General features: G+C 73.2%; 105 protein-coding genes, 9 pseudogenes and 1 riboswitch (2 of these 115 running past the window's edge). Of the genes and pseudogenes, 58 read left to right on the plus strand and 56 right to left on the minus strand.

Annotated elements, in window-relative coordinates; genetic code table 11:
* Window positions 1-2 carry a 2-nt sliver of a DUF397 domain-containing protein gene (locus B085_RS0117925; protein WP_026251156.1) on the plus strand. 208 nt of this gene lie to the left of the window's left edge, so only 2 of the gene's 210 nt are visible here; its start codon lies off the left edge, out of view; the stop codon is cut by the window's left edge — 2 of its three bases fall inside, at window positions 1-2.
* A gap of 79 nt (window positions 3-81) precedes the next feature.
* On the opposite strand, the pseudogene B085_RS42805 reads toward B085_RS0117925, so the two are convergent.
* Window positions 82-782, minus strand: a pseudogene (locus tag B085_RS42805) (hypothetical protein).
* 77 nt (window positions 783-859) lie between these two features.
* Between B085_RS42805 and B085_RS0117935 the strand changes: the two are divergent.
* From B085_RS0117935 to B085_RS0117940, 3 genes and pseudogenes are all read left to right on the plus strand, one after another.
* Entirely contained in the window at window positions 860-2,053 is a 1,194-nt protein-coding gene (locus B085_RS0117935) for a PLP-dependent aminotransferase family protein (RefSeq protein WP_018559952.1), read from the plus strand.
* A gap of 167 nt (window positions 2,054-2,220) precedes the next feature.
* Window positions 2,221-2,310 (plus strand): annotated as a pseudogene (locus B085_RS48660) (short-chain dehydrogenase); the annotation flags it as partial.
* 280 nt (window positions 2,311-2,590) lie between these two features.
* Complete coding sequence (locus B085_RS0117940) at window positions 2,591-4,123, plus strand: sodium:solute symporter family protein (protein WP_018559953.1); 1,533 nt, start codon at window positions 2,591-2,593, stop codon at window positions 4,121-4,123.
* Between the two features lie 71 nt (window positions 4,124-4,194).
* On the opposite strand, the gene trxA is transcribed toward B085_RS0117940, so the two are convergent.
* Together trxA and B085_RS0117950 are read right to left on the minus strand one after the other, a co-directional pair.
* The gene (gene trxA, locus B085_RS0117945) at window positions 4,195-4,530 is read right to left on the minus strand and encodes a thioredoxin (RefSeq protein ID WP_018559954.1); all 336 of its coding nucleotides are present in this window, start codon (window positions 4,528-4,530) and stop codon (window positions 4,195-4,197) included.
* Window positions 4,527-4,946, minus strand: coding sequence for a MerR family transcriptional regulator (locus tag B085_RS0117950; protein WP_018559955.1), 420 nt, complete (start codon window positions 4,944-4,946; stop codon window positions 4,527-4,529). Before B085_RS0117950 ends, trxA begins: the two co-directional genes overlap by 4 nt.
* Window positions 4,947-5,069: 123 nt before the next feature.
* On the opposite strand from B085_RS0117950, the gene B085_RS0117955 reads away from it, so the two are divergent.
* From B085_RS0117955 to B085_RS0117970, 4 genes are all read left to right on the plus strand, one after another.
* Window positions 5,070-7,643, plus strand: coding sequence for a bifunctional FO biosynthesis protein CofGH (locus B085_RS0117955; RefSeq protein WP_026251157.1), 2,574 nt, complete (start codon window positions 5,070-5,072; stop codon window positions 7,641-7,643).
* A gap of 202 nt (window positions 7,644-7,845) precedes the next feature.
* Entirely contained in the window at window positions 7,846-8,580 is a 735-nt protein-coding gene (locus B085_RS49365; RefSeq protein ID WP_078619937.1) for an SCO2400 family protein, read from the plus strand.
* Between the two features lie 17 nt (window positions 8,581-8,597).
* On the plus strand, window positions 8,598-9,068 hold the full coding sequence (locus B085_RS42815; protein WP_018559958.1) for a hypothetical protein: 471 nt from the start codon (window positions 8,598-8,600) through the stop codon (window positions 9,066-9,068).
* 169 nt (window positions 9,069-9,237) lie between these two features.
* Complete coding sequence (locus B085_RS0117970) at window positions 9,238-10,344, plus strand: ADP-ribosylglycohydrolase family protein (protein ID WP_037731858.1); 1,107 nt, start codon at window positions 9,238-9,240, stop codon at window positions 10,342-10,344.
* Between the two features lie 292 nt (window positions 10,345-10,636).
* Here the strand turns inward: B085_RS0117970 and B085_RS0117975 are convergent, their stop codons facing one another.
* On the minus strand, window positions 10,637-11,347 hold the full coding sequence (locus B085_RS0117975; RefSeq protein ID WP_234018591.1) for an AMP-binding protein: 711 nt from the start codon (window positions 11,345-11,347) through the stop codon (window positions 10,637-10,639).
* A gap of 301 nt (window positions 11,348-11,648) precedes the next feature.
* Here B085_RS0117975 and B085_RS0117980 point away from each other — a divergent pair, with 301 nt between their 5' ends.
* The 3 genes and pseudogenes from B085_RS0117980 to B085_RS50805 all read left to right on the plus strand — a co-directional run.
* The gene (locus tag B085_RS0117980) at window positions 11,649-14,612 is read left to right on the plus strand and encodes an AfsR/SARP family transcriptional regulator (RefSeq protein ID WP_018559961.1); all 2,964 of its coding nucleotides are present in this window, start codon (window positions 11,649-11,651) and stop codon (window positions 14,610-14,612) included.
* Window positions 14,613-14,759: 147 nt separating this feature from the next.
* Entirely contained in the window at window positions 14,760-14,894 is a 135-nt protein-coding gene (locus B085_RS51460; protein WP_018559962.1) for a hypothetical protein, read from the plus strand.
* A 206-nt stretch (window positions 14,895-15,100) separates the two neighbouring features.
* A pseudogene (locus B085_RS50805) lies at window positions 15,101-15,444 on the plus strand (enoyl-CoA hydratase/isomerase family protein); the annotation flags it as partial.
* A 230-nt stretch (window positions 15,445-15,674) separates the two neighbouring features.
* On the opposite strand, the gene B085_RS0117990 reads toward B085_RS50805, so the two are convergent.
* Together B085_RS0117990 and B085_RS0117995 are read right to left on the minus strand one after the other, a co-directional pair.
* Entirely contained in the window at window positions 15,675-18,053 is a 2,379-nt protein-coding gene (locus B085_RS0117990; protein ID WP_018559963.1) for a PQQ-binding-like beta-propeller repeat protein, read from the minus strand.
* Between the two features lie 135 nt (window positions 18,054-18,188).
* The gene (locus B085_RS0117995) at window positions 18,189-18,989 is read right to left on the minus strand and encodes a VOC family protein (protein WP_018559964.1); all 801 of its coding nucleotides are present in this window, start codon (window positions 18,987-18,989) and stop codon (window positions 18,189-18,191) included.
* A 193-nt stretch (window positions 18,990-19,182) separates the two neighbouring features.
* Here B085_RS0117995 and B085_RS0118000 point away from each other — a divergent pair, with 193 nt between their 5' ends.
* Window positions 19,183-19,830 (plus strand): TetR family transcriptional regulator, encoded by a 648-nt coding sequence (locus B085_RS0118000; protein WP_037731860.1) that lies wholly within the window; start codon window positions 19,183-19,185, stop codon window positions 19,828-19,830.
* A 177-nt stretch (window positions 19,831-20,007) separates the two neighbouring features.
* Here the strand turns inward: B085_RS0118000 and B085_RS47055 are convergent.
* The 5 genes and pseudogenes from B085_RS47055 to B085_RS48680 form a co-directional block, all read right to left on the minus strand.
* A pseudogene (locus B085_RS47055) lies at window positions 20,008-20,473 on the minus strand (nitroreductase/quinone reductase family protein); the annotation flags it as partial.
* Window positions 20,470-21,191: pseudogene (locus B085_RS47060) on the minus strand (acyl-CoA dehydrogenase family protein); the annotation flags it as partial. The pseudogenes B085_RS47055 and B085_RS47060, both read right to left, overlap by 4 nt.
* A 397-nt stretch (window positions 21,192-21,588) precedes the next feature.
* Window positions 21,589-22,158, minus strand: coding sequence for a GNAT family N-acetyltransferase (locus tag B085_RS0118020; RefSeq protein ID WP_051102088.1), 570 nt, complete (start codon window positions 22,156-22,158; stop codon window positions 21,589-21,591).
* On the minus strand, window positions 22,155-22,406 hold the full coding sequence (locus tag B085_RS48675; RefSeq protein ID WP_037731862.1) for an OB-fold domain-containing protein: 252 nt from the start codon (window positions 22,404-22,406) through the stop codon (window positions 22,155-22,157). Before B085_RS48675 ends, B085_RS0118020 begins: the two co-directional genes overlap by 4 nt.
* Window positions 22,394-22,468 (minus strand): annotated as a pseudogene (locus B085_RS48680) (DoxX family protein); the annotation flags it as partial. The gene B085_RS48675 and the pseudogene B085_RS48680, both read right to left, overlap by 13 nt.
* Window positions 22,469-22,600: 132 nt before the next feature.
* Here B085_RS48680 and B085_RS0118030 point away from each other — a divergent pair.
* Window positions 22,601-23,794: a flavin-containing monooxygenase gene (locus B085_RS0118030; protein ID WP_018559969.1), complete on the plus strand. Its 1,194-nt coding sequence runs from the start codon at window positions 22,601-22,603 to the stop codon at window positions 23,792-23,794.
* 386 nt (window positions 23,795-24,180) lie between these two features.
* On the opposite strand, the gene B085_RS0118035 is transcribed toward B085_RS0118030, so the two are convergent.
* Window positions 24,181-24,801, minus strand: a complete 621-nt coding sequence (locus B085_RS0118035) for a hypothetical protein (RefSeq protein ID WP_158689758.1) — start codon at window positions 24,799-24,801, stop codon at window positions 24,181-24,183.
* Between the two features lie 98 nt (window positions 24,802-24,899).
* Between B085_RS0118035 and B085_RS42835 the strand changes: the two are divergent.
* A pseudogene (locus tag B085_RS42835) lies at window positions 24,900-25,282 on the plus strand (flavin reductase family protein).
* 20 nt (window positions 25,283-25,302) lie between these two features.
* On the opposite strand, the gene B085_RS0118045 reads toward B085_RS42835, so the two are convergent.
* Window positions 25,303-25,629, minus strand: a complete 327-nt coding sequence (locus B085_RS0118045) for a hypothetical protein (RefSeq protein ID WP_018559972.1) — start codon at window positions 25,627-25,629, stop codon at window positions 25,303-25,305.
* Window positions 25,630-25,714: 85 nt separating this feature from the next.
* Window positions 25,715-27,049, minus strand: a complete 1,335-nt coding sequence (locus B085_RS0118050) for an MFS transporter (RefSeq protein WP_018559973.1) — start codon at window positions 27,047-27,049, stop codon at window positions 25,715-25,717.
* Window positions 27,050-27,119: 70 nt separating this feature from the next.
* On the opposite strand from B085_RS0118050, the gene B085_RS0118055 reads away from it, so the two are divergent.
* Window positions 27,120-28,145, plus strand: a complete 1,026-nt coding sequence (locus tag B085_RS0118055) for a GlxA family transcriptional regulator (RefSeq protein ID WP_018559974.1) — start codon at window positions 27,120-27,122, stop codon at window positions 28,143-28,145.
* A 6-nt stretch (window positions 28,146-28,151) separates the two neighbouring features.
* On the opposite strand, the pseudogene B085_RS0118060 reads toward B085_RS0118055, so the two are convergent.
* Both B085_RS0118060 and B085_RS0118065 read right to left on the minus strand, forming a co-directional pair.
* Window positions 28,152-28,340 (minus strand): annotated as a pseudogene (locus B085_RS0118060) (Zn-dependent alcohol dehydrogenase); the annotation flags it as partial.
* 115 nt (window positions 28,341-28,455) lie between these two features.
* Complete coding sequence (locus B085_RS0118065; protein WP_018559976.1) at window positions 28,456-28,929, minus strand: ATP-binding protein; 474 nt, start codon at window positions 28,927-28,929, stop codon at window positions 28,456-28,458.
* A 718-nt stretch (window positions 28,930-29,647) separates the two neighbouring features.
* Between B085_RS0118065 and B085_RS0118070 the strand changes: the two genes are divergently transcribed.
* Entirely contained in the window at window positions 29,648-30,751 is a 1,104-nt protein-coding gene (locus B085_RS0118070; protein ID WP_018559977.1) for a tetratricopeptide repeat protein, read from the plus strand.
* Between the two features lie 28 nt (window positions 30,752-30,779).
* Here the strand turns inward: B085_RS0118070 and B085_RS42840 are convergent, their stop codons facing one another.
* From B085_RS42840 to B085_RS0118085, 3 genes are all read right to left on the minus strand, one after another.
* Window positions 30,780-32,141, minus strand: a complete 1,362-nt coding sequence (locus B085_RS42840; protein ID WP_018559978.1) for a cellulose binding domain-containing protein — start codon at window positions 32,139-32,141, stop codon at window positions 30,780-30,782.
* Between the two features lie 202 nt (window positions 32,142-32,343).
* Window positions 32,344-33,786, minus strand: a complete 1,443-nt coding sequence (locus tag B085_RS42845; protein WP_158689759.1) for a glycosyltransferase family 2 protein — start codon at window positions 33,784-33,786, stop codon at window positions 32,344-32,346.
* A gap of 237 nt (window positions 33,787-34,023) precedes the next feature.
* Entirely contained in the window at window positions 34,024-34,401 is a 378-nt protein-coding gene (locus B085_RS0118085) for an STAS domain-containing protein (RefSeq protein ID WP_026251161.1), read from the minus strand.
* Between the two features lie 219 nt (window positions 34,402-34,620).
* On the opposite strand from B085_RS0118085, the gene B085_RS0118090 reads away from it, so the two are divergent.
* Window positions 34,621-35,169: a sigma-70 family RNA polymerase sigma factor gene (locus B085_RS0118090; RefSeq protein ID WP_018559981.1), complete on the plus strand. Its 549-nt coding sequence runs from the start codon at window positions 34,621-34,623 to the stop codon at window positions 35,167-35,169.
* Window positions 35,166-36,476 (plus strand): maleylpyruvate isomerase N-terminal domain-containing protein, encoded by a 1,311-nt coding sequence (locus B085_RS0118095; protein ID WP_018559982.1) that lies wholly within the window; start codon window positions 35,166-35,168, stop codon window positions 36,474-36,476. Before B085_RS0118090 ends, B085_RS0118095 begins: the two co-directional genes overlap by 4 nt.
* A 29-nt stretch (window positions 36,477-36,505) precedes the next feature.
* On the opposite strand, the gene B085_RS0118100 is transcribed toward B085_RS0118095, so the two are convergent.
* From B085_RS0118100 to B085_RS0118110, 3 genes are read right to left on the minus strand one after another with little or no spacing between them, the layout of a single operon-like run.
* On the minus strand, window positions 36,506-38,074 hold the full coding sequence (locus B085_RS0118100; protein WP_018559983.1) for a hypothetical protein: 1,569 nt from the start codon (window positions 38,072-38,074) through the stop codon (window positions 36,506-36,508).
* A complete protein-coding gene (locus tag B085_RS0118105) occupies window positions 38,071-38,946 on the minus strand; it encodes an ABC transporter ATP-binding protein (RefSeq protein ID WP_078619941.1) in 876 nt (291 codons plus the stop codon). The genes B085_RS0118100 and B085_RS0118105 overlap by 4 nt, the downstream gene beginning before the upstream one ends.
* Before the next feature lie 34 nt (window positions 38,947-38,980).
* On the minus strand, window positions 38,981-39,682 hold the full coding sequence (locus B085_RS0118110) for a bifunctional DNA primase/polymerase (RefSeq protein WP_018559985.1): 702 nt from the start codon (window positions 39,680-39,682) through the stop codon (window positions 38,981-38,983).
* Window positions 39,683-39,932: 250 nt separating this feature from the next.
* Here B085_RS0118110 and B085_RS0118115 point away from each other — a divergent pair, with 250 nt between their 5' ends.
* Window positions 39,933-41,315 carry a hypothetical protein gene (locus tag B085_RS0118115; protein ID WP_018559986.1) on the plus strand — a complete coding sequence of 461 codons (1,383 nt, stop codon included), beginning with the start codon at window positions 39,933-39,935 and terminating at the stop codon, window positions 41,313-41,315.
* A 205-nt stretch (window positions 41,316-41,520) separates the two neighbouring features.
* Window positions 41,521-42,858 carry a hypothetical protein gene (locus B085_RS0118120; RefSeq protein ID WP_018559987.1) on the plus strand — a complete coding sequence of 446 codons (1,338 nt, stop codon included), beginning with the start codon at window positions 41,521-41,523 and terminating at the stop codon, window positions 42,856-42,858.
* 104 nt (window positions 42,859-42,962) lie between these two features.
* On the opposite strand, the gene B085_RS0118125 is transcribed toward B085_RS0118120, so the two are convergent.
* The gene (locus B085_RS0118125) at window positions 42,963-44,237 is read right to left on the minus strand and encodes an ABC transporter substrate-binding protein (protein WP_026251164.1); all 1,275 of its coding nucleotides are present in this window, start codon (window positions 44,235-44,237) and stop codon (window positions 42,963-42,965) included.
* 160 nt (window positions 44,238-44,397) lie between these two features.
* Here B085_RS0118125 and B085_RS0118130 point away from each other — a divergent pair, with 160 nt between their 5' ends.
* Window positions 44,398-44,844 carry an SCO4402 family protein gene (locus tag B085_RS0118130; protein WP_018559989.1) on the plus strand — a complete coding sequence of 149 codons (447 nt, stop codon included), beginning with the start codon at window positions 44,398-44,400 and terminating at the stop codon, window positions 44,842-44,844.
* Window positions 44,845-44,964: 120 nt separating this feature from the next.
* Window positions 44,965-45,837: a formyltetrahydrofolate deformylase gene (gene purU / locus B085_RS0118135; RefSeq protein ID WP_018559990.1), complete on the plus strand. Its 873-nt coding sequence runs from the start codon at window positions 44,965-44,967 to the stop codon at window positions 45,835-45,837.
* 30 nt (window positions 45,838-45,867) lie between these two features.
* Here the strand turns inward: purU and B085_RS0118140 are convergent, their stop codons facing one another.
* Complete coding sequence (locus tag B085_RS0118140) at window positions 45,868-46,743, minus strand: alpha/beta fold hydrolase (RefSeq protein ID WP_018559991.1); 876 nt, start codon at window positions 46,741-46,743, stop codon at window positions 45,868-45,870.
* A gap of 447 nt (window positions 46,744-47,190) precedes the next feature.
* A complete protein-coding gene (locus B085_RS0118145; RefSeq protein WP_018559992.1) occupies window positions 47,191-47,883 on the minus strand; it encodes a metal-dependent transcriptional regulator in 693 nt (230 codons plus the stop codon).
* A 111-nt stretch (window positions 47,884-47,994) separates the two neighbouring features.
* Between B085_RS0118145 and B085_RS0118150 the strand changes: the two genes are divergently transcribed.
* Entirely contained in the window at window positions 47,995-48,744 is a 750-nt protein-coding gene (locus tag B085_RS0118150) for an SIS domain-containing protein (protein ID WP_018559993.1), read from the plus strand.
* Window positions 48,745-48,752: 8 nt separating this feature from the next.
* On the opposite strand, the gene B085_RS0118155 is transcribed toward B085_RS0118150, so the two are convergent.
* Both B085_RS0118155 and pdxH read right to left on the minus strand, forming a co-directional pair.
* On the minus strand, window positions 48,753-50,069 hold the full coding sequence (locus B085_RS0118155; protein ID WP_018559994.1) for a PAS domain-containing protein: 1,317 nt from the start codon (window positions 50,067-50,069) through the stop codon (window positions 48,753-48,755).
* Window positions 50,070-50,464: 395 nt separating this feature from the next.
* Window positions 50,465-51,088 (minus strand): pyridoxamine 5'-phosphate oxidase, encoded by a 624-nt coding sequence (gene pdxH, locus B085_RS0118160; RefSeq protein WP_037731923.1) that lies wholly within the window; start codon window positions 51,086-51,088, stop codon window positions 50,465-50,467.
* 285 nt (window positions 51,089-51,373) lie between these two features.
* Here pdxH and B085_RS0118165 point away from each other — a divergent pair, with 285 nt between their 5' ends.
* Together B085_RS0118165 and thpR are read left to right on the plus strand one after the other, a co-directional pair.
* A complete protein-coding gene (locus B085_RS0118165; protein ID WP_026251166.1) occupies window positions 51,374-52,474 on the plus strand; it encodes a citrate synthase 2 in 1,101 nt (366 codons plus the stop codon).
* A 24-nt stretch (window positions 52,475-52,498) separates the two neighbouring features.
* Window positions 52,499-53,068, plus strand: a complete 570-nt coding sequence (gene thpR / locus B085_RS0118170) for an RNA 2',3'-cyclic phosphodiesterase (protein WP_018559997.1) — start codon at window positions 52,499-52,501, stop codon at window positions 53,066-53,068.
* Window positions 53,069-53,221: 153 nt separating this feature from the next.
* Here the strand turns inward: thpR and B085_RS0118180 are convergent, their stop codons facing one another.
* The 3 genes from B085_RS0118180 to B085_RS0118190 all read right to left on the minus strand — a co-directional run bounded on the left by B085_RS0118180 (window position 53,222) and on the right by B085_RS0118190 (window position 55,432).
* A complete protein-coding gene (locus B085_RS0118180) occupies window positions 53,222-53,641 on the minus strand; it encodes a CBS domain-containing protein (RefSeq protein ID WP_018559999.1) in 420 nt (139 codons plus the stop codon).
* A 68-nt stretch (window positions 53,642-53,709) separates the two neighbouring features.
* Window positions 53,710-54,705 carry an aldo/keto reductase gene (locus B085_RS0118185; RefSeq protein ID WP_018560000.1) on the minus strand — a complete coding sequence of 332 codons (996 nt, stop codon included), beginning with the start codon at window positions 54,703-54,705 and terminating at the stop codon, window positions 53,710-53,712.
* A gap of 34 nt (window positions 54,706-54,739) precedes the next feature.
* Window positions 54,740-55,432, minus strand: coding sequence for a GDSL-type esterase/lipase family protein (locus B085_RS0118190; RefSeq protein ID WP_018560001.1), 693 nt, complete (start codon window positions 55,430-55,432; stop codon window positions 54,740-54,742).
* 242 nt (window positions 55,433-55,674) lie between these two features.
* On the opposite strand from B085_RS0118190, the gene B085_RS0118195 reads away from it, so the two are divergent.
* Window positions 55,675-56,280 (plus strand): DsbA family protein, encoded by a 606-nt coding sequence (locus B085_RS0118195; RefSeq protein WP_018560002.1) that lies wholly within the window; start codon window positions 55,675-55,677, stop codon window positions 56,278-56,280.
* A gap of 25 nt (window positions 56,281-56,305) precedes the next feature.
* The gene (locus tag B085_RS0118200; protein WP_018560003.1) at window positions 56,306-57,322 is read left to right on the plus strand and encodes a hypothetical protein; all 1,017 of its coding nucleotides are present in this window, start codon (window positions 56,306-56,308) and stop codon (window positions 57,320-57,322) included.
* Between the two features lie 75 nt (window positions 57,323-57,397).
* Here B085_RS0118200 and serC read toward each other — a convergent pair whose 3' ends face one another.
* Window positions 57,398-58,516: a phosphoserine transaminase gene (serC, locus tag B085_RS0118205; RefSeq protein WP_018560004.1), complete on the minus strand. Its 1,119-nt coding sequence runs from the start codon at window positions 58,514-58,516 to the stop codon at window positions 57,398-57,400.
* 86 nt (window positions 58,517-58,602) lie between these two features.
* Here serC and B085_RS0118210 point away from each other — a divergent pair, with 86 nt between their 5' ends.
* Window positions 58,603-61,374, plus strand: coding sequence for an FAD-binding and (Fe-S)-binding domain-containing protein (locus tag B085_RS0118210; RefSeq protein WP_018560005.1), 2,772 nt, complete (start codon window positions 58,603-58,605; stop codon window positions 61,372-61,374).
* Window positions 61,375-61,402: 28 nt separating this feature from the next.
* Here B085_RS0118210 and B085_RS0118215 read toward each other — a convergent pair whose 3' ends face one another.
* Both B085_RS0118215 and B085_RS50815 read right to left on the minus strand, forming a co-directional pair.
* On the minus strand, window positions 61,403-61,981 hold the full coding sequence (locus B085_RS0118215) for a Uma2 family endonuclease (RefSeq protein WP_018560006.1): 579 nt from the start codon (window positions 61,979-61,981) through the stop codon (window positions 61,403-61,405).
* Window positions 61,982-62,121: 140 nt separating this feature from the next.
* A complete protein-coding gene (locus B085_RS50815) occupies window positions 62,122-62,325 on the minus strand; it encodes a zinc-binding dehydrogenase (RefSeq protein ID WP_018560007.1) in 204 nt (67 codons plus the stop codon).
* Window positions 62,326-62,472: 147 nt separating this feature from the next.
* Between B085_RS50815 and B085_RS50820 the strand changes: the two are divergent.
* Both B085_RS50820 and B085_RS0118230 read left to right on the plus strand, forming a co-directional pair.
* Window positions 62,473-62,661 (plus strand): annotated as a pseudogene (locus B085_RS50820) (winged helix-turn-helix transcriptional regulator); the annotation flags it as partial.
* 162 nt (window positions 62,662-62,823) lie between these two features.
* Window positions 62,824-63,246 carry a hypothetical protein gene (locus B085_RS0118230; protein WP_018560009.1) on the plus strand — a complete coding sequence of 141 codons (423 nt, stop codon included), beginning with the start codon at window positions 62,824-62,826 and terminating at the stop codon, window positions 63,244-63,246.
* Window positions 63,247-63,279: 33 nt separating this feature from the next.
* Here the strand turns inward: B085_RS0118230 and B085_RS0118235 are convergent, their stop codons facing one another.
* Together B085_RS0118235 and B085_RS0118240 are read right to left on the minus strand one after the other, a co-directional pair.
* A complete protein-coding gene (locus B085_RS0118235; protein ID WP_018560010.1) occupies window positions 63,280-64,746 on the minus strand; it encodes an MFS transporter in 1,467 nt (488 codons plus the stop codon).
* Window positions 64,747-64,764: 18 nt separating this feature from the next.
* Entirely contained in the window at window positions 64,765-65,220 is a 456-nt protein-coding gene (locus tag B085_RS0118240) for a MarR family winged helix-turn-helix transcriptional regulator (protein WP_018560011.1), read from the minus strand.
* Between the two features lie 143 nt (window positions 65,221-65,363).
* Between B085_RS0118240 and B085_RS0118245 the strand changes: the two genes are divergently transcribed.
* Window positions 65,364-65,573 (plus strand): hypothetical protein, encoded by a 210-nt coding sequence (locus tag B085_RS0118245; protein ID WP_018560012.1) that lies wholly within the window; start codon window positions 65,364-65,366, stop codon window positions 65,571-65,573.
* Here B085_RS0118245 and B085_RS0118250 read toward each other — a convergent pair.
* Window positions 65,543-67,003: an NCS2 family permease gene (locus tag B085_RS0118250; RefSeq protein WP_018560013.1), complete on the minus strand. Its 1,461-nt coding sequence runs from the start codon at window positions 67,001-67,003 to the stop codon at window positions 65,543-65,545. The genes B085_RS0118245 and B085_RS0118250 overlap by 31 nt on opposite strands.
* Before the next feature lie 144 nt (window positions 67,004-67,147).
* Between B085_RS0118250 and B085_RS0118255 the strand changes: the two genes are divergently transcribed.
* Both B085_RS0118255 and B085_RS0118260 read left to right on the plus strand, forming a co-directional pair.
* Window positions 67,148-67,432, plus strand: coding sequence for a DUF2530 domain-containing protein (locus B085_RS0118255; RefSeq protein WP_051102091.1), 285 nt, complete (start codon window positions 67,148-67,150; stop codon window positions 67,430-67,432).
* A gap of 176 nt (window positions 67,433-67,608) precedes the next feature.
* Window positions 67,609-70,035, plus strand: a complete 2,427-nt coding sequence (locus B085_RS0118260; RefSeq protein ID WP_018560015.1) for an HAD-IC family P-type ATPase — start codon at window positions 67,609-67,611, stop codon at window positions 70,033-70,035.
* A gap of 33 nt (window positions 70,036-70,068) precedes the next feature.
* Here B085_RS0118260 and B085_RS0118265 read toward each other — a convergent pair whose 3' ends face one another.
* The 3 genes from B085_RS0118265 to B085_RS0118275 form a co-directional block, all read right to left on the minus strand.
* Entirely contained in the window at window positions 70,069-70,914 is an 846-nt protein-coding gene (locus tag B085_RS0118265) for a hypothetical protein (protein ID WP_026251169.1), read from the minus strand.
* A gap of 153 nt (window positions 70,915-71,067) precedes the next feature.
* A complete protein-coding gene (locus B085_RS0118270) occupies window positions 71,068-74,223 on the minus strand; it encodes a sacsin N-terminal ATP-binding-like domain-containing protein (RefSeq protein ID WP_037731931.1) in 3,156 nt (1,051 codons plus the stop codon).
* A 356-nt stretch (window positions 74,224-74,579) separates the two neighbouring features.
* Window positions 74,580-75,482, minus strand: a complete 903-nt coding sequence (locus B085_RS0118275; protein ID WP_018560018.1) for a DUF3027 domain-containing protein — start codon at window positions 75,480-75,482, stop codon at window positions 74,580-74,582.
* Window positions 75,483-75,696: 214 nt separating this feature from the next.
* Here B085_RS0118275 and B085_RS0118280 point away from each other — a divergent pair, with 214 nt between their 5' ends.
* The 4 genes from B085_RS0118280 (at window position 75,697) to B085_RS0118295 (ending at window position 79,198) form a co-directional block, all read left to right on the plus strand.
* Window positions 75,697-77,076, plus strand: coding sequence for an MFS transporter (locus B085_RS0118280; RefSeq protein ID WP_420706603.1), 1,380 nt, complete (start codon window positions 75,697-75,699; stop codon window positions 77,074-77,076).
* Between the two features lie 72 nt (window positions 77,077-77,148).
* Window positions 77,149-77,619, plus strand: coding sequence for a hypothetical protein (locus B085_RS0118285; RefSeq protein WP_018560020.1), 471 nt, complete (start codon window positions 77,149-77,151; stop codon window positions 77,617-77,619).
* A 20-nt stretch (window positions 77,620-77,639) separates the two neighbouring features.
* Complete coding sequence (locus tag B085_RS0118290) at window positions 77,640-78,341, plus strand: futalosine hydrolase (protein WP_018560021.1); 702 nt, start codon at window positions 77,640-77,642, stop codon at window positions 78,339-78,341.
* Window positions 78,338-79,198 (plus strand): 1,4-dihydroxy-6-naphthoate synthase, encoded by an 861-nt coding sequence (locus tag B085_RS0118295; protein WP_018560022.1) that lies wholly within the window; start codon window positions 78,338-78,340, stop codon window positions 79,196-79,198. The genes B085_RS0118290 and B085_RS0118295 overlap by 4 nt, the downstream gene beginning before the upstream one ends.
* A gap of 19 nt (window positions 79,199-79,217) precedes the next feature.
* Here B085_RS0118295 and B085_RS51670 read toward each other — a convergent pair whose 3' ends face one another.
* Window positions 79,218-79,601 carry a cold-shock protein gene (locus tag B085_RS51670; protein ID WP_018560023.1) on the minus strand — a complete coding sequence of 128 codons (384 nt, stop codon included), beginning with the start codon at window positions 79,599-79,601 and terminating at the stop codon, window positions 79,218-79,220.
* 185 nt (window positions 79,602-79,786) lie between these two features.
* Here B085_RS51670 and B085_RS0118305 point away from each other — a divergent pair, with 185 nt between their 5' ends.
* Window positions 79,787-80,032 (plus strand): hypothetical protein, encoded by a 246-nt coding sequence (locus B085_RS0118305; RefSeq protein WP_026251172.1) that lies wholly within the window; start codon window positions 79,787-79,789, stop codon window positions 80,030-80,032.
* On the opposite strand, the gene B085_RS0118310 is transcribed toward B085_RS0118305, so the two are convergent.
* Both B085_RS0118310 and B085_RS0118315 read right to left on the minus strand, forming a co-directional pair.
* Entirely contained in the window at window positions 80,002-80,652 is a 651-nt protein-coding gene (locus tag B085_RS0118310) for an HAD family hydrolase (RefSeq protein ID WP_018560025.1), read from the minus strand. The genes B085_RS0118305 and B085_RS0118310 overlap by 31 nt on opposite strands.
* Window positions 80,653-80,662: 10 nt before the next feature.
* The gene (locus B085_RS0118315) at window positions 80,663-81,514 is read right to left on the minus strand and encodes an HAAS signaling domain-containing protein (protein WP_018560026.1); all 852 of its coding nucleotides are present in this window, start codon (window positions 81,512-81,514) and stop codon (window positions 80,663-80,665) included.
* A 226-nt stretch (window positions 81,515-81,740) separates the two neighbouring features.
* On the opposite strand from B085_RS0118315, the gene B085_RS0118320 reads away from it, so the two are divergent.
* Window positions 81,741-84,167, plus strand: coding sequence for a helicase C-terminal domain-containing protein (locus B085_RS0118320; RefSeq protein WP_018560027.1), 2,427 nt, complete (start codon window positions 81,741-81,743; stop codon window positions 84,165-84,167).
* A gap of 149 nt (window positions 84,168-84,316) precedes the next feature.
* Entirely contained in the window at window positions 84,317-85,948 is a 1,632-nt protein-coding gene (locus tag B085_RS0118325) for a DNA repair helicase XPB (RefSeq protein ID WP_018560028.1), read from the plus strand.
* Window positions 85,949-85,976: 28 nt separating this feature from the next.
* Here the strand turns inward: B085_RS0118325 and B085_RS50070 are convergent, their stop codons facing one another.
* Window positions 85,977-86,150 (minus strand): hypothetical protein, encoded by a 174-nt coding sequence (locus B085_RS50070; RefSeq protein ID WP_018560029.1) that lies wholly within the window; start codon window positions 86,148-86,150, stop codon window positions 85,977-85,979.
* Window positions 86,151-86,411: 261 nt separating this feature from the next.
* On the opposite strand from B085_RS50070, the gene B085_RS42860 reads away from it, so the two are divergent.
* Genes B085_RS42860 through B085_RS0118345 form a run of 3 tightly spaced genes read left to right on the plus strand, consistent with a single transcriptional unit; the run spans window position 86,412 to window position 89,143 of the window.
* The gene (locus tag B085_RS42860; protein WP_018560030.1) at window positions 86,412-88,499 is read left to right on the plus strand and encodes a HelD family protein; all 2,088 of its coding nucleotides are present in this window, start codon (window positions 86,412-86,414) and stop codon (window positions 88,497-88,499) included.
* 15 nt (window positions 88,500-88,514) lie between these two features.
* A complete protein-coding gene (locus B085_RS0118340; RefSeq protein ID WP_018560031.1) occupies window positions 88,515-88,733 on the plus strand; it encodes a type II toxin-antitoxin system VapB family antitoxin in 219 nt (72 codons plus the stop codon).
* The gene (locus B085_RS0118345; RefSeq protein ID WP_324603868.1) at window positions 88,730-89,143 is read left to right on the plus strand and encodes a PIN domain nuclease; all 414 of its coding nucleotides are present in this window, start codon (window positions 88,730-88,732) and stop codon (window positions 89,141-89,143) included. Before B085_RS0118340 ends, B085_RS0118345 begins: the two co-directional genes overlap by 4 nt.
* Window positions 89,144-89,197: 54 nt before the next feature.
* Here B085_RS0118345 and murQ read toward each other — a convergent pair whose 3' ends face one another.
* The gene (gene murQ / locus B085_RS0118350; protein WP_018560033.1) at window positions 89,198-90,133 is read right to left on the minus strand and encodes an N-acetylmuramic acid 6-phosphate etherase; all 936 of its coding nucleotides are present in this window, start codon (window positions 90,131-90,133) and stop codon (window positions 89,198-89,200) included.
* A complete protein-coding gene (locus tag B085_RS0118355; RefSeq protein ID WP_026251173.1) occupies window positions 90,130-91,026 on the minus strand; it encodes a MurR/RpiR family transcriptional regulator in 897 nt (298 codons plus the stop codon). The genes murQ and B085_RS0118355 overlap by 4 nt, the downstream gene beginning before the upstream one ends.
* Window positions 91,027-91,110: 84 nt before the next feature.
* On the opposite strand from B085_RS0118355, the gene B085_RS0118360 reads away from it, so the two are divergent.
* From B085_RS0118360 to B085_RS0118370, 3 genes are all read left to right on the plus strand, one after another.
* Window positions 91,111-91,497: a hypothetical protein gene (locus tag B085_RS0118360; protein WP_026251174.1), complete on the plus strand. Its 387-nt coding sequence runs from the start codon at window positions 91,111-91,113 to the stop codon at window positions 91,495-91,497.
* 1 nt (window position 91,498) lies between these two features.
* Window positions 91,499-91,771, plus strand: a complete 273-nt coding sequence (locus B085_RS0118365) for a DUF4031 domain-containing protein (RefSeq protein WP_018560036.1) — start codon at window positions 91,499-91,501, stop codon at window positions 91,769-91,771.
* A gap of 79 nt (window positions 91,772-91,850) precedes the next feature.
* Entirely contained in the window at window positions 91,851-92,264 is a 414-nt protein-coding gene (locus B085_RS0118370; RefSeq protein WP_026251175.1) for a VOC family protein, read from the plus strand.
* 34 nt (window positions 92,265-92,298) lie between these two features.
* Here the strand turns inward: B085_RS0118370 and B085_RS0118375 are convergent, their stop codons facing one another.
* Together B085_RS0118375 and B085_RS0118380 are read right to left on the minus strand one after the other, a co-directional pair.
* The gene (locus B085_RS0118375) at window positions 92,299-92,910 is read right to left on the minus strand and encodes a maleylpyruvate isomerase family mycothiol-dependent enzyme (RefSeq protein ID WP_018560038.1); all 612 of its coding nucleotides are present in this window, start codon (window positions 92,908-92,910) and stop codon (window positions 92,299-92,301) included.
* Between the two features lie 73 nt (window positions 92,911-92,983).
* Complete coding sequence (locus tag B085_RS0118380; protein ID WP_018560039.1) at window positions 92,984-93,682, minus strand: hypothetical protein; 699 nt, start codon at window positions 93,680-93,682, stop codon at window positions 92,984-92,986.
* Window positions 93,683-93,734: 52 nt separating this feature from the next.
* Here B085_RS0118380 and B085_RS0118385 point away from each other — a divergent pair, with 52 nt between their 5' ends.
* Window positions 93,735-94,436 (plus strand): copper homeostasis protein CutC, encoded by a 702-nt coding sequence (locus B085_RS0118385; protein WP_026251176.1) that lies wholly within the window; start codon window positions 93,735-93,737, stop codon window positions 94,434-94,436.
* A gap of 93 nt (window positions 94,437-94,529) precedes the next feature.
* Here B085_RS0118385 and groL read toward each other — a convergent pair whose 3' ends face one another.
* The 4 genes from groL to thrC form a co-directional block, all read right to left on the minus strand.
* Window positions 94,530-96,152 (minus strand): chaperonin GroEL, encoded by a 1,623-nt coding sequence (groL, locus tag B085_RS0118390; protein WP_018560041.1) that lies wholly within the window; start codon window positions 96,150-96,152, stop codon window positions 94,530-94,532.
* 360 nt (window positions 96,153-96,512) lie between these two features.
* On the minus strand, window positions 96,513-96,719 hold the full coding sequence (locus B085_RS0118395; protein WP_005486335.1) for a cold-shock protein: 207 nt from the start codon (window positions 96,717-96,719) through the stop codon (window positions 96,513-96,515).
* 426 nt (window positions 96,720-97,145) lie between these two features.
* Window positions 97,146-97,424: a ubiquitin-like small modifier protein 1 gene (locus B085_RS0118400; RefSeq protein ID WP_018560042.1), complete on the minus strand. Its 279-nt coding sequence runs from the start codon at window positions 97,422-97,424 to the stop codon at window positions 97,146-97,148.
* Between the two features lie 44 nt (window positions 97,425-97,468).
* Complete coding sequence (gene thrC / locus B085_RS0118405) at window positions 97,469-98,755, minus strand: threonine synthase (RefSeq protein ID WP_018560043.1); 1,287 nt, start codon at window positions 98,753-98,755, stop codon at window positions 97,469-97,471.
* A gap of 18 nt (window positions 98,756-98,773) precedes the next feature.
* Window positions 98,774-98,901, minus strand: a riboswitch (SAM riboswitch).
* Between the two features lie 157 nt (window positions 98,902-99,058).
* Between thrC and B085_RS0118410 the strand changes: the two genes are divergently transcribed.
* Window positions 99,059-100,030 (plus strand): glucosyl-3-phosphoglycerate synthase, encoded by a 972-nt coding sequence (locus tag B085_RS0118410; RefSeq protein ID WP_018560044.1) that lies wholly within the window; start codon window positions 99,059-99,061, stop codon window positions 100,028-100,030.
* Between the two features lie 106 nt (window positions 100,031-100,136).
* Complete coding sequence (locus tag B085_RS0118415) at window positions 100,137-101,597, plus strand: alpha,alpha-trehalose-phosphate synthase (UDP-forming) (RefSeq protein WP_018560045.1); 1,461 nt, start codon at window positions 100,137-100,139, stop codon at window positions 101,595-101,597.
* A 23-nt stretch (window positions 101,598-101,620) separates the two neighbouring features.
* On the opposite strand, the gene B085_RS42865 is transcribed toward B085_RS0118415, so the two are convergent.
* Window positions 101,621-102,484: an alpha/beta fold hydrolase gene (locus tag B085_RS42865; RefSeq protein WP_018560046.1), complete on the minus strand. Its 864-nt coding sequence runs from the start codon at window positions 102,482-102,484 to the stop codon at window positions 101,621-101,623.
* 100 nt (window positions 102,485-102,584) lie between these two features.
* A complete protein-coding gene (locus B085_RS0118425) occupies window positions 102,585-103,088 on the minus strand; it encodes a cupin domain-containing protein (RefSeq protein ID WP_018560047.1) in 504 nt (167 codons plus the stop codon).
* Between the two features lie 292 nt (window positions 103,089-103,380).
* On the opposite strand from B085_RS0118425, the gene B085_RS0118430 reads away from it, so the two are divergent.
* Together B085_RS0118430 and B085_RS0118435 are read left to right on the plus strand one after the other, a co-directional pair.
* The gene (locus B085_RS0118430; protein WP_018560048.1) at window positions 103,381-104,826 is read left to right on the plus strand and encodes an aldehyde dehydrogenase family protein; all 1,446 of its coding nucleotides are present in this window, start codon (window positions 103,381-103,383) and stop codon (window positions 104,824-104,826) included.
* A gap of 200 nt (window positions 104,827-105,026) precedes the next feature.
* A complete protein-coding gene (locus B085_RS0118435; protein ID WP_018560049.1) occupies window positions 105,027-106,523 on the plus strand; it encodes an MFS transporter in 1,497 nt (498 codons plus the stop codon).
* A gap of 31 nt (window positions 106,524-106,554) precedes the next feature.
* Here B085_RS0118435 and B085_RS0118440 read toward each other — a convergent pair whose 3' ends face one another.
* Window positions 106,555-106,959: a hypothetical protein gene (locus B085_RS0118440; protein WP_018560050.1), complete on the minus strand. Its 405-nt coding sequence runs from the start codon at window positions 106,957-106,959 to the stop codon at window positions 106,555-106,557.
* A complete protein-coding gene (locus tag B085_RS0118445) occupies window positions 106,956-107,348 on the minus strand; it encodes an ATP-binding protein (RefSeq protein ID WP_026251177.1) in 393 nt (130 codons plus the stop codon). The genes B085_RS0118440 and B085_RS0118445 overlap by 4 nt, the downstream gene beginning before the upstream one ends.
* A gap of 113 nt (window positions 107,349-107,461) precedes the next feature.
* Between B085_RS0118445 and B085_RS0118450 the strand changes: the two genes are divergently transcribed.
* The 6 genes from B085_RS0118450 to B085_RS0118475 all read left to right on the plus strand — a co-directional run bounded on the left by B085_RS0118450 (window position 107,462) and on the right by B085_RS0118475 (window position 110,797).
* Complete coding sequence (locus B085_RS0118450; RefSeq protein ID WP_051102092.1) at window positions 107,462-108,277, plus strand: helix-turn-helix domain-containing protein; 816 nt, start codon at window positions 107,462-107,464, stop codon at window positions 108,275-108,277.
* Window positions 108,274-108,474: a DUF397 domain-containing protein gene (locus B085_RS42870; protein ID WP_018560053.1), complete on the plus strand. Its 201-nt coding sequence runs from the start codon at window positions 108,274-108,276 to the stop codon at window positions 108,472-108,474. The genes B085_RS0118450 and B085_RS42870 overlap by 4 nt, the downstream gene beginning before the upstream one ends.
* Before the next feature lie 108 nt (window positions 108,475-108,582).
* Complete coding sequence (locus B085_RS0118460; RefSeq protein WP_018560054.1) at window positions 108,583-109,479, plus strand: hypothetical protein; 897 nt, start codon at window positions 108,583-108,585, stop codon at window positions 109,477-109,479.
* A gap of 50 nt (window positions 109,480-109,529) precedes the next feature.
* Entirely contained in the window at window positions 109,530-109,745 is a 216-nt protein-coding gene (locus B085_RS0118465) for a type II toxin-antitoxin system VapB family antitoxin (RefSeq protein WP_026251179.1), read from the plus strand.
* Window positions 109,742-110,158, plus strand: coding sequence for a PIN domain nuclease (locus tag B085_RS0118470; protein ID WP_026251180.1), 417 nt, complete (start codon window positions 109,742-109,744; stop codon window positions 110,156-110,158). The genes B085_RS0118465 and B085_RS0118470 overlap by 4 nt, the downstream gene beginning before the upstream one ends.
* A 222-nt stretch (window positions 110,159-110,380) precedes the next feature.
* Entirely contained in the window at window positions 110,381-110,797 is a 417-nt protein-coding gene (locus tag B085_RS0118475; protein WP_018560057.1) for a hypothetical protein, read from the plus strand.
* An 81-nt stretch (window positions 110,798-110,878) separates the two neighbouring features.
* Here B085_RS0118475 and B085_RS0118480 read toward each other — a convergent pair whose 3' ends face one another.
* Window positions 110,879-111,091: a hypothetical protein gene (locus tag B085_RS0118480; RefSeq protein ID WP_018560058.1), complete on the minus strand. Its 213-nt coding sequence runs from the start codon at window positions 111,089-111,091 to the stop codon at window positions 110,879-110,881.
* 134 nt (window positions 111,092-111,225) lie between these two features.
* Between B085_RS0118480 and B085_RS0118485 the strand changes: the two genes are divergently transcribed.
* Window positions 111,226-111,915, plus strand: partial view of a sensor histidine kinase gene (locus B085_RS0118485; RefSeq protein ID WP_018560059.1) — the 5' portion only. 411 nt of this gene lie beyond the right edge of the window; 690 of the gene's 1,101 nt are visible here — the first part of the coding sequence; the start codon lies at window positions 111,226-111,228; its stop codon lies off the right edge, out of view.

Raw genomic sequence — 111,915 nt, forward strand, 5'->3', positions numbered from 1 at the left:
GAGCACCGTCGCAGTACCCGTACGGGCCCTCTCGACCGGCACGCCGTCCTGGCCGAGGGGGCTCACTGCCACCCCGACGCCCTATCCGCGCAGTTCGTCGACGTAGGTGCCGGTCCCCGGCACCATGGGGACGTAGGGCGCGACGAGTTCGACCGGGCCGAGCCCCGTGCCGGCCACCTCGGCGTCCAGCCCCGTGAAGTGCTCCTCCCACACCTCGCGCGGGTCCCGCCGCGGGAACCACAGCAGGGTGAGCCGGGTGCCGACGCCCTCCACCTGCTTCGCGCAGGACATCCGCTCCAGCGGCAGCGGTGTGGGGCGGAAGACCGTCACCATCGCCGAGGGCGAACCGGCCGGCCGCCGCGGCAGTGGCAGTCGCGCAGCAGGTCGAGCAGCATCTCGCACCGCTGCGGGGTATCGGTGGCACCGGTTGATGGCGACGGTCCACTTCACGTGGTCCGCGTAGCGCCCGACCGTGATCCAGTACACGGTGATGTAGCACCCGTCGGTGACCGGCTGGGCCACCGCGACTTCTCCGGGTAGCGGAGTGACTGCAGGTCGCGGGTGGCCACCCAGCGGCGTCCGGCGTACATCCAGGGCATGGCCATGGCGCCGGCGATGAAGTGGTCGTCCACGTACCAGCGGTTGCAGGGGTACTCGCGGCCGGGGTGCGGCTCGACCATGGTGATGAGGGCGTGGCCGTGGCCCGGGTCGCAGGGGCCGACGGAGCCCAGTTCGGCGTAGAGCCCGCTGCGGGTGCCTTCCTTTGGCTGACGTAGTGTCAGATATGGAAGCCCGTGGCGGTATCCGACATGTCTGTGTACGGTCCGCGCAATCGCCCGCGACCGTGAAGGAGCCCGCCATGCGCGCCGCCGTCCCCGGCCTCGCCACCCGTGCCACCACCGTCGGCGGCTCGCCGGTACGGGAGATCCTCGCGCTGACCGCCCGTCCGGAGGTGATCTCCTTCGCCGGCGGACTGCCCGCCCCCGAGCTCTTCGACGCGGCGGCGATACGCGCCGCGTACGACCGCGTGCTCGCCGAGGCACCCGGGCGGGTGCTGCAGTACTCCACCACCGAGGGGGACCCGGCGCTGCGCGGGGCGGTCGCCGGCCGGCTCACCCGGGCAGGACTGCCCACCGGCTCGGACGACCTTGTCGTCACGGGCGGCTCCCAGCAGGCCCTCACCCTGATCTCCACCGCCCTGCTGGAGCCCGGGGACGTCGTCCTCGTGGAGGACCCGGGCTACCTGGCGGCGCTGCAGTGCTTCGCCTTCGCGGGCGCGCGCGTGGTGCCCGTCCCTTCCGACGCGGACGGCATCGACCCGATGTCCCTGGAACTGGCCGCCGTCCGGGAGAAGGCCAAACTGCTCTACCTGGTGCCGACCTTCCAGAACCCGACGGGCCGCACGACCACCGCCGAGCGCCGCCAGGCGATCGCCCGGGTCGCCGAGCGGCACGGGCTGTGGATCGCGGAGGACGACCCGTACGGGGAACTGCGCTACGACGGTGAGGCGCAGCCGTGGATCGCCTCGCACGAGGCGGCCGCCGACCGGACGGTCCTGCTCGGCAGCCTGTCCAAGATCATGGCGCCCGGGATGCGGCTCGGCTGGCTGCGCGCCCCGGCCGCGCTGCGCCGCGCGTGCGTGGTCGCCAAGCAGTCCGCCGACCTGCACACCTCGACCGTCGACCAGGCCGCCGCCGCCCGCTACCTCGCCGACTCCGACCTCGACGCCCACCTCGTGCGGGTCCGCGCCGCCTACCGTGACCGACGGGACGCCCTGCTGGCCGGGCTGCCCGGCGCACTGCCCGAGGGCAGTTCGTGGAACCGGCCGGAGGGCGGCATGTTCGTCTGGGCCCGGCTGCCCGCCGGGTACGACGCGACGGAGCTGCTCCCCCGGGTGGTGGCACACGACGTGGCCTATGTGCCGGGGGCGCCCTTCTACGCCGGCGAGCCCGACCGCGCCGCGCTGCGGCTGTCGTTCGTGACGCACACCCCGGACGAGATCGGGGAGGGGCTGCGCCGGCTCGCCAAGGCCCTGGCCATCGCGGGCGGCTGAGTCGGTTGTGACGGCACGTCAGTTTTTGTCCAGGTGGGAGTGGTGGGCCGTACCGCTGCGCGACAGGACCGTCGTGGTGCCCGGGGTCGGGGCCGGCCTCGGGCAGCACCTCGCCCAGGCCGTCGTCCGTGTCGCCTGGCGTGCCACCGACATCAAGGACGCCGCGCAGCGAGGCCGCGGTCTTCCCGGTCTCCGACCGGGCGCGCGCGATCACCGGGCAGTCGCTGCTGGTGAACGCGGGCGAACTGATGCGCTGACAGGGGCGGACGGAGCCTGGACGGGCCCCGTCCGGCGGGCGGTCGTTCCGGCGAAGTACCCGCTCATGGTGCGGCGCCGCACACAGTCGCAACAACGTGACGGAAGGTCAAGAACAAGTAAAATCGTTCTACTCCCTGATCGACGTTCACGTCCTTGAACACCGATGGTCTTGACCAGCCCCTTTCCAGGCGGTTCAATCTGGGGCGCCGCCCCGCGACGGACGTACCGGCGAAGTGCGCTCCCGTTCACAAGGCGGACCCCTGGAAGGGGCAACAACGCATGAATGGTCTCGACTGGGCCGTACTCATCGGCTACTTCGGCGTGATGGTCGCCATCGGCCTGTGGTCCCACAAACGCGTCGACGACGTCAGCGACTTCTTCACCGCGGGCGGCCGCATGCCCTGGTGGCTGTCCGGCATCTCGCACCACATGTCCGGCTACAGCGCGGTGATGTTCACCGGTTACGCCGGCATCGCCTACACCTACGGCGTCACCTCGTACGTCACCTGGTCCTTCCCCATCGCCATCGGCATCGCCATCGGCGCCAACCTCTTCGCGCCGCGGCTCAACCGCCTGCGCTCCCGGCTGCACGTGGCCTCGCCGCTGGAGTACCTGAAGAACCGCTACAACGTCCCGACCCAGCAGGCCCTCGCCGTCTCCGGCGTGCTGCTCAAGATCGTGGACGTGGGCGCCAAGTGGGCGGCGATCGCCACCCTCCTGTCGGTCTTCACCGGGGTCTCCCTCAACCAGGGCATCCTCATCACCGGCGCCGTCACGGCCGTCTACTGCACGGTCGGCGGGCTGTGGGCCGACGCCCTCACCGAGCTGGGCCAGTTCGTCATCCAGCTGCTGGCCGGCCTCGCCATGCTGGTCGCCGTGCTGGGCGAGATCGGCGGGATCAGCGGGCTGTGGACGGTCTGGGACAAGCTGCCCGACAACCACACGGCGCCGACCGCCGGCCCGTACACCCTGACCTTCCTGCTGGCGTACCTGTTCATCAAGACGTTCGAGTACAACGGCGGCATGTGGAACCAGGCCCAGCGCTACATGGCCACGGCCAACGCCCGCGAGGCCACCCGCTCCGCCCGGCTGTCGGCCCTGCTGTGGTTCGTCTGGCCGCTGGTCCTCTTCTTCCCGATGTGGGTCGCCCCGCTGCTGGTGAAGGCGCAGAAGCCGGACGCGTCCGACTCGTACGCCCTGCTGACCGAACAGCTGCTGCCGCACGGCCTGCTGGGCCTGGTGGTCGTCGGCTTCTTCTCGCACACCATGGCGATGTGCTCCTCCGACGCCAACGCCATCGCCGCCGTCTTCACCCGGGACATCGCGCCGGTGCTGTCCAAGGCGGCGCGCGGCTGGAACGCGCGGGCCGGGCTGATCGCCGCCCGCATCACGACCGTGGCCTTCCTCGCCCTGTCGATGGCGGTCGCCACCCAGGTCAACTCGCCGACCTTCAAGGACATCATCACGGTCGTCATCAAGTGGGTGGCCGGCCTGATGGGCCCGATCGCGATCCCGTTCATGCTCGGGCTGCTGCGTACGTTCCGCAAGTCCGGTCCGACGGCGGCGCTGGTCTCCTGGGCGGCGGGCCTGTTCGCCTTCTGGCTCACCAACTACGGCCTGGACGGGGTGCAGCTGCAGATCCAGATCGTGACGCCGCTCGCGGTCAGCCTCGTGCTCTACGTGCTCATCGGCTTCGTCAAGCCCGAGGACACCCCGGAGCGCGACGCGGTCCTGGCGCAGATCAACTCCGACGGCGACGGGGACGGCGCGGCCGCCGCCGCGGCCCTGCCCGAGGAGCCCGCGAAGGCCTGACAGCCGGTTCCCGGGGCGGTCCTTCACCCGCCCCGGGAACCGCCCCGGGCGCCCGCGCGGCGCCCGCCCCCTCACAGGACGTCGGCGAGCTCCTGCAGCAGCCGCCGCTTCGGCCGCGCCCCCACCAGGGACTTCACCGGCTCGCCCGACCGGAAGACCATCAGGGTCGGCATCGACAGGACGCCGTAGGCCGACTGGGCCTGCGGGTTGCGGTCCACGTCCAGCAGGACGACCTTCAGCCGGCCCGCCTCCTCGCGGGCGACCTCCGCCAGGACCGGCGCGATCTGGCGGCAGGGCCCGCACCAGTCGGCGGTGAACTCCACCAGGACCGGCCCCTCGGCCCGCAGCACCTCCTCGGCGAACGTCGCGTCGGTCACCTCGGTCAGGCCCTCGGTGTGCGTCGTCATCGCGTACTCCCCTCGCTTGCCCCGCAACTGAACTCACAGCGCGGTTCGGACGCGCCCCCGGCCGAGGCCAGCTCCGCGTGGGCGAGCTGGGAGCCGAGCCGCTCGCGGACCTCCGTCAGGCGGGCGATGCACTCGTCGAGCTCGGCCAGCTTGCGCCGGTAGACCTCGATCGAGGCGTCGCACGAGTCCCCCTCCGGATGGCCCGCCCGCAGGCAGTCCACGAACGGGCGGGTGTCCTCCAGCTCGAAGCCGAAGGCGCGCAGCGCCTGGATCTGCCGGAGCATCCTCAGGTCCCGCTCGTCGTAGGCCCGGTAGCCGTTGCCCGCACGCCGGGCACGCAGCAGGCCGAGCGCTTCGTAGTGGCGCAGGGCGCGAGTGGTGGTCCCGGCCCGTTCGGCGAGTTCTCCGATCCGCATGCCCCCGACGGTAGACCTTGACGCGGACGTCAAGGCCAGCCCGGATATTCCCCGTCGGGACCCCGCGGTCCGGTGATCCTCCCGACACAGCCGACTGACGTACGCCGCACCTATCCTCGGAGGATGACCCAGACTCCGCCCACCGCCAACAGCATGCGCCGTGCCCTCAGGCGCGCCCGAGACGGCGTCGCGCTCGACACCGCGGAAGCCGCGGTGCTGCTCCAGGCGCGGGGGGAGGACCTCGCCGACCTGACACGGAGCGCGGCCCGGGTGCGGGACGCCGGTCTGGAGGCGGCGGGCCGTCCGGGGATCATCACCTACTCCAAGAGCGTCTTCATCCCGCTCACCCGGCTGTGCCGGGACAAGTGCCACTACTGCACCTTCGTCACCGTCCCCGGCAAGCTGCGGCGCGCCGGGCACGGGATGTTCATGTCCCCGGACGAGGTGCTGGAGATCGCCCGGCGCGGTGCCGAACTCGGCTGCAAGGAAGCCCTGATCACGCTCGGGGACAAGCCGGAGGAGCGCTGGCCGGAGGCCCGTGAGTGGCTGGACGCCCACGGCTACGACGACACCATCGCCTACGTCCGGGCGATGTCCGTCCGGATCCTGGAGGAGACGGGGCTGCTGCCGCACCTCAACCCCGGGGTGATGAGCTGGACGGACTTCCAGCGGCTGAAGCCGGTCGCGCCCTCGATGGGCATGATGCTGGAGACGACCGCGACCCGGCTGTGGAGCGAGCCCGGCGGCCCCCACTACGGCTCCCCCGACAAGGAACCGGCCGTGCGGCTGCGGGTGCTGGAGGACGCCGGGCGCAGCTCCGTGCCGTTCACCAGCGGGCTGCTCATCGGCATCGGGGAGACGTACGAGGAGCGCGCCGAGTCGCTGTTCGCCCTCCGCAAGGTCGCCCGGTCGTACCACGGCATCCAGGAGCTGATCATCCAGAACTTCCGCGCCAAGCCGGACACCGCGATGCGCGGCATGCCGGACGCGCAACTGGACGACCTGGTGGCCACGGTGGCCGTCGCCCGGCACATCATGGGGCCCTCGGCCTGTCTGCAGGCGCCGCCGAACCTGGTGGACGCGGAATACGCCAGGCTGATCGGGGCCGGCGTCGACGACTGGGGCGGCGTGTCCCCGCTGACCCCGGACCACGTCAACCCCGAGCGCCCCTGGCCGCAGATCGAGGAGCTGGCGGCGCGCTCGGCGGAGGCGGGCTTCGCGCTGCGCGAGCGGCTCTGCGTCTACCCGGAGTTCGTCCGGCGCGGCGAGCCGTGGCTGGACCCGCGGCTGCTGCCGCACGTGACCGCGCTGGCCGACCCCGCCACCGGCCTGGCGCGCGAGGACGCCGAGGTCACCGGCCGTCCGTGGCAGGAGCCCGAGGAGGTCTTCACCGCCGCGGGCCGCACCGACCTGCACCGCACCATCGACACCGAGGGCCGCACCGGCGATCGCCGCGAGGACTTCGACGAGGTGTACGGGGACTGGGAGGCGCTGCGCGAACAGGCCGCGCCCGGACTGGTCCCGGACCGCATCGAGGCGGACGTGCGCACGGCGCTGTCCGTGGCGGCCGACGACCCCACGAAGCTGACCGACGCCGAGGCGCTCGCTCTCCTGCACGCCGACGGTGCCGCGCTGGACGCGCTGTGCCGGATCGCGGACGACGTCCGGCGGGACGCGGTCGGCGACGAGGTCACCTACGTCGTCACCCGCAACATCAACTTCACCAACGTCTGCTACACCGGCTGCCGTTTCTGCGCCTTCGCCCAGCGCCGCACCGACGCCGACGCCTACACGCTGTCCCTGTCCCAGGTCGCCGACCGCGCCGAACAGGCCTGGCAGGTCGGCGCCACCGAAGTCTGCATGCAGGGCGGCATCCACCCCGACCTGCCCGGCACCGCGTACTTCGACATCGCCCGCGCCGTCAAGGAACGCGTACCCGGCATGCACGTGCACGCCTTCTCCCCGATGGAAGTCGTCAACGGCGCCACCCGCACCGGCCTGTCCCTCCGCGAATGGCTCACCGCCGCCAAGGAGGCCGGCCTCGACTCCGTCCCCGGCACCGCCGCCGAGATCCTCGACGACGAGGTCCGCTGGATCCTCACCAAGGGCAAACTCCCCGCCGCCACCTGGGTCGAGGTCATCACCACCGCCCACGAACTGGGCCTGCCCTCCTCCTCCACCATGATGTACGGCCACGTGGACCAGCCCCACCACTGGCTCGCCCACCTGCGGCTGCTCGCCGAAATCCAGCAGCGGACGGGCGGCTTCACCGAATTCGTCACCCTCCCCTTCATCCACACCAACGCACCCGTCTACCTGGCCGGCATCGCCCGCCCCGGCCCCACCCTGCGCGACAACCGCGCCGTCACCGCCATGGCCCGCCTGCTGCTCCACCCCCACATCCGCAACATCCAGACCAGCTGGGTCAAGCTCGGCACCGACGGCGCCGCCGAGATGCTCCGCTCCGGCGCCAACGACCTCGGCGGCACCCTGATGGAGGAGACCATCTCCCGCATGGCCGGCTCCGGCTACGGTTCCCACCGCTCCATCCGCGACCTCGTCGCCATCGCCGACGCCGCGGGGCGGCCCGCCCGCCAGCGCACCACCACCTACGGCGAGGTACCCGCCGAGCGCATCGCCGCGGGTCTGGCCTCCGACGGCCACCTCCCGGAACTGCTGCCGGTGCTGGAGGACTGAGCCGGGGCGCGGCCCCGGCCGCGCCCCTCGGCAACCTGTGCAAAAGAGTCCGCGCAACTCTCCAAAAGCGTCACACAGGCTGCGCAGCTCCTTCGGGAGGTGTCGTTAGCGTTGCTGGCCGTCCCGCCGTGCACGGAGAACGTGCGCGCGGACCTGCCGCCGACGTCCCCCGGCGGCGCTGTCAGCACAGAAAGACTCGGAGATGGACTACTGCTCCTCCTGCCGTCGGCATCTCAACGGGGCTCTCGTGTGTCCGGGGTGCGGCGCCTACGCACCCGACATCGCCCCGCCGATGTGGCAGGGCCCGGACTCGGCCGCCGAACGGGAGAGGCTCCGCGAAGCGGACGACGCCGATGACCCCGACGGCTCCGCGCAGGACGACGCCGACCCTTCACTGCAGGGCCGCGCGGCGCGGCGACGGCAGCTCGAACGCTGGAAGAAGAACCGGCGGCGCGCCGCGGCCGCCACGGCCGTGGCACTCGTCGGCGGCGGCCTCACCGTCGCGGCGCTGCCGCACGGCGGCTCGCGCGGCCAGGCCGGCACGGCCGCCGCCGCCGAGCCGCTGACGCCGGCCACCGCCCGCACCCTGCCGCTCTCCTCGATCCCCGCGCAGCCCGGTGACCCCACGCACCGCCCGGGTCAGCGCACGCACCCCACCACCGCGGCGCCCCGCGGCGACACACCCCACACCGCACCGTCCGCCGCGAGCACCACCGCGCCGGCCCGCACCGCCCCGCAGGGCGACACCGGTTCCCGGGTATCCGCGGTCACGGCCGCCCCCGCTCCCGCGGACACCGCGCCGCACACCTCCGCGCCCTCGTCCGCGCCCCAACCTCCCGCGGACGTCCCGGCCACACCCCCCACGACGACGGCCCCCACGCCGTCGGCAACGAAGTCACCGATGCAGTTGTGCCTCCTGGTGCTCTGCGTCGGCTGACCGGAAAGGAACGACACGTGTCAAGCAGCTACGCCGATCACGACCGCCGCCGCGTCAACGGCTGGCGGTTGTGGGGCATCGGAGCCGTGGCCGCGGTGCTCGCCGGCCTGCTGGCCAAGTCCGGCATCCTGGTCGCGCAGCGATTCCTGCTGCTGCCGCTCTTCGCCCCCCAGGGCTACGGGGTGTGGCGCGACGCCGCCGCGACCGCCTACGTCCTCGGGGCGGGGTTCATCGCGCTCGCCGCGACGCTGCTGCTGCGCGTCCTGCTCTCCGCGACGCCGCGCGCCATGCTGTTCTTCGGCTGGATCATGACCGCGCTGACCTTCTTCGCGGTGGTGGTCCCGCTGGCCCTGCACCGCTCCAACGAGGTGCTGGCCGCCTGCGTGGTGAACCTGTTCATCGGGCTGATCGTCACCTCCCTGCTCGCGGGTGCGGCCCGCTGGGCGCTGACCCGCGGCGGCCGGGCGCCCCGGCCCGCCTGGCGGTGACGCGCCTGGCAGGCGCCTGAGCCCCGAACCCCTGAAGGCCTCCGCTGCCCCGGCAGCGGAGGCCTTGCCTTGCTCCGTGCCCGACCGGCCACACTCCGTTCGCGACCGGAAGCCGACCGATCCGGGTCGATTACAGTGCTTGGTCGGGTCGAGCAGAGAGGCGCTGGTGATGAGCGGGGCCGTATGGGGGCGTGCCGAGCAGCAGGACTTCCGCAGCCGGGTGCGCGGTTGCCTGCTCGGCGGCGCGATCGGCGACGCCCTCGGCGCCGGCGTCGAGTCCGACTCGCCGGACGCCGTTCGGCAGGCGCACGGCGAGGGCGGGGTCACCGACTACGTCCCGGCGTACGGGCGGCGGGGTGCCATCACCGACGACACCCAGCTGACGCTGTTCACCGCCGAGGGCCTGATACGCGCCCAGGTGCGCCGCGACGCCGGGGCCTGGCACCCGCCCACCGATGTGCACCGCGCCTACCTGCGCTGGGCGGCCACCCAGAACGACTGGGGGCCCGACGAGCGCCGCATGGACACCGGCTGGCTGGCCCGCGAGGAGTGGCTGTACGCGCGCCGCGCCCCCGGCAGGGCCTGCCTGACAGGGCTCGGCGACGAGCGCATGGGCACTCTCGGCAGTCCCAAGAACCCGCAGTCCAGGGACTGCGGCACGGTCGTGCGGTCCGCGCCGTTCGGGCTGCTGGTCGGCTGGGAGCCGCACCTGGTGTTCCAGCTCGCCGCCGAGTGCGCCGCGCAGACGCACGGTCACCCCACCGCCGTCCTGGCCGCCGGGGCGTTCGCCGTCATCGTCCACGGGCTGGCCCGGGGCGAGGCACTGGACGGCGCCGTGCAGCACGCGCTGGCCCTGATCGCGGCGCGGCCCGGGCACGAGGAGACCTCCGCGGCCCTGCAGGCCGCGCTCGGCGCCGTACGCCAGGGGCTGCCCGGCGCGGAACGGGTGGAGTCCCTGGGCGCGGGCCGGACGGCCGAGGCGGCGCTCGCCGTCGGCGTCTACTGCGCCCTGGTCGCCGAGGACGTGCGGCACGGGCTGCTGCTCGCGGTCAACCACTCCGGGAACAGCGACTCCACCGGCTCGATCTGCGGCAACCTGCTCGGCGTGCAGCACGGCGAGACCGCCCTGCCCCCGGCGTGGATCGCGGAGCTGGAGGGACGGGGCACCATCCTGCAGCTCGCCGACGACTTCGCCATGGAGACGACGCAGGGACCGGCGCTGCACGGGCCCGGTGGCACCTCCGCGGCCTGGCTGGAGCGCTACCCGGTCGACTGACCCGCCGGAGGAACGCTCAGAGGTACCGCGCGAAGTCGTCGAGGGTGCGCAGCACCTTCGCCGTTCCCGCGGACGGCAGTTGCAGCACGACCTCGCCAGGGGCGTGGCCTACGGGGCCGCACGTCCTGGAGGCCCCGCCCCCGGCCCACCACGAACCGCGCGAGACCCGGACCGACCATCCCGGATGGGGGTCCCCCCGGCCGAAGGCTGGGGGAGGGCGGGAGGGCGGGGGATGCCCGCCGCAGGCGCAAGCAACCCACACACAACAACCGGCCGCAACAAGCGACCCCGGTCACGCCACACCCCCACCCGGCGCAAGCAAAAGCATGCGCCACACCGCGTCCTCCAACCCGTGCACGGAGGCGATCCACCCCAGGCTGTCCTCCGTCGTGCCCCGGCCCGCCGCGACCGCCAGCTCACCCACCGCGTCCGCGAGGTCCCCGTGCCGCAGCGCGGGCTCCATGCGGCCCCCGCCGAGCCCGTCGGCGACGTAGCGCTCGTAGCCGGGTGCCGTGCGCAGGACACCGACCGGACGCCACTCCCGCGCCAGCCGGTCCACCGGCTCCCCGCCGACCCGGGACCCGTCGGCCTCGACGACCTCCGTGCGCGAGCGGTCCACCGCGAGCGCGGTCCACGCGTCGGCGCCGGTGAGCACCGCCGCGGGACGGCAGCGCTCGACGGCCTCGGCGACCGTCCCCGCCCCGTCCGGGCCGCCGCCGACGAGCGGCACCGCCGCCATACCGGCGTACAGGCAGCCGTAGAACGCCCCGGCGAGGTCCACGCCGGGCTGATAGGCGAGCAGCACCCGGCTGCCCGGCGGCAGCAGCCGCCCCAGCCGCGCCGCGACCGCGCGGGCGCGGCGGTCCAGCCCGGCGAAGTCGCAGTCGTACGGCTCGTACGGGCGCCCCTCGGGATGCCGAACGGCCCGGCGGCGCAACGCGGGACCGGGCAGCCGGTACACCGACGGCCCCGGCCCGCTCCCGCTGCGGCTCGGTCCGCTCACGGCCTGCGGCACACAACGCGCACACATGGGCGGCCCTCCACCTCCTCCGACGGGACACCCGTCAGACCGACGGCATATGACCGCACTTCACATGAAACCTGCCCGAACATTCCCCGCTACTTCCTGCTACGCCCCTCCCGAAAGCCACCCATAGGTGACCGCGTACAGGTTGAGGCGGCAAACTGGCACAGGCAGCGGAACCGATCGGGTCGGTCCCGCCGTCCGTGAAAACTGTTCCGGCTCGTGATGAACGATCGATATACGCGCTCGTCGCGCAGTTCGGCGGCACCAGGGGGCAGGCATGGCAAGCGGTAAGGACCAGGGCGGGGCACTGCGCTTCGCGGTCCTCGGCCCGGTGCGGGCCTGGCGCGGCGCGGAGCCGATCTCCGCCGGGTCGCCACAGCAGAAGGCGCTGCTGGGCGCCCTGCTGCTGCGTGGCGGCCGCACGGCCACCGCGCAGGAACTGCTGGACGCGGTCTGGGGCGAGGACCCGCCGCCCACCGCGCTCGCGGCGCTGCGCAGTTACGCCTTCCGCCTCCGCAAGGCCCTCGGCGCCGAAGCGCTGGTCACCGTCGACGGCGGCTACGCGCTGCACGCCGGCGACGGCTTCGACCTCTTCCTCGCCGAACGGCACCAGGCCGCGGCCGAGAAGGCCCGCGCCGCGGGCGACCTGGCCACCGCCCGCGAGGAGTTGCGCGGCGCCCTCGCCCTCTTCGACGGGGAGCCGCTGGCGGGGCTCCCCGGCCCGTACGCGGAGACCCAGCGCACCCGCCTGCTGGAATGGCGGCTGCAGCTCACCGAGACCTGCCTCGACCTGGACCTGCAGGCCGGCTGCCACGCGGAGGCGGTCTCCGAGCTCACCGTGCTGTCGGCGGAGCACCCGCTGCGCGAACGCCCGCGCGCCCTGCTGATGCTCGCCCTGTACCGCAGCGGGCGGCAGGCCGAGGCGCTGGGCGTCTACGCCGACACCCGCCGTCTCCTCGACGACGAGCTGGGCGTCGACCCGGGCGCGGAGCTCGCCGAGCTGCACCAGCGCGTGCTGGAGGCCGACCCGTCGCTGCTGCCGCCGCTGGTCCCGCAGGCCGAGGCCGTCGCGGAGCCGGTGCGTCCGGCCCAGCTGCCCGCCACCGTGGCCGACTTCACGGGCCGCGTCGCCTTCGTCCGCGAGCTCGGCGAGCGCCTGGCCGCGTCCTCGGCGGAGGGCGGCGTCATGTCGGTCTCCGCCGTCGCCGGCATCGGCGGAGTCGGCAAGACGACCCTCGCCGTCCACGTCGCCCACGCCGTCGCGGGCACCTTCCCCGACGGCCAGCTCTACGTCGATCTCCAGGGCACCGCCGCGCGGCCCGCCGAACCCGAGACGGTGCTCGCCTCCTTCCTGCGCTCCCTCGGTGTCACCGACTCCGCGATACCCGAGTCCCTCGCCGACCGCGCCGCGCTCTACCGCTCCACCCTCGCGGGCCGCCGGATCCTGACCCTGCTGGACAACGCCCACGACGCCGCCCAGGTCCGCCACCTCCTGCCGGGCACCCCCGGCTGCGCCGCGCTGATCACCAGCCGCGCCCGCATGGTGGACCTGGCCGGTGCGCACCTGGTCGATCTCGACGTCATGAGCCCGGAAGAGGCGCTGCTGCTCTTCACCCGCATCGTCGGGGAGGAGCGCGTCGCCGCCGAACGCCAGGCCGCCCTCGACGTCGTCGCCGCCTGCGGCTTCCTGCCGCTCGCCATCCGCATCGCCGCTTCCCGTCTGGCCACCCGCCGCACCTGGACGGTCTCCTTCCTCGCCCGCAAACTCAGCGACGAACGGCGCCGCCTGGACGAACTCAAGGCCGGCGACCTCGCCGTCAAGGCCACCTTCGAACTCGGCTACGGCCAGCTCACCGCGCATCAGGCCCGTGCCTTCCGCCTGCTGGCCCTCGCCGACGGCCCGGACATCTCGTTGGAGGCGGCGGCGGCCGTCCTCGACCTGGACTTCCACGACGCCGAGGAACTGCTCGAGACGCTGGTCGACATCAGCCTCATCGAGTCCGCCGCACCCGCCCGCTACCGCTACCACGACCTGGTCCGCCTGTACGCCCGCGACTGCGCCGAGCGCCACGAAGGGGACGACGCCCGCTGCGCGGCGGTGTCCCGGCTGCTGGACTTCTACCTCGCGTCGGCGATGTGCGCCTACGAGCTGGAGAACCCCGGCGACCGCCTGCTCGCGCACCTGGCCCCCGTGGGCCGCGCCGGAATGCCCTTCGGCTCCCGCGAGGAGGGCCTGGACTGGCTGTTCACCGAGGCGCCCAGTCTCCTCGCCGCCGTCCGGCAGGCTGCCGCCGGCGGTTGCGAGGGCCCGATGCGGCGGGCCGTCGACCTGCTGCTCGTGAGCCAGGACCTGATGGAGTCCGGGATCTACGCGCGCCAATACGAGCACGCGACGCGCTCCCTCGTCGCGACGGCCGACGCCTGCGGCGAGCCGCTCGTGGAGGGCCGGGCCCGCGTGCTGCTGGGCCAGCAGTACGTCCTGGCCGGACGACTGGAGGAGGCCGACCGGGAGGCCGAACGCAGCCTCGCGCTCGGGCGTGCCGTCGACGACCCCCTGACCAGCAGTTACGCCCCCAATCTGCGCGGGATGGTCGCCCTCGCGTCGCGGCGCTTCCCGGACTGCGCCGACCATCATTCCCAGGCCCTGGAGGCCTTCGTGGCCGACGGCAACCGCCATGGCGGCGCCGCCGCGCTGAGCAACCTGTCACGCGCCCAGATCGAGCTCGGGGACGTCTCTGCCGCCGTGGCCTCGGCGGAGCGGGCCCTGTCGATCTACCGCGAGCTGCGGGCCGGGTTCCGTCTCGGCAACGGCCTGTACGCGTTCGCCATCGCGCTGACGGCGGCGGGTCGCCGCGAGGAGGCCCTGGCGTCGCTCTCCGAGGCGCTCCCCGTCTTCAGAGCGGCGCGACAGCAGTTCTGGGAGGCCATGTGCCTCTTCCGTATGGCGGAGGTGCACCTGTCCTCCGGTGCCCACCGTCAATCGGCCGCGCTGGCCGAGCAGTCGCTGAACGCGCTGCGCGATCTGGGGGGCGAGCTCTATCACGCAAAGGTGCTCACCGTCCTCGGGCGCGCGCTCGCCGAGGTGGGCCAGGTGGACCGTGCCCGCGCCTGCTGGCGGGACGCCCTGGCGTCCTTCGCCGCGCTGGGCTCCCCCGACGCCGCCGAGGTCCGGCTCCTGCTCCACGGTCCGGCCGCCCCGGCGATCGCCGTCCAGCGGTTCCGCACCACGCAACACCGCTGATACAGGACATCAACAGTTCCGTTTATCGGTTGATTATCGAGGCCTGCCACGATTCCATCACTGCAAGAGCTGCCCGCCTGGTAGCGCACGGGGGTCGTTGCCAGGCGGGCTTCGTATCGGCCCAGTTCCACCACAAGGGGAGGCAGCGTGAGCGAGACGGCACCCGAGTCCGGCTCCACCGTCGAGGAAGAGCCGGAAGTCGTCGAGACCGAGGAGATCGAGGAGCCCAAGGTCAAGGGCGACGACACCACGGTCAAACCTGACAACTGGCACTCGCCCTGACCGGTGCCTGCTCGGCGGACGGCCGGCCCGAGGGGGCACGGGGGACAGCACGACGGGGGACAGCACCACCACGGGGGAAGCAGCACGGCCTGAGGGCGCACCAAGGGGGGAGCGCCTCAAGGAGCGGGGGGACGGCACAAGGGATCCATGGACCGACTGCGGCGCGGAGGGGGCGCCGCAGTCGGTCTTCGTCATGCACCGGATCAGCCATCGCCATGACGCAGCACATGCCGTACGGCGAGGTGATGCGCATGGCCCTGATGGGCACCGCGGAGCGGATCGGCGCCCGGCGCGCCCACGAGACCGGGCTGGTCTCGGAGGTCGTGCCCGGGCCGCTGCTGCCCGGCGCGGCCCTGCGCGCGGCGGCGCTCCTCGCCGCCCACCAACAGAGGCCGTACAGGGCACGATCCGAGCCGTCCGGTCGGCCCACGAGGCCGCGCGGGCCCAGGCCTTCGCCCACGCGCCGCACCTCAACGCCCTCGGCAACCTCCCCCCGCAGCGCCAGACCCGGCTGTTCGCGGACCGCACCCGGGAGCACCGCGTGCGCTGACCGGCCTCCCCCCGCGGGTGCCGCGGAGCCGTACGCGAACGGGGAACTGCCGCCGCGGGGGCCGGTGGTGACGCCGCCGCCCCGCGGGTGCCGGCCTCACGACGGCCGGCGCGGGTCACCCCTGACTTCCCCTCACGTGGCGCCTCGGCCGCCCACCGCGTAAGTTGGCCGGCGGCGGCCGTCGTCTGCCCCTTCCGTGTTGTGGCACGACGGCCGTCGGCCGGGGTCCCTCAGGTGCGCCGGGTGGCCGCCTCGGTGCCCTTCACCGCGTTGAGGGCGTAGACGCAGCGGTCCTTGCTGCTCGCGTAGACCACGCCGTCCGAGACCACCGGGGAACCGGTGATCTCCCCGCCGGTCTCCAGCTTCCAGCGCAACTGGCCGCCGCTCGCGTCGACCGTGTAGAGGCAGTGGTCCTTCGAGCCGAAGTGCACCCGCCCGTCGGCCACCACCGGGGAGCCGACGATCTCGCCCTGGGCGGCGAAGCGCCACTTCGGAGTGCCGGAGACCGCGTCGAGCGTGTACAGCGCGCCGCCCGCGCCCAGCATCACCGAACCGCCCGCGACGAGCACCGGCTCCACGCTCTGCCGCTGCTCCGTCGCGACCCGCCAGCGGTCGCGCCCGTCCGCCGGGTCCAGGGCGTACACGGTGCCCAGGTAGTCCGCGACGTAGACCCCGCCGCCGCTGACACCCGGTCCGGGCACGAAGGCGGGCGGCGCGAACATCACCGCGGGGGCGTCGAAACGCCACCGCTCGCTGCCGCTGCGGGCGTCCAGGGCGAGCACGCGGTTCCCGACGGTCACGTACACCGCGCCGTCGGCGACGACCGGACGGGTCGGCATGGCGCCGCCCTCCCCGGTCGGGTACGACCAGTGCTCCGCGCCGCTCGTCGCGTCCAGGGCGTGCAGCCGGCCGCCGCCGTGGAAGTACACGACGCCGTCCACCACGCTCGGGCCGGACTCGGGCGTCTCGAACTCCGTCTGCGCCCCGCCGCGTTCCCAGCGCAGCCGTCCGGCCGCGGCGTCCCAGACCTGCACGCCGCCGCCGCGGGTACCGGTGACCACGGTCCCGGCGTCCGCGCGGAGCGAGTAGATCCAGCCGTCCACACCGGTGCGCCAGTGCTCGGAGCCGTCCGCCGCGTCCAGCGCGTACAGGCTCGGCCCGTCGGAACCGTGGATCCGGCCGCCCGAGACCGCCATCGTCCACGCCACGTCACGGGTCTTGAACTGCCGCCGCCCGGTGGCCACGTCCAGCGCGTGCACCTCGAAGGAGGTCACGTAGAGACGGCCCGAGGACACGACCGGGGTGCCCCACACGTCGTTCGACATGCGGAACCGCCACGGCCGCCATTCGCCCGGCGGGACCGCGGGCGCCTGCGGGGCGCCCTGGGGGCTGCCCTGACCGGGCACCGCCGCCGGCGGAGCCCCGGCCGCGCCGCCGCGGCCCGCCCAGCCGAGGCCACCTCCGGCGGCGGTGGCCGCGGCCTGGTTCTTGCGCTCGGCGAGCCGCATCCCGGGCCCTATCGGCGCCGAGCCGGCGAGCTGCACCGGTCCGCCCGGGCCTTCGGCGGCGACCGCAGAGGGTCGTGCGGGCGCCACGGGGGGCGCCACGGGAGGCGCGGGCGGCTGCGCCGGCATCGGGGGCACCACGGCACCGCCGCCGGGCGCTCCGGCGCCCACGCCACCGCCGGCGGCGCCCGGCCCCGCGCCGGGGCGACCGCCACTGCGCCGCTCCTCTATCAGGCCCACCGCCGCGGGCGGCAGCCACGCGGAGGCCGTACCGGTGTCGTCACCCGCGGAGGAGAACAGATGCGGCGCCAACTGCGCCTGCAGGTCGGCCGGGCTCGGCCGGCGGTCCGCCTCCATCCGCATGCACGCGTCGATGAGCGGCCGCAGTTCGTCGGGCAGACCCGACAGGTCCGGGCCCTCCCGGAGCAGCATGAAGACCGTCTCCACGGGGTTCGCCCCGTGGAAGGGCGCGTGCCCCGTCGCGGCGAAGACCAGCGTCGAGCCCAGAGAGAAGACGTCGCTGGATCCCGTGACGCTGCGCGAGTCCTTGGCCTGCTCGGGCGACATGTACGCCGGCGTGCCGACCGCGACGTTCGTCATCGTCAGCCGCGTGTTGGACACCCCGCTCGCGATGCCGAAGTCGATCACCCGCGGGCCGTCCTCCACGACGAGCACGTTGGAGGGCTTCATGTCCCGGTGGACGAGCCCCGCCCCGTGGATCGACTGCAGCGCCTCCGCGACGCCCGCCGCCAGCCACCGCACGGCCTGCACCGGCAGCGGACCGGACTCGTTGACGATCTCCTCGAGCGAGGGCGCCGGCACGAAGGCCGTCGCCAGCCAGGGCACGGCGGCCCTGGGATCGGCGTCGACGACCGCCGCCGTGTAGAAGCCACTGACCGCGCGGGCCGCCTCGACCTCACGGGCGAAGCGCACACGGAACAGCTGGTCCTCGGCGAGCTCCGCCCGTACGGTCTTGATCGCCACGCGCCGGCCGGACGCCGATCGCGCGAGATAGACCAGGCCCATACCGCCGGCACCCAGCCTGCCCAGCACCTCGAAAGGGCCGATCCGTCTCGGATCGTGCTGCGTCAGCTGCTGCACCACTGCCCTGCCACCTCCCCGTGGGTTCCCCCCATCCCGGGGTACGCCCCTGATTCTTCCTGGGATGAGTATCAGTTGCGAACCCGGGGCGGTGTCGACACGCGATTACCTTTGATTCGGTTGCGGATCCGCCCGCGTTCAGGACGGCTTCTCACCCACCGTGGTTCCGGGGTCGATCAGGGCGAAATGGGCACCCTGGTCGTCGCTCGCCAGGAGAAAACGGCCGAAAGGCGAATCCATCGGACCCATGGTGACCCGGCCCCCGAGCCGCCCGACGGTCTCCGCGGCGCGGTCGGCGTCGGAGACGGCGAAGTAGACGATGAAGTGCGCCGGCAGTTCCTCGGGGAATCCCTCCCCCATCCGGTAGCGGCCGAGCACGGCGTTGCCCGGCGTGACCTCCTGGCCCTCGGGGACGAAGATCCGGAAGTCGATGGCCTCGTCCTCGATCCGCTTGCTGCCGAAGCCGAAGACCTCCGCGTAGAAGGGATCGGTCCGCTCGGTCTCGCGCGTGTAGATCTCGGTCCAGATGTAGGAGCCCGGTACACCGGTCGCCTCGAAGCCGCCGTGCGTGCCGGGCTGCCACACCCCGAACACCGCGCCGCCCGGGTCGGCCGCCATGAGCATCGAGCCGAAGGCGCCAACAGCCATGGGTTGCATGATGAGTTGACCGCCCGAGTCCCGGATCCTGTCCGCGGTGGCCCGGATGTCGGAGGAGGCGAGGTAGAGGTTCCAGACCGTCGGCATCCGGCCGTCCGGCTTGGGGGCGAGTGCCGCGACGTTCTTCCCGTCCGGACCGTACGCCTGGGTGTACTGGCCGTACCGCTCCTCCCCCGCCCCGAAGGTCCAGCCGAGCAGTCCGCCGTAGAAGCGCTTCCCGGCCTCCAGGTCGTTGAGCATGGCGTCGGCCCAGCAGGGAGTGCCGTCGGGATAAGCGGCCATCTCGTCCTCGATTCGTCCGATGATGCGACCGGCGATCCCGATTCACGTGGGGATTCGCATGGATCGACGGAGTGTCTGGCTTGACACGTTATCGGCGGATCCCCCGCTGCGCCCGAGGAGAAATCGAACACATGGCCTTCCCCATTTGCAGGCATCGAATCGCGCGCTGATCACCAGCCCGTAAACTGACGGCATGACAGGACAAGTTCGCACCGTCGACGGCCGTGTGGCAGGCCGCCGGGGACAGGCGACGCGGCAGAAGCTGCTCGACTGCCTCGGTGAAATGCTCAGCACGTCGCCGTACCGGGACGTCAAGGTGATCGACGTCGCCCGGATGGCGGGTACCTCCCCCGCAACGTTCTACCAGTACTTCCCCGACGTCGAGGGCGCCGTCCTCGAGCTCGCCGAGGAGATGGCCAAGGAGGGGGCCGCGCTGACGGACCTCGTCGCCGGCCGCTCCTGGGCCGGCAAGTCCGGCGCCACGGCGGCGGAGGAACTGGTCGAGGGCTTCCTCTCCTTCTGGCGCAAGCACGACGCCATCCTGCGCGTCGTCGACTTGGGCGCCGCCGAAGGGGACAAGCGGTTCTACAAGATCCGTATGAAGATCCTCAACCCCCTCACCAATTCCCTTTCCGACTCGATCAAGGAGCTCCAGGGCAAGGGCCGGGTCGACAAGGATGTCACCCCGGCAGCCGTGGCCGGATCCCTGGTGGCCATGCTCGCCGCCGTCGCGGCGCACCAGAAGGGCTTCCAGAGCTGGGGCGTCAAGCAGGCCGAGCTGAAGCCGAACCTCTCGCTGCTGGTGCACCTCGGTGTGACGGGCAAGAAGCCGACGCGGTGACGCCGCGGCGCTGACGCCCGCCTACGGCGGCATTGTTGACCTACGTTCACGTCAAGTCCTGCCTGTGACGACGCGGGCGCCCACCGGTCCTCGGGGGAGGTTGCCGGTCCAGGCGCCCGCGTTGTCTTTTCCCAAGGCCTCGCGCTGCGGCTCCACCGGCGCACCGCCGCCCTTCTCCCTGGGGACGAGCCGGAACAGCCTGATCCGCCGCTCCACGCGCCGCGCGTAGGCCGCGTACGGCGGCCCGAACTCCACAGCGCCGCCCACACCTCCTCGCGCTCCTCGCCCGTCGGCAACTCCGCGCGTACGGGCATGTCCCGGCCGCGCCGGCCGACCTCCGCGTCGGGGTGCCTCAGCAGGTTCGCCGTCCACGCCGGATGGTCCGTGCGGCCGAAGTCGCTGCCGGCCAGTACGAACGTCCCGCCTTCCTCGGGCATGCAGGCCAGCGGGGTGCGCCGGGGCAGGCCGCTGCGCGCGCCGGTGGCGGTGAGCGCCAGCCCGGGCGGCATCCGGGCGCTGAGCAGCACCTGCCGCGGGTCGCCCGGTGCACGAACCGGTCCACCGCCGGGACGACATGCGGTCCGGCCCTGGCGAACGCCCGGGTCGACGGCACCTTCTGCACGACGGTCCACAACGGGTTCATGCCACCGCCCTTCCGCGGGTCGCGGTCGCGGTCGTGGTGGTGGCAGCCGTGGCGAAGAGGCCCGCGCGCTCGGCCGCGTGGGCCCGCAGCGCGTGCACGGGGCCGAAGAGCGACGCGTCGGAGGCGGCCCGCTTCACGTACCGGTGCGCGTGGTGCTCCCCTATGCAGCCGATGCCGCCGTGCGGCTCGACGGCCTGCCCCCACGCGGCGCGCAGCGCCTCGAGGCCCTGCGCGAGGGCGAGCGGTGCCGCGACCTCGGCGTCCGGCGCCTGCTCCGGGGGGCTCCCGACGGCCCAGGCGGCGTAGCAGGCGGCCGAGCGGGCGGCCGAGCGGGCGGCCTGGACCGGACGTACAGGTCGGCTAGGCGGTGCTTGACGGCCTGGAAGGACCCCACGGGCCGCCCGAACTGCTCCCTGACCCCGACGTACTCCAGGGTGCCCGCGAGCGCCCGGGAGGCGGCTCCGACGGCCTCGGCGGCCAGTGCGGCGGCGGCCAGGACACCCGTACGGGCGAGCGCGGTGCGCGGATCGCCGGCCTCCTGTCCGCCCAGGGGCTCGGCGGGGACGTCGCGCAGTTCGACGCGGGCCCGCGGGCGGGTCTCGTCCAGAGCGGTCAGCCGCCTGCGGACCAGGCCCTTCGCGTCGCCGGGTACGAGGAAGAGCCGGATGCCGCTGCGGGCGTAGCCATCCGTATGAGCGGCCACCAGCAGCAGCCCGGCGCCGGGCGCGACACGGTGGTCGCCATCGAGGCCTCCGCGGCGACGCCGCCCCCACGAGCACCGCGGCCGCCGCCACCGCCCACGCGATGTAACGACGCTTCTTCGACATCCGGTGACCGGACATCCCCACCCCATTCACGACACGTGGCACACCACGCCGGGTGCGCCTTCGGAACTGCTGAGGCCCCTCCAGGCGCGCGCGTACGGCACTCCGTTCGGCCCGTGTGCGGCGGCTGAGCGGCGCGCGGATGCACCGGCGTACGGGTCCGCGGCGCGCGAGGGGTGGATCGCACCCTGGTCAAACCGCCCACCGCGACCGGGAAAGCAGATGTCCCGATCGGCACAAGATTCCCCAAGGCACGGCAAATCTCCGCGCCGAGCCGCTGCCGTAGGCGGGTCAGGAACGCGGATCGGTCGCAAGGCGGCTGTGCAGATGGACGTCCCGCAGGGTGCCCGACAGGTCGACCACCGCCTCACGCAGGACGCCTTCGAGGACGTAACCGCAGCGCCGTGCGACGCCGCAGGAGGGCTCGTTGCCGACGACGTGGCCGAGTTCCAGCCGGTGCAGCCCCAGATCGCGGAAGGCCCACCGGGTCACCGCCTCCAGCGCACGGGTGGCGACGCCGCGTCCACGGGCCTCCGGGAGCATCCAGTAGCTGACGCGTGCGCCGCGCATGGCGTGGTCGATCATCCCTATCCCGGTCTGGCCGAGTACGACCCCGGCCTCGGTGACGGCGAACGACGCGAGGTCGCCGGCCGCCCAGCCGTCCCGGCGGCGCCGCAGGAAGCCCCGCGCCCCTTCCTCGTCCGGTTCGGGGGCGTGCGCGGTGTTCCAGCGCCGGAAGTCCGGGTCGCCGAGGCCGCGCAATGCCGCGTCCAGGTCGCCGGGGGTCTCCTCCCACGGTCTGAGCAGCAGTCCGTACGCTTCCAACTCCACGGGCCTCAGCACCACCTCATTCAAGCTCATGCAGGAAACGGAGGCCGTCGGACCGGGCGGAAGACGGGGATCGCGATCCCGGTGCCGTCGGCCGCGGGGCGGAAGCGGACGCGCAGGTCCATGCCGACGTGCAGCGCGTCGTGGGCGCAGCCGACGACCTCCGTCATCATGCGCGGCCCCTCGGGGAGGTCGACGACGGCTGCGAGATAGGGGACCCGTCCGGCGAAGGGCCTGAGGTCGTTGGCGTGCACCACGGACCAGGTCTCTCCAGCCACCACGGTCCCAGGCCGATGCGCAGCTCGGCGAGCCATTCGGCGCCGGTCAGCCAGATCGTCTGCATCGCTGCCTCCTCTCGGCAACACATCTGACGGTACGTCAAATGACCGGCTGCGGTCGCTCCTTCGCAAGGTGCCGGGGCGAAAGCGCGCTACCTTCCGGTAGTGACCCTCACCCTGCAGGCACGGGAGCAGCCATGACCGACACCTCGGCATCCGCCGGTACCTCCGCATCCGCCGCCACCCCCATACCGAACACGGCCGCGCCGGACGCCATCGTCGTCGGTGCCGGCCCCGGCGGACTCGCCGTCGCCGCGTCGCTGCGGCACCGGGGTGTGCGCACCCTGGTCGTCGAACGGTCGGACGCGGTGGGCGCCTCCTGGCGCGGCCACTACGACAGGCTGCGGCTGCACACGACCAGACGGCTGTCCGCGCTCCCGGGCCTCGGGATCCCCCGGGCGTACGGCCGCTGGGTGGGCCGCGACGACGTCGTGCGCTACCTGGAGCAGTACGCCGAGTTCCACGAGCTGGACGTCGCCACCGGCATAGAGGTGGGGCGGATCGAGCCCGCCGAGGACCCGGCCGCGGGCTGGGTGCTGCCCGCCACCGGCGGCCGCCGGCTGACCGCGCGGAGCGTCGTCGTGGCCACCGGCTACAACCACACGCCGCATCTGCCGGACTGGCCCGGGCGCGACACCTTCGACGGCGAGCTGCTGCACGCCTCGCGCTACCGCAACGGCCGGCCCTACGAGGGCCGGGACGTCCTGGTCGTCGGCGTGGGCAACACCGGCGCGGAGATCGCCGTCGACCTCGCGGAGTCCGGCGCGGCCCGCGTCCGGCTGGCGGTGCGGACACCCCCGCACATCATGCGCCGCTCCACCGCCGGGTGGCCCGCACAGCGCACCGGGATCATGGTCCGCCGCCTCCCGACGAAGCTGGTCGACGGGATCGCCCCTTACGTGGAGCGCATCTCCGTGCCGGACCTGTCCGCGCACGGGCTGCCCCGCCCGGACAACGGGCTCTACTCGCGGGTGCGGGCGGGATCCATCCCCGTCCAGGACGTCGGCATCATCGACGCCGTCCGGTCGGGGAAGGTCGAACCCGTGGCCGCCGTCGAGGGCTTCGACGGGCATGAGGTGCTGCTGGCCGACGGCACGCGGATCACCCCGGACGCGGTGGTCGCGGCCACCGGCTACCAGCGCGGCCTGGAACCGCTCGTCGGTCATCTCGGCGTCCTGGACGAGCGGGGACGGCCCGTGACACACGGCCGCCGCAGCCCGAAGAGCGCTCCGGGTCTCTACTTCACCGGCTTCACCAATCCGATCAGCGGCATGATCCGTGAAATGGCCATCGACGCGCGCCGGATCGCCAAAGCGGTGGCACGGCGGTAGCCCACGCGGCGCGGCAGGTACCGAGGGGGCGCCGACGAGCGCCCTCGGCACCCCGCACAGCGGCTCCGCACCCCCTCTGCGCACCCCCGCGAGGCTCCCGCACCAGCCCGGTCCGGCGGACCGGCCGGCCCTCTTCCCCTCGGCCGGCCGGGCAGCCGACCGCTTCTTCCGGCCCGGCTCCCTGGCGGTCGTCGGCGCCTCCGACGCTCCCCGAGGGCCGCCCCCCACCGGCATCACCCGGCAGCTCGCCACCTGGGCCGAGCGGGTCGGCGCCCGGCTCCACCCGGTCGATCCCGGCCGCGCCGGCGTCGCCCTGGCCGCCGACACGGCCAAGTTCATCGAGGTCTTCGTCCGCCGCGGCCTCGTCCGGGTAAGGCCCCGGGGGCTCACTCCACGGACGCCCCAGGCGGCGGCCGGTACTCCTCCAGCAGGCCGGTGCCGTACGCCAGCAGGCCGCCCGCGAAGACGACGCCGATCAACGCGACCGCCACGAGGGAGATCTGGAACGCGACCTGCCGCTGGCGCGCCCACCCGGTCCTGCCCTCCGGGTCCCGGCGCCCAGCGTAGAACGAGGTCACCAGCACCGGCGCCGCGCCGGCACCCGCGACCCACAGCCACACGGGCAGATACGGGCCGCCGAGCCACACCACCGGCACCGCGAGGACGGCGGCCGTCGCCGCCTCCGCCGCCAGCAGGCAGAGCCAGCGGGGACGCCCGGTGCGCGCCGCGAGTTTCAGCCCGAGGACCGTCGCCGGCAGGGCGTGCAGAAGGGAGGCGGCCACCGCGAAGGCCCAGAGTGGGATCAGAGCAAACGGCAGCAGACAGAGGACGAACGGCTCTTCGAACGCGCGGTCCGAGGACTTCAGGGACGGAAGGACGACCGTGTGGACCGTTGCCGCGATCACCGCCACCGCGCAGTACGTCGACACCGCCGCCGCACGTCCGGCGTCGCCCCACGGATCGACCGCGGGCCGCACCGGGGAGCCCCACCCTGTACCCCCACCCATGGACGCCACGTTACGCCCGGCCCCCGTCCGCCCTTCGCGCGGGCTTCATTTCTGACGAACCATCAGTGGCAATGGGAGGCGTGATGGGACAGGCAGGCATGGCGGTCGCCGTCGTCCGCTACCTACGGTCCGTCGGGGCGGTGACGACGGCCGGGCGGGTGGACCCGCTGCCACCGCCGGAACTGCGGGCCGTTCGGCCGGACGAGCGCGCCTGGTGGACCCGGCGGAGTTCCGCGAGGTGCTGGGGAACTTCGCGAGCGGCGTGACGGTGATCGCGGCACCCGGAGGGCGGGCCCGCAGGGTTCGCCTGCCAGTCGTGCTGCGCGGTGTGCCCGCCTGGATCGACTGCGCGATCCACGCCGTGCACACCGGCGGCGACCACCTCGTCGTCATCGGCCTGGTACGCGGCCTCGGTTGCGCCGCGGAGGGCCCGGAGCCCCTGCTCTTCCACCGCGGCGGCTTCGGACGGCTCACGTCCTGACCGCGGCCGCCGTGCGCGCCTCAGCCCGCGGACTCCGGCGCCTGGTGCGGCGCCCACCAACAGGTCAGCGCCCAGATCCCGAGGGCGGCCACGACCACCGCCACCAGGGCCGCGAGCCCGGGGCGGCGCGACCCGCGCAGCGTGAGCAGCCAGAAGGCGAGCGGCACCAAGGCGCCGCCCACGGCCACGAGCGGAAGGTCGACGTAGAGGACGCTCAAGTCCCGGCGCTGTCCCTCGAAGCCGCCCTCGACGTTGACCCTGGCGAGCGGTGCCCAGGCCAGCAGCGCGGACGCGGAGCCCAGGACCGCCAGGAGAAGGCCGGTGAGGCCCTTGGTCGCTTCCCTCACACACGGGACGGACGCCCCGGTGCCGCACGCGGTTCCCGCGCCGCCGCCGGTGCGGCGCGGGACCTGGCGGCGCCGGGGCGGCCGGCTATGCCGCGAGCGGGAGCACCCCGGAGGCCGGGGTCGCGCGCCGCCGGATGGCCAGCGACATGAGCGCCGCCAGCGCGCACAGCGCCCCGGAGGAGTACCAGACCACGTTGTAGGAGCCGAAGGTGTCGCGCGCCACGCCGCCGAGGAACGCCACCAGGGCGGCGCCCACCTGGTGGGAGGCGAGCACCCAGCCGAAGACGATGGCGCTGTCGGCGCCGTAGTACTCACGGCACAGGGCGATGGTGGGCGGCACGGTGGCGACCCAGTCCAGGCCGTAGAAGACGATGAACAGCACCATGGGCGGGTGCACGGAGTCGCCCAGGAGCACCGGCAGGAACATCAGCGACAGTCCGCGCAGCCCGTAGTAGGTGGCGAGCAGCCGCCGCGGGCTGAAGCGGTCGGTGAACCAGCCGGAGGCAACGGTGCCCGCGATGTCGAAGACGCCGATCACGGCGAGCAGCGAGGCGGCGGCCGTCACCGGCATCCCATGGTCGTGCGCCGCCGGCACGAAGTGCGTCTTGACCAGGCCGTTCGTCGAGGCACCGCAGATCGCGAAGGTCCCCGCCAGGAGCCAGAACGGGCCGCCGCGGGCGGCGTTGCCCAACGCCTTGACCGCGCGCGTCGCCGCCCCCGTCACCGGCGGCGGCTTCGGCACGAACTCCTTCGCGCCGTAAGGGGCCACGCCCACGTCGGCCGGGTGGTCCCGAAGCAGCAGGTAGACCAGCGGTGCCACGACGACGGCCGCGCCCGTGACGGTGAGCGTCGCGGCGCGCCAGCCCGCGTGCTCGATGATGACGGAGAGCAGGGGCAGGAAGATCAGCTGCCCCGCCGCGCCGGCCGCGGTCAGGATGCCCGTGACCAGGCCGCGCCGGTGCTCGAACCAGCGGTTGGTGACGGTGGTCGCGAAGGCCAGGGCCATGGAGCCGCTGCCCAGGCCGACGAGCACGCCCCACAGCACCACGAGCTGCCAGCTCGCGGTCATGAAGACGGTCAGGCCGGCGCCGGTCGCGATGGTGAGGAGCGCGGCCGCCACGACCCGGCGGATGCCGAAGCGGTCCATCAGCGCGGCGGCGAACGGCGCCGTCACGCCGTAGAGCGCGAGGTTGACCGAGACCGCCAGGCCGATCATGCCCCGCGACCAGCCGAACTCGCCGTTCAGCGGCTCGATGAGCAGGCCGGGCAGGGAGGCGAAGCCTGCGGCGCCGATGAGCGTGACGAAGGCGGCGGCCGCCACCGACCACGCGCGGTGGACACGGGTCGTACGGAGCGGCCGGGAATCGTCGGGGACCCCGTCGGACAGGGTCTGCGCGGGAAGCTCGGGAGTCTGCGTCACCAGATCAGCATCCGGCATCGTTTTTCACGGAACGAGTGGCCGGATGGCCAGGTTGTGCAAGGATCGGGCCATGCCCGCATCCATGGAGACGTCTTCGCGGAACACCGATCCCGCCACACGGGTGCGCCACCGGGTCGCGGTCCTGGTCCAGCACGGGGTGATCCCCTTCGAAGTCGGCATCCCGCACCGCATCTTCGGCGGGGCGAGGGACTCCGACAGGGCCGATCTGTACGAGGTGCTCACGTGCTCCCCGCACGGTCCCGGGCCGGTGCGTGCCGAGGCCGACTTCGAGATCCACGTCGTACACGGCCCCGAGGTGCTGGAGACGGCCGACACCGTCATCGTCCCGGCGGCCCACGAGCGTTCCGTCGCGCACACGGAGGGGCGCCTGCCCGAGGAGATGGCGGCGGCCTTCGCCCGCATCCGCCCGGGGACCCGGCTGGTGTCCATCTGCACCGGCTCCTACTTCCTCGCGGCCGCCGGCTACCTGGACGGCCTGCGTGCCACCACGCACTGGTCGAGCACGGACCACTTCCAGAGGCTCTTCCCGCAGGTGCGGGTCGAACCGGACGTCCTGTACGTCGACAACGGCAGCATCCTCACCTCCGCGGGCGTCGGCTCCGGCGTCGACCTGTGCCTGCACCTCGTACGCCGTGACCACGGCGTCGCCGTGGCCAACGCCAGCGCACGCCGTACGGTCGTACCGCCGCACCGGGAGGGCGGTCAGGCCCAGTACATCCAGCGGCCCGTCCCCCAGCCCCAGCAGGCCGCCACGGCCGCGGCGCGCTCCTGGGCGCTGGACCGGCTCGACCAGCCGCTGACACTGCGCGAGTTGGCCGAGTGCGAGGCGATGAGCGTGCGCACCTTCACCCGCCGTTTCCGGGAGGAGGTGGGCACCAGTCCCGGTCAGTGGCTGGCGCAGCAGCGCGTCGAGCGTGCCCGGCACCTGCTGGAGTCCAGCGACCTGTCCGTCGACCAGGTCGCCCGGCAGGCCGGGTTCGGCACCGCGGCCTCCATGCGGCAGCACCTGCAGGCCGTCATCGGCGTCTCGCCCAGCGCCTACCGGCGCACCTTCCGGGCGACGGCGGTGTATTGAGGCCCCTCAGAAGGTCGGCACGCCCCTCGCCACACGGCCGCCCCGGGCGTCCTCCGCCGCCTCGGCGAAGTCCTCCACCGGGTAGGTGTGGGTGACGAGTTCGTCCGGCAGGCACCGTCCCTGCCGGTACAGGTCAGCGTAGAGCGCGGTGTCGCGCTGCGGTCGTGACGAGCCGTAGCGGCAGCCCTGCGCCGAGGAGGGGCGGTACGAGTTCCTGCTGGACGCCACCCCGCAGCCCTTCGTGGGCGGGGCCGGCAGCCCGGCCGCCCCGGTGGCGGTGCTCTGAGGACGGTCTTCGCGGTCCGTACGGTCAGAAGGCGGGACGGCGGATCAGCCCGCCAACGGACTGCGCGGGAACGATCGCCGGGCGCTCACAGCGGTCGATCTCGCACCAGATCTGCTTGCCCGCGCCCTCGCGCTGCCAGCCCCAGCGGTCCGCGAGGCCGTCCACGAGCTCCAGTCCCCGGCCGCCGGTCTCGTCGCTGTCCGCGTGGCGCGGGCGCGGCGGGGCGTCGCTGGTGTCGGCCACCTCGACGCGCACGGTCTCCTGCTCGCCGCTCTGCGCGGCTCCGGAGGAACGGAAGAGCATCCGCAGCACGGCGGGACAGCCGGTGTGCACGACGGCGTTGGTGACCAGTTCGGAGATGAGCAGGATCAGCGTCTCGGCGACCGGCTCGTCGGCCCCTATCCCGGACCCCGCCAGACGCGAGCGGGCCCACCTGCGGGCCCGGCCCACTTCCGCGGGGTCGGGACCGACCTCAAGCTGATCCTGGAGCACCTGCACCGCTCACACCATCCGAACCGGCGGACACATCGCCTCGCGCCTCGGCAGGGTCACCGTACGTGACCTCTTCGCGACCCAGCATGATTGACCCACGGTCACCGCAACAAGCGCTTCGGGCATATTCCAGCGCAAGGGGGGACGAGTACTGCATACTGTGCGGGGCTCATTACGGGGCGAAATCGAACAGCCCGGCATCGGCAGCCCACCGGGCACCGAAGCCCCGCCACTGCCACATCCGTCGCGTTTCGCCACCACACGCACCCGATGGAGCGTACCCGAGGCGGGCTCCGACTCCACGGCGTGACGAGTCACACCTCGGACACAACCCGATATCGGCACTCGGTGACCCCTTATCCGTGACGAAGAAGTCATAACTGCCCAAATACCGCGAAAAGTCTCAACGAGAAGGCTCTCCGCGAGGCTCTCCTCACACTCCGCCACGGAACGGCCCCGGCTCCGCAGGATCCACGACCGCTTGATGTGGAGATGGACCTCCGCCTCCCGGATGAGACCCGTGCCGCCGAAGGCCTGCAGGCAGTCGACCAACCCCGGCGGGGTCGAGGACCTCGGCGGCGGCTCCCGGACTCCCCGGCGGGAACGAGACCCTGCGCAAGGTCCTCAAGTACCAGCTCAGGGAGCGCTTTACGAAAGCGTGAGGCACGTCCGGCGCAAAGCCGCGTAACCTCCTCCGCAAGAGTTCCAAAGGGGAAGGGTCACGGTGGGCACACAGGACGGCCAGGACCGGGCGCGGGACGGCCTGGAGGAAGGTCCCGGCACAGGTCCGGAAAGCGGCCCGCAGAACGGCCCGCAGGATCCCCTCGATCTGCTCCGGCTGGGCGACGCGGCGCTGGACGCGGGCGAACTCAACCAGGCGCGCGTCCACTTCGAGACCGCCGAGCGGCTGCTGGCCGCCGACCCCTCGGCCCCCGACGCCCGGCGCGCCGCGGCACTGCGCGGCCGGGCCGTCTCCCACCTGCTGGCGGGCGAGGTGCGCTACGCCTCCCACCTGCTGGAGGAGGGCATCACCCGGCTGGAGAGGCGCACCGCGCCGAACGGCGGACCGCCCGACCCCGACGCCCTGCTGATGCTGTACATCGCCTCCATCGGGCCGTACACCGACCTGGGCGCCTACGCCCGGGCCGCACACGCCGCCGAGCAGGCGCTCAACCTCGCTCCCGGGGCGGGAGATCCGGCCCTCGTGGCACAGATGCACCGCAGCATCGCCCGCACCCTGATCGTCGCGGGACGCACCGTCGAGGCCGAGGCCTCGCTGGCGAAGGCGCAGGAGCTCTTCCAGCGGCTGGAGTTGCACACGGACCTGGCCCACTGCCACTGGATGCGCGGCTACGTGCACTCCCAGGACGGCGACCTGGAACAGGCCGAACGCGAGCTGCGCACCGCCCGCGACATGCTGTCCGCCGGCCGGTCCGTGCTGTTCACGGTGCAGGTCGAGGTGGAACTGGCGGACGTGCTGCGGCGGCGCGGCAAGCCCGCCGAGGCCGAGGAGCTGCTGACCCGGCTGCTGGACGAGCTGGGCCCCTGGCGAGGCGCCGTCCACGCCGGCGGCGCGCACCGGCTGCTCGGGCTGCTGGCGGAGGAGCGCGGCGACCCGGAGGCCGCTGAGGAACACTACGTCTCCGCCCTGGCGCTGCTGGAACGCGCGGGAGCCGCCGGGGACCTGGCCGACATCTGCCGGCTGCTGGGCGACCTGCTGCGCCGTTCCGGCCGGGTCGAGGCCGCGCTGGACGCCTACCGGACCGGCCTGGGCCACCGCGCGGCGATCGGCACCACCACGCTGGGCCCGGCCCCGGCCGACTCCTGACGCGGGCCGGCCTCGTCGCCGTACCGGCTCAGGGCTCGCGAACCGTGTTCACGTAGCCCGTGCCGTCCGCGGCGAGGCCGTCGACCGCCTTCTCCACCTCCGCCAGGGACTGGGCCTTCCGGGCGTCGTGGTAGAACCAGTCGACCTTCATGTCCCAGGTGCGCTTCCCCTCGAACGGCAGGTCCACGAACCACGCGTTGAAGTTCACGGACATGTTCTGGGTCGGGTAGTACTTGCCCCCGGTCCGGAACAGCTCGTGCCCGTCGAGGCTGTAGGTCACCACGCCGTGCGCGGCGGTGGTGACGAGTGTGTGCCACCCCCGGAGGCTGTACGTCGTGGCCCGGGTCACCCGGTCCCCCTCCCTGGCGCTGCGCCAGGTCGTCGTGTCGAGCCTCGGGCCGGGGGCGCCCCAGCCGCCGTTCGGCTGGTACTCGTTGTCGAGTTCGCTGTACTCGGCGTGGTGGTGCGGCGAGATCATGTAGAAGGTCTCGTTGACGTGGTCGCCGTTGCGGCCGCTCGTGGGTTCGTCCGTGAAGTGGATCCGGGCGGCGAACGTCCCCGTCAGGAACTTCGTGCCGGTGGTGTGCACCTCGGCCTGCGCGGTGCCGCGCCGCGTCCCGTCGGTGGCGGCGCGCAGCCGCAGGACCTGGCCGCCCAGGGCGTCCTCGTCCGCGGGGAAGCCGACGCCTCCCGCCGACCACGTGTCGTGGATGCCGGGGCCGCCCGCGCTGGTGCGGACCAGCCATCCGTGGGCGCGCAGCGCCGGGTCCCGGGGTCCGCTGTACCGGAAGTCGTCGAAGACGATCCCGGGGGGCGCGGCGGGCCGTGCCGCCCCTGCGGCGGGACCGCGAGGCGACGCGCCGGCGTCACCGCCGGGCTCCTCGCCCCAGACGTGCCTGCCGTCCAGGTAGCCGGTCACCAGCGCCGACGCCTGGAAGGTGTCGTGGGCCGGGCCGAACGACCGGTCGTCGCGCTGGTCCACCCTCCCGCCGGGACGGTACAGCTGGACTCCGACGGCGCCGCTCTTGGCGCCGGGCTCAAGGGTGCCCGCGGCCTTCGTGAAGGTGATCTCGAGGTAGTGGTCGGCGGTCGGCGTCGGACGGTCCATGGCGACGGTCCGCCCGTCCACGTCCGAGCAGCCGACCGATGCCTGTACGCAGTTGAACGCGTACGGGGAGCCGCCGTCCTGCGTGAAGTAGTACCGGACGGCCACGTCGGCCAGGCGCAGCCGGTGGTCGGAGGTGTTGACGACCTCCAGCCACGGCCGGGCCGTGGCTGCGGACTCCGAGGTCCCCGCCTTGTAGCGGACGGTGAGTTCGGGGGGCGGCTGGTGCGCCTCTCGCCACTGCGGGTACAGCGCCGTGACGCCCACGCCGACGGCGGCCGCCACCAGCAGGTACCCGGCCGCCCTCCGGACGGGTCGGCGCCGTTTGCCGCGCCCGGAGGGGACGGGGCGGTCGGGCCGGACGGAAGGGCGGACAGAGGGGCGGGCAGAACCCACGAAAGCTCCTAGCACGGTGGAGGGGCGATGCCGAGGGCATTCCCCGCGGTCTCCAGGACGCGGTCGGACCGCAGCGGGAGGGTCGCGCCGCCTACGGTGCGGTGTCGGGCACGGGGCCGACGGCGCCGAGGGCCGGTGGCGTGCTTCCGGCGTGCGCGGACGCGTCCCACGGGCTCCACCGGTCCCGCCGGTCCTGCTGCTCCGCGACCGTGCTCTCCCCGCGCCGGCCCGGGAGGTGGGGCTGCCGGCCGGGCTGGAAGGCGATGTCGTCGTGGGCGCCGCCGACCTCGATCCGGGCGCGGGTGCCCCAGTTGGTGCGCCGCAGCGTCGCCAGGGACCACAGCCGCAGCGGCAGCAGCAGGCCGATGTTGAGCAGCGCGTACAGCGGGGCGGCGAGGAAGGTCAGCACCCGGTCGGCGATCCTCACCTGTGCGGCGCCGCGCAGGTAGTGGACGGAGCGCACCCAGGCCATGACGCACATGTAGGCCAGGTAGCCGGCCAGCAGCGTCCAGCCCCGCGGGTGCATCAGGACCGCGACGAGCGCCGCGAGCAGCGCCGCGGTGAAGGCGGCCCAGGTGACGAGTTCGACGAGGTTCAGCCACCAGTACATGCGGTGCAGCCGGAACTTGGCGAGCAGCAGGAAGCCCTCGCGGATGAACGACTTGCCCCAGCGGACCTGCTGGCGCACGTAGTGGCCGAGGCGTTCGGGGACGTCGGTGTAGCCGACGGCCGACGGCTGGATCAGGGAGAGCCCCTCGGTGAGGCAGTAGTACGTCAGGCGCCGGTCGTCCCCGAAGGTCGCGGGGCGGCCGAGGAACCGCTGGTCGAGGAAGTCGTCGAGGTGCTTGCGGACGACCCAGCCGCGGTACATGGCGAGCGACCCGCACGCGCAGAGCACCGAGCCGAGGCGGGAGTAGGCCACCCGCTCGCCGAGGAAGGCGTTGACGTAGCGCATGTCGATCAGGCGCGTCAGGAGGTTCGTGCCGCGGTTGTGGGCGAGCACCAGCCCGGTGACGCACTGGACCCGGCGTTTGGCGAAGGGCCGGGCGAGCTCCGCGACGGCGTGCCGGTCGAGCAGCGTGTCGGAGTCGATGCACAGGTAGACGTCCGCGAGCGGCTCCTGCCCGAAGCCCGCCGCGAGGCCGTGGCGCTTGCCGCGGTTGTCGGGGAACCGGAGGAAGTCGAGGCGGACCCCGGCCCGCCGGAACCGCGGGCGCATCTCCTCGACCAGGGCGCGCGCCGAGTGGTCCTCGGAGCAGTCGTCGACCACGGTGAGGGAGTGCGGCGGCAGAGTCTGCGCGAGGACCGACTCCAGGCAGCCGCGCAGCATCGCCGGGGCCTCGTTGTAGACCGTGATCACACCGTGGATGCGGAGCCGGGTCACGGGCTTGTCGAACGTGAGCTCCGGACGGCGGCGCCGGCGGATGGAGAGCAGCAGCTTGACGGCGAGGAGGGAACCGACGGCCACTCCGTACCAGTGCACACGGCCAAGGGACCACGAGAAGTGGCCCCATGCCTCCGCGAGATCGAGCATGGGCAGTGGAGACCTCCGAACGAACGCCCCCACCCGCCGGACAGAACTTTGAACGCGTGTTCTGCGCACGAAGGTAACCCGGGCGGAGGAACGGCGAAAGGCACATCCTCCGCACATTTCACCGGTAGGCCCGCAATCCGGCCTCCAGGGACGCCACATGGGCGAAGCGGACATCGGATGTGAGAGTGCTCACACGGGATCGGGCGGGCCCACTCGCCCCGGGCGGCGCCGGAGGAACTAGGCCGACATCGGCCGGGCCGCGTCGTCGGTGGCGGCCTCCAGGTCGGGGAACACCTCGAAGAGCCGGCGTACGCCGAGCGCGGCCAGCACCCGGTTGACGTGCGCGACCCCGTCGGAGGGACTGTTCCGCGGGAGGATCAGCCGCAGCCGGCCGGCACAGGACCGCATCAGCCGCCGGGCCGCGATCAGCACACCCACGCCGCTGGAGTCGCAGAAGTGGACCCCGGCCAGGTCCAGGACCACGCTGTGCCGCCCGTCGGCCACCGCGTCGTGTACGTGCTGGCGTACCAGCGGCGCGGTCACGAGATCCATTTCTCCCGAAACGGTCAGGACCACCCAGCCGTCCCGCTCGTCCTGCACCACCTGCAATGCCACTGTCTGGCCCTTCTCCCGGCAGCGGTCGTACAGACCCTATGCCCCGCGCGGGTCGCTTCCCCGCAATCTTCCGGTCACACCCGGGTAACGCATTACCAGAATCGATCAGTTATGGCAGAAGCTTGCCTCAAGGCGTCGTACGTGGCAGCAATCGGCGGATACATTCGATCCGAGGCAGTGCGACCGTAGTAGGGCGACGGCGACAAAGGGGGAGACGCGATGGCGGCATCCGCACCACCCCGCTGGGACCGCAAGATGCAGCAGCGGCTCGCGCGCGGCGAGGAGGCCGCGCTCGGAGAGCTGTACGACCGCTACGCCTCCCTCGTGCACAGCCTCGCCCACCGCGTCATGGACGACGAGGAGACCGCCGCCCAGATCACCCGTGAGGTCTTCGGCTACATCTGGGAGAACCCGGACGCCTACGACCCCAAGCAGGGTTCGCTGCGCTCCTGGATCGCCGGCCTCACCCAGCGCCAGTCCGTCCACCGGCTGCGCCAGTCGGAGAACCGCGGCGCGGGCAGCCCCGAGCAGGTCGAGGCCCGGGTCCGCGAGGCCTCGACGGCCGCCCGCGCCGACTACATCGTGACCTCCATGCCCGAACCCCTGCGCCAGGCCCTCGACCTCGCCTACCGCCGCCGCATGGACTACCGCGAGGCCGCCGCGGACCTCGGGGTCACCGAGGACGAGGCGCGCCGCCGCCTCCGGCTCGGACTCCAACTGCTGTCCACCGCCGTGCAGGACTCCTCGCCCCAGGGAAGGTCCCTGTGAACGGACCGGCCGAGAACGGCGAGACTCCCCCGTCCGGGACCAACCTGCCCCGGGTGCCGATGCCCCGCGGCGCCGCCGAGGACGGCCCGCTGCCGGAGGTCGGACCCGTGTCCCCGTCCTCGCCGGACGCGCCCGCGCACGGCGCGGCGCGGGCGGCGGAGGCGGCGCGCGAGCCGGAGCGCGAATCCGAGAAGGAACCCGTGCGGCCCGAACCCCCGCAGTACGACCACCGCGTGCTGCGCTCCCTGCTGGGCGCGTGGGCGCTGTCGGCCTGCTCCCGTGACGAGGCCGGCGCCGTCGATGTCCACCTCACCGACTGCGCGCCGTGCGCCGAGGAGGCGGTGCGTCTGCGCCGCGCGGTCGGCCTGCTGCACCAGGACGAGTCCCTCGACCTCGACCCGCTGCTGCGTGCCCGCGTCCTGGAGGGGTGCCTGGGGCGCCGCCCGGCCCGCATCCCCGTCCCCGAGTGGGCCGCTCCGTACGACGCAGAGACCGCGCGCCTCGACGCGCTCCTCACCGACCTCGGCGAGCCCGAGTGGGACATGCCCGTCAGGCTCGTCTGGGCCGGCGGGACGCGCGAGCTGACGCTCTGCGGCGTCCTCGCCCATCTCGGCTCGGTGGACGGCGTCGTGGCCACCGCCCTCGGCCTCGACGACCCGCTCGGCCCGGGCGCTCCCCGTACCCGCCTGGAGCGCACCGAGCTCGCCGGGGAGCGCTGCCGCCGCCACACGCACGCCTTCGTCCGCAACAAGTGGCGCACCCAGACCCGGGACATCGTGCGGACGCTGTCCTTCGCCGGCTCCGCGACCGGCGGACTGCCGGTGGACTTCGCCGACGCCGTCGTGCCGATGCGCGACGCGCTGATCGACCGCGCCTTCGAGTGCTGGATCCACGCCGAGGACATCGCACAGGCCCTGGACTACCCCGAGTACGGGCCGCCGGCGGCGCCGCACCTCAACCGCATGATCGACCTCGCGGCCCGGATGCTGCCCACCGCCCTGGCCGCGCTCCGCCAGGCGGGGCTGGCGGAATCCACCGCGAAACTCGTACGGGCCGGAGCCCCCGGCCGCACCCTCGACCTCCACGTCGAGGGGTCCGGCGGCGGCCACTGGTACATCTCCCTGGACTCGCCCGGCGCGATCGGCACCCCCGAAGCGGTGGTCGCCGAGATCGCCGTCGACCAGCTCGACTTCTGCCAGCTGGCCGCGGGCCACATCTCCCCCGGCCGCATCGCCGCCGGACGCGACGGGGACAGCGCGGCGATCCGGGACGTCCTGCACGCCACGGCATCGTTGTCACGCCTGTAGGCCGCCCCGAGCCGCGGGGAGCGGGCGGCCTACCCCTTGCTCACCGCCACCAGCACCTCCGGCAGGCGGCCCAGCAGGCGGGGCGCCGCCGTGCGCACCCCCAGCACCGCGAACGCCGCCCCGTACAGGCAGCCCAGGGGCAGCAGGAGCCACAGCGCGCCGTGCCGTCCCGAGACATGGAGCCAGATCAGCAGGCCGAGGACCGGAAGCGTGATCACCGCACCCGTCAGCGCGCCCCCCACGAGACTGAGCCAGGCCAGGCTCGTCTGGCCCGGCGCGGCCGCGCTCCCGAAACGGTTCTCCTGCGGCATGGAGTAGGGGAAGCGCACGCTCGCCCAGGCGCCGGTGGCGACCAGTGCCCCCAGCAGCGCGAAGGAGAGCCCGAGCGTCTCGGCCACCGCGTCCGCCCGCCCCAGCAGAAGGGCCGCGCCGATCGTGACGACGGCCACGTACGGCACGCCCACCACCACGATCGCCAGGGCCCGTCCGCGCAGTTCCGCGTACGCGTCCGCACGGGAGGAGATCGTCGCGGCGACCGTCCAGAAGGCGGAGCCGTCCATGCCGAACTGGTTGTACATCTGCAGCCCGAGCAGACCCGCCGCCCAGCAGGCGGTGTAGACGCTGCCCTCCTGGACCGCCGAGACGAGCGGCAGCAGCAGCCCCACGGCCAGGGCGGTGGCCCAGGCGGCCTTGGTCCGCGGATCGCGCCAGGCGTAGCGGAACTGGCGCTCCATGACGGTGCCGGTGCGCCCCTCGGGGAACAGCCGGAACCGCGTCTCCCGGACGCTCGTCGGGCCCGCCTGCACGGTGGAGGCGTCCGGACGGGTCATGAGCCGGTCCAGACTGCGGTGCCACCACACGAGCACCAGCCCCAGCACGGCTCCGGCCCAGGCGAGTTCGGCGACCGCGAGCCCGTACGCCCCCTCCCCCGCCGACCGCACCGCGTCCAGCGCCGACGCCGGCGGCAGCCAGCGCAGCACCGAGGTGACGGCGTCGATCCGCTCCAGGCCGCGCCCGGAGGTGAGCGCGTTGGCGCCCAGGCTGGCCAACTGGGCGCCCACCGCGACCAGCAGGCCGCTGAGCACCGCCAGGTCGCGTCCCTTGCGGCTGGTCAGCAACCGGGTGTTGGCCGCGGCGACGGCACGCGACAGGGCCACGCACAGCAGCACGGTGAGCGGCACCGCTATCACCGCCGCCACCGCCGAGGCGGCGCCCTCCACCACGGACACCGCCGCGCCGACCACCACCAGGAACGTCAGCAGCGGCCCGACGCCGACCAGCGAGGACACCAGGAGCGCCCGGACCAGCGGACGCGGACGCAGCGGCAGCATGGCCAGCCGGGTCGGGTCGAGGGTGTCGTCGCCGCCGAAGACGAACAACGGCATGACGGCCCAGCCGACCCCGAGCAGGACCGCGACGCCGATGGCCGCCGAGGGCGCGTAGTCGTTGCCGCGCAGGGCGACCAGCCCCACGCCCAGGCCCAGCGCGTAGAGCAGGGACACCAGGCTGCCGATGATCCAGCCGACCCGGCGTCCGGTCGACTGGCGCAGCCCGTTGCGCAGGACCGACAACTTGAGCCGTACGAAGGTGCCCGTCACGACCGGCTCGCCCCGGCAGGGCCGCCCCCGCCGTCCCCGCCGTCAGTGCCGCCCGCTCCGGCCGCGCCGGTCCCGGCGCCCCGCGCCGGCGCGTTCGCCCCACCGAGCCAGTCCAGGTCCTGCCCCGGCCCGCGGTCGCGGGCGCCCACCAGGGTCAGGAAGGCGTCCTGCAGTGTCGGCGCCTGCCCGCGCACCGCGGCGAGCGGGCCCTGGGCCACGATCCGGCCGGCGGCCATCACCGCCACCCAGTCGCACAGGCTCTCCACGAGCTCCATGACGTGCGACGAGAAGACGACGGTCGCCCCGGACCCGGTGTAGCGCTCCAGCACCCCGCGGATCACCTGGGCGGAAACGGGGTCGACGCCCTCGAAGGGCTCGTCCAGGAAGAGCACTTCGGGATTGTGCAGCAGCGCCGCGGCGAGGCCGATCTTCTTGCGCATGCCCGTCGAGTAGTCCACCACGAGCTTGTTGGCGGCCCCGGCGAGGTCGAGGACGTCGAGCAACTGGGCCGCGCGGCGGTCGGTCTCCGCGCCCGGGATGCCGCGCAGCCGGCCGGTGTACGCCAGCAGCTCGCGGCCGGTGAGCCGTTCGAAGAGCCGCAGCCCCTCCGGCAGGACACCGATGCGGGACTTCACGGCGGCCGGGTCGCGCCAGACGTCCGCGCCGCCGACCTCGATGAGGCCGTGGTCGGGCCGCAGCAGTCCGGTCACCATCGACAGGGTGGTGGTCTTGCCCGCCCCGTTGGGCCCCACGAGCCCCACGAAGTGTCCGGCGGGCAGTGTCAGATCGATCCCGGCGACGGCGACCTGCTGCCCGAAGCGTTTCCACAGCCCATGGACGCGCACGGCGGGCGCGACGGATGCGTTCGGCATCCGCCCAGCCTATGCCGAGGGGGGTGTGGCCCGGCTAGCGTCCGCAGGCATACGCGAGGGGGGAGATCAGCTCCTCGGTGTCCGGCAGCCACCGGTTGAGCGCGGTGGGCTGGCGCACCCACTGCACGACACCGCCCGTGCCGAGCCGGGTGGGCGGAGCCGGGACCCAGTCGCCGTCGCCGCGCACCACCAGGTCGAGCGAGGAGGGCGCCCAGCCGAGCCTGCGCAGCAGGTCCGGCACCTTGGCGGCGGCCCCGGGCAGCACGAAGAAGATCATCCGGCGGGACGGGGTCCCGAGCACCGGGCCGAGCGGCAGTTCCATGCGCTCCATACGGGCCAGCGCGAGGCAGCCGGCGTCCTCCGGGACGTCGATCGCGTCGAAGGTGCGTCCGGTGGGGAGGAGGACCGAGGCGTGCGGCTGCCGCTGCCACATCCGGCGCACCGCGGGACCGCTCCCGCTGGCCTCGCCGACCCACCCCGGCCCGGACGGGTGCGCCCCGGGCGCCGGGCAGGCGGTGTCACCGCAGGAGCAGCGCGGACCACCGCGGCCGGAAGCGCCGGGGATGCCGGGCACGCCGGAAGCGCCGGAGGGGGAGGCGTGCTCGACGAGCCAGGCACCGGGCAGCACGTCCCAGTGCCGCTCCTCCGCGTACCCGACGGCGGCGTCGAGGAGTTGGCCGGCGTTCCGCCGCGGGGCTGCGATGGTGTGTTCCACGGTGTCTTCCACGACCTTCACAACTGCACTGCCCTGCGCGGGTTACGGGCTGTGACGTCCCGGCCTCGCGGCTCATGCCGGGCGCACGGGAGCACAAGCGGGGGCGCGCGGTGGGGGTGGTCCGGCATCCGGGTAGTCACCCTTGGGTGTGTAAGCATGCATCCCTCCGTAAATTATGTCGTTTGCGGGGCATTTGAGTGGCGCGTACCGGGAAGGGATCTTCGGGAAGGGATCTTGAGGTCCCGAAAGCGGCAGCTGTGAGGGGGAGCCCATGGCCGCACGACCGCTCGTCGCCCGCCAGCCGAACGAACGGCTGCAGGCACTGATCCAGGAGGCAGGCTGCTCCAACGCCGGATTGGCCCGCCGGGTCAACATGTGCGGCGCGGAGCACGGCCTCGACCTGCGTTACGACAAGACCTCCGTGGCCCGCTGGCTACGCGGCCAGCAACCGAGGGGCCGGGCCCCGGCGATCATCGCCGAGGCCATCGGCCGCAAGCTCGGCCGCACCGTCACCATCGACGAGATCGGCATGGCCAACGGCAAGAACCTGGCCACCGGTGTCGGCCTGCACTTCTCGCCCACCGTGCTCGGCGCGATCGAGCAGGTCTGCGAGTTGTGGCGGAGCGACGTCGGCCGCCGGGACTTCCTCACCGGCTCCAGCGTGGCGGCCTCGGCCCTGGTCGAGCCCAGCCGGGACTGGCTGATCACCCGGGCCGACACGCAGGTCGCGCGCGCCGGAGGGCAGCGCGTCGGCATGTCCGACGTCGAGGCGGTACGGGCCACCACCCGGGCGCTGAACGAACTCGACCACCGCTTCGGCAGCGGTCATGTGCGCCCGGTGGTGGTGCACTACCTCAACAGCGTGGTCTCCGGGCTGCTCGCCGGCTCCTACCGGGAGGCGACGGGGCGCCAGCTCTTCTCCGCCGTCGCCCGGCTGACCGAACTCGCCGGCTACATGGCCGTCGACACCGGCCAACCCGGCCTGGCGCAGCGCTACTACATCCAGGCGCTGCGGCTGGCCCAGGCGGCGGGCGACCGCGCGTACGGGGGCTACGTCCTGGCCGCGGGGATGAGCCACCTCGCCGCGCAGCTCGGCACCCCGCGGGAGATCGCCCAACTCGCCCGCGCCGCACAGGAGGGCGCCCGCGGCCAGGTCACCGCCACCGCGCAGGCCATGTTCCACGCGGCGGAGGCCCGCGGCCACGCGCTGATGGGAGACGCACGGGCCTGCGGCGCCGCCGCCGGGCAGGCCGTGGAGGCGCTGGAGCGCTCCGAACCGGGCGACGACCCCGACTGGATCCGGCACTTCGGCCCGGCCTACCTCGCCGACGAGCTCGCCCACTGCCACCGCGACCTCAACCAGGCGCCGCAGGCGGTCCGCCGCGCAGAGGAGGCACTGGCCGGGCACGCCCCGGACAAGGCCCGCCGCCGCGCCATCGGCCTCCTGCTGCTCGCCCAGGCCCAGGTCCAGCAGCGGGAGATCGAGCAGGCCTGCCACACCGGCGCCCAGGCCGTCGAACTGCTCGCAACGCTGCGCACGACCCGCGGCGCGGAGTACCTCGACGACCTCCGTCTGCGTCTGCAGCCGTACGCGGCGGAGAGCGCGGTCCGGGAGCTCGACGCCCGGCTTGAGGAGGAGGAACTGGCGGCGTGACGGCACGGGGGGACGGGGGCGTCGCGGGCCCCCGTCCGCCGAATCGTTACAGGAACGACATCAACCCAGCGCCAGGGGCACCCTGTTCCACGGCAGGGGGCACCCCGGACCCCGTGGGACCGACCGCGGCGTGGTGGCGTCCCGAGCAGACCCGGTAGCGTGAGCCGACGATTCCGTAGCGACGGAGAAGGCAGAGGTACCGGTGATGCACGGCGGACGCGGTGACGAGGCGTATCCGGAGGTGCACGAGGGCGTGGTGCTGCCCGCGGACGGGGGCATACCCGGCCCGGGAGCGACCGCGGCATGGGGTGCGGGCCCCGCGGCCGGGCAGCCGTGGGGCGAACAGCCCCAGGCGTACAACCCCCCGCAGCAGTCCCTCCCGGACACCGACGCGACACAGCTCTTCCCGCCGTACCCGCAGGCCCGGCCGCCCATGCCGGCCCACGAGCCGCAGCAGCCCCCGGCGCCCCAGTTCCAGCCCTGCCCTACGGCGGACGCCACTCAGGTCCTCCCGCCGTACCCGACGCCCGAGGCCGCGTACGGCATGCGCCCGGGCGATGCGGACGCCACCCAGCACCTGCCGCGCTTCGAGGACGCGCAGGCCCCGCAGCCGGCCCCCGGCTACGGCTACCCGCACGCGCCCCAGGGCCACCAGGGCCACGACGCGACACCCGCGGCGCAGCAGCCCCACGACGACTTCGGGCACCTGTACCGCCAGGACGGCCCGCCCCCGCAGCAGCAGCCCGGCTACGGCGCTGCCCCGGACTACGCACGGCCCGGCTACAGCGCTGCACCGGACTACGCACAGCCCGGCTACAGCGCTGCACCGGACTACGCACAGCCCGCCTACGGGCAGCCGGGCCACGCGCCGCAGCCGTCCTACGGCTACGACGAGCCCGTACCGAACCGCCGCAAGCTCACTCCGGCCGCGCTGATCGGCATCGTCGTCGGAGGATGCGCCGTCGCGGGTCTCCTGGCGGGTGCACTGATGAGCGGCGGAGACGACGACCCGGCCGCGGCCCAGTCCCCGGCGCCCTCGACGAGTACCTCCGCCCCGGCCTCCTCCGGTGGAGGCGGTCAGGACGCTGCGGAGAAGCAGGCCAAGGGCCTGGAGGCGCTGCTCAAGACGAGCGGCAGCAACCGCTCCTCGGTGATCAGCGCGGTCGAGAGCATCAAGGGCTGCCGCAATCTGGACGGGGCGGCCGCCGACCTGCGGGCCGCAGCTCAGCAGCGCAACGACCTGATGACCCGGCTGAAGTCGCTGCCGGTGGACGAGCTCGCCAACCACCAGGCCCTCACCGACGCCCTCAACAAGGCGTGGACGGCCTCCGCGGCGGCCGACAACCACTACGCGGCCTGGGCCGACCAGCTCAAGGGCAGCAAGAAGCTCTGCCGTCACGGCCAGGCCCGCCACACCAACCAGTACGCGGCCGGCAACACCCAGAGCGGCACCGCCTCGCAGGCAAAGTCGAGCGCGGCCGCGCTGTGGAACCCCATCGCCAAGAAGTACGGGCTGACGCAGCACCAGGGCAGTCAGCTCTGAGGCGGACTCCCCCGGAGGCACCGGGGCGTTCCACGGCCACGGCCTACGGTGCCTCCGCCCGCTCCGCGGACTGCCCGCGCCCGTGAGGGCCCGGGCGCCCCTCATCAGCCCGGGGCGTCCTCCAGGGTCTCCCTGACGTCCACGAAGCCCTTGCGGGCGGCGACGAGTCGGCCGTTCTCCACCTTCTGGAAGGTGACCCAGCCGTTGACCAGGCGCGGCTGTTCGATGACGGCGGCGGCGTCCTGCTCCCGCCAGCCGAGCGCGGGCGTGAGGCCGTCGGTGGAGACGTCGTGCGCCGCGTCCAGCGCCTGCTTCAGCGTCGGGGCCGTGATCGCCTGGTCCTTGCCCATCTTCTGGATGACAGCGGTGAGGGCGGTGTAGGCGATCCACGTCGTCTGCACGCCCGGGTCGTTCGGGTCGATGTCGTTGTCGCCGAAGGCGTACCTATTGATCGTGTTCCGCATCAGCGCCCAGCGGGAGTCGGAGGCCGGCGGGTACCAGCCGGTGATGTAGGCGCCCTCCAACGGGCTGTTGCCGCCGCCGGTGCTGTCGAGGGTGGACTGCTGGACGCTGCCGAGGACGGAGGCGATCTGCGCCTTGGGACCCTCCTCGCCGCCGGTCACCGGGTCGGTGGTGGTCGTGCGGCGGAAGGCGTCGAAGAAGGTGGCGGTCTTGTCGCCGAGCGCGGCGCTCACGCAGTCGCCGGGCTTGTTCGCGCCGATCGCCTGCCGGGAGACGGTGTTGTAGTCGGTGGCGTCCTCGGCGGCGCGCAGGTCGGTGGCACTGGTGCGGCCCGCGTCGCGCAGACCGGCGTCCAGGAAGCGCGCGAAGATGTCGCCCGCGGCGGTGTCGGGGCGTACGAGGCTCACCTTGTCGCACTTGCCCGCCAGTTGACGGCCGGCACCGGCCATCAGCGCGGGCAGCCCTCCGTTGACGGGGTAGGAGAGCGGGCTCTCGAACTCGTCCTGGGTGATGCCGTAGCCGCCGAGGTACGGGATGCCCTCGGCCTCGAGCGTGGAGGTGAAGGCGGCGCCGTACTGGCTGTAGGAGCCGACGACGGCGACCGCGCCCTCGTCGGCGGCCCGCTGGGCGCAGTCGCCGGCGCCGAGCGAGTTGTTGTGGTCGTTGCAGGTGATGACCTTGAGCTCCCGGCCGCCGATTCCGCCGCGGGCGTTGACGTACTTGGCGTAGGTCTTGGCCATGCCCGGCATGCCCGGCATGTTGGTCGCGCTGGTGTTCTGCGGCGCCCACGTCATGACCACGATCGGGCCCGTGGTGCCGTCGGTCCCCCCGGGCAGCGTGCCGCACCCTGCCAGCAGTACGACTCCGGCCATCGCGGACACGAAGGGAACAGCTCTGCGTGTACGGCAATCAGTCATGGAACGGGAAGATTCCGCGCTTCCCGTAACGCAGGGGTGAACGCCGGGGAACGCAGGGTCACCATCGGGTGAACAGAATGTGTGGAGTGGGAAGCACGTACGATCGTGCACTGTGCAGAGTACGGAGAAGTCTTCCCGCCGCGGCACCCGCTCCTCCACGATGGGGGGCATGCCGCTCAACGACATGCCCTGGTGGCGCTGGCGCGCGAACGTGCGTTCCGCGCTGCACATGATCAGCGACCCGGTGTTCCAGCGTGAGGTCTGGCTCGCGGGGCAGCCGGGCTACGGCGACGTGACCGACGCCGTCTACCGCCTGGTGGAGGACACCTGGCTGGACAACTGGTCCGCGGAGAAGTACGTCGGCACCGTCTTCCGGGACTCCCAGGAGGCGGCCCTGGTCGACGTGGCCGTGCTGCGGGTGCTGAAGATACTGCACCAGGTGGGTGCGGACGCCCCCGTCTCGGCCTACCTGGAGCATCACGCGTGGCCCGAGGCCGTGCGGGCCGCCCGGGAGGCCCACGTGCGGCTGGCGTCCGGGGACGGCGAGGACCCGGACACGCCGCCGCGCTCACTGGAAATCCTCAAGATCTACACACGTACGGCCTGAGCCGTCCGCCCTGCCGCTCCCGCCGCGGCGCAGGCGGGGGCGCCACCTGCGACGACACCAGGGGCGCCCGGCTGGCGGACGGCTTGGGACGCCACGGCCGCTTTGTGCGACCCTAGCCCCGTGAACGCCGCCGACGAGTCGCAGCCGCAGCAGTACATCCTCACCCTGTCGTGCCCCGACAAGGCGGGCATCGTGCACGCCGTGTCGAGCTACCTCTTCATGACCGGATGCAACATCGAGGACAGCCAGCAGTTCGGCGACCACGACACGGGGCTGTTCTTCATGCGGGTGCACTTCTCGGCGGGCCACCCGGTCACCGCCGACAAGCTGCGCGCCAGCTTCGCGGCCGTCGCCGACGCCTACCGCATGGACTGGCAGATCACGCCCTCCGCCGAGCGGATGCGCATCATCCTCATGGTCAGCAAGTTCGGGCACTGCCTGAACGACCTGCTGTTCCGCACCAGCATCGGCGCGCTGCCGGTGGAGATCGCCGCCGTGGTCTCCAACCACACCGACTTCGCGGAGCTCGCGAGCTCCTACGACGTCCCCTTCCACCACATCCCGGTGACGAAGGAGAACAAGACCGAGGCAGAGGCGGAACTGCTCTCCCTGGTGGAGAAGGAGAACGTCCAACTGGTCGTTCTCGCCCGCTACATGCAGGTCCTGTCGGACCACCTCTGCAAGGAGCTGTCCGGCCGGATCATCAACATCCACCACTCCTTCCTGCCCAGCTTCAAGGGCGCCCGGCCCTACCACCAGGCCCACGCCCGCGGGGTGAAGCTGATCGGCGCGACGGCGCACTACGTCACCGCCGACCTCGACGAGGGCCCGATCATCGAGCAGGAGGTCGAGCGGGTGGGTCACGAGGTCAACCCGGAGCAACTGGTCGCCATCGGCCGCGACGTGGAGTGCCAGGCCCTGGCCCGCGCCGTGAAGTGGCACAGCGAGCACCGCGTCCTGCTCAACGGCCGCCGCACGGTCGTCTTCGCCTGACGCCCGGCGGGCTTGCCGGCGCGGCGGGGTTCAGGCCTGGCACACCGGCAGGCCCGCGACGTCCGCCAGGAAGGTCTCGACCGCCGCGTACCAGGCCTCGGGCTGGTCCCAGGGGACGAGGTGGCCGGCGTCGGGGATCTCCGCGTACGAGCCCCGGGGCAGCACCCGCACCATCTCCTGGGCCTCGGCGCGGCCCAGCTCGCCGTCCCAGCCCCGCACGACGAGCGCGGGACAGGACACCTGGGCCAGCTCGTCCCAGTGGGCGTCGTGGATCCAGGACTCCCGGGAGCGCAGCATGTGCCGCCGCTCGAACACCGGGCGCCAGCCGTCGGCGTGCTCCTCCATCACCTCGGCGAAGAACTCCCCGCGGGCCGGGCGGGAGCCCTCCAGCCACGGATCCTCCTCGCCGAACCACCGGCGCACCGCGTCGGGGCCGGAGAACGGCAGCGGCCAGGCCCCGAACCAGTCCTCCCAGTGGCGCTGGCTGGCCTCCCCGAGGGCCACCGCCCGCATGTCGCACAGGACCACGCCCCGTACCAGCGACGGCCGGCGCGCGGCGAGCTGCCAGGCCGTGAGGGCGCCCATGGAGTGCCCCACGACGGTGACCGGGGCGAGCGCCAGCTGTTCGACGACAGCGGCGGCGTCGGCCACATATGCGTCCCGCGTGTAGGGCCCCTCGGGCTTGGCGCTGCGTCCGTGGCCGCGCTGGTCCAGGGCCACCACGCGATGGCGGGCGGCGAGCCTGCGGGCGGTGCCGGCCCACTGGGAGGCCCGTCCCATCAGGCCGTGCAGCAGCAGGACGGCGGGCCGCGGCGCCTCCTCGGGAACCGCCGCGGGCCCTTCGGCGTACTCCCACGCCGTGAGCGGGAGGCCGCCCGCTCCGGTGACTTCGACGCGCCTGGCCATGTGCCGCACCCCCTGGTACGTGACGTTCAGACCCCCACGCTATCGAAATCCTGTTCGATTCGCGTCTTCACGCGCGCAACACCGCTCTTTCGAGTGACAACGCTCAAGGATTGCCGGAGCGCGCCGAGGGGAGGACTTCAGCGGGACGCGGTCCGGCGGGGAAGACGGGCAGCGGGGAGCCACCCGGACAGCTCGGGGATCCGGGTGGGCTCCACGGGGACCCAGGGGAGGGGACGGGGGGATCGGGGGAGGAAGGGACTCCGGCGCAAGGGGAGGCGCCGGGGTCCCTCGGACAACGGAGACGGCACCGGCACCGCCCTTGGGCACGCCGCGACCAGCGGCGACCAGGCCGATCCGCGACGCGACACGGTACGACGCAACGCAACGCAGTACGACGCGACGCGACGCCGCGAAGATCCTTGAGACCGGCCGACCTTCCGGCCGGCCCTACCGCTTGGCGACGAACACGTGCGACGCGGTCTCCGTGCTCAGCTCCGCCGCCTCGCCGCCGCTGCCGACCAGCACACCGCCCGCCGACGGGGTCACCGACACCACCGCGCCCGGCTGCACACCGGCCCGCCGCAGCGTGTACATCAGCTGGGCGTCCGTCTGGATCGGCTCGCCGATCCGCCGCACGACCACGCTCGCACCCGCCTGGCCCGTCTCCAGGTCGATCAGGCTGACCATGCCCTCGTCCAGGAACGGGTCCGCGCCGTCCTTCTCGCCCAGCTCCTCAAGGCCCGGGATCGGGTTGCCGTAGGGCGACTCCGTGGGGTGCCGCAGCAGTTCCAGGACGCGGCGCTCGACCGCCTCGCTCATCACGTGCTCCCACCGGCACGCCTCGGCGTGCACGTGCTCCCACTCCAGCCCGATGACGTCGACCAGGAGGCACTCGGCCAGCCGGTGCTTGCGCATCACGCGCGTCGCGATCCGCCGGCCCTCGGAGGTCAGCTCCAGATGCCGGTCGCCCGCGACGTGCACCAGCCCGTCCCGCTCCATGCGCGCGACGGTCTGACTGACCGTCGGTCCGCTTTGGTCGAGCCGTTCGGCGATTCGGGCGCGCATGGGGACCACACCCTCCTCCTCCAGCTCAAGGATGGTGCGGAGATACATCTCCGTCGTGTCGATCAGTCCGGACATGCGTGCCCCTCGATGGCTCGTACGTGGCCCTGGACTCAATTCTGACGCATGCGACCGACAACCGGGGCCCTGTGGTTGACAGGCGGACGCCGCGGCAGCACGGTTCTCGGCATGACCGATCTGGCCGCCACATATTTCGATGCCGCCATCGCACTGCTCAGGCGCGTGAGGGACGAGGAGTCCGCGGGGATCGAGGCGGCCGCGGCCGCGCTCGCGGACACCGTGGCGGCCGGGGGGCGGGTGTTCGCCTACGGCGCCGGGCACTCCTCGCTCCCCGCCCAGGACGTCGTCTACCGCGCGGGCGGCCTCGCCCTGGTGAACCTGCTGGCCGTGCCCGGCGCGGTCGGCGTGGACGTCGTCCCCGCCACGCTCGGCAGCGCGCTCGAACAGGTCGGCGGCCTGGCCCGGGTCGTGCTGCGCAGCTCCCCCGCGCGGGCGGGCGACCTCCTGGTGATCATCTCCCTCTCCGGCCGCAACCCCCTCCCCGTGGAGATGGCGCAGGAGGCCAAGGCGCTCGGGATGACGGTGATCGGCGTCACGTCGGTGGCGTACGCCAAGGAGACGCACTCCCGGCACGCGAGCGGCACCTTCCTGAAGGACCACTGCGACGTCGTCGTCGACAGCAAGATCGCGCCGGGCGACGCGGAGCTGTCCGTACCGGGTATCCCGGCGCCCTTCGGCCCGGCCTCCACCGTGGTGACGAGCGCGCTGATGCAGGCCGTCGTGGCGACGGCCGCGGCGGACCTGGCGGAGCGCGGCGTCACCCCGCCCATGCTGCGCTCGGGCAACGTCGACGGCGGCCACGAGTGGAACGCGAGGGTCTTCGAGGAGTACGCGGACCGGATCTTCTACCGCCGCTGAGCCCTCGGTCAGGCCCGCGGCGCCAGGTCGAGGCAGGCCGCCACCCGCAGCGCGACGTCCTCGGCGAAGGCCGCGTCGGACCGGTCGAAGGGACGCCGGCCCGCGCCGCGCAGGAAGGTGAGGACGCCGAGCGTGCGGCCGCGGCTGCGGAGCACGGCGCACAGTCCGTGGACGGTGCCGTCGGGCCAGCGCCGGGCGGCGGCCCAGCTGTCGACCTGGGCCCGGGACGCGGGCTCGGCGGCCGCCGCCCCGAAGCCGGCCCGGACGGAGCCGGTGCGGGCGACCGCCTGCAGGGCCGGGTGCCCCTCCCCGTACCGCACCGGGATGCCGCCCGACACCGGCAGGCAGGGCCCCGCCCCGCCGGAGGGCGTGGCGGCGGCCCGGACGAGGCGCGCGCCGTCGGGCGCCAGCACGTCGAGCAGCGCGTGCTCGGCGAACCCGGCGAGGGAGAAGTCCATGTAGCAGGTGGCCGCCTCCAGGGGCTCCTCGCACTCGGCGACGGCCAGCGCCGCCCGGTGGAGCTGGTTGCTGCGGAAGCGCAGCCGCGCCGCCTCCCGCTCGGCGACCTTGGTGTCGGTGACGTCGTGGAAGAGCCACCCGACGCCGAGCGGCACCGGCTCCTCCCCCAGCGGCGAGCCGAGCCGCACGAAACCGCTGCGCCAGCAGCAGCGGGTGCCCTCGTCCGTCCGCAGACCCACCCACAACTCGCTGGGCGCGGGCGGCGCGCCCTCGGCGAGCACGTGCTGCAGGGCGCTCTCCAGCTCCTCGACGCCCTGGTCGAGGAAGTCGCCCAGCGGCCGCCCGAGCGGCGCGTCCCGGCTGGTGCGCAGCGCCCGGGCGGCGTACGCGTTGACGACGACGGGACGCAGGTCGGCGTCGACGAGGACGACCCCGCACGGCGCGTCGTCGAAGAGGGCCTCGCTGAGGGCTATCGAGCGCTCCAGGTCGATCTGGGCGTGCACCTCGGAGAACGCGCAGTAGACCCCCGCGGGGCGCCCGTCGGAGCCGTGCACGGCGGCGGACTGGGTCCGCACCAGCACCCGGCGGCCGTCCTTGGTCAGCAGCGCGAACTCGTGAACCTGGCGGCCGTCCGCGGCCATGGCCCCCAGCAGCCGTTCGCGCACCTCGTCGGCGTCGGCGGTGCGCGCGGCCCAGCCGGCGAATCCGCGCCGGCCGACGGCCTCCTCCGCCGTCCAGCCCAGGATGCGGGCGGCCTCGGAGTTCCAGTGCGTGATCACTCCGTCGCGGTCCAGGGCACAGAGTCCGGCCTCCATGCCGTCGAGGAGCGCGGCGAGCAGCTGCGGCGTCGCATCAAATGACTGCACGTCTGGACATTCAACCCCTGTGTGACCGGCGACACAGGAACTTCACGAAATTGGGTGGCCGGGGCGCCGTGGTGCGAGGGGCGAAAAAAACCACTTGTCGTCCGGCGGAACGTTTCTTAGGGTTGCGAGCACACATGAAGGGAGGTGGTCCGGAGAATGAGTTCCCATCGGACGCGTGAGGTGACTGCGGGCTGACGCCTGCGCTCCTCGCCTGCGCGCGATGTGCGTAGCGGGCCAATTCCATCGCAGTCACCCGACCCGCGGGCTCGTCGGATTCGTCCGGCCGATGCCCGGACGGTTCGCCGTCCGGGAAGCAGCCCGCGGGTCGTCTGCGTTCTCATCCGCCGACGCCCCTGCGCGCCTCACCCGCCGGCGCCCGACCCCGGGCCCGCCCGTCAGGGTGACAGGCGCCGCACCGTCCAGCCGCCCTCCGAGGCCGTGTACACCAGCCGGTCGTGCAGCCGGTTCTCCCGCCCCTGCCAGAACTCCACGCTGCGCGCGACCACCCGGAAGCCTCCCCAGTGGGGCGGCACGGGCACGTCGGTGCCCTCGGGGTAGCGGGCGGCCAGCTCCTCGTAGCGGCGCTCCAGCTCCTCCCGTGCGCCCACCACCGAGGACTGCTCGCTCGCCCAGGCGCCGATCCGCGAGCCGTGCGGCCGGGTGCGGAAGTACGCCTCGGTCTCCTCACGGGAGACGCGCTCGGCGGCGCCCGCCACGATCACCTGGCGTGCGATCGGGTGCCAGGGGAAGAGCAGCGAGGCGTGGGGCCGCTCGGTGAGCTCTCGGCCCTTCCTCGACCCGTAGTTGGTGAAGAAGACGAAACCGCGGTGGTCGTAGCTCTTCAGCAGGACCGTCCGCGAGCTCGGCAGCCCGTCGGCCCCCGCGGTGGAGACCACCATGGCGTTGGGCTCGTCGACGCGGGCGTTGACGGCGTCGGCGAACCAGCGCGCGAACTGCGTGTACGGGTCGCCGGCCAGCTCGGCCTCGGTCAGTCCGTGGGCGCGGTACTGCTTGCGCATGGCGGCGGGGTCGTGGTGGCTGTGCTGCACCCGCACATCTTGCAGCACGGCGGCGGCACCGTGTGCCGAACGGTGCGCCGGACGCCGCGTGGGAGGCCCGCCGCACCATGTGCCGGACCTCACGCTTCACGTCACCTGCCGGAGGGGACAGACTTACAGGCCGGGTACCTGTGCCCTCTCGACATCGGGGGATATCGTGCGGGGCACCCAGTGCCGACCCCCATGCCCCACCCCGTGTGCCACAAGCACCACTCGATCGTCGACCGCATCAAGAGGAGCCGCCTGATGTCCGACTTCGTACCCGGACTCGAGGGAGTCGTCGCCTTCGAGACGGAGATCGCCGAACCCGACAAGGAAGGCGGCGCCCTGCGCTACCGCGGGGTGGACATCGAGGACCTGGTGGGCCACGTCTCCTTCGGGAACGTGTGGGGCCTGCTGGTCGACGGTGCCTTCAACCCCGGCCTCCCGCCCGCCGAGCCCTTCCCGATCCCCGTGCACTCCGGCGACATCCGCGTCGACGTCCAGTCGGCGCTGGCGATGCTCGCGCCGGTGTGGGGTCTGCAGCCGCTGCTGGACATCGACGCCGAGCAGGCCCGCGAGGACCTGGCGCGCGCGGCCGTGATGGCGCTGTCGTACGTGGCGCAGTCGGCGCGCGGCCAGGGCCTGCCGATGGTGCCGCAGCGGGAGATCGACAAGGCGCAGTCGGTGGTCGAGCGCTTCATGATCCGCTGGCGCGGCGAGCCCGACCCGAAGCACGTCGCGGCCGTCGACGCCTACTGGACCTCCGCAGCCGAGCACGGCATGAACGCGTCCACCTTCACCGCCCGGGTGATCGCCTCCACCGGTGCCGACGTGGCCGCCGCGCTGTCCGGCGCGGTCGGCGCCATGTCCGGCCCGCTCCACGGCGGCGCGCCCTCGCGCGTGCTGGGCATGATCGAGGAGATCGAGCGCACCGGCGACGCCGAGGCGTACGTGAAGCAGGCCCTGGACAAGGGCGAGCGCCTGATGGGCTTCGGCCACCGCGTCTACCGGGCCGAGGACCCGCGGGCGAGGGTGCTGCGCCGCACGGCCAGGGAGCTGGGCGCCCCCCGCTACGAGATCGCGGAGGCGCTGGAGAAGGCCGCCCTGGAGGAACTGCACTCCCGCCGCCCGGACCGCGTCCTGGCGACCAACGTGGAGTTCTGGGCCGCGATCATCCTGGACTTCGCCGAGGTCCCGGCCCACATGTTCACCTCGATGTTCAGCTGCGCCCGCACCGCGGGCTGGTCGGCGCACATCCTGGAGCAGAAGCGCACCGGCCGCCTGGTGCGCCCGTCGGCCCGCTACGTCGGCCCGGGCTCCCGCGACCCGCGCGAGGTCGAGGGCTACGCGGACATCGCACACTAGTCCGGTGCGGTGCACCCTGGGGGCATGAGGCTGTTCGTGGCCGTCGTACCCCCCGGGTCCGCCCTCGCCGAACTGGGGGGCGCTGTGGACGCGCTCCGCGACCTGCCGGGCGCGGACGGGCTGCGGTGGACGGACCGTGCCGGGTGGCACGTGACGCTGGCGTTCCTGGGCGAGGTGGACGAGGGCCTGCTGCCGGTCCTGGTCGAACGACTGGAGCGGGCGGCGCGCCGCCACCCGCCCTGCCGGATCTCGCTGACCGGCGGCGGCCGCTTCGGGGACCGCACGCTGTGGGCCGGTGTGGACGGCGACGACCTGGGCCGCGCGGCCGCGGCCGCGGAGGCCGCCGCCCGGCGGGCGGGCGTCCGCCACGAGGACGGGCACGGCCGCTTCCACGCCCACCTCACACTCGCCCGGCAGCGCGCCGGGCGCACCAGAGTGGGCCTGCGGCCGTTCACGACCGCCCTCACGCAGTTCGCGGGGACACCGTGGACGGCGGCGGCGGTCTCCCTGGTGCGGAGCCATCCGCCCACACCCGGGGTGCCGGGGGCCCAGCCGCGGTACGAGACGGTGCGGACCTGCCCGCTGGGGCACTGAGGCCGCCCCGTTAACCTCGATGCGTGGACCCGAAGACCCGTACCCGAGTAATGACCGCCGCCCTCGCCCTGCTGGTGGTCGTGGTGATCGTCGGCACGTTCGTGCGCGGCTAGCGGGCCGGGCGACCGGACGGCCGGAGGGGGGCCGGGCGCCTCAGGCGCCGGCGTACACCCTCTCGACGAACTCCGCGACCTGTTCGTCGGTGAGGTGGCGGGCCAGGTCGGCCTCGGTGATGATGCCGATCAGTTTCTTGTCCTCGACGACCGGGAGCCGCTTGATGCGGTGCGACTCCATCTCGGTCAGGACGTCGGAGACGTCGGCGCCGGCGTCGATCCAGCGGGGGGTCCCCTCGCACAGGTCGCCGCAGGTCACCTTGGAGGGGTCGCGTCCGGCGGCGATGCACTTGGTGACGATGTCCCGGTCGGTGATGATGCCGCACATCCGGTCGTTCACGTCGTGGACCGGCAGCGCGCCGACGTTGAGCTCGCGCATCAGCTGCGCGGCCCGGTCGAGAGTCTCGGTCGCCGGTATCGCACGGGCGCCGGGGTGCATGATCTCTTTGGCTGTGGTCATACCCTCATCGTGCGCCCGACCGGGTGAATCTGCGACCGGGCGCACGACGGGGCGGGGACCCCTGACGCCTACCAGGCGAAGGCCTCCGGGGAGGGGCCGGGACCGGGGAAGATCTCGTCCAGCTCGGCGAGCAGTTCCGCGGGCAGTTCCAGTTCCACCGCGCGCAGCGCGGAGTCCAGCTGCTCACGGGTGCGCGGGCCCACGATCGGGCCCGTGACGCCGGGACGGCCCAGCAGCCAGGCCAGGGCGACGTCACCGGGCTGCAGTCCGGCCTTGTCGACCGCGTCCTCGTACCGCTGCACCTGCTCGCGCAGGGCGCTGTCCTTCAGCGAGTCGGCGCTGCGGCCGGAGGTGGAACGGGAGCCGCCGCCCTCGCGCTCCTTGCGCAGTGCGCCGCCCAGCAGGCCGCCATGGAGCGGCGACCAGGGGATGACGCCGAGGCCGTACTCCTGCGCGGCCGGGATGACCTCCATCTCGGCGCGGCGCTCGACCAGGTTGTACAGGCACTGCTCGCTGACCAGACCCAGCGAATGGCGCCTGGCGGCGGCCTCGTTGGCCTTGGCGATGCCCCAGCCGGAGAAGTTGGACGACCCGGCGTAGAGCACCTTGCCCTGCTGCACCAGGACGTCGATCGCCTGCCAGATCTCCTCCCACGGCGTCGCGCGGTCGATGTGGTGGAACTGGTAGACGTCGATGTGGTCGGTGCCCAGGCGCTTCAGGCTCGCCTCGGCGGCACGCCGGATGTTGAGCGCGGAGAGCTTGTCGTCGTTCGGCCAGGGGGCGCCGTCGGCGCCCATGTTGCCGTAGACCTTGGTCGCCAGGACGGTCTTGTCACGGCGGCCGCCGCCCTTGGCGAACCAGCTGCCGATGATCTCCTCGGTGCGGCCCTTGTTCTCGCCCCAGCCGTAGACGTTGGCCGTGTCGAAGAAGTTGAGGCCCGCGTCGAGCGCGGCGTCCATGATGGCGTGGCTGTCGGCCTCGTCCGTCTGCGGGCCGAAGTTCATCGTTCCCAGTACGAGCCGGCTGACCTTGAGTCCTGTGCGTCCGAGCTGTGTGTACTCCATGGGACACCAGCCAAGCCGTTGGAGTGCGCTCGAATCAAGCGGAGTTGCGGGGGTGTCGGTAGGGCGCCCCCAGGCCCCACGCCTGGTACGCGGCGTCGGCGAACGCGGCGGCCAGCCGGTGCTCCCCGGAGGCGTTGGGGTGGGTGCCGTCGTAGGTGTCCCGGGCGATGTCGTACCCGGCCGGGCGGGAGGCCAGCAGCAGCGGCGAAACCGGGGTGTCCAGGTCCGCGACCGCCTTGGCCAGGCGGGTGTTGAACTCCTCGCACTGCGCACCGAATCCGGGGTCCTGATCGCAGCGCGAGTTGGGTATGACCGGCAGCAGCACCGCGGCGACCCGGGGGTTGGCGGCCCGTGCCCGCGCGACGAACAGCCGCACATTGGCCTCGGTCTGCCCGGGGTTGGTGTAGAAACCGAGGTCGATCAGGCCGAGCGACACCAGCAGCACGTCGGGACGGTGCTCCCGCACGGCGCCCTCGATCAGCGGCGCCATGTGCAGCCATCCCTCGCCCCAGCCCGCGAGGTGGCGGCGCGCGGAGAGGGGGAAGTCGGGGTCGGCGTAGTGCTGGGAGACGGCCGTGTCGGCCGCGGGGTCGTACAGCGCGGTCCGCGGGCCGACGATCGCGAAGTCCTCGCCCTCCGTGCCCAGCGACCGAAGGTGCCGCCACATGCGGTAGCGCCAGGTGTGCTCCCCCGCGCTGCCGATGGTCATCGAGTCGCCGACGAACATCCACGCCGTGCGGCGTCCTGGCGTGCGGCGGGGCCCGTCACCGGGGCCGTGGGGAGCACTGGACATGGAGGGGATCCTATGGCCCGGGGGCCCGTCGCAAGGGACCTGACCTCGGGTCCGGCGTTGTCAGGACCGTCACTGCGAAGGACCCGGCACGCACGGCCCGCCGCGGGGATTGGCCCAGTGCCTGCATCCTTGAATGGCCCTGCTGAGCGGGCCGTTCCGTTTCTAGGGTGGCGGGCATGACGCACTCGGTGGACTTCTGGTTCGACCCCATCTGCCCCTTCGCCTGGATCACCTCCCGCTGGATCCTGGAGGTGGAGCGGGAACGCGAACTGCGCCTGCGCTTCCGGGTGATGAGCCTGTCAGTGCTCAACGAGGGCCGCGAGGGCCTTCCCGAGCGCTACGAGCGCCTGCTGAGCACCGGCTGGGGCCCGGTGCGCGTCTGCGTCGCCGCCGCCCGGCACCACGGCGAGCATGTGCTGCGCGAGCTGTACACGGCGCTCGGCACCCGGCTGCACGTGCAGGACCGCCCGGCCTCCGACGAGGTACTGCGCGAGGCGCTGGCGGAGGCGGGCCTGCCGCCGGAGCTGGCCGAGGCCGCGGGCGGCACCGCGTACGACGAGGAGCTGCGCCGGAGCCACCACGAGGGCATGGACCCGGTCGGGGAGGAGGTAGGCACGCCCACGCTGCACGTCGACGGGGCCGCCTTCTTCGGCCCCGTCCTCAGCTCGATCCCGCGCGGCGAGGAGGCGGCGCGGCTCTTCGACGGGGTGCGGGCGCTGGCCGGCCACCCCGCCTTCTTCGAGCTGAAGCGCAGCCGCACCGGCGGCCTCGACTTCGCCTGAGCCGTCGACCTGGCAGGCTTGGCGCATGCGCCCACTGTTCGCCGCGGCCGCGGCCTCCGTCCTCGTCATGGGTCCCCTGGTCGGCACCGCGGCCGCCGACGACGGGGAGTCCGTGGCCTTCACGATGTCGGACCCGCGGATCACCGAGTCGAGCGGCCTGGTCGCCAGCCGTCTCCACAAGGGCGTCTACTGGACGCACAACGACAGCGACGACGGCCCCTACGTCTACGCCGTCGACTCCGCGACGGGCCGGACGGTCGCCACCGTCACCCTGCGCGGCGTGGGCAGCCCGCGCGACGTCGAGGCGATCTCGATGGGCCCGGACGGCGCCCTCTACGTCGGCGACATCGGCGACAACCTCGACGGCTCCTGGCCGCACGTGTGGATCTACCGCTTCCCGGAACCGAAGCGGCTGGCCGACCAGACGGTGACCGCGACGCAGTTCACCGTCACCTACGACAAGGGCCCGCGCAACGCCGAGGCGATGATGGTCGACCCGAAGTCCGGGCGGGTCTACATCGCGAGCAAGAACGAGGACGGCGGCGGCCTCTACGAGGGCCCGGCCAAGCTCTCCGCGAGCGGCACCAACGTCTTCCGGCGCATCGCGGACATCCCGCTGTGGATCACCGACGGTGCCTTCTCCCCGGACGGCAGCCGGCTGGTGCTGCGCGGCTATTTCGGCGCCCTGATGTACCGCTGGTCGGACGGCACGGCCCGCCGGATCGACCAGATGCACGTGCCGCTGCAGCGGCAGGGCGAGTCCGTCGCCTTCACCCCGGACGGCCGGTCCCTGATGTACGGCAGCGAGGGCACCGACAGCGAGGTCTGGCGCTCGCCGCTGAGCGGGGACGACCTGCCGGAGGCCGCCCGCCGGGACGCCCCCTCCTCGCCCGGGTCCCCGGGGAGCTCCTCGGCGGACGCCGCGGGTTCCGGCGCGGACGAGCCCGGTTCGACCCGGCAGTTCGCGCTGGGCGCCGTCACCCTGGCCGCGATCGCCGCGCTGCTGATCGGGGTGCGCCGGCTGCTGCGCCGGGAGCGCTGAGCCGCGCGGGAACGCCGACGGGCGGGGCGGTCGCCCCGCCCGTCGGCGGTGGTGGCCCCGTGGTGGGGCCGGGGATCAGAGCCGCTCGATGACGAAGTCGACGCAGGCGGTGAGGGCCTCGACGTCCGCCGGCTCCACGGCCGGGAACATCGCGACGCGCAGCTGGTTGCGGCCCAGCTTGCGGTACGGCTCGGTGTCGACGACGCCATTGGCGCGCAGCACCTTGGCGATCGCGGCGGCGTCGATGTCGTCGTTGAAGTCGATCGTGCCGACGACCTGCGAGCGCTTGGCCGGGTCGGTGACGAACGGGGTCGCGTGCTTGGAGTCCTCGGCCCAGCCGTAGAGGTTGCGCGAGGAGGCGGCGGTGCGGCCCACCGCCCAGTCGAGGCCGCCCTGGCCGTTGATCCACTCCAGCTGGTCGTTCAGCAGGAACAGGGTGGCGAGCGCGGGGGTGTTGTACGTCTGGTTCTTCTTCGAGTTGTCGATCGCGGTCGGCAGGTCGAAGAAGGCCGGGATGTGCCGGCCGGAGGCGGCGATCCGCTCGGCGCGCTCCAGCGCGGCCGGGGAGAACGCGGCGATCCACAGACCGCCGTCGGCGGCGAAGGACTTCTGCGGGGCGAAGTAGTAGACGTCGGTCTCGGCGATGTCGACCGGCAGGCCGCCCGCGCCGGAGGTGGCGTCGACCAGGACGAGGGCGCCCTCGTCGGCGCCGGCGACGCGCCGCAGCGGCATCGCAACACCGGTGGAGGTCTCGTTGTGGGTGAAGGCGTAGACGTCCACGCCCGCCTCGGCGACGGCCTCGGGGTGCGATCCCGGGTCGGCGGAGATCACGGTCGGCTCGTCCAGCCACGGCGCCAGCTTGGCCGCCTTGGCGAACTTGGAGGAGAACTCGCCGAAGCTGAGGTGCTGCGACTTGCGCTCGACGAGGCCATGGGTGGCGATGTCCCAGAAGGCGGTGGAGCCGCCGTTGCCGAGCACCACCTCGTAGCCCTCGGGGAGCGCGAACAGCTCGCGGATGCCGTCCCGGACCCTGCCGACCAGGTCCTTCACCGGCGCCTGCCGGTGAGAGGTGCCCATCAGCGAGGTGCCGGTCGCGGCCAGCGCGCTGAGCGCCTCGGGCCGCACCTTGGAGGGGCCCGAACCGAATCGTCCGTCGGCGGGCTTGATGTCAGCGGGAATCTGGATCTCGGCCACGTTCGCAGCGTAGTGCGTGACGACCCCGTCACGGGGCTGCGTTCCATCCGGTGAGACATGCGCCGCGGTGGGGCAGGCTGAGGGGCATGGCGGACGATCTGCGGCACGCACTGCGCCGCGACCTGGAGCGGGCCGTACGGGGCGAGGTCTCCTTCGACCCGCAGAGCAGGGCACTGACCACGATGGACGCGTCCAACTACCGGCGCGTCCCGGAGGCCGTGGTCGCGCCGTACGACGCCGAGGACGTGGCCGCGGCGCTCGCCGTGTGCCGGTCGCACGGGGTGCCGGTGGTGCCGCGCGGCGGCGGGACGTCGATCGCCGGGCAGGCCACGGGCACCGGCGTCGTGCTCGACTTCACCCGCCACATGCACCGGATCGTGTCACTCAGCCCCGAGGCGTTGACGGCCCGTGTGCAGCCGGGGGTCGTCCTGGACGATCTGCGGCGCGCCGCCGCCGCGCACGGGCTGACCTTCGGCCCCGATCCGTCCACCCACAGCCGCTGCACCCTCGGCGGGATGATCGGCAACAACGCGTGCGGAGCGCACTCCGTCGCCTGGGGCACCACCGCCGACAACGTCCGGGCCCTGGAGTGCCTCACCTACGGCGGCGAGCCGCTGCGCACCGCCGGGCCGCTCCGCGCCGACCTGCGGGAACTGGTCGACGGCCATCTCGCCCTGCTGCGCACCGGCTACCCCCAGCAGCTCCCCCGGCGCATCTCCGGCTACGCCCTGGACGCGCTGCTCCCCGAACGCGGCCGGGACCTTGCCCGCGCCCTGACCGGCAGCGAGGGCACGCTCGCCGTGATCACGGAGGCCGAGGTCCGCCTGGTGCCCGCGCCCCCGGTGCGTGTGCTGGTCGTCCTCGGCTACCCGGACGAGGGCGCCGCCGCCGACGCCGCGCACGGCCTGCTGCCGTACGGTCCGCTGACGGTGGAGGGCATGGCCGCCGACCTGGTGGGCGGGGAGGCCGCCGAACTGCTGCCCCGCGGCGGCGCGTGGCTCTTCGTCGAGATGCCCGGCACCGGCGAGGCGGAGGCGCTGCGGCGGCTCGCGGACGCGGGCGACTCGGTCGTCGTGACCGACCCCGTCGCGCAGCGCGCGCTGTGGCGCGTCCGCGAGGAGGCCGCCGGGACGGCCACCCGCACGGCCGGGGGCGCGGAGGCCTGGCCGGGCTGGGAGGACTGCGCGGTGCCCCCCTCGCGGCTCGGCGCCTACCTGCGCGACTTCCGCGCGCTGCTGCGCGAGCACGGTCTGCACGGCACCCCCTACGGGCACTTCGGCGACGGCTGCGTCCACGTGCGCATCGACTTCGACCTGCTCGGCGCCGCCGGTGTGGCCCGTTTCCGGCGCTTCTCCGAGGACGTCGCGGACCTGGTCGTCGCCCACGGCGGCTCGCTGTCCGGGGAGCACGGAGACGGGCAGGCCCGCGCGGAGCTGCTGCCCCGGATGTACGGGGAGGAACTCGTCGCCCTCTTCGGCCGGTTCAAGGACGCGCTGGACCCGGCGGGCGGTCTCAACCCCGGCATGCTCGTGCGGCCCGCCCCCCTCGACGGCAACCTGCGCTTCGCGGTCCTGCCGCGCCGGCCGGTCGACGTCGCCTTCGGCTACCCCCAGGACGGCGGCGACTTCTCGGCGGCGGTGCGCCGCTGCGTCGGCGTCGCCAAGTGCCGTGACACGGGCGGGGGCCCGGGGGAAGGCGTCATGTGCCCCTCGTACCGGGCGACGCGCGAGGAGCGGCACTCCACGCGCGGCCGGGCCCGGCTGCTGCACGAGATGCTCGCCGGCGAGGTCGTCACCGGCGGCTGGCGCTCGCCGGAGGTCGCGGACGCCCTCGACCTGTGCCTGTCCTGCAAGGGCTGCCGCACGGACTGCCCGGTCGGCGTCGACATGGCCACCTACAAGGCGGAGTTCCTGCACCACCACTACCGGCGGCGGCCGCGGCCCGCCTCCCACTACCTGATGGGCGGGCTGCCGACCTGGCTGCGCGCGGCGGCCCCGGCGGCCGGGACCGTCAACGCCCTCGCCCGGGTACGGCCCTTGGCGGCTCTGGCCAAGCGGACCGCGGGGGTCGCGCCCGAAAGGGAGCTGCCGCTGCTGGCCGAGGAGTCCTTCGTACGCTGGTGGCGGCGGCAGGAGGAGCAGCCCGCGCCGGGGGCGGGAGCGACCGTGGTGCTGTGGCCGGACACCTTCACCGACCGCTTCTCCCCCGAGGTGGGCCGAGCGGCCGTACGCGTCCTCCGGGCGGCCGGGTTGCGGGCCGTGCTGCCGCCCGGGCGGGTGTGCTGCGGCCTGACCTGGGTCTCGACAGGCCGGCTCGACCGGGCCCGACGGGTGATGCGCCGCACGGTACGGCGGATGGCGCCGGTGGTGGCCGCGGGGCATCCCGTCGTCGTCCTGGAACCGAGCTGCGCGGCGGCGCTCCGCACCGATCTTCCCGAACTCCTCGGCACCGGCGAGGCGGCGGCCCTGGCGGCCTCGGTGCGCACCTTCGCGCAGGTGCTGGAGGAGGCGGCGCCCGGCTGGACGCCGCCCCGCCTCGACCGGGCCGTCACCGGCCAGACCCACTGCCACCAGCACGCCGTCCTCGGTGACGCCGCCGAACGCCGGCTGCGCGCCCGCGCCGGGCTCAACGGCGGGCTGGCCTCCGGCTGTTGCGGCCTGGCTGGGAACTTCGGCTTCGAACGCGGCCACTACGAGGTCTCCGTCGCCTGCGCCGAGGACCGCCTCCTTCCCGCCGTCCGCGCCGCCCGCCCCGGTACGGCCGTCCTGGCGGACGGCTTCTCCTGCCGCACCCAGCTCGCCCAGCTCGCCGGGGTGCGGGCCCGGCACCTGGCGGAGCTGCTGTCCGACGGGCTGTGATCGGCGGGCCGCGAGAAGGTGAGCGGCCTCAGAACTCCGCGGTGTCCAAGTCGAGTCCGAAGGGCTCGGGCAGCCGCAGCGGCGTGCCGAAGGGGTGCGGTCCGTCCACCGACCGGTAACCGAGCTCCCCCGGCTCCGCGTACAGGGTGCAGCTGCGCTCCTGCCGGTCGACGAGCAGGTACAGCGGGGCGCCGTACTCGGCGTAGCGGCGACGTTTGACGCTGCGGTCGGTGTCGCCGTTGGACTCGGAGGTGACCTCCACCACCAGCAGGGTCTGATGGGGGACGAGAGCGTCGGCCTCCGCCACGTCTTCCGGCACGACGGCCAGGTCCGGCACGTACCAGTTGCCACTGCCAGGAAGGTCCAGGTTCCCCGAGCCTGAGAGGCAGCCCATCTTCTGCACGACGGGATCGATCTGCCGACGGATCAGGGCCGCGGCCTTCTCATGCCCCCACGTAGGTGGCACCACTTGCTGGATGACCCCCTCGACGATCTGCACCCGGTCCCCTCCGTGGTGCCGGATCGCGTACTTGAGCGCGGTTTCCGGATCGTCCGGCGCGTACGAGCCGGCGGCCGCCCGAGGCGCCCAGTGGGGCTGTGAGCTCATCGGTCCTCCAGGGGGCTCCGTGCACGCGGCTGACGACACCTCCGATTCTCACGCAACCGCCGCCCATCCGGGTCACCCCGATCGCACATTCACTCGAAACGATGAAGCGCCTCCGGTCGCCGACACCCGAGGTCACGGCATCACGGCACCAGCGCGAGCCTCCCCCGCGGTCCGCCCTCCGCGAGGCGGGCGTGGGCCTTGGCGACCTGGGCCAGGGAATGGGTCTCGGCCACGCGCGTGGTGAGCACGCCCCCGTCCACCAGGGCCACGAGCTCCGGGAGGCGCTCCCCGTCCGGGTGGACCTGGACAGCGGCGACGCGGACGCCGCGCCCGGCGGCGGGCACCGCGTCGGGCCGGCTGTGACGTAGGCGCCGCCGTCCCGCACCGCGGCCTCGTCGGCGCCCGGTTCCCGCAGCAGCGGCGCGTCGGCGGGGCGTGCCAGGGCGACGACGCGCAGCCCCGCGTGGCGGGCCGGCTGGACGGCGTAGCCCCGGACCCTGCGCACCCTGGAGCGGGACGGCCTGGTGACGCGGACCGTCACACCGTCCGTCCCCGTGCGGGTGGACTACGCGCTGACGCCGCCGGGCGCGAGCCTGGCCACGCTGTTCTCGGCCGTGAAGGAGTGGGCGGAGGAGCACATCGAGGAGGTCGTCGAGGCCCGCGAGCGCGACGACACGGAGGCGGGCGCCGGGGGACAGCCGGGGCGGCGGCCGGGGCGCAGTGGCCCTGAGCCGGCGCCGGGCCCCGGTTTCACCGATCCCCTGTGCCGTTCATCCGTTTTCCGGCATTCTGTTGAGCCATAATCGGCCATTTCGGCCGGGTTACGGCAATGGGGGGACGTCATGCCCGACGGAGAGCGGGGCACGCTCGGCCGGCTCGTGAGAGCGCTCAGCCTGGTGACGCTGGTGACCGTCTATGTCGCGAGCCTGCTGATCACCTACCGCCAGCTGCACGCCAAACCCGTGCTGCAGGAGGTCATCGGGGCACCGGACTGGACCCGCGCGGTGCTGGTCATGGGCCTGGTCATCGGCGGCGGGCTGGGCACGGCCGCGGCGATCGTCGACGACCGCCGCGAGCTGCCCTCCTGGTTCCTGACCGCCGTGGGCGTGGCTGGCGCGCTCGCCTGGAGCCTGTGGGCCTCGTCGAGCCTGGGCGAGGACTACGTCCACATGCTCTTCGCGGCCACCGCCCCGGTCACCGGCATGCTCGTGTGGGCCGAGCTGATGCGGCAGTTCCGCAACCAGCGCCGCTCCGCCGTCGCCTGACCCCCCGGGCGGGCGCCCGGGCCGGGGCCGGGCTCAGGCGGCCACCGACTCCGACTCCCGCGGGACGAACTCGATCAGCTTGTGGTCCTTGCCGCGGTGCAGGTCGATCTTGAGCCGCAGCCCGCCCAGCCGCGCCAGGACGAGTCCGATGCAGGCCGCCGCCGCGGCGGCGACCAGGCCGCCGGCCAGGAAGCCGGTCCTGGCCCCGAAGACGTCGGTGACCCAGCCGACGAGCGGTCCGCCCAGCGGCGTGCCGCCCACGAAGACCATCATGAACAGGCTCATGACGCGGCCCCGCATGGCGGGGTCGGTGGCCAGCTGCACGCTGGCGTTGGCGGTGGTGTTGAAGGTCAGCCCGAAGATGCCGATCGGCAGCATGAGCACCAGGAAGATCCAGTACGTCGGCGCCAGCGCCGCCACGACCTCCAGCAGGCCGAACCCCAGCGCCGCGCCGACCAGCAGCCGCAGCCGGCTGCTTCCGCGCCGCGCCGCCAGCAGCGCGCCGACCACGGAGCCGACCGCGAGGAGCGAGTTGAACAGGCCGTACATGCCGGCGTCGCCGTGGAAGACGTCGTCGGCGAAGGCGGTGAGCCAGATCGGGAAGTTGTACGCGAAGGTGCCGATGAAGCCGACCAGGACGATGGGCCAGATCAACTCGGGCCGCCCGGCGACGTAGCGCAGCCCCTCGCGCAGCTGCCCCTTGCCGCGCGGCGCGGTGGGCACCTTGTACAGCTGGGAACCGCGCATGAGCAGCAGCCCGGCGAGCGGCGCCAGGAAGGACAGGCCGTTGAAGAGGAACGCCCAGCCGCTGCCGACCGCGGTGATCAGCGCGCCCGCGACGGCGGGGCCGACGAGGCGGGCGCTCTGGAAGTTGGCGGAGTTCAGCGAGACCGCGTTGCGGACGTCGGCCGGGCCGACCATCTCGACGACGAAGGCCTGGCGGGCGGGGTTGTCCACGACGGTGACCATGCCGACGGCGAAGGCCATGGCGTACACGTGCCAGACCTGCACGGCGCCGCTGAGGGTCAGCGCGGCGAGGCCGAGGCCCAGCAGGCCCATGAGGGCCTGGGTGGCCACCAGGATGCGGCGCTTGGGGTAGCGGTCGGCGAGGACGCCGCCGTAGAGCCCGAAGAGGAGCATGGGCAGGAACTGCAGCGCGGTCGTGATGCCGACGGCGAAGGAGGACCCGGTGAGGCTCAGCACCAGCCAGTCCTGCGCGATGCGGGACATCCAGGTGCCGGTGTTGGAGACGATCGCGCCGCCGGCGAAGAGCCGGTAGTTGCGGTTGCGGAGCGAGCTGAACATGCCGCCGGGCACCGGCGGCGCGGCGGGACGTGCGGCACCGGGAGCCCCGGGCGCTCCCGGGGTTCCGGCCGCTCCCGCGGCGGCGTCGGCGCCCGCCGCGGTCGGCAGGTCGGCCGGGTCGGCGGTGTCGGCCGGTCCGGCCCGCTCAGGGGTGTTCGGTTCGGGTGCGGCTTCTGATGCGGCTGCCGAACTCAATCCGGTCTCGCCTCCTCGTCATCGGTTCCTTGCGTCGGCGTGAGCGAGCTTCTCCAGGACGGGCGCCGCCTCCCTGAGCACGGCGCGTTCCTCCTCCGAGAGGGTGGCCATGAGTTCGGCCAGGAACGCGTTGCGGCGCGCCCGGCTCTCCTCGAGCATCGTCTCCGCCTGCTCGGTCTGCCGGACGACGACCTGGCGGCGGTCGTCCGGGTGCGGGTCCCGGTGCACCAGGCCCTTGGACTCGAGCATGGCCACGATCCGCGTCATGGACGGCGGCTGTACGTGCTCCTTGCGGGCCAGCTCACCGGGGGTGGCGGACCCGCAGCGCGCGAGGGTGCCCAGCACGGACATCTCCGTCGGGCTCAGCGACTCGTCGACCCGCTGGTGGCGCAGTCTGCGGGAGAGCCGCATCACGGCACCGCGCAGCGTGTTCACCGCTGTGCGGTCGTCCTCGGACAGTTCGGTCACGTTCATTAGACTAGCTCATTACTTACGCTAAATAAAAATTGCCGGAGCGGTGCCGCGTCCAAACGCATTCGTCAAGGAAGTCACCCATCCGGGTGAGTTCCGCCCCGAAAACGACGCATGCTCCACGGGGCCCGCCGGACCCTTGGGCCATGGCTTCGAGAGTGCTCAGCATGCGCATAGACGGGGACCTGCTGGACCGTCTCCAGGCTCACGCCGCGAAACGCGGGATGAGCGTCCAGGACTACATCGTCCGGACGCTCATCCGCGATGACTTCGACGAGCGGCTGAAGGCCTCCGTCGACGAGACGGAGCAGTTCTACACGGCCGGTTACGTCAGCCCCAGCGCCGGCATCAGGTAGTAGAAGGCGAATACCGCCGACACCGCGTAGAGCGCGGGCGGCACCTCACGGCCGCGCCCCGCCACCAGCCGCAGCACGCAGAAGGTGATGAACCCGATGCCGATCCCGTTGGTGATCGAGTACGTGAACGGCATCAGCAGCATCGTCAGGAACGCCGGGACCGCGATCGTGTGGTCGCTCCAGTCGATCTCCCGGACGCTGCCGGCCATGATCAGGAAGCCCACCGCGACCAGCGCGGGAGTGGCCGCCTGCGCCGGAACCATCGTGGCCAGCGGCGCGAAGAACAGGGCGACGACGAAGAGCAGCCCGGTGGCGATCGAGGCGAGGCCGGTGCGCGCCCCTTCGCCGGCGCCGGCGGTGGACTCCGCGTAGCAGGTGTTGGCCGAGCAGGAGGCGAAGCCGCCCGCCGCGGTCGCGACGCCGTCGACCATCAGGACCCGGCTCATCCCGGGCAGGTCGCCCTTGGAGTCCAGCAGGTGCGCCTCGTCGCTGACGCCGAGGATGGTGCCCATCGCGTCGAAGAAGCAGCTCAGCAGCACCGTGAAGACGAAGAGGACGCCGGTGAGGACACCGACCTCCCGGAAGCCGCCGAACAGGCTCACCTTGCCGATCAGCCCGAAGTCGGGGCTCGCGACCGGGTTGCCGGGCCACTGCGGGACGGTGAGGCCCCACGCGGCGCCCTTGACGTCCGCCACGGCGTCCACGACGAGCGCGAGCAGCGTCATCGCGACGATGCTGATCAGGATGGCGCCGGGCACCTTGCGGATCATCAGCCCGAGGGTCAGCAGCACACCGAGGATGAAGATCAGCACCGGCCAGCCGGTCAGATGGCCGCCCGCGCCCAGCTGCAGCGGGACGGTGGTGTGCGCGGCGTCCGGGATGCGGGTCACGAAGCCGGAGTCGACCAGGCCGATCAGCACGATGAACAGGCCGATGCCGATGGCGATCGCCTTGCGCAGACCGAGCGGCACCGCGCTCATCACCCGCTCCCGCAGGCCCGTGGCGACCAGCACCATGATCGCGAGACCGGCGAGGACCACCATGCCCATCGCGTCCGGCCAGCTCATCTTGGGCGCGAGCTGGAGCGCGACGATGCTGTTCACACCGAGGCCCGCGGCGAGCGCGATCGGCACGTTGCCGATGACGCCCATGAGCAGGGTGGTGAAGGCGGCGGTCACGACGGTGGCGGTGACCAGCTGGCCGCCGTCGAGGTGGTGGCCGTACTTGTCCACGCCCGAGCTGAGGATGATCGGGTTCAGGACGATGATGTAGGCCATCGCGAAGAAGGTGGCCAGACCACCGCGGATCTCCCGGGGGATCGAGGACCCCCGCTCGGTGATCCGGAAGAACCGGTCGAGCGCGCCGTGGGCGGGCGCCGGGGGCGGGGTCGGGGAGCTGGGCACGACCTTGGCGGTGGTCGACAGGGACATGCGGGTCCTTGCGTGGGGGGAGCTTTTGGATGTTCCTACGACTGAAACCGGCCAGTCTCGGACTGTTTCAGTATGAACATATGAGCACCGCCAACGCTATCTCCGCGCGTAGACCCTGCTGGGGCACTGGGTACGCTGTGCGCTATGAGCAGCAGCAGCCCCGACAAGGGGACGACCGGGTTGCGTGAGGCACCCGAGCCACTGGAGGCGAACGACGTCGCGACCGTCACCGTCGGGACGGTCGTCTGGTTCGCGCTCTTCCTCGTCCAGCTCCCCTTCTACGGCTGGTACTCCGACCACGGCCACACCTGGTGGATCTGGACCTGCCTGGCCGGCGGCGGCCTCGGGCTCGTCGGCCTCTGGTACGTGCGCGCCCGCCGGGACGCCATAGCGCGGGCCCGCGCCGCGCAGGACGCCGGACAGGACTGAGCCGGAACCCGCACGTCCGGGCTCCGCCGGGCTCCGCGTCGGGGTTCGGCTTCCGGGCCCGTCCGCACGGGCCCTCCCCGGCGGCTACGCCCCCGGTCGTACGGCGCCCCGGAGATGTCCCCGAGAGCGGCCCCTCACCGCGCCGCGGGCGCCGCCCCCCACGTACCGTCGAAGCCATGACGGAACGTACGCAGCGGGAGGCGGCCGGGACGCGACCGGCGACGCCCGGCGGGCTGACCGCTGCCGAGGTGGCGGAGCGGGTCGCGCGGGGCGAGGTCAACGACGTCCCGGTGCGCTCCTCCCGCTCGCTGGCCGAGATCGTCCGCTCGAACGTATTCACCCGCTTCAACGCGATCATCGGGGTGCTCTTCCTGATCATCCTGGTGGTCGGCCCGATCCAGGACGGCCTGTTCGGCTTCGTCATCATCGCCAACACCGGCATCGGCATCTTCCAGGAGTGGCGCGCCAAGAAGACCCTGGACGGGCTCGCCGTGATCGGGGAGGCGAAACCCGCCGTCCGCCGGGACGGGGTCGCCACCCGGGTCTCCACCTCCGAGATCGTCCTCGGCGACCTCATCGAACTCGGGCCGGGCGACAAGGTGGTGGTCGACGGCGAGATGACCGAGGCCGACAGCCTGGAGGTCGACGAGTCACTGCTCACCGGCGAGGCCGACCCGGTCGTCAAGCGCCCCGGCGACCCCGTGATGTCCGGCAGCTTCGTCGTCGCGGGCGGCGGGGCCTTCACCGCGACCAAGGTCGGCCGGGAGGCCTACGCCGCGCAACTCGCGGAGGAGGCGAGCCGCTTCACCCTCGTCCACTCCGAACTGCGCAGCGGCATCAGCCAGATCCTCAAGTACGTCACGTGGATGATGGTCCCCACCGCGATCGGCCTGATCGTCAGCCAGCTCGTGCTGGAGGACAACGACTGGCGCGAGGCGGTCCGCCGCATGGTCGGCGGGATCGTGCCGATGGTGCCCGAGGGACTGGTCCTGCTCACCTCGGTGGCCTTCGCCATCGGTGTGGTCCGGCTGGGCCGCAAGCAGTGCCTGGTCCAGGAGCTGCCCGCGATCGAGGGGCTGGCCCGGGTGGACGTGGTGTGCCTGGACAAGACCGGCACGCTCACCGAGGGCGGGATGGACGTCGCCGAGCTGCGGATGCTGGACGGCGTGGCGGAGCCCTACGTACGGCAGGTGCTCGGCGCGGTCAGCTCCGCCGACCCTCGTCCCAACCCCACGCTGGCCGCCGTGGCCGCGGCCTTCCCCGCCCCGGACGACGGCTGGCACGTCACGGACGCGCTGCCCTTCTCCTCCGCCCGCAAGTACAGCGGCGCCGCGTTCACCGAACCGGGCGGGGAGCGCAGCACCTGGCTGCTCGGCGCCCCCGACGTGCTGCTCCCCTCCGGCGACCGGGCGCTCGGCGAGGTCGACGGCCTCAACGCCCAGGGTCTGCGGGTGCTGCTGCTCGCCCGTGCGGGGACGGACCTCGGCGACCCGGCGGTGGGCGCCTCGGCGGCTCCGGCCGCGCTGGTCGTCCTGGAGCAGCGGCTGCGCCCCGACGCCGCCGACACCCTGCGCTACTTCGCCGAGCAGAACGTGCACGCCAAGGTCATCTCCGGCGACAACGCGGTCTCCGTCGGCGCCGTCGCCGGCAAACTGGGGCTGCCCGGCGCCGAGCGGACGGTCGACGCCCGCAGGCTGCCGGCCGACCCCGCTCGGATGGCGGCCGAACTCGACCGGGGCACGGTCTTCGGGCGCGTCACCCCGCGGCAGAAGCGGGAGATGGTGGGCGCGCTCCAGTCCGGCGGCCACAACGTGGCGATGACCGGGGACGGCGTCAACGACGTGCTCGCCCTCAAGGACGCGGACATCGGCGTCGCCATGGGCTCGGGCTCCGAGGCGACCCGGGCGGTGGCGCAGATCGTGCTGCTCGACAACAGCTTCTCGGCGCTCCCCTCGGTCGTGGCCGAGGGCCGCCGCGTCATCGGCAACATCACACGCGTGGCGACGCTCTTCCTCACCAAGACCGTCTACTCGGTGCTGCTCGCCCTGCTGGTCATCATCTGGCACGCGCCCTACCCGTTCCTCCCGCGGCACCTGACGCTGCTGTCCACGCTGACCATCGGCGTCCCCGCCTTCTTCCTCGCCCTGGCCCCCAACAAGGAGCGCGCCCAGCCGCACTTCGTGCGCCGGGTCATGCGCTACTCCCTGCCCGCCGGGGTGATCGCGGGCGTCGCCACCTTCGTGACGTACATCCTCGCCCGCCACCACTACCGCGGCGCCGGGGCGCTGGAGGCGGAGACCAGCGCCGCGACGCTGACCCTCTTCCTCGTCGCGATGTGGGTGCTGGCACTCGTCGCGCGCCCCTACACCTGGGGGCGGATCGGCCTGGTCCTCGCCATGGCCGCGGGCTTCCTGGTCGTCCTGGTCACCCCGTGGCTGCAGGAGTTCTTCGCCCTCCGTCTGGTCGGCACCCGGGGCCCCTGGACGGCCGTCGCCGTGGCGGCGGCCGCCTCGGTCCTGCTGGAGCTGGTCTGGCGCCGCGTCCGCCGCACGGACGACGGCGCCACCGCGCCGGGCAAGCACGAGGCGCCGGGACCCCGCTGAGGGGTCCCGGCGCCTCGTGGTGCCGCGGCGGGGCTACTTCACGTCGACGAAGTCGGCCGTGCTGACCGCCTTGCCGGTCGTCGAGGTGCCGAGGAAGTTGTAGCGCCAGTAGCCGTCGGTGGACGCCTTGACGGTCGTCTTCAGGGCACCGGTGCTGCTGGACTTGACGGTCTTGACCGTCTTGTAGGTGCTGGTGCCCTTCTTGCGGAACTGCAGCTGCACGGACTGGCTCGTGTAGCCGGCGTACTTGGACGTCGCCCAGTTGGCCCGCGTGAGCTTGCCCGTGACGGTGATGGTCCTGCCCTTCTTCACCGGCTCCGGCGAGGCGTTGACCGTGACCCTGGCGTTGCGCTTGACCTTCGTGGTGGTGACCGCGTTCTCGAGGACCCCGTCCTCGTCCTTGGCCAGGGCGCCGACGGCCACCTTCCAGGTGCCGGCCAGCTCGTTCTTCCAGAGGTCGACCACCGGGTCGAACGTGAAGGTCAGCTTGCAGGTCGAGACCGCGGGAGACGTGGAGGAGACGGAGCACTTGGCCCGGTCCTCGTTCTGCACCACGCCGCCGTCCACAGTCCCGGGGGTCTCCAGGTCGGTGCCGTGCCAGAGCACGGCGAACACGTCGTCGATGCCGGACGGGTCGGTGGCGGTCACCGCGACGGTGACGGTCTTCGTGGCGGTCGTCCCGAGGACGATCTCGTTGCCGCCGTTGACGACGACCTTGGTGATCCTGGTATCACCCACGACCTCGTCCGCCGCCGCCTTGGCGGCGAAGGTCCGCAGATCGGAGGCGCCCGGCTTGCCGGAGGCCTGCGCGGCCGGGACGGCCAGCGAGGCGAGGGCCAGGGCGCCGGAAACGGCCGCCACAGTGGCGCGAATACGCATGCGTGAGAACCCCCAGAAGAAGCGACGCCCGTCGTACCCCCCTGACGCGGCGTCTCAAATGGTGAGAGAGAACATACGCGCGAACCGCTGTTCCATGAACACCTTTTCTCCACATGTCCCGGTGTGACGACGGACACTCCGGTCCCTGCCGGCTCAGTCGAACCAGCGGTCCCGGGCCAGCTCCTCCGTGCGGGTCGGGTCCTCCAGGAGCGCGGCCACCTCGAAGCGGCGCTGCCAGGCGCCGGCCGCCCACGCCAGACCGGCGGCGACGCCTTCCAGCGTTGCGGCGTGCAAGGTGCCGTCGGTCCACCGCCAGTCGAGCTCGACGGTGCTGCCGTCGGGGGCCCTGACCAGCAGTTCCTCGTGCTCGACATAGGAGACGGGGACGCCCGGCAGCAGCTCGCGGACCGCGTCCGCGACGTCGTGCGGCTCCCCCTCCGAGACGACCCGGGCGTCGAAGGCCTCGCTGAGCCGGCGCACCTGGAACAGCTCCGCCAGCGCGGCGGCGCGGACCGGCGGCACCGGGAGCAGCGGCACGCCCGCGGTGAGCGGGAGCAGGTCGGGCGCGTCCGCGACGAGGGCGTCCCCGGCGTCGGCCACCCGCGGCTCGCGCCCGTCGACGACGGCCCGCAGCTCATCGGGGAGGGTGACCTGCTCGGGGTCGAGGGTGGCCAGCTCGGAGTAGAGCCGGTGCAGCTGGGCCGGGGTGACGGCGGAGTCCGGGTCGGCGAGACGGGCGAGCAGTTCGGCGCCGCCGCCCGGCTCGTCCAGCAGGGCGGCGGCGGACGTGCGCACGCCCAGGGCACGCAGCACCTGGTCGTCCACGGCCCCGGCCTCGGCGTCCTCGTACAGCCCGGCGAGCAGCGGGTCGCCGCCGGCGGCGCGCAGGCCGACCGGGCGGCGGCCGTCGAGCACCGGGTGGTCGCGCAGCCACCAGGCGGTGTAGGGCCGCACGGACTCCGTGCGGCCGTCCGGCAGCAGGACCCGCACCGGCTGCGTGACCGCGTCGCGCAGCGGCGGCACGGAGAGCATGGCCAGCGCCTGCGGCCACGCGTCGTCGTCGACGAGGTCGAGGTCGCGCACGGCGACGATCTCGGTGGCGACCGGCGGCACGTCGGTGTCCGGCAGCTGGTCGAGGACGTCCTCGCACCAGACGTCGACAGCGTCGAGCAGCCCGGCGTCGTCCGGCTCGGCCCAGTCGCCCTCGCGAGGCTCCAGCTCGTCCGGGTCGAGCACCACGTCGGTGGCCCTGACCAGGGCGAAGGTGGCCAGAACGCCCACCGCGGTCAGCGGCTGCTCGCCCCAGCGGGCGGCCAGGTCCTCGTCGACGGAGCCGAGTTCGCCCTCCCGGATGACCTGTTCGAAGGCGCTGCCCGGCAGCACCAGCTCACCGGCCGGGGCGAGCTCGCCCTCGTCGTCGGTGAGGGCCAGCGCGGCCAGCCACGGCTCGTCGCCGGGGGCGAGGTTCGCGGCGCGGACCAGGCCGAGGACGACCTCGGCCAGCTCCTCCGCGTCCAGCGCGGGCGCGTCCTCGTCCCAGACCTCGTCGGCGTCCAGGGACGCGGCGACCGCCGCGCGCACCTGCGGGGTGGTGAGGACGGCGCGCGGGGTCGCCGGGGTGGCGCCGAGCTTCTCCAGCAGCGGGTGCGCGGCCTGCGGGTCGGCCACCTTCAGGCCCAGCCGGGCCAGCTCCGAGGCGGCGGGCAGGCCGGTGCTGACCGGGGCGGCCTCCTCGGCGTAGACGCTGTCCATCTCGGGCAGCGGCAGCAGCACCTGGCGCGGGCCGACGACGGTACGCCCGTCGGCGAGGGGTACGGGCAGCCCGCTCAGCCGGTCCGGGTCGGTGCCGGCCAGCGAGTCGTACAGGCGGTGCCACCAGGCCGCGGGCCGCTCCACCCCGGCGAGCCGGTCGATCGCGTCGCCCAGCGGCAGCCGGGCCACCCCGAGGACACGCAGCTCGGGGCGGCGTTCCAACCCGGGCGGAAGCAGCGTCGGGAAGACCTCCGCCAGCACGCCGACGGTCTCCGCGCCGGTGCCCTCGACGATCTCGGCCTCCACCGGTCGCAGCGCGGGCGGGAGTTCGTCCTCCTCACCGGTGCCCGTGAGGTCGGCGGCGCGCGGCAGGAAGGCGGTGCGCGGCAGCCGCTCCAGCACGTGGCGGCGCAGTTCCGCGTCCAGCTCGCCCTTGCCGAGCGGTCCGGGCACCAGGTCCACGATGCCCGCGGTGACCGGCCGCCAGTTGGCCAGCAGCCGTACGTACAGCTCGGCCGCCCGCGCGACCAGGAAGCCGGTGAGGGCGCCGGGCGCGGCGCGGCGCCGGCTCGGGTCCAGCGGCAGCGAGGCGATGAGCAGCGCGGGCAGCCCGAGCGGCTCGTCCGTCGGCGTCGGGGCGTGCACGAAGGGCGCCGTCCGCGGCCGCTCGGGCGCGCCGTCCCGGCCCACCGGGACGGCCCAGGTCACCGACCACACCGGACGCAGCCGCTCCTCGACCGGGCGGTCGGCCAGCAGTGCCGCCTCCAGCGGACCCGCCTCGCTCAACGTGCGCCAGCGGGTGGTGCCGCTGACGCTGTCCTCGACGACGGTCAGCCCGTCCTCCTGACGACGGGTCAGCGTCCGGACGCCCTCCGGCGTCTCCACGACCACCTCGGCCAGGCCGGGCAGGGACAGCAGCAGGGCGTCGTCGATCGCGGCGAGCAGATGCGCCGCGAGGTCCGCGGCGGCGCCGTCGCGCAGCGGCAGCACGACGCACGTGTCGTAGCCGTCCGGGGCGGTGCCCTCCGCGGGCAGCGGCAGCCGCAGCAGCGGTACATGGCCGTCCCGGCGGCGCAGTTCGTCGGTGAGCCCGCAGGAGCGCCCCCCGGTCTCCCGCGCGAGGTCGCGGGCCTCGGCCAGCGACCAGCGGACGCCGCCGCTGCGGCTGAGGATCGCGGGCTCGTCGCTGACCGCGAGCACGGCCGAGAAGCCGACACCGAAGCGGCCGACGGCCAGGTCGCCGTCCTCGCGCTTTGCGCTGGCACGCAGCGTCGACAGGGACTCCACGCCCACGGCGTCCAGGTGTGCCCCGGTGTTCGCGGCCGCGAGCACCCCCTCGCGCAGGGTCAGCCGCAGCCGGCCGGCCACCCCGGCGCGGGTCGCCGCGTCGGCGGCGTTCTGGGCCAGTTCGACGACGAGGCGGTCGCGGTAGCCGCCGAGCGCGAGGTCCTCCTCCGCGTTGGCGTCCTCCCGGAACCGGGCGGGCGACGCGGCCCACGCGTCCAGCACGGCCCGCCGCAGCCGTGCGGTCCCGAACGGATCTGCGCCCCGGTCCATCGCGGTCCCGCTCACGTCGTCTTCTCCCTCACGCGCTGTCGCATGCCCTGTGCGAGTGACGCTACCGCGTGCGCCCCCGGCCGGTCGTACCGCGCGGGCGGCACCCGGGGACGACGGGAGCACCGGCACCGGACCGGCGCCCCGGGGGACGGCGGCAGCCCGGACCTACGGGCCGCCCCCACCGCTGGCCCGGCCGCACGGCACCGGTCAGCCCCGGCCGGGCGGCCCCGGCGGCCGGTGCCCGCAGGGGCCGCGCCCCGGCTCGGCCATGGGCGCAGCCCGCGGCGCGGCGCGTGGCAACCGGAGAACCGGAGAACCGCCACCGCGGGCGCGGCCCGTACAGCCGCCGTCAGGCGTCAGCTGTGGCCGAGTTCCTCGGCCGGCGTGGTGTCCTCGACGGAGCCGTGGCGGTCGGGGTGGAGGGGGAGCGGCTCGACCGCGGTCTCGTCCAGGACGGGCGGGGCCGGGCGCGGGGTCTTCGGCATGACCGCGGCCTCGGAGTGCGCGCCGCACCCGTAGGCGAGGGAGACGACGCGTCCGTCGGCCGGGGAGAACTCGTTCGCGCACACGCCGAAGGCCTGCCGCAGGGAGCCCGCGATGGGGACGAGGAAGCCGCAGGAGACGCACTGGGCGGGGGCGGCCTGGGCCATGGGGGCCTTGGGGCCGTACTCGTCCTCCCAGCGGTCCGCGGCGACGTGCAGCCCGTAGCGGGACAGCACGCGCGGCCGCGCCATGCCGATCTCCTCCGCGACGGCGGCGATCGTGCCGACCGTGGGCGCCATCGGCAGGGTCGCCGGGGGGCCGCCGGAGACGTCGGCGTCCTCGGCCTCGACCAGCTCGGCCATCTCCTCGGAGACCGGCGAGTTCGGCGGCGGGACGTCCTCACCGGAGAAGCCGCTCTCCAGGCGCAGGTCCTCCGCCTCGGTGGGCAGCAGGTCGCCGGGGCCGAGGTCGCCGGGACGCAGGCGCTCGCTCCACGGGACCCATTCGGGAGCGAGAACGGCCTCGGGCCCGGGCACCAGGACCGTCTCGTCCAGGGTGATCGCCTTGGCGCGGGAGGCGCGCGTCAGCGTGACCGCCCAGCGCCAGCCCCGGTAGCCGGCCTCGCGGCAGTCGAACAGGTGCGTCACGACACGGTCGGCCTCGGCGACCGCGCCGAGGTGCTCGCCGACCGCTTTCTCGCCGAAGGCCTCGACGGCGGCTTCAAGGGCGAGGTCGACCGCCTCGGCGCACAGGCGGTCAGGGGTACGGCTTCGCATCGCAGCACTCACAAGAATCGATTCTCTCCTACGCCGTCTTACGCGTGCGCCGCCGAGGGTCGGGCGGGGCGGTGGCGGAGCGGACCGGAGGACCGCTTCAAACGCTGCCTGCCCGTACGTCCACGGGCGCACCTGATGACTCCATTCTGCGCGATCGCACGCTATCGGTGCGCGCCCCGTTCGGAAAGCCGCCCGGTAGGGCAGACTGGCGAGCGTGGCACGCACAGTGACGTCCGGCCCGGGACCGGTTCGCAGGGCGGGGAACGCCGTCGCGCGTGCCACGCAGCGTACGTCGTCCGCCGTGGTGCGCCGCGTGCGGCGTCACACGCATTCGGGCGGGGCGGGCGAGTCGGGCCTGGCGAAGCTGATCGAGCTGCACGCGGTGAACTCGGCGGGCGACATGCTGATCACCGTCGCGCTCGCCAGCACGATCTTCTTCTCCGTGCCGACCGGCGAGGCGCGCGGCCGGGTGGCGCTCTACCTGATCGTCACGATGGCGCCGTTCGCGCTGCTGGCCCCGGTGGTCGGACCGCTGCTGGACCGCATCCCGCACGGGCGGCGCGCCGCGATGGCGATGTCGATGCTGGCCCGGGCGATCCTGGCCTGGACGATGGCCGGGGTGGTGTCGACCGCCGGACTGGAGCTGTATCCGGCGGCCTTGGGCGTGCTCGTGGCGTCGAAGGCGTACGGCGTGGTGCGCAGCGCGGTGGTGCCGCGACTGCTGCCGGCGCGTACGACGCTGGTGAAGGCGAACTCCCGGGTGAGCCTGACCGGCCTGCTGGCCACGGCCGTGGCGGCGCCGATCGGCGGGCTGCTCCATCTGATCGGGCCGGGCGTGCCGCTGTACGGGGCCTTCGCCGTCTTCGTCTGCGGGACGCTGCTCTCCTTCTCCCTCCCGCACAAGGTGGACTCCGCCAAGGGCGAGGCACGCGCCGAGCTGAGCGCGGGCGAGGACGTCGAGCCGCACCGCGTGGGCCGGCAGTGGCGGGAGAAGCGGCCCGGGCTGCGGAGCGTCGGCGGTCCGGTGCTGCACGCCCTGCAGGCCAACACGTCGCTGCGGGCCCTGTCGGGGTTCCTGACGCTCTTCCTCGCGTTCCTGCTGCGCGAGCATCCGCTGGGCGGCCTGTCGGGGCCCGTGTCGCTGGGCCTGGTCGCCGTCGCGGCGGGCACCGGCAACGCCTTCGGCACCGCGCTGGGCTCCTGGCTGCGCGCCCGCGGGCCCGAGCGGATCATCATCAGCGCGCTGGCGGCCGCCCTGGCGGCGACGTGCCTGGCCGCGGCCTGGTACGGGGTGCTGACCATCGCCGTCGTCGCGGCCGCGGCGGGCATCGCGCAGGCGCTGGGCAAGCTCTCGCTGGACGCCCTCATCCAGCGCGACGTGCCGGAGGAGGTGCGCACCTCGGCGTTCGCCCGCTCGGAGACCGCCCTCCAGATGGCCTGGGTGATCGGCGGCGCCATCGGCATCGTCCTGCCGCTCAACGGCACGCTGGGGATGGCGGTGGCGGCGGCCCTGGTGGCGCTCGGCGTCGCCTTCTCGGTCCGCGGCCTGATGACGGGCGCCCGGGGACGGGCGGCACGTCCTCGCGCGGTGTGAGCGGGGTGGGCCGGGGGACACGAGCGGGCCCCCCGCGTAGCGGGAGCGTGACCGCCCGGTAGCCTCACCTTCATGAGCAATCGCCGCCGTGCCGCCGCCCTCGGTGCCGTGTCCCTCGGGCTGATCGCCCTCTCCGCCTGCGAGAAGCCGACCCCCCTGGCGACCGTCACCGTCGGCGACAGGACCGTGACCACCGAGGCCACCAGCAAGTGCTACCTCGACGGGAAGAAGCTGACGGAGCAGGCCTTCCTGTCCTGCCTGCAGGGCAAGCCCGAGAAGACCATCACGGTCCGGCCCGGTGACAAGGTGCGGATCGGCGTCGACCCCGCGATCGCCGAGAAGGGCTGGGTCGTGGCCGCCGGCACCTCCGGCAAGTCGGGGCTGCTGAAGGACACCACCTACCGCTCCTTCGACGCCGAGACGCTGCTCGCCGACGCGCAGTCCGGTGCCGCGGCCAGCGAGGTCACCCTCAACATCATCGAGACCGGCAAGGCCCAGGACTACCTCGGCGTCTGGCAGTTCAAGCTGAAGACGGCGGACTGAACCGCCCGCGAACGACGGACATGACGCCCCGCCTGCTCGTCGTCACCGCCGTCCCGGCGGAACGCGACGCGGTCGTCCGCGGCCTCGGCGGCACGGCCGCCGAGGCACCTGTACCCGGTGGCCGTGTCCTGCTGCGCACCGCGCTCGCGGACGTGCTGGCCGCGGGGGTCGGACCGGCGGCGGCCGCGGCCGGCACCGCGGCCGCGCTCACCGCGGCCGAGTACCGGCTGGTCGTCTCGGCCGGGATCGCCGGCGGCTTCCAGCCCGGTGCGCCGGTGGGTTCGGTGGTCGTCGCCGACGTCGTCGTGGCGGCCGACCTGGGCGCGGAGGGCCCGGGGGGCTTCCTCCCGGTCGCCGAGCTGGGCTTCGGCACCTCCGAGCACCGTCCGCCCGGACCGCTGTCCCGCCGTGTCGCCGACGCGCTCGGCGCGGGGTACGGGCCGGTCCTGACGGTGTCGACGGTGACCGGGACGGCGGCACGCACCGCCGAGCTGACGGACCGTCATCCAGGGGTGCTGGCCGAGGCCATGGAGGGCTTCGGCGTCGCGGAGGCGGCCGCGGCACACGGGCTGCCCGTCCTGGAGGTCCGCACGGTGTCCAATCCCGTGGGTCCGCGTGACCGCGCGGCCTGGCGGATCGGGGAGGCGCTCGACGCGCTCGCCGACGCGTTCGCCCGGCTCGGGAAGCAACCCGCCGTACTCGACGTTGGAGACCGGACATGAGCCAAGAGCGCGCACTGCGGTTCGCCTACTCCCCGTGCCCCAACGACACCTTCGTCTTCCACGCCTGGGCGCACGGCCTGGTCCCGGGCGCGCCGCCGATCGACGTGACGTTCGCGGACATCGACATCACCAACGGCATGGCCGAGCGCGGCGAGTTCGACGTGCTGAAGGTCTCGTACGCGGTGCTGCCCTATGTGCTCGACGAGTACGCGCTGCTGCCCGCCGGCGGCGCGCTGGGCCGCGGCTGCGGCCCGCTCGTGCTGACCAGGGACGAGGGCACGGGCAAGGGCGCCGACCTGAGCGGACGGACGGTGGCGGTGCCGAGCGAGCGCTCGACGGCGTACCTGCTGTTCCGGCTGTGGGCGGCCGCCGAAGTGCCGGGCGGTGTCGGGGAGATCGTCGTCCTGCCGTTCCACGAGATCATGCCCGCGGTGCGGGACGGCCGGGTCGACGCGGGCCTGGTGATCCACGAGGCGCGCTTCACCTACCAGGACTACGGGCTGCACAAGCTCGCGGACATGGGCGAGCACTGGGAGCAGACGACCAGCCTGCCCATCCCGCTCGGCGCGATCATCGCCAAGCGCTCGCTGGGCGAGGAGCGGCTGCGCGAGCTGGCGGCCGCGGCCCGCACCTCCGTCCACATGGCCTGGGACGAGCCCGAGGTCTCGCGCGACTACGTCATGGAGCACGCGCAGGAGATGGACCCGAAGGTGGCGGACCAGCACATCGGGCTGTACGTCAACGAGTTCACCTCGGCGCTCGGCGAGGAGGGCTACGCGGCGGTCCGCGGGCTGCTCACCCGGGCCGCGGCCGAGGGGCTGGTACCGCCCCTCGGACCGCACGCGCTCGATCTGTGAGCGGATGCCCGGGCGGAGGTCAGACGTCCAGCTGGTCGGCGACGACGCGCAGCACGGAGGCGATCTTGTGGCCGTGGGCCTTGTCCGGGTATCGGCCGCGCTGCAGCGAGCGGGCGACGTCCTCCAGCAGCGTGGTGAGGTCCTGCACGATGGGCAGCAGTTCGTCGGGCTTGCGCCGCTGCGCGGCCGCCACGGACGGCGCCGGGTCCAGCAGGGTCACCGACAGCGCCTGGTCACCGCGTTGCCCGGCGACCACCCCGAACTCGACTCGCTGCCCCGGCTTCAGCGTGGCCACGCCGTCCGGCAGGACGGAGGAGTGGACGAAGACGTCACCGCCGTCGTCGCGGGAGAGGAAGCCGAAGCCCTTCTCGCTGTTGAACCACTTGACCTTGCCGGTAGGCACGTCCGACCTCGTCCTCGCTGTAGACAGAAAAAAGCTCTTGGATAGCAAGACAGCGGGTCCCTTGGCAGACCCGCCGCCATAAGGCTAATGGCCCAGGGGCGTGTGACAAGACTTCGTGGTCCTACTGCTCCAACCGGCATCCGGCCGGTGCGCAGCGACTTCCCCCGGCGATCTACCCTGGTCGGGTGACCAACGAAACCCGGAAACCCGGCGATCTCCTCGTGCGCGCCGGCGCCGCCGTCTTCGTCCTCGGCGCACTCGGCACTCTGGCCACCGTGGCCCCGCTCTTCCTGGGTTCCGACCCGCTGCCGACCGCCGCCTACCTGGTGTCGATGCTCATGGGGGTCGGCTTCGCGCTGGCCCTGGCCGGGCTGCTGCGCTCCGCGCGGGCGCAGAGCCGTCAGGCGACGGCGTCTGGGTCCGGGGCGTAGGAGGCGAACCAGGCCGGGAACTCCGTCAGGTCTGCGAGCACGACGTCCGCACCGGCGGCGCGCAGTTCGTCCGCGGCGACCGGGCCCGTGGCCACCGCCACGGACAGCGCGCCGGCCGTACGGGCCCCGACGACGTCGCCGACGTGGTCCCCGACGTAGACCGCCGCGCCGTACTCGAGCAGGGCCTCCGCCTTCGCCTCGGCCCACAGCCAGCCGCGCACCTCGTCGACCTCGATGCCCAGGTGCGTGAGGTGCAGCTTGGCGTTCGGCTCGTGCTTCGCGGTGACCACGACGGCCCGGCCGCCCGCGGCGTGCACGGCGGCGACGGCCTCGCGCGCCCCCGGCATGGCCGGGGTCGGGGCGACGGCGCACTCGGGGTACAGCGCGCGGTAGCGGTCGGCGACCGCGGGAATGTCCTCCGCGGGGAACCAGTGCGCCAGCTCCCAGTCGAGCGGCGGCCCGAGGCGGGTGACCGCGAGCGCGGCGTCGACGAAGACCCCGGTCTCCTCGCTGAGGCGCTCATACGTGGCCCGGATGCCGGGTCGTGAGTCGATCAGGGTCATGTCGAGGTCGAAACCGACCGTTATCGGGGACGGGGATGTCGGCAGGGAGGCGGGCATGGCAGTCACTCTAACGAGGCGGCCGCCCGGCCCCGCTCCCCCTCCACAGCAGGAAAGCGGCGGAGGCGACCGCCGCGATCCGCACGACCGTGGGCAGCACGTCGGCTATCGCGGAGTCCAGGCCCCCCTCGGGTATCGGCTCGCCCCACCGGCCTGCGAAGCGGCCCCAGATCCAGACCAGCGCGGCCCCGGCGATCAGCCCCGGCAGGCCCAGCGCCGCGAACCGGGACGCGCGCCGGGACAGGCGGCGTGAACCGTACGCCACGGCCCAGCCCGCGAGGAGGGCGATCCAGGAGCCGAGGACGGCGCCGGCGAGCAGCAGGAGCGCGGCGGCCGTCTCCAGGAGTCCGGCCCGCCACCGCCTGCGGCGCTTGACCGCGGCCGGGGCGGATTCCGGCCGGGCCTCGGGCTCGGGCGCGGGCGCGGGTTTCTCCGGACCGGCGTCGGCGGCGGCCTCCGGGTCCTCCTCGGGGGTGAGGGGGATGAGCAGGCCGCCGGTCATGCCGGGCAGCCCGTCCACTTCGTCCCCTGGCCGGGGCCTGCGCGCCGGCGACGGGGACGGGGCCTGCGTGCGCTGCTCGGGCAGCCGCCACCATTCCGGCTCCGCCGGTGCGGGCGCCTCCGGGGCGCGGGGCGCGGGCACCGCGGCGGCCTCCTGCACCACCGCGTCGGGTGCGCCCAGCCGGCCCAGGATCCGCCGCACCGCGGCGGGGCTGTCGCTGCCGTGCCGCTGCCGGTCGATGTCCTGGCGCAGGCGCGCCACCAGGTCCCGCCGGCGGTCCGCCGGCAGGGCGGTCTGTGCCAGGTCCCCCACCTTGCTGAGGTAGTCCAGAACCAACCGGTCGCTCTCCTCCGCACCCATACGCCGACGCTACCGCCCTCCGGGCGTTCCCCGGTGCCGGGTTGCGGGGAGCGGCCGGGGAGGAGGGTGGACGGCATCCGACCCGGCCCGACTCCGGGGAAGGGTGGACGCACCCGGCCTACCGACGGTGCACATCGGCCTGCCCACCCACGCCCGGCTGCGGCTTGGGGAAAAGCAGAACGACGCCCACGGTGGGTTGGGGGCGGGCAGGGCTAATGTGGGGGAGATGAGCACTGACGGCCCCGCGGCGGCGCCGCGCACGCTCGCGGAGGATCTGCGCGCCCGCGGCGACGACGCGCTGTCCGCACTGCTCCGGGCGCGCCCGGACCTGCTGAACCCGGTCCCGAACGACCTCTCGCAACTCGCGACCCGCGCCGGCACCCGTGCCTCCGTCGTCCGCGCCCTGGAGCGCCTGGACCGGTTCACGCTGCAGGCCGCGGAGGCCCTGGCCGTCGCACCGGACGGCGCCCCGTACGACGCGCTCGCCGCGCTGATGGGCCCGGAAGCGGCGGAGGCGCTGCCCGGGGCCGTGGCGGCGCTGCGGGCGCAGGCGCTGCTGTGGGGCGGCGACGACCGGCTGCGCCTGGTGCGCACCGCGCGCGACATCCTGGCCCCGGCCGCGGGGAGTCCGTCGCCGACCGGGCTCGGGCCGACAGTGGCGGAGGCGACGTCCGGCATGTCGCCGACACGGCTGCAGCAGATCCTCGCCGTGCTGGGACTGCCGCCGACGCACGACCCGGTGAGCGCGGTGGGCTCGGTGACGGCGCTGTTCGCCGACCGGCCGCGGATGGCGGCGCTGCTCGACGGGGCGCCCCCGGAGGCCGGGGCGGTGCTGCGCAGGCTGACGTGGGGCCCGCCGTACGGGGAGGTGGCGGACGTGACGGTGCCGCCGCCGCCGGTTGCCTGGCTGCTGGAGCGGGGGCTGCTGCTGCCGGCCGGGGCGCGCAACGTCGTGCTCCCCCGCGAGGTGGCCCTGCATCTGCGCGAGGGCCGGGCGCACCGCGCTCCCGAGCCGGTCGCGCCGGACGTGGCGCCGAAGGAGCACGATCCACAGGTTGTGGACAGGACGGCCGCGGGCCAGGCCTTCACGGCGGTGCGCACGGTCGAGGAGCTGCTCAAGCAGTGGGAGACCGGCGGTCCCGCGGTGCTGCGCGCGGGCGGGCTGAGCGTGCGGGACCTGAAGCGGGTGGCCACGGCGCTGGACGTGCCGGAGCCGCTGGCCGCGTTCTGGCTCGAGGTGGCGTACGCCGCCGGCCTGGTCGCCGCGGACGGGGAGGTGGACGAGGCCTACGCGCCGACCCCCGCGGCCGACGGGTGGCTGTCGCTGCCCGCCGAGGACCGGTGGGCGGCCCTGGCCACGGCGTGGCTGGCCGCGACCCGCGTGCCGGGTGTCGTCGGCACGCGGGACGTGAAGGGCCGCGCGCTGGCCGCGCTCGGCCCCGACCTGGACCGTTCGCTCGCCCCCGAGGTGCGCCGGCGGACGCTGGAGCTGCTGGCCGCGCTCCCCGAGGGCGCCTCGGCGGACCAGGACGCGCTGCTGGTCCGGCTGCGCTGGGAGCGCCCGCTGCGGGGCGGCGCCGCGATGGACCCGCTCCGCGCCGACCTGGTGCGCTGGACGGCAACGGAGGCGGAGCTGCTGGGGATCACCGGCCGCGGGGCGCTGTCCGCGCACGGCCGCGCGCTGCTGCGCCGCTCCGGGGACGCGGCGGCCGCGCTGCTCGGGCCGCTGCTGCCCGAGCCGCTGGACCATGTGCTGCTCCAGGCCGACCTGACGGCGGTCGCGCCGGGCCCGCTGCAGCCGCACCTCGCCGAGACCCTGCACGTGCTGGCCGACGTGGAGTCCAAGGGCGGCGCGACCGTGTTCCGCTTCACCCAGGGGTCGGTGCGCCGGGCGCTGGACGCCGGGCGCACCGCCGCCGACCTGCACGCCTTCCTCGCGGCGCATTCCCGCACTCCCGTGCCACAGCCGCTGAGCTACCTCGTGGACGACGTCGCCCGCCGGCACGGCCGGCTGCGCGTGGGCGCAGCCTCGGCGTACGTGCGCTGCGACGACGACGCGCTGCTGAGCGAGATCCTGGCCGATCGCCGGACGGCCGGCCTCGGGCTGCGCCGCCTCGCGCCGACGGTGCTGGCGGCGCAGAGCGACCCGGCGACCCTGCTGGAGCGGCTGCGCGCGCTGGGCCACGCGCCGGCGGCCGAGTCCGCCGAGGGCGACGTGCTGATCACCCGGGCGGACGCCCGGCGGACCCCGCCGCGCAGCGCGCCGGTGCCCGTGGTGGACGGGCCGCCGGTCCCGGACGGGACCCTGCTCGGGGCGGCGGTGAAGGCGATCCGTGCCGGTGACCGCGCCTCGACCGCGGTCCGCCGGGAGCCCGCGGACCGGCCCGGCGGGGGCGGTGGCAACGGCGACGGCCGGCTTCCGCGCACGGCGGCGGCCGAGACCCTGGCGACGATGCAGGCGGCGGTGCTGACCGGCGAGTCCGTGTGGATCGGCTACGTCAACGCGGAGGGTGCGGCGAGCCAGCGCGTGATCGGCCCGATGCGGGTGGAGGGCGGTTTCGTCACCGCGTACGACCACACCGCCGACGAGGTCCGCACCTTCGCGCTGCACCGGATAACCGGTGTCGCCGAGCTCGCCGACGACCTGGCCTGACCCTCCCCGGGGCGGTCGCGAGGCGGCCGCGGGCCGCTCCCCGGTATCGATCCCGGGGAGCGGGGCGTTTCCCTCCCGGGATGCGGGACCATGGATAGTTCAGCCCGGCCCCCTTCCCGGTCCCGGCCCGCCCATTCGCGGAGGTTTGTGTGTCCTGCCTGATCGTCCAGAGCGACAAGACCCTGCTCCTGGAGGTCGACCACGAGCTCGCCGACGAGTGCCGGCGGGCCATCGCCCCCTTCGCGGAACTGGAGCGGGCGCCCGAGCACATCCACACCTACCGGATCACCCCGCTCGGGCTGTGGAACGCCCGCGCCGCCGGGCACGACGCGGAGCAGGTCGTGGACTCGCTCGTGCAGTACTCCCGCTACCCGGTGCCGCACGCGCTGCTGGTGGACGTCGCCGAGACGATGGCCCGCTACGGCCGGCTGACGCTGAGCAAGCACCCGGCGCACGGCCTGGTGCTGACCACCACGGACCGTCCGGTGCTGGAGGAGATCCTCCGCTCGAAGAAGGTCGCGCCGCTGGTGGGGGCCCGGCTCGACCCCGACACGGTGGTCGTCCACCCCTCCGAGCGCGGCCAGATCAAGCAGGTGCTGCTGAAGCTGGGCTGGCCGGCGGAGGACCTGGCCGGTTACGTGGACGGCGAGGCGCACCCGATCGAGCTGGCCCAGAACGGCTGGAAGCTGCGCCCCTACCAGGAGCAGGCGGTGGAGGGCTTCTGGCACGGCGGCTCGGGCGTGGTCGTGCTGCCCTGCGGCGCCGGCAAGACGCTGGTGGGCGCGGGCGCGATGGCGCAGGCGAAGGCGACGACGCTGATCCTGGTGACGAACACGGTCTCCGCCCGGCAGTGGAAGCACGAACTGGTCAAGCGGACCTCGCTGACCGAGGACGAGATCGGCGAGTACAGCGGCACCCGCAAGGAGATCCGTCCGGTCACCATCGCCACGTACCAGGTGCTGACGACCAAGCGGAAGGGCGTCTACTCGCACCTGGAGCTGTTCGACTCCCGCGACTGGGGCCTGATCGTCTACGACGAGGTCCACCTGCTGCCCGCGCCGGTCTTCAAGTTCACCGCGGACCTGCAGGCACGTCGCCGGCTGGGTCTGACGGCGACGCTGGTACGCGAGGACGGCCGCGAGTCGGACGTCTTCTCGCTGATCGGGCCCAAGCGCTTCGACGCGCCGTGGAAGGAGATCGAGGCGCAGGGGTACATCGCGCCCGCCGACTGCGTGGAGGTGCGGGTCAACCTGACCGACTCCGAGCGGCTGGCGTACGCGACCGCCGAGCCGGAGGAGAAGTACCGGTACTGCGCCACGACCGCGACCAAGCGCAAGGTCACCGAGGCGCTGGTGGCCAAGCACCAGGGGCAGCAGACGCTGGTGATCGGCCAGTACATCGACCAGCTCGACGAGCTGGGCGAGCACCTCGGCGCGCCGGTGATCAAGGGCGAGACGACGAACGCGCAGCGCGAGAAGCTCTTCGAGGCCTTCCGGCAGGGCGAGATCTCGGTGCTCGTGGTCTCCAAGGTCGCCAACTTCTCGATCGACCTTCCGGAGGCGACGGTCGCCATCCAGGTCTCGGGCACCTTCGGTTCCCGTCAGGAGGAGGCGCAGCGGCTCGGCCGGGTGCTGCGGCCGAAGGCGGACGGCCACGAGGCCCGCTTCTACTCCGTGGTCGCCCGCGACACGATCGACCAGGACTTCGCCGCGCACCGGCAGCGCTTCCTGGCCGAGCAGGGCTACGCGTACCGCATCGTCGACGCGGACGAGCTGCTGTAAACGGCCGCATCCGGGGCGGCCCGCCGCGTCAGTCGCGCGCGGCGGCGCCGTCCTGGCCCATCACCACGACCCGGAAGGTCGTGGCGACGAAGACCCGGACCACGCGCAGGGCGTCCCCGACGGGGTGGACCGGATGCCGGTGCCCGGTGTCCTCGGCGATGGCGGTGCTGCCGTGGACGCGGGTGTCCGCTGGTCGTGCCATGACCCCAATGTACGCATGTGTGACGCTTTGGGCAGAGGTCGGGGCCACGGACGGGCGGAGAAGCGGTTAGCGCCGCCCGTCGCCGAGGCGTAGGATCCCTCGTCTTGCCGCCCGCCCCCCAAGGGGGCGGCGCCACCGACCGGACGGAAACCGGTCGGCCCGAGTCGTGATCCGTATCAGGACAGCGCCCCGCCCCGCGCCGCCGTGCGCGCCGGTCCGGGGCCGGCTGAGCCATGCCCTACGTGCCGCCGGAGGCAACCCGTGCCAGGGGAACAGTCCCTCACCGCCGACAACCCGCTCGACCGCGAACGCTCCCACCTCGCCGCGTCCCGTTCCGCCCTGCGCGCGATGCGCGCCGACGTCGAGGCCCTCGACATCCGGGACGTGACCGCCAACTGGGTGAACGCCGCGGTGCTGCAGTCCGAGATCGACGCCCGCATCAAGGCGCTCGCCGATCTGGTGCACACCCCGCTCTTCTTCGGCCGCCTCGACTACGAGGAAGGGGAGGCCTTCGGCGGTGAGGAGGTGGGCCACCGCTTCTACATCGGCCGCCGCCACGTCCACGACGCCGACGGCGACCCCATGGTCATCGACTGGCGCGCGCCGGTCTCCCAGCCCTTCTACCGGGCCTCCCGCACCGACCCGCAGGACGTCGCACTGCGCCGCCGCTTCGGCTACACGGGCGGTGAGCTGACCGCCTACGAGGACGAGCACCTCACCGACCCGGCCGAGGCGCAGACCTCCAGCAAGCTGCTCCAACAGGAGATCGAGCGCCCGCGTGTCGGCCCGATGCGGGACATCGTCGCCACCATCCAGCCCGAGCAGGACGAGATCGTCCGAGCCGGGGTCGGCGGCACCGTGTGCGTGCAGGGGGCGCCCGGCACCGGGAAGACCGCCGTCGGCCTGCACCGGGTGGCGTACCTGCTCTACGCGCACCGCGAGCGGCTGGCCCGCGCGGGCACCCTCGTCATCGGCCCCAACGCGTCCTTCCTGCACTACATCGAGCAGGTGCTGCCCGCCCTGGGCGAGCTGAGCGTCAAGCAGGCCACGGTCGACGACCTGGTCGCCCACGTCCCGGTCAAGGGCACCGACCCGGCGACCGCCGCGGGCGTCAAGGGCGACGCGCGCATGGCCGAGGTGCTGCGGCGCGCGGTCCGCTCCGGCATCCGGATGCCCACCGAACCGGTGGTCGTGGTGCGCGGCTCACGCCGCTGGCGCATCCCGGCTTACGAACTGGAGGAGCTGGTACGCGAGCTGATGGAGCGTGACATCCGCTACGGCGCCGCCCGCGAGGCGCTGCCGCAGCGGATCGCGCACGCCGTGCTGGTCCGGATGGAGGCGGCCGGTGAGGCCCCCGACGACCGGGTGCAGGACGCGGTCGCGCGCAACGCGGCGGTCAAGGCCGCCGTGAAGGAGCTGTGGCCGCCGGTGGACCCGGCGAAGACGGTGCTGCGGCTGCTGTCCGACCCGGAGTTCCTGGCCTCGTGCGCGGACGGCGTGCTGACGGAGGAGGAGCAGAAGGAGATCCTCTGGGAGAAGCCGGCCCGCTCGGTCGCCTCCGCGAAGTGGTCGGCCGCCGACGCCGTGCTGGTCGACGAGGCCAACGACCTGGTGCACCGCACGGCCTCGCTCGGCCACGTCGTGCTCGACGAGGCCCAGGACCTCTCCCCCATGCAGTACCGGGCGGTGGGCCGCCGCTGCTCCACCGGCTCCGCCACCGTCCTGGGCGACCTCGCCCAGGGCACGACCCCGTGGGCGACCGGGAGTTGGCAGGAGGCGCTCACCCACCTCGGCAAGCCGGACGCACGGATCGAGGAGCTGACCCAGGGCTTCCGCGTCCCGCTGGAGGTCATCGCCTACGCCTCCCGGCTGCTGCCGGAGATCGCACCCGGGCTGAAGGAGGCGACCTCCGTCCGCGAGAACCCGGGCGCCTTCTCGGTGACCGAGGTCCCGGTGGACGGGCTGACCCCGGCCGTGCTCGCCGCCTGCCGGCAGGCACTGGACCGCGAGGGGTCGATCGGCCTGATCGCCGCCGACGCGCGCCTGCCCGCGCTGGCCGAGGCGATGGCGGCGGCCGGGCTGCCGTACCGGACCCTCGGGGTGGGGGTCCCCCCGGCGGAGCCAGGGGGAGAGACCACCTCCGAGGTCCGCCTCACGCTGGTCCCGGCCTCCCTGGCGAAGGGCCTGGAGTACGACTACGTGGTCCTGGACGAGCCCGCCGCGGTCGTCGACGGCGAGCCCGACGAGCGCACCGGCCTGCGCCGCCTGTACGTCGCTCTCACCCGCGCGGTCTCGGGCCTGGCCGTCCTCCACGCGGCGCCCCTGCCGGAGGCCCTTCGACTACCTTGATATACGAATGCGGCCATGGAGGTGGCGAACATGCGCACAGTGATCGACGTGGATGACGCACTGCTCCAAGAGGCTGCGGAGATACTGGGCACCACGACGAAACGGGCGACGGTCAACGGAGCGCTGGCGGAATTCGTGGCCGCCGCCAAACGGCGGCGGTTCATCGAGATGCTCGACGAGGGTGCCTTCGACGATCTCACGGACGCCGAAGTGACGGCAGACGCGTGGCGGTGACCCGGTATCTGGTCGACAAGAGCGCCTGGGCGCGCGCGAAGCAACCAGTGGTGAGAACGGCTCTGCTGCCCCTGCTCGAGCGCGGCCTGATCAGCACGTGCGCCGTGGTCGACCTGGAGATCCTCTACAGCACGCGCAACGCGACCGATCATGCCCGCGCCCGTTCCGCCCGCAGCGGTTTCGAATGGCTGCCGCTGACCGACGAGATCGGCGCCCGCGCCATCGAGGTCCAGGCACTGCTGGCCGAGAAAGGGCATCACCGCGCCGCTTCGATCGCGGATCTGCTGATCGCCGCCACCGCCGAGCGGTACCGGGTCACCGTCCTGCACTACGACGCGGATTTCGACACCATCGCGGCCGTGACGAACCAGGCGGTCCAATGGGTCGTGCCGCCCGGCTCGGCCGGCTGACCGACGGAGCGGGAGATCACGTGGGGCACCCGGGCACCTGGACAGCCCCCGCCCTCACCCGCGGCCGTCGGCGACGGCCGCGAGCAGTGCCGCGCGCAGATGGCCGTCCGCCTCCGCCAGGAGCCGGGCGGCCGACGGGGCGTCCACGCCGCCCAGGATGACGAGGACCGCGTTCTTGACCTCGCCGCCGGCGGCGGTGAGCGCCGCCTCGATCTCGTCCTCGGGCGCTCCGGTGGCCAGGGCCACGATCCGGCGGGACCGGGCGCGCAGCTTTTCGTTGGAGGCGCGGACGTCGACCATCAGGTTCCCGTAGGTCTTGCCCAGCCTGATCATCGTGATCGTCGACAGCATGTTGAGGACGAGCTTCTGGGCCGTACCCGCCTTCAGCCGGGTGGAGCCGGTCAGGAACTCCGGGCCGGTGACGACCTCGATGCCGTGGTCGGCCGCGGCGGCCAGCGCGGAGCCCGGGTTGCAGGACAGCCCGACGGTCAGCGCGCCCAGGGCGCGGGCGTGCTCCACCGCGCCGACGGCGTACGGGGTGCGACCGGAGGCGGAGACGCCGACCACGGTGTCGTCCGGGCCGATCCCGAGCGCGTCGAGGTCGGCGGCGGCCAGTTCCCGGCTGTCCTCGGCGCCCTCGACGGCGTCCACGATCGCGGTGGGCCCGCCCGCGATGAGCCCGCGGACCTTGCCCGGCGCGGTGTTGAAGGTGGGCGGGCACTCGCTGGCGTCGAGCACGCCGAGCCGTCCGGCGGTGCCCGCGCCCGCGTAGACCAGGCGGCCGCCGCGTGCCATGCGCGCGGCGATGCCGTCGACGGCGGCGGCGATGGCGGGCAGTTGCTCCGCGACGGCGGCCGGGACGGTGGTGTCCTCCGCGTTCATCAGCCGGGCGATGTCGAGCGTCGGGAGCCGGTCGACCTCGGCGAGCTCGGCCCGGAAGGCCTCGGTGGCGAGGTGGTCCAGCTCGCGGCGGAGCTCGGTGTGCGTCATTGCGGGTGGTTCCTTCGCGGGCTGTGGCGGTGGGCGAGGGCTTCGTACGAGGCGGACAGGGCCGGGGCGGCGGTCTCGTACGTGCGCTGGGCGACCCCGACGAACAGGCAGTCCACCACCAGCAGCTGGCTGGTGCGGCTGGCCATGGCGGCCGGGCGCAGTTCGCTCTCCCGGCCGCTGGAGGTGAGCAGCACGTGGTCGGCGTAGTGGGTGACGGTGCCGTCCGGCCGGCCGGTCACGGCGATCGTGGTGGCGCCCCGCTCGAAGGCGGCCCGCAGCGGTTCGACCACGTCGTGGGTGTGGCCGGAGTGCGTGATCGCCACGGCGACGTCGCCCTGCCGCAACTGGACCGCGTTGGTGAGGGTGAGGTGCGGGTCGCCCAGGGCGTGTGCGACCCGGCCGATCCGCAGCAGCTTCTGCACCAGGTCCTGGGCGACCAGGCTGGACGCCCCTATCCCGTAGACGTCGATGCGGCGGGCGGCGGCCAGCGCGCCCACCGCCGCCTCCAGCTGGACCACGTCCAGCTGCGCGGCGGTGTCGGCCAGGCACCGCTGCTCGTCCAGTGCGAGCTTGGCGACCACGTCGGCCAGCGGGTCGCCGACCGCGATGTCCGGGGTGACGGCGGGCGGGGCCCCCGCCTCCTCGCGAGCCGCCAGCGCGGCCAGCGCGAGCCGCAGATCCCGGTAGCCGGGGTAGCCCAGCAGCCGTGCGGTGCGCACCACGGTGGCCTCGCTCGTGCCCGTACGGGCCGCGAGCGCCGTCACGGTCAGCCGGGAGCAGCCCGCCGGGTCCGCGGCAACGGCCTCCGCGACGCGCTGCATCGACCGGGTCATGGACGGGGCCATGGTCCTGACCTTGGCGGCCAGACCCCCGGCATTGAAGGTTTCCTTCATCTTCTCGGCCACGGACGAAAGCTATTTTCAGCTCCGGACGGCGTCAAGAACGCCTGCGGCGGCGGTTGGTCCACAATGGGGGCCATGGATCCTGACGCACCCGGCTCCTCCGCCGGCCTGGAGGCGGCCCTGCACGGTGCCCGCGCGCTCGTCCTCGCCGACCTGACCGCGACCGGCGTCGCCGACGCGGAGGTCGTCTCGCTCGTCGAGGAGGCCGTCACCCAGCGCCGCTGGTGGGTGGAGCAGTGGCCCGACGGCGCGGGGTTCGTCGCGGGGCTGGTCGCCCAGGACGTCAAGGACGCCCTGCTGGAACGGATGGGCCGCTGGCCGCTCTGCCCGCGCTGCGCGGACCCCCACGCCCTCGACGTGGAACCCGAACTCGGCCCCGATCCGCACTGGGTGTGCGAGTCGCTCGGCGAGGCCGTCGCCCCCGTCGGCGGCCTGTCCTCCGCTCTGGGCGGGCCGCGCTGACGTGACCGTCTACATCGACCCGCCGACCTGGCCGGGCCACGGCCGCATGTGGTCGCACATGGTGAGCGACACCTCGTACGAGGAGCTCCACACCTTCGCCGACGTCATCGGCGCTCCCCGCCGCGCCTTCGACGGCGACCACTACGACGTCCCCAGCGAGCGCTACGCCTCCGCCGTCGCGGCGGGCGCCGTCGAGGTCGGCAGCAAGGAACTGCTGCGCCACCTCACCGAGGCGGGCCTGCGCCGCCGCAAACGCAGGCCTTCCGGGGCCTGACCAGCCAGGTCGTGTCGGCCCAGGGCGTGGGTGGGGCCGTTCCGGAGTCCGGCTCATGATCTTGTGACAGGATCGCCGGATGCTACGACTAACCGACTTCATCATCGATTGCCCGGACACGATGAAGCTGGCGGCCTTCTACTCCGGCGTGACGGGCCTCCCGGTCAAGGAGGGCAGTGACCAGGACTGGGCCGGTATCCGGTTCGGCGAGATCGAACTGGCCTTCATCCGGGTGGAGGACTACCGCGCCCCGCAGTGGCCCGACAGCGAGCACCCCAAGCAGTTCCACCTCGACTTCGAAGTCGACGACATCGAGGCCGAACAGCGCCGCGTCCTGGCCCTCGGCGCGACCCTGCAGCGGGACTGCACCGGCCCCGACGGCTACGGCTTCCGCGTCTACACCGACCCCATCGGCCACCCCTTCTGCCTCTGCCGCAACAAGGGTGTCGTGTGGACCGAGCAGGGCATCGTCTGGCCCGGGCACGACCAGTAGGACGCTCCGAGCCCGGCCGCACCGGCGCCCGCGCTCAGAGCGGTTCGCCCTCCAGCCGCCCGGCGGGGAGCCGGCGACCGCACATCGCCAGGGCCAGGTCCTCGCCGCTGCCCCGCAGTTCGGGGCCGGAACCGTACGACCAGTCCAGATCGGTGGCCCGCAGCTGCCGGCCCTCGACGGCGACGCCGAAGTGCGCGTGCCCGCCGCCCGCGGTGAGGTCGTCGAGGAGGATGCCGAGGGTCTCCCCCGGCACGCGGCGCCGCGTGCCGAGCGGCACGGTGACGTCCAGCCCGTGGATCACCACGTGGTTGAGCGCGCCGTGGGCGCCGCCGCCGGGGGGCTGCCACCGCCCCATCGCCTCGGAGCGCAGACAGCCGACCAGCTCCCCGGTGGGCAGTGCGCCGTCCCGCCCGGCGACGGCGTCGGACAGTCGGGTGAAGTCGAAGCCGTGCCCGGCGAGGAGCGCCATGAAGTCCTCCTGCGAGTAGCGCGCCGCCATCGTCATGTGCGCCACGACCTCGCGCACCCGCCAGCCGTCGCAGAGCGAGGGGGTGTCCCACCACGCGGCGGGGGCCCCGTCGAGCAGGTCGGCCAGGGCCCGGAACTCGGCCGCGACGGCGGCCTGCACCTGCGTGTCGTCGGTCATCGCTGCCGTACCCCTTCGTCCGGTTCCGCGGGCGGCCGCCCGCACCGGGAAAGACCGCCCGCACGCGCCGAAGTCATCGGTGGCCACCGTCCGCGGTCCCGTCCACGTCGCCGGGGGCGAGCAGTTCCAGCTCGGTGGTGAGGTTGCGGCGGGCGGTGGCCTCCCAGCGCTCGTACCCCTGCGGGGTGCGGAACAGCCGGGGCAGCCGCAGGAGCTGCCGCAGGACGTCGGCGCGGCCGGCGCGGAAGGCGTCGTCGGGGACGAAGCCGTACTCCTCGCGGACGGCCGCCGCGTACTCGGCGTAGCCGGTGGGGTCGCCGGCGAGGACGGCCAGGTCGGCGTCGCAGAGGACCTCGCCGTCGCGGTCGCCGTCGGCGGGGTGGTGGGTGACGGTGAGCCGGACGAGGCGGGCGACCTCGGCGGTGATCGTGTCGGGAACCCCGGCCTCGGGCAGCGCGCGCTCGGCGAGCCGGGCGCTGCGCTCCTCGTTCTCCGAGCGGTCGGGCCGGTAGACGGCGTCGTGGAACCAGGCGGCGAGCAGCACGGCGTCCGGGTCCTCCGCGTGCCCGGCGAGGACCTCGACCTGGTCGAGGACCGCGGTCAGGTGGGTGACGGTGTGGTAGCGGCGGTGCGGCTCGGCCCAGCGGGCGATCAGGTCCTTGCCGTAGGGCACCGGGTCCACGGACTCCGTCTGGCAGCGGCGCAGCAGGTCGCACCAGCGGGCGAGGAGGGCGGAGCCGGTTTCGGGTGCGGTGTCAGCCATGAAGGTCATTGTGGGGTACGGGGGGTCGCGGGTACGCGTGCGCATGTGACACCCTGGAGATATGTCTAGACCAATTTTCGAAGTGATCGCGCTCGACGCCCACGACGCCCTCGCGGCCCGCGCGGGTGGCGCGGACCGCCTCGAACTGGTCACCGACATGGCGGCGGACGGCCTGACGCCGTCCCGGGAGACCTTCGCCGCCGTCCGGGCCGCGGTGGACATCCCGGTCCGGGTGATGCTGCGGGCCCGCGCCGACTTCGCCGTGGGCGGCGCCCGTGAGGCGGACGCGCTCTGCGCGGCCGTGGCGGCGCTGCGCGGCGAGGGCGCCGACGAGTTCGTGCTGGGTTTCCTCGACGGCTCGGGCGCGCCGGACCTGGTGGCCGTGCGGCGGCTCGTCGACGCGATCGGTCCCGGTGCCCGCTGGACCTTCCACCGCGCCCTCGACCACTCCGCCGACCGGGAGGCCGTGCGCTCCGCGGTACGCGGGCTGCCCGGACTGGACACCTTCCTCACCGCGGGCTCCGCACACGGCGTGGACGACGGCCTCGGCCGGCTGCTGGCGGAGGCGGGGCGTCCCGGCGAGCCGCAGCTCATGGTGGGCGGCGGGCTCCGCGCGGAGCACCTGCCGCGGCTCCTCGCCGCCGGCATCGACGCCTTCCACGTCGGGGGCGCGGTCCGCCCCGGCGGCTGGGCCGGGGCGGTCGACGCGCGGGCCGTGCGCACCTGGCGCGAACTGCTGGACGCGCCGGTCGCCGTCCCCTGACCGGACGGCACCCGCGAACGCCCGAGGGCGGTACCCCCTGCGGGGTACCGCCCTCGGTCTTCTGCCGTGGTGCGGAGTCCTGGTCCCGGAGGATCAGAAGTCCATGTCACCGCCGGGCATGCCGCCGCCGGCCGGGGCAGCGGCCTTCTCCGGCTTGTCCGCGATGACGGCCTCGGTGGTGAGGAAGAGCGCGGCGATGGAGGCCGCGTTCTGCAGCGCGGAGCGCGTGACCTTGGCCGGGTCGATGATGCCCTCACCGATCAGGTCGACGTACTCGCCCGTGGCGGCGTTGAGGCCGTGGCCCGGGGTCAGGTTGCGCACCTTCTCCACCACGACACCGCCCTCGAGGCCGGCGTTGACGGCGATCTGCTTCAGCGGGGCCTCGAGGGCCAGCTTCACGATCGACGCGCCGGTGGCCTCGTCACCGTCGAGCTCGAGCTTCTCGAACACGTTGGACGCCTGGAGCAGGGCCACGCCACCACCGGCGACGATGCCCTCCTCGACGGCGGCCTTGGCGTTGCGCACCGCGTCCTCGATGCGGTGCTTGCGCTCCTTGAGCTCGACCTCGGTGGCGGCACCGGCCTTGATGACGGCCACGCCGCCGGCCAGCTTCGCCAGACGCTCCTGGAGCTTCTCGCGGTCGTAGTCCGAGTCGCTGTTCTCGATCTCGGCGCGGATCTGGTTGACGCGGCCCTGGATCTGGTCCTGGTCGCCGGCGCCGTCCACGATCGTGGTCTCGTCCTTGGTGACGACGACCTTGCGGGCGCGGCCGAGCAGGTCGACGCCGGCGTTCTCCAGCTTGAGGCCGACCTCCTCGGAGACGACGGTGCCACCGGTGAGGATGGCGATGTCACCGAGCATGGCCTTGCGGCGGTCGCCGAAGCCCGGGGCCTTGACCGCGACGGACTTGAAGGTGCCGCGGATCTTGTTGACGACCAGGGTCGACAGGGCCTCGCCGTCGACGTCCTCGGCGATGATCAGCAGCGGCTTGCCGGACTGCATGACCTTCTCCAGCAGCGGGAGCAGGTCCTTGACCGCGGAGATCTTGGAGTTGACGATCAGGATGTACGGGTCGTCGAACGACGTCTCCATACGCTCCAGGTCGGTGGCGAAGTACGCCGAGATGTAGCCCTTGTCGAAGCGCATACCCTCGGTGAGCTCCAGCTCCAGACCGAAGGTCTGGGACTCCTCGACGGTGATGACGCCTTCCTTGCCGACCTTGTCCATCGCCTCGGCGATGAGCTCGCCGATCTGCGGGTCGGCGGCGGAGATGGAGGCGGTGGAGGCGATCTGCTCCTTGGTCTCCACGTCCTTCGCCTGCTCGAGCAGGGCGGCGGAGACGGCCTCGACGGCCTTCTCGATGCCACGCTTCAGCGCCATCGGGTTGGCGCCGGCGGCGACGTTGCGCAGGCCCTCGCGGACCAGCGCCTGGGCGAGGACGGTCGCGGTCGTCGTGCCGTCACCGGCGACGTCGTCCGTCTTCTTCGCGACCTCCTTGACCAGCTCCGCGCCGATCTTCTCGTACGGGTCCTCGAGCTCGATCTCCTTGGCGATGGACACACCATCGTTGGTGATCGTGGGGGCGCCCCACTTCTTCTCGAGGACGACGTTGCGGCCCTTGGGGCCGAGGGTGACCTTGACGGCGTCGGCGAGCTGGTTCATCCCGCGCTCGAGACCGCGCCGTGCCTCCTCGTCGAACGCGATGATCTTGGCCATGTGAAGTGGTCCTCCCGGACTTGGGGTCCCCCCGCGGCACACGGCTGCGGGGAAGGATTACTCCAGGACCGTGCTGGCGCCCGCGACGGACGGCCTGCCCTCCCGCCGGTTCCTTTCCGGCGGTCGAGCGGGCCTCACCCACTCGGTCCTTTGTCACTCTCAACGTCAGAGTGCTAACGCCAATGATTAGCACTCGCCCTAGGAGAGTGCAAGCCGCTTGGCCGGTGCCGTGGACAACCCGCAGGTCCCGGTCGGCGGGCCGCCGGACAGCACGAAGGCCCGCCCCTGTGCGGGGCGGGCCTCGACGCGTACGTTTGAGCGGCCGTACGCGAAAGTGCTCCGTGGCCGATGCGCGGCGCGTCAGCCGGCTGCGAGACGGACCATGTCCGCCTGCGGCCCCTTCTGGCCCTGCGAGATCTCGAACTCGACCCGCTGACCTTCCTCGAGGGTGCGGTAGCCGTCCATCTGGATCGCGCTGTAGTGCACGAAGACGTCCGCACCACCGTCGACCGCGATGAAGCCGTAGCCCTTCTCCGCGTTGAACCACTTGACGGTGCCCTGAGCCATTCCTAACTCCCCTATTGCTGGCCCTTCGCAGACCCGCACCTCGCGGACCCGGGTCAGACCTCACCCCCTACAGCCAAGGGGGCGTGCGCCGGAACGCGTCGACCGCGGCTGAATGTATCTGCCCGGACGCTGTCTGCAACAGGTCAATCGGACGAGAATTCCGGGCACGAAGAATCGGAAGAAGAGCCTGATCGGCGAATAATCCGGGGCAACTCGGACCGGACATAAGCGGCCAACAAGACAATCGCTGCGGGAATTTGGCGATAAATCGCTGACAAGGCCGCCCCGGGGAAGGGGGGTCGCGCAGAGCGTTGCAGGGGGTTGCGAGCCGTTCAGGGCAACTGTACAGGCCTTCAACTACCCCTCGAACACACAGGGGTGCCGGGAAGTCCCCGGCACCCCTGTCGCCTCCGCGGGCCGCGCGGCTCAGCAGCCGCCGGCCACCGCCGGGATGATCGAGACGGACGCGCCCTCGCCCACCGTGGTCTGCAGGCCCTGGGAGAAGCGGACGTCGTCGTCGTTCACGTAGACGTTCACGAAACGGCGCAGCTTGCCCGTGTCGTCCAGGACCCGCGCGGAGATGCCCGGGTGGTTCTGCTCCAGCGAGTCGATGACGTCGGCCAGGGTGCCGCCCTCGGCGGGGACCTCGGCCCGGCCGCCGGTGTAGGTGCGGAGGATGGTCGGGATGCGGACGGTAGCGCTCATGATGCGGGGTTCACCTTCAGTCTGGGTCAGCCGGTGCGATGGGATCAGCCGGCCAGGCCGGCGGCGCGGAACGCGTCGAGGCTCGGGCGGATGGTGGCCGTGGGGCGGGAGGTCGGGGCGACGGCGTCCAGCGTCTTGAGCCCGTCGCCGGTGTTGAGGACCACGGTCTCGCCGGCCGGGTCGAGCTGCCCGGTCTCGATGAGCTTGCGCAGCACGCCGACGGTCACACCGCCGGCCGTCTCGGCGAAGATGCCCTCGGTCCGGGCGAGCAGCTTGATCGCGTCCACCACCTGCTCGTCGGTGACGTCCTCGACGGCGCCGCCCGTGCGCCGGGCGATGTCCAGCACGTACGGGCCGTCGGCCGGGTTGCCGATGGCGAGCGACTTGGCGATCGTGTTCGGCTTCTGCGGGCGCACCACGTCGTGGCCGGCCTTGAAGGCGGTCGAGACCGGGGAGCAGCCCTCGGCCTGGGCGCCGTAGACGCGGTAGGGCTTCTCCTCCACCAGGCCGAGCTCGGTCAGCTCCCGCAGGCCCTTGTCGATCTTCGTCAGCTGCGAGCCCGAGGCGATCGGGATGACGATGTTGTCCGGCAGGCGCCAGCCCAGCTGCTCGCAGATCTCGTACGCGAGCGTCTTGGAGCCCTCGCCGTAGTAGGGGCGCAGGTTGACGTTGACGAAGCCCCAGCCCTCGCCGATCGGGTCGCCGATCAGCTCGCTGCAGAAGCGGTTGACGTCGTCGTAGGTGCCCTCGATGCCGACCAGCTCGCCGCCGTAGACCGCGGCCATGACGACCTTGCCCTCCTCCAGGTCGTGCGGGATGAACACGCAGGAGCGGAAGCCGGCCCGGGCGGCCGCGGCGCCCACGGCGCCGGCCAGGTTGCCGGTGGAGGAGCAGGACAGCGTGGTGAGGCCGAAGGTGCGGGCGGCCTCCAGGGCGATGGCGACGACCCGGTCCTTGAAGGAGTGGGTCGGGTTGCCGGAGTCGTCCTTGATGTGCAGGCCGCCGGTGACGCCCAGTTCGCGGGCGAGGTTGTCGGCCTTGACCAGCTTGGTGAAGCCCGGGTTGAGGTTGGGCTTGGAGGCCACGTCCGCGGGGACGGGCAGCAGCGGCGCGTAGCGCCAGATGTTGTTCGGCCCGGACTCGATCCGCTTGCGGAGGGTCTCGGGGTCGCCGCTCGGAAGGTCGTACGCCACTTCGAGCGGGCCGAAACAGGCCTCGCAGGCGAAGAGGGGCTCCAGCGGGAAGCGCTCGCCGCACTCGCGGCAGGAGAGCGCGGACGCGGGGCCGAAGGCGGAATCGGTGGACGCGGATGCAACGGTCTGCGCAGCCATGTCAGGCGAGGCCCTTTCTCCTCATCTTCCTCACGACGCATCTCGCCGTGAGACGGAATTGGCACCTTCCCCACCTGGACCTCGCGGTCGGCGGGAGGGTTGCCGGGGCTTCAACGGGCCGTTCCCTCTGCCCCTCTGGATGAGCGGTATGGCGCCGGGCGTACTGCCCGGGCATTTGTCGGACGGGGCGCGATCACCGTGGACATACGATGGTCGTGCCTCGTGTTCACGACTGTAACCGACGACCTCGAACCTGGTCATGGGCCGTCCGTCCTGCGAGACGGGCAGAAACGGAGCAACCCGGTGCTCGACGAGGTGGCCGGCTGGCTGCAACGACGGTCCTGGACCGCCGACCACAGGCCGCTGCCGCAACTGCTCGCCGCCAAGCGCGCCGCGGGCGCGCGCGGCACGGTCAGCGTCGTGCTGCCCGCCCTCGACGAGGAGGCCACGGTCGGGGAGATCGTCGGGACGATCCGCCGCGAGCTGATGAGCGAGGCGGTGCCGCTGGTCGACGAACTCGTCGTGCTGGACTCCGGGTCGACCGACCGGACCGCCGAGGTCGCGGCGGCCGCGGGCGCGGTCGTCGTGCACCGGGACGAGGTGCTCCCGCGGCTGCCCGCGCTGCCCGGCAAGGGCGAGGTGCTGTGGCGCTCGCTGCTCGTGACGCACGGGGAGATCGTCTGCTTCGTCGACTCCGACCTGCGGGAGTTCGACGCGCGGTTCGTGTCGGGGATCGTCGGGCCGCTGCTCACGGACCCGGATCTGCGGCTCGTCAAGGCGATGTACGACCGGCCCCTGGAGACCGGCGGGACGGTCGTCCCGGCCGGCGGCGGACGGGTGACGGAGCTGGTCGCGCGACCGCTGCTCAACCTGCACTGGCCGCAGCTGGCGGGGTTCGTCCAGCCTCTCGGCGGGGAGTACGCGGCGCGGCGCTCGCTGCTGGAGGGGCTGCCGTTCCCCGTGGGGTACGGGGTGGAGCTCGGGCTGCTGGTGGACGCGCTGGGCACGGTCGGGCTCGACGCCCTGGCGCAGGTCGACGTCGGCGTCCGGCACCACCGGCACCAGGACGGCCAGGCCCTGGGCCGCATGGCGGCGGCGATCTACCGGACGGCGCAGATCCGCCTGGCACGCGGCCATCTCGTGCGGCCCTTCCTCACGCAGTTCGACCGCGCACCGGGCGGCGGTTTCGAGCCGCACGTCCACGAGGTCGCGACGGAGGAGCGCCCCCCGATGCGCACGATCCCCGAGTACGCCCAGCGCCGCGCGGTGGCCTGATCCCAGGCGGTACCCGCGACGGAGCCGCGACGGGACGCGGCCGGAAAACCCCCGGCTGGGCTAGCTCGTACGTTTGCGGTCCGGGATGCGTGGCTAGGCTGGCCGCATGGTCGCATCGCATGCCGCGCGCGTTCTGGTCGCGTCCAACCGCGGCCCCGTGTCGTACAGCCTCCGCGAGGACGGCACGCTCACCGCCCGCCGCGGCGGGGGCGGACTCGTGTCGGGCCTGAGCGCCATCGGGCCGGACGCGGACGCCGTCTGGGTCTGCGCGGCCCTGGGCGACGGGGACCGGGCCGCCGTACTGCGCGGCGCCGGGGGCACGGGCCGGCTGCCCATCGCCGACACCGGCGGGCAGCACGTACGGATGCTGGACATCCCGGCGGACACCTTCGCGTCGGCCTACAACGGCATCGCCAACTCGGTCCTGTGGTTCGTCCACCACATGCTGTTCCAGACCCCGCTGGAGCCCGTCTTCGACGAGGACTTCCGGGACCAGTGGGCGGCGTACGTGGCGTACAACGCCGCCTTCGCCGACGCGCTCGCCGAGGAGGCCGGCCAGGGCGCGGCCGTGCTGGTGCAGGACTACCACCTGGCGCTGGTGCCGCAGCTGCTCCGCTCGCGCCGCCCCGACCTGCGCATCGGCCACTTCTCGCACACCCCGTGGGCCCCGCCGGACTACTTCCGCCTGCTGCCGGACGACGTCGCCGCGGAGGTGCTGAGCGGCATCCTCGGCGCCGACCGGGCCTGTTTCCTGACCCACCGCTGGGCGGACGCCTTCGCCGCGTGCTGCGCGGACGTGCTGGGCGCCTCCGTCATCCGCGACGCGGGCAGCCTGACGATCACCCACGGGGGCCGCACCACGCGCATCGGCGTGCACGGCCTCGGCGCGGACGCCGACTTCCTGCGGGAGCGGGCGCACCGACCGGACGTGGACGAGCGCCTGGCGGTGCTGCAGGAGGCGGTGGGCGGCCCGGACCGCAAGGTCGTCGTGCGCGTGGACCGCACCGAGCTGTCGAAGAACATCGTGCGCGGCCTGCTCGCGTACGCGCAGTTGCTGCGCGACCACCCCGAATGGCAGGGGCGCGTGGTGCACATCGCCTTCGCCTACCCCTCCCGCCACGACCTGGCCGTCTACCGGGAGTACACGGACGAGGTCTCCGACCTGGCCGAGGAGATCAACGAGGAGTTCGCGACGCCGGGCTGGCAGCCGGTGGTCCTGCACGTCAAGGACGACTTCGCGCGCTCCCTGGCCGCCTACCGCCTGGCGGACGTCGCGCTGGTCAACCCGATCCGCGACGGAATGAACCTGGTGGCCAAGGAGATCCCGGTCGTCTCCGACGACGGCGTGGCGCTGGTGCTCTCCCGCGAGGCGGGGGCGTACGAGGAGCTGGGCGACGACGCGTTCGTGGTCAACCCCTACGACATCCGGGCCACGGCCGACGCCCTCCACCAGGCGCTGTCCGTGTCGCACGGGGAGCGCGCCGAGGCCACCAAACGACTCGTGGCGGCCTCGACGGCGCTCCCCCCGCAGCAGTGGTTCCTGGACCAGCTGCGGGCACTGGGTTAGCCAGGACGGCCCCCCGGGTGGTCTCAGGCGCCGAAGACCTTCAGGATCTCGGCCACGAACTGCTCGGGGCGCTCCTCGGCGAGGAAGTGCCCGGCCCCCGGGAACTCGACGTAGGTGACGTCGTCCACCATGAGGTCCACCATGGCCGCGGAGACCGGCATCAGCTTGCCGCTGAAGTACACCAGCGGCATGGAGAGCTTCGGGTAGCCGTTGTAGTCGATGATGTCCTGGTAGAGGGTCTCGAACCACCGGTTGGTGGCCTCGATCGACTCGGGCGTGTCGTAGCCGGCGGCCGCGGCGGACCGGACGTCCTCGGTGAAGACCTCGGGGCTGTCGCCGCCGATCTTCGCGATGTTCCAGTCGATGATCTCGCGGCCCTTGCCGGCGTACAGCTTGGCGGGAAGCTCGGGGATCTGGCCCATGACCCACCAGAACGGGAAGAGCATCTCCCGGGCCTCGGGCGGCTGGACCATCGAGAACTTGTACATGCCGTCGTTGGGGTGGACACCGTCGGCGACGATCAGCTTCTTGACCACCTCGGGGTGGTTGACGGCCAGGCTCCAGGCGACCATGCCGCCGATGTCCTCGCCCTCGATGTAGGCCTGCTCGTAGCCGAGGGAGCGGATCAGCTCGTAGACGTCCTGGGCCATGTTCTTCTTGTCGTACCCGGACTCGGGCTTGCCCGAGTCGCCCATGCCGCGGATCTCGACCACGTGGACGCGGAAGTGCTCGGCGAGCTTGGGCATCACCCGGTGGTAGTAGTACCAGGTGCGCGGGTAGCCGGTCATGAGGAAGAGCGGCTCCCCCTCCCCGCCGACGACGTAGTGCAGCTTCGTGCCGTTGACGTCGGCGTAGGCGTGCTCGTAACCCTCGGGCGTGTTGGACATGGTGAGGTTCTTCTCCTTCAGGGGTGCTGTGATGATCGGGCGCAGCCTCTTCGGGCTGCGCGCATGGCGGCCGCGGCCGCGGGGCCCAGGCCCTGCCGGCTTAGCCCTCCTCGGGCGCCAGCACGTTGCCGAGCTCCTCGACGAACGCCAGCATTTCCGGGGTGTAGCGCTCGATCGGCCACAGTTCCGGGCCGTGGCCGGGCAGCGGTTCGTCGCCGTACCGGAGGAAGAACTCCTCCTGGCCGCCGGGGGTGAACAGGAAGAGCATCCGCGCGTCGCGCGTGCCCTTGTTCGTGAAACGGTGCCGCGTACCGCGCGGCACGAAGACGAAGTCACCGGTCCTGATGTCGAAGACCTCTTCGCCGTTCAGGAACTCCAGTTCGCCGTCCAGGATGTAGAACGTCTCGTCACCGGTGGTGTGGATGTGGGCGATCGGGCCGCCGCCGGGGGGAACGGTGGCGAGGACGAAGCCGAGCGTTCCGTTCGACTGCGCACCGGAGATCTTGATCGTGTACTCGTCCCCGGCGACCCACTTGACGGGCCCCTCCCCGTCGGGGACGTAGATCGCGGTGCTCTCGTACTTCTTGGGGCCTGCTTCTGACAAGGGAATCGTTCCTTTCCCTGGCGATGGAGCACCGGCGGCCATGCGCGCGGAATCAGCGGTGCAGTCCGTGCCATCGCAGCGTCCGACCAACCGAGATGCTTGACTCGTCAAGTAGATGCAGCCGACCTCCGACCTGTCAAGTCGCCCTCGACCCACCTCGAAGTGGCCCGAGTCACCCCAGATCTACTTGACGTGTCAAGTAGATAGGTAGGTTAATTGCTTGACGAATCAAATAGATCGGGTTGCGGCCGCCACTGACGGCCATCCGCCCTCCAGCAGGAAAGGTCTCCTCATGTCCCCTGCGACATCCACCGGCACCCCGGCACATCTCCCCATCCTGGCCCACTGGATCGACGGGCAGGCGGTTCCCGCGAAGGGGCCCGGCCTCGACGTGGTCAACCCCGCCACCGGCACGGTCATCGCCTCCGCACCCCAGGGCACGGCCGAGGACGTCGACCGCGCGGTGGGCGCGGCGGCGGCCGCCTTCCCCGCGTGGTCGGCCACCGACCTCGCCCAGCGGGTCGCGGCGATGCGCCGGATCGCGGACGGTCTGGAGCAGCGCACGGAGGAACTGGCGGCGGTCATCACCGCCGAGATGGGCTCTCCGATCTCCTTCTCCCGGCAGGCGCAGGCCGGCTTCCCGGCCCACGCCATCGCCGCCGCCATCACCGTGGCGGAGGAGTTCACCTGGTCGGAGCAGATCGGCAACTCCATGATCGTGCGGGAGCCGATCGGGGTCGTCGGAGCCATCACCCCGTGGAACTTCCCCCTGCAGCAGATCGTGACCAAGGTCGTCCCCGCGCTGCTGGCGGGCAACACCGTGGTCCTGAAGCCGTCCGAGGTGACACCCCACACGGCGCAGATCTTCGCCGAGGTGACCGCCGAAGCCGGCCTCCCGGCCGGAGTCTTCAACCTCGTCCACGGCACGGGACCCGTCGTGGGCGAGGCCATCACCCGGCACAGCGGCGTCGGCATGGTGTCGTTCACCGGCTCGACCGCCGCGGGCAAGCGCGTCGCCGAGGCCGCCTCCGCCACCGTCAAGCGCGTGTCCACGGAACTCGGCGGCAAGGCCGCCTACATCGTCCTCCCCGAGGCCGACCTGGACGAGGCCGTCAACCAGGGCCTCGCCATGGCCTGGGTCAACGCGGGTCAGGCGTGCGGCGCCTGGACGCGCATGCTGGTTCCGGCCGCCGCCCACGACTCGATGGTGGAGAAGCTGCGCGAGGCCGCCACCGGTTACACGACGGGCGACCCCACCGACGAGGCCACCACCATCGGCCCGCTGGCCTCCGAGGCCCAGCGGGAGCGCGTGAACGCGTTCATCGAGAAGGGCATCGCGGACGGCGCCACCCTCGTGGCCGGCGGCCCCGACCGCCCCGAGGGCCTGGAGACCGGCGCCTACGTCCGGCCCACCATCTTCGCCGACGTCGACCCGGACTCCGTCATCGCCCGTGAGGAGATCTTCGGGCCGGTCCTGACGGTGATCCCGTACAGCGACGACGACGAGGCCGTCGCCATAGCCAACGACACCGTCTACGGGCTCAGCGCCGCGGTCGCCGGCGACAGGGACCACGCGCTGGCCCTCGCCCGCCGGATCCAGGTCGGGCAGGTCACCGTCAACGGCGGCGACTACAACTTCATGGCTCCCTGGGGCGGCTACAAGCAGTCCGGGAACGGCCGGGAGCTCGGCCGCGCCGGTTTCGAGGAGTTCCTCGAGACCAAGGCCATCAACATCTGACGTCCCGTCCCGGCCTCCTGCCCCGCGCCGCCCGTTCGGCCGGAGCGGGAGGCCGGACCGCCTCCACGGCACCGGCCCGGTCCGACCGGACACCACGACGGGCCGCGACCGCCCGCGCCGAGGACGAAACCAGCACATTCCCACGAGAGGTGCCGCAGGACCGATCCTCCTGGCGGCCGCTCCAGGAGCGGAGACCTTCCATGTCCCAGGACACCAGACGCACGCACCACCAGGTCATCTTCGTCGTACTCGCGGCGGGAATCCTGGCCTTCTCCCTGCTGCAATCACTGCTCACCCCGGTGCTCCCCACCGTCCAGGGCGCGTTGCACACCAGCCAGTCGACCGTGACGTGGGTCCTGACCGCGTACCTCCTCTCCGCGTCCGTCTTCACGCCGATCATGGGCCGCATCGGTGACGTGGCGGGCAGGAAGCCCGTCTTCATCGTCGCCATGGCCGCGCTCTCACTGGGTGCGCTGCTGGCGGCGCTCGCCGGGAACGTCACGGTGCTGATCGTCGCCCGGATCGTCCAGGGCGTCGGGGGCGGGGTACTGCCCCTGGCCTTCGGCGTGATCAGGGACGAGTTCCCCAAGGAGAAGGTCCCCGGGGCGGTCGGGCTCATCGCCTCGCTGACCGCGGTCGGCGCCGGAACCGGTGTCGTGCTCGCCGGACCGATCGTCAACGCCCTGGACTACCACTGGCTGTTCTGGATCCCCATGGTCCTCACCGCCGCGGCCGCGGCCGCCGCCCACCTCCTGATTCCCGCGTCCTCGGTGCGCACCCCCGGACGCATCAGCTGGCAGCCCGCCCTGCTGCTGTCGGCGTGGCTGGTGGCGCTGCTGATGGCCCTCAGCAAAGCGCCGCGGTGGGGCTGGGGATCGGGAAGGGTCGTCGGCCTGCTGGTCGCCGCCGCCGTGCTGGGGTTCCTCTGGGTCCAGGTCGAGAAGCGGTCCGCGGCCCCGCTGGTGGACATGCGGATGATGCGGCTGCCCGCCGTGTGGACCAGCAACCTGGTCGCGCTGCTCCTGGGCATCAGCATGTACGCGCTCTTCGCCTTCGTCCCGCAGTTCGTACAGACTCCCGTCGCCTCCGGCTACGGCTTCGGGGCCAGCGTCACCCAGTCCGGCCTGATCCTGCTCCCGCTCACCGTCATGATGTTCCTGTCCGGCCTGGCCAGCGGCCGCCTGGCCGGGCGGATCGGCGGCCGGTCGGTGATCGGGCTCGGCCTGCTGACCAGCCTGGCCGCGGTGGCGGTGCTCGTCTTCGCGCACGGTGCGAAGTGGGAGCTGTACCTCGCGACCGGGCTGATGGGCGCCGGCTTCGGCCTGGCCTTCTCCGCGATGTCCAGTCTCGTCGTCGGCGCGGTCCCGCCGGAGCAGACCGGCGTAGCCGGCGGTATGAACACCAACATCCGCACCGTGGGCGGTGCCATCGGCGCCGCCCTGATGACCAGCGTCGTCACCGCCGACCTCGCGCCGACGGGGCTGCCCCGGGAGTCCGGCTACACCCACGGATTCGCCATGCTCGGCGGTGCCCTCGTCATCGCCGTCCTCGCCGTCCTGCTCATGCCCCGGGGCAGCGGGAGCAACGGTTCACCGGTGCACCGCCGCGGCACGGCACACGGCGGGGACACTCCGGACGGGCCCGCACCCGCCCTCGGCGGGGCCGCCGTCGCCGACGGCGGCGGATCCGGCCGCTGACGGCGGCTCACGCGGGGCCCGATCGCCCCGGTCAGCGGACGCGTGAGGGAGCCCGCCGGCTGATCCCCAGCCGGATGCGCCCGCCGGTCGTGCCCAGGGCCAGGTACAGCTCCACCTCCGGCAGCGGTGCGCGGCGGGCGAGCGGGTCGAGCCCCACGACGAGCGCGACCGGTCCGCCGCCCGCGACGAAGGCGGACCACCGCTCACCGGCCGCCACCTCCAGCAGCGCCCCGCCGTCCGCGCCGCGCACCACCGCCCGGCCGGAACGGCGGACGGCGATCCGGTCGCCGAGTTCGGGCAGCCGCCGCCCGGGCTCGGCGAGCCCGAGGAGCGCGGCGAGTTCCGCCGTGCCGCGCCCCTGCGGGTGCGCCAGCAGCAGGAAGGCCACCGGCCCGAACGCCGTGTCGTCCAGCCAGGTCCACGAGGCGGGCCTCACCGCAGCACCACCCACACCTGCTTGCCGTCGGGCGTCGGCCGTACGCCCCACCGGTGGGCCGCCGCCGCGATCAGGTGCAGACCGCGCCCGCGTTCGGCGGCCCAGTCCGGCGGCCCGGGTGCCGGGACCGGCAGGACGGGCGACCGGTCGCTGACCGTGGCCCGCACCCCCTCCGCGGCGAGGTCGTCCAGGGTCAGCTCGCACTCCGGGGAGCCCGCGTGCCGGTGCACGTTGGCGAGTATCTCCGTGACGCACAGCGCGGCGGCGGGCGCCAGGTCCTCGCGCCCCCAGGCGCGGAGCTGTTCGCGTACGGCACGGCGGACCTCGGCGATGCGGGCGGGCTCGGCGACGACACGCATCGCCGCCGCGGGTGGAGATTCCTGCGTCATGGGTCCAACGGTTCCCTGCCGTGGCTAGCCTGAACAGGGCGGATCTGACCCCTGGTCAGCTGTGTCGGGCCGGTCCGCGGCTGTGTACGGCGTGTGTACCGGGAGGTGGTGCCGTGTCCCCGAAGGGTGAGGGATCGGCCAGCATGCGGATGTTCGGCTCCGTGGCGCGGTCGCTGCGGGAGGCCCGCGGGGTCTCGGCCGACGAACTGGCCGCGCACGTGGGCTACTCGAAGTCGCTGATCGTCAAGATCGAGCGAGGCGAGCGGATGCCGCCTCCGGCGTTCGTGGAGAAGGCGGGAGTCCTGCTGGGCGACGGCGGCGGGGTGCTGCGGTCCGCGGCGTGCCATCTGGAACGGGCGGAGTTCCCCTCCTGGTTCGAGGAGTACGCGGAGCTGGAGCGCGCGGTGGTGAGCCTCTACACCTACGACACGCATGTCATCAACGGCCTGCTGCAGACGGAGGAGTACGCCCGTGTGGTGCTCGGCTCCTACTGCCCGACGCTGGAGACGGAGGAGGTCGAGGGCCGCGTACGCGCCCGGCTGGCCCGGCAGTCGCTCCTGACCCGCGCCCCGGCGCCGCAGCTCGCCTTCGTCATCGAGGAGTGGGTGCTGCGCCGCCCGGTCGGCGGACGGTCCGTCCACCGGAGCCAGTTGGCGCGGCTGCTGGAGGCCGCCGCGTTGCGCCATGTCACGGTCCAGGTGATGCCGCTCTCCCACACGGCGCACGCGGGTTTCGACGGACCGATGCACCTGCTGGAGACCCCGGATCTGCGGCTGCTCGCCTACCTCGAAGTCCAGGGCCGCAGCGTGCTGGTGGACGGCCGGGACGAGGTCAGCAAACTCCACCAGCGCTATGCGATGATCCGCTCACAGGCCCTCAGCGTGGGGGACTCCGCCAGAGTGATCGAGCAGATTGCGGGGGAGCTATGACATCCCGACTCGCCTGGTACAAGAGCAGTTACAGCGGCAGCGAGGGCGGCGCCTGCGTCGAGGTCGCCCATGCCTCCGGCGCCGTGCACGTGCGGGACTCCAAGGACCCCGCCGGGCCCTCGCTGGCCTTCACCGGCGAGGCGTGGACCGCGTTCGTCGCCTTCGTCGCCGACAGCACCGGGACACCGGTAGAGTAACCGGCCGATCACCCTTCGTGCCCAGCGCACGAAGCGGCCCCCAGCGGTGCGCCAACACCGGCCGGGGGCCTACACCTACGAGGCCTGATCCGTCGAGGAGCCCCGCAAATGATTCGTCATGCTATCCCGCCGACCCGTTTCTTCTCCCAGACGCCGAACGACCTCATCCGCCATCCGCGCCTGAACGGCACCGCCGTACGGCTGCTGCAGTGGGCGCTCTCCCTGCCGGAGGGATCCCGGGAGACCCTGCAGTCCATCGGCGAGAAGATGCCGGAGGGGCGCATCGCCCTGCGCCGGGCCCGGCAGCAGCTGGAGGCGGAGGGCTATGTGCACACCCGCCGCACACAGAGCCGTGAGACCGGCCGCTGGACGACCCGGGTGCTCGTCTCCAATGTGCCTCTGCGCGACCCCGCGGAGATCGAGGCGGCCTTCGGGGCTCCGGGTGGCAGCATCCTGACCGCCGGTGCGCCGTCCGTACGGGCCGTCGGCGCATCCCCCAAGGGGGAGAACAAGGAGGTGGAGAACACCTCCCACCCCGAGCCCCCCGCCGACGAGTCGCTGGTCGCCCGCGCGGCGGCCGCGCTGCAGCGCCTCGGGCGGCGGGAGGCCAGGCTCGCCCTCGGCGTCGCCGAGGCCGCCCGGCTGGCCCCGCTCGCCGCCCGCTGGCTGGCCCACGGAGCGAGCGAGCTGGAACTGCGCACCGCCCTGTCCTCCGGGCTGCCGCACACCGTCCACTCACCCGCCGGCTTCGTCGCCCGGCGCCTGCGCGACAAGCTCCCCGCACCGCGCCCCGCCCGCGACCCCGCCGCCCCGGCGGCCCCGCTCCCCGAGTGCCCCGGCTGCGGAGACCCGCTGCCCCCGGGCCGGACCGGCCCGTGCCCGCCCTGCGCCGGAGCCGTTCCCGCCGCTCCGTCAGGCGGTCCGCGCGGCGCCGCCCTGGTCCGCGCGGGCATCGTGCGACAGCGGCCCGGCGCGAAGGCACGGACGTCCGCCGATATCGACTGAGACCCAATTTGATATCTTAGGAGGAAGCATCCGTGCCCGAGGAGGCCCGCATGACCCGTACCGTCATCGACGTCGACGACCAGATGCTGGCGGAGGCGGCCGAGATCTTCGGCACCACGACCAAAGTCGCCACCGTGAACGCCGCCTTGGAAGACGCGATCAAGCGCCGCAAGCGCGCCTCATTCCTCGACTGGCTGGCGGACGGCGGACTTCCCGGCCTCACCGGCGAGGCCGGGGCGGCGCACGACCCGCATCGAGCCGCATGAGAGATCGCTTCCTCATCGACAAGTCCGCTCTCGCGCGTTACCCGAAACCGTCGGTGAGGGCCGTGATCGAACCCCTCCACAACGCCGGATTGCTCGCCGTCTGCGGGGCCGTCGAACTGGAGGTGCTCCACAGCGCACGGTCCAAGGCGGACGCAGACCGCATCCGAGACGGCATGCGGGGTTTCGACTGGCTGCCCACGCCGGACGAGGCCTGGGACCGCGCACTGGACGTGCAGACCCACCTCATTGCCGCCGGGAACTGGAAGGCGCTTTCCCTGGCGGACCTGATCATCGCGGCGACCGCGGAGCGGCACGGCGCGACCGTCCTGCACTACGACGGGGACTTCGACATGATCGCCGGCGTCACCGGCCAACCCGTGCAATGGGTGGTCCCGTCCGGAACGGCCGACTGAGTGACGTTCCGCCGCTCCGTCAGATCGGGGCCCGGACACCGTTCATCCTCTTTGGTCACTCAAAGTGCGGAACACACCGCACAAGGTGACGATGAGCGCAATCGCTTCGACCCGGAGCGAGCTCCTTCCGTCATCTTCGAAGGCAGAGAGATGAACATACGAGCGAAGAAGACCCTGACCGGTCGACCCCGTCGTAATGTGCTTTGGGGTGTCGCCGGAACCATGACGGCCGCAGCCGCGGTCGTCACGACCACCGCATTCGCAGCCCCCCTTGACGCCACGCCCACCACCACCGCGCGCACCGCCGCGGTCGCCGCCAACGCCGCCGGAAACCCCGTCCAGGGCAACGGCAACCGTGACAACTTCGGGCGGCTGAGGACCGCCGAGTTCATGGGTGTCTCCGTCACCGTTCCCTCGGGCGCCACGCAGACCGTCTCGGCGCGCTGCCCCTCGCGCACCGAGGTCACCGGTGGTGGCTTCGTCCTCAGCAACAGCGACCTGAGCGTGCTGACGAGCCAGCGGTCCGGCAACGGGTGGACGGTCACCGTCCGGAACAGGAACGGCATGACCACCCCCGTCCCCACCGCCCGCGCCGTCGTGGAGTGCGCGGCGATCGTCCGGGACAACAACAACTGGTGACCCCTCCCCTACCACCTGCCGACGCCCCGGCCCCCCGTCACACAGGAACGGGGGACCGGGGCGGCCGTGCGCGACCGGGCGTCAGGCGCGCTTGCCCACCGACTCCGCCGCGGAGCAGACGGCGATGCCCAGCACGATCAGGAGGACGCACACGTAGATCTCGTAGCCGTCCAGGAAGCCGATCCGGTGCGTCAGCGCCCACACCCGGAACCAGCCCCCGGTGAGCTGGTAGGCGATGCCGCCGATGCCCTGGGAGAGCAGCACGAAGCCGAGGAAGCCGAGGAATCCCTTCATGCCCCGAGGCTAGGGAGCGGGCGCCCGCGTCGGCTGTCGGCGAAAGTCGCCGATCGCGCGGGGGCTGTCGTCCGAAAGTCTCGACTTGGGGCGCGGGGGTGGTGCCGGCGCCCCGGGACCGTACATTCGGAGGAATGCGACGCGTACGGAAGGGCCTCGTCGCCGACATCGCGGTCTTCCTCGGTGCGGCGGCCTTCTCCGTGCTGTCCGTGGACGGGGTGGGTGCCTCGATCGGCCCCGTCGAGCAGGCCGTCAGCGCGGCCGCGTGCGCGGCCCTGTTCCTGCGGCGGCGGTGGCCCGTGCAGCTGGCGGTGGTGCTGCTGGTGACCGGGTGGTTCGCACACCTGGTCGGCGGCCCGACGGCGGTGGCGGTCTTCACCGTGGCGGCGTACCGGCCGCTGCGCACGACGGCCTGGGTGGCGGCCCTGGCCTTCGCGCCGCTGCCGCTGTTCGTGGCGCGGGGCCCCGACCCGGACCTGCCGGAGACGGGCTCGGCGATGACCTTCTTCGTGATCATGGCGGGTTCGATCGGCTGGGGGCTCTACGTGCGCTCCCGGCGCCAGCTGCTCGCCTCGTACGCCGAGCGCGGGCGGCGGCAGGCCCGCGAGGAGATCGCACGGGAGATGCACGACGTGCTGGCGCACCGGCTGTCGCTGCTGAGCGTCCACGCGGGAGCGCTGGAGTTCCACCCGCGTGCGTCCCCCGCGGAGATCGAACGGGCCGCCGGGGTGATCCGGGAGAGCGCGCACCAGGCGCTGGACGACCTGCGCGGCATCATCGGCGTACTGCGCGAGCCCGCCGGGTCCGCCGCGGCGGACGGCGCG

Source organism: Streptomyces sp. BoleA5 (assembly GCF_000373665.1).
GTDB lineage: Bacteria > Actinomycetota > Actinomycetes > Streptomycetales > Streptomycetaceae > Actinacidiphila.

Bases quoted from the DNA above. Each gene is read 5' to 3' on its own strand.
- thpR (WP_018559997.1), top strand. From the start codon at position 52,499: ATGAGGCTGTTCGTGGCCGTCGTACCCCCCGGGTCCGCCCTCGCCGAA.
- B085_RS0118230 (WP_018560009.1), top strand. From the start codon at position 62,824: ATGCCCGACGGAGAGCGGGGCACGCTCGGCCGGCTCGTGAGAGCGCTC.
- B085_RS0118185 (WP_018560000.1), bottom strand. From the start codon at position 54,705: ATGGAGTACACACAGCTCGGACGCACAGGACTCAAGGTCAGCCGGCTC.
- B085_RS0118290 (WP_018560021.1), top strand. From the start codon at position 77,640: ATGACGCCCCGCCTGCTCGTCGTCACCGCCGTCCCGGCGGAACGCGAC.
- B085_RS0118115 (WP_018559986.1), top strand. From the start codon at position 39,933: ATGGCCGCACGACCGCTCGTCGCCCGCCAGCCGAACGAACGGCTGCAG.
- B085_RS0118090 (WP_018559981.1), top strand. From the start codon at position 34,621: ATGGCGGCATCCGCACCACCCCGCTGGGACCGCAAGATGCAGCAGCGG.
- B085_RS0118020 (WP_051102088.1), bottom strand. From the start codon at position 22,158: ATGAGCTTGAATGAGGTGGTGCTGAGGCCCGTGGAGTTGGAAGCGTAC.
- B085_RS0118360 (WP_026251174.1), top strand. From the start codon at position 91,111: ATGGATCCTGACGCACCCGGCTCCTCCGCCGGCCTGGAGGCGGCCCTG.
- B085_RS0118460 (WP_018560054.1), top strand. From the start codon at position 108,583: ATGATTCGTCATGCTATCCCGCCGACCCGTTTCTTCTCCCAGACGCCG.
- B085_RS0118265 (WP_026251169.1), bottom strand. From the start codon at position 70,914: ATGCGTATTCGCGCCACTGTGGCGGCCGTTTCCGGCGCCCTGGCCCTC.
- B085_RS0118210 (WP_018560005.1), top strand. From the start codon at position 58,603: ATGGCGGACGATCTGCGGCACGCACTGCGCCGCGACCTGGAGCGGGCC.
- B085_RS0118480 (WP_018560058.1), bottom strand. From the start codon at position 111,091: ATGAAGGGATTCCTCGGCTTCCTCGGCTTCGTGCTGCTCTCCCAGGGC.
- B085_RS42845 (WP_158689759.1), bottom strand. From the start codon at position 33,786: ATGCTCGATCTCGCGGAGGCATGGGGCCACTTCTCGTGGTCCCTTGGC.
- B085_RS0118245 (WP_018560012.1), top strand. From the start codon at position 65,364: ATGGCTTCGAGAGTGCTCAGCATGCGCATAGACGGGGACCTGCTGGAC.
- B085_RS0118400 (WP_018560042.1), bottom strand. From the start codon at position 97,424: ATGAGCGCTACCGTCCGCATCCCGACCATCCTCCGCACCTACACCGGC.
- B085_RS0118475 (WP_018560057.1), top strand. From the start codon at position 110,381: ATGACGGCCGCAGCCGCGGTCGTCACGACCACCGCATTCGCAGCCCCC.
- B085_RS0118130 (WP_018559989.1), top strand. From the start codon at position 44,398: ATGGGGGGCATGCCGCTCAACGACATGCCCTGGTGGCGCTGGCGCGCG.
- B085_RS0118355 (WP_026251173.1), bottom strand. From the start codon at position 91,026: ATGAAGGAAACCTTCAATGCCGGGGGTCTGGCCGCCAAGGTCAGGACC.
- B085_RS0118315 (WP_018560026.1), bottom strand. From the start codon at position 81,514: ATGGGTGCGGAGGAGAGCGACCGGTTGGTTCTGGACTACCTCAGCAAG.
- B085_RS0118250 (WP_018560013.1), bottom strand. From the start codon at position 67,003: ATGTCCCTGTCGACCACCGCCAAGGTCGTGCCCAGCTCCCCGACCCCG.
- B085_RS0118145 (WP_018559992.1), bottom strand. From the start codon at position 47,883: ATGTCCGGACTGATCGACACGACGGAGATGTATCTCCGCACCATCCTT.
- B085_RS0117935 (WP_018559952.1), top strand. From the start codon at position 860: ATGCGCGCCGCCGTCCCCGGCCTCGCCACCCGTGCCACCACCGTCGGC.
- B085_RS0118465 (WP_026251179.1), top strand. From the start codon at position 109,530: ATGACCCGTACCGTCATCGACGTCGACGACCAGATGCTGGCGGAGGCG.
- B085_RS42865 (WP_018560046.1), bottom strand. From the start codon at position 102,484: ATGTCCAACACGCCCGAGGGTTACGAGCACGCCTACGCCGACGTCAAC.
- B085_RS0118180 (WP_018559999.1), bottom strand. From the start codon at position 53,641: ATGACCACAGCCAAAGAGATCATGCACCCCGGCGCCCGTGCGATACCG.
- B085_RS0118380 (WP_018560039.1), bottom strand. From the start codon at position 93,682: ATGACCTTCATGGCTGACACCGCACCCGAAACCGGCTCCGCCCTCCTC.
- B085_RS0118260 (WP_018560015.1), top strand. From the start codon at position 67,609: ATGACGGAACGTACGCAGCGGGAGGCGGCCGGGACGCGACCGGCGACG.
- B085_RS0117995 (WP_018559964.1), bottom strand. From the start codon at position 18,989: ATGGCCGCTTATCCCGACGGCACTCCCTGCTGGGCCGACGCCATGCTC.
- groL (WP_018560041.1), bottom strand. From the start codon at position 96,152: ATGGCCAAGATCATCGCGTTCGACGAGGAGGCACGGCGCGGTCTCGAG.
- B085_RS0118165 (WP_026251166.1), top strand. From the start codon at position 51,374: ATGTCCGACTTCGTACCCGGACTCGAGGGAGTCGTCGCCTTCGAGACG.
- B085_RS0118150 (WP_018559993.1), top strand. From the start codon at position 47,995: ATGACCGATCTGGCCGCCACATATTTCGATGCCGCCATCGCACTGCTC.
- B085_RS0118285 (WP_018560020.1), top strand. From the start codon at position 77,149: ATGAGCAATCGCCGCCGTGCCGCCGCCCTCGGTGCCGTGTCCCTCGGG.
- B085_RS0118395 (WP_005486335.1), bottom strand. From the start codon at position 96,719: ATGGCTCAGGGCACCGTCAAGTGGTTCAACGCGGAGAAGGGCTACGGC.
- B085_RS0118470 (WP_026251180.1), top strand. From the start codon at position 109,742: ATGAGAGATCGCTTCCTCATCGACAAGTCCGCTCTCGCGCGTTACCCG.
- B085_RS0118190 (WP_018560001.1), bottom strand. From the start codon at position 55,432: ATGTTCGTCGGCGACTCGATGACCATCGGCAGCGCGGGGGAGCACACC.
- B085_RS0117940 (WP_018559953.1), top strand. From the start codon at position 2,591: ATGAATGGTCTCGACTGGGCCGTACTCATCGGCTACTTCGGCGTGATG.
- B085_RS0118105 (WP_078619941.1), bottom strand. From the start codon at position 38,946: ATGCCGAACGCATCCGTCGCGCCCGCCGTGCGCGTCCATGGGCTGTGG.
- B085_RS0118340 (WP_018560031.1), top strand. From the start codon at position 88,515: ATGGAGGTGGCGAACATGCGCACAGTGATCGACGTGGATGACGCACTG.
- B085_RS0118195 (WP_018560002.1), top strand. From the start codon at position 55,675: ATGACGCACTCGGTGGACTTCTGGTTCGACCCCATCTGCCCCTTCGCC.
- B085_RS0117980 (WP_018559961.1), top strand. From the start codon at position 11,649: ATGGCAAGCGGTAAGGACCAGGGCGGGGCACTGCGCTTCGCGGTCCTC.
- B085_RS0118445 (WP_026251177.1), bottom strand. From the start codon at position 107,348: ATGACGCAGGAATCTCCACCCGCGGCGGCGATGCGTGTCGTCGCCGAG.
- B085_RS0118275 (WP_018560018.1), bottom strand. From the start codon at position 75,482: ATGCGAAGCCGTACCCCTGACCGCCTGTGCGCCGAGGCGGTCGACCTC.
- B085_RS0118415 (WP_018560045.1), top strand. From the start codon at position 100,137: ATGGTCGCATCGCATGCCGCGCGCGTTCTGGTCGCGTCCAACCGCGGC.
- B085_RS50070 (WP_018560029.1), bottom strand. From the start codon at position 86,150: ATGGCACGACCAGCGGACACCCGCGTCCACGGCAGCACCGCCATCGCC.
- pdxH (WP_037731923.1), bottom strand. From the start codon at position 51,088: ATGCGCAAGCAGTACCGCGCCCACGGACTGACCGAGGCCGAGCTGGCC.
- B085_RS0118385 (WP_026251176.1), top strand. From the start codon at position 93,735: ATGTCTAGACCAATTTTCGAAGTGATCGCGCTCGACGCCCACGACGCC.
- B085_RS0118215 (WP_018560006.1), bottom strand. From the start codon at position 61,981: ATGAGCTCACAGCCCCACTGGGCGCCTCGGGCGGCCGCCGGCTCGTAC.
- B085_RS0117970 (WP_037731858.1), top strand. From the start codon at position 9,238: ATGAGCGGGGCCGTATGGGGGCGTGCCGAGCAGCAGGACTTCCGCAGC.
- B085_RS0118000 (WP_037731860.1), top strand. From the start codon at position 19,183: ATGACAGGACAAGTTCGCACCGTCGACGGCCGTGTGGCAGGCCGCCGG.
- B085_RS0118270 (WP_037731931.1), bottom strand. From the start codon at position 74,223: ATGGACCGGGGCGCAGATCCGTTCGGGACCGCACGGCTGCGGCGGGCC.
- B085_RS0117950 (WP_018559955.1), bottom strand. From the start codon at position 4,946: ATGCGGATCGGAGAACTCGCCGAACGGGCCGGGACCACCACTCGCGCC.
- B085_RS0118310 (WP_018560025.1), bottom strand. From the start codon at position 80,652: ATGCCCGCCTCCCTGCCGACATCCCCGTCCCCGATAACGGTCGGTTTC.
- B085_RS0118055 (WP_018559974.1), top strand. From the start codon at position 27,120: ATGCCCGCATCCATGGAGACGTCTTCGCGGAACACCGATCCCGCCACA.
- B085_RS0118035 (WP_158689758.1), bottom strand. From the start codon at position 24,801: ATGGGTGGGGGTACAGGGTGGGGCTCCCCGGTGCGGCCCGCGGTCGAT.
- murQ (WP_018560033.1), bottom strand. From the start codon at position 90,133: ATGACGCACACCGAGCTCCGCCGCGAGCTGGACCACCTCGCCACCGAG.
- B085_RS0118435 (WP_018560049.1), top strand. From the start codon at position 105,027: ATGTCCCAGGACACCAGACGCACGCACCACCAGGTCATCTTCGTCGTA.
- B085_RS0118140 (WP_018559991.1), bottom strand. From the start codon at position 46,743: ATGGCCAGGCGCGTCGAAGTCACCGGAGCGGGCGGCCTCCCGCTCACG.
- B085_RS0118295 (WP_018560022.1), top strand. From the start codon at position 78,338: ATGAGCCAAGAGCGCGCACTGCGGTTCGCCTACTCCCCGTGCCCCAAC.
- B085_RS0118030 (WP_018559969.1), top strand. From the start codon at position 22,601: ATGACCGACACCTCGGCATCCGCCGGTACCTCCGCATCCGCCGCCACC.
- B085_RS0118375 (WP_018560038.1), bottom strand. From the start codon at position 92,910: ATGACCGACGACACGCAGGTGCAGGCCGCCGTCGCGGCCGAGTTCCGG.
- B085_RS0118240 (WP_018560011.1), bottom strand. From the start codon at position 65,220: ATGAACGTGACCGAACTGTCCGAGGACGACCGCACAGCGGTGAACACG.
- B085_RS49365 (WP_078619937.1), top strand. From the start codon at position 7,846: ATGGACTACTGCTCCTCCTGCCGTCGGCATCTCAACGGGGCTCTCGTG.
- B085_RS0118200 (WP_018560003.1), top strand. From the start codon at position 56,306: ATGCGCCCACTGTTCGCCGCGGCCGCGGCCTCCGTCCTCGTCATGGGT.
- trxA (WP_018559954.1), bottom strand. From the start codon at position 4,530: ATGACGACGCACACCGAGGGCCTGACCGAGGTGACCGACGCGACGTTC.
- B085_RS0118320 (WP_018560027.1), top strand. From the start codon at position 81,741: ATGAGCACTGACGGCCCCGCGGCGGCGCCGCGCACGCTCGCGGAGGAT.
- thrC (WP_018560043.1), bottom strand. From the start codon at position 98,755: ATGGCTGCGCAGACCGTTGCATCCGCGTCCACCGATTCCGCCTTCGGC.
- B085_RS0117955 (WP_026251157.1), top strand. From the start codon at position 5,070: ATGACCCAGACTCCGCCCACCGCCAACAGCATGCGCCGTGCCCTCAGG.
- B085_RS42870 (WP_018560053.1), top strand. From the start codon at position 108,274: ATGACATCCCGACTCGCCTGGTACAAGAGCAGTTACAGCGGCAGCGAG.
- B085_RS0118370 (WP_026251175.1), top strand. From the start codon at position 91,851: ATGCTACGACTAACCGACTTCATCATCGATTGCCCGGACACGATGAAG.
- B085_RS0118430 (WP_018560048.1), top strand. From the start codon at position 103,381: ATGTCCCCTGCGACATCCACCGGCACCCCGGCACATCTCCCCATCCTG.
- B085_RS0118125 (WP_026251164.1), bottom strand. From the start codon at position 44,237: ATGACTGATTGCCGTACACGCAGAGCTGTTCCCTTCGTGTCCGCGATG.
- B085_RS0118255 (WP_051102091.1), top strand. From the start codon at position 67,148: ATGAGCAGCAGCAGCCCCGACAAGGGGACGACCGGGTTGCGTGAGGCA.
- B085_RS0118120 (WP_018559987.1), top strand. From the start codon at position 41,521: ATGCACGGCGGACGCGGTGACGAGGCGTATCCGGAGGTGCACGAGGGC.